Here is a 110,909-nt window from a genome sequence, read left to right as displayed (position 1 = left end):
CGTGGTTTGTCGAAGCTGCGCTGTTCGCCGCGTGGCTGGAACTCGCCGTCGCGCTTGAAGCCGCCTTCGCGGTTATCGCGATTGCCTTCGAAGCGCGGTTTGTCGCCGCCGAAGCGTGGTTTGTCGAAGCTGCGCTGTTCGCCGCGTGGCTGGAATTCGCCGTCGCGCTTGAAGCCGCCTTCGCGCTTGAAGCCGCCTTCGCGGTTATCGCGATTGCCTTCAAAGCGTGGCTTGTCGCTGCCGAAGCGTGGTTTGTCGAAGCTGCGCTGTTCGCCGCGTGGCTGGAACTCGCCGTCGCGCTTGAAGCCGCCTTCGCGGTTATCGCGATTGCCTTCGAAGCGCGGTTTGTCGCCGCCGAAGCGTGGTTTGTCGAAGCTGCGCTGTTCGCCGCGTGGCTGGAATTCGCCGTCGCGCTTGAAGCCACCTTCGCGGTTATCGCGATTGCCTTCGAAGCGGGGCTTATCGCCGCCGAAGCGTGGTTTGTCGAAGCTGCGTTGTTCGCCGCGTGGCTGGAACTCGCCGTCGCGTTTGAAGCCGCCGTCGCGGTTATCGCGATTGCCTTCAAAGCGTGGCTTGTCGCCGCCAAAACGTGGTTTATCGAAGCTGCGTTCGCCACGTGGCTGGGCATCACCGTCACGACGATGCTCGCCGCCGAAGCGTGGTTTATCGAAACCACGGCTGTCGTTGCCAAAGCGCGGGTTGTTGCCGGCCTGGCCTGCTGGCGGAGCGTTATTCCCGGCAGGTGGTGCGTTGCGCTCGGCAAATGAAGTGGGCTGACGGCGTTGCGCGGCGCGCTGGCGGGAACGGAAGGTGGACATCGTGCGGTAATCCTTTGAAATCAATCCACCATTCTAGCCTATTCGGGGCTTGCCTGCTTGGTACTGCCCGCGCTTTGGTTTAACATGGCCGGTTCGATTTTGAGTGGCTAAGCCGTGTCTACGCTAGAAACCCAGTTTGGCAGCCGCCTGGTGGCGTGGCAGCGCCTGTATGGCCGCCATGGCCTGCCGTGGCAGGTAAGCGATGCTTATCGCGTGTGGCTGTCCGAGATCATGCTGCAGCAAACGCAGGTCAGTACCGTGCTGGGCTATTACCCGCGCTTTCTGGCCCGTTTTCCCGACCTGGCCACCTTGGCCGCAGCGCCGGTGGACGATGTGCTGGCACTGTGGAGTGGCCTGGGCTACTACACCAGGGCGCGCAATCTGCACAAGGCCGCGCAGATGGTGATGCGCGACTTTGGCGGCGAGTTTCCGCAGCAGCGCCAGGACATCGAGCGCCTGCCCGGTGTGGGCCGCTCTACCGCGGCGGCGATTGCGGCGTTTGCCTTTGGCCAGCGCGAAACCATTCTGGATGGCAATGTCAAACGCGTGCTGACGCGCTGCTTTGGCGTGGAAGGCTACCCCGGTGACAAGCCGGTGGAGGCGCAGCTGTGGCAGCTGGCCGAGCGGCTTACCCCCGCCAGCCGTGCCGACATGGTGCCGTATACCCAAGGGCTGATGGACCTGGGCGCTACCGTCTGTACACGCAGCAAGCCCGCCTGTACCGCCTGCCCGATGCTGGATGGCTGCGTGGCGGCCAACAGTGGCCGCACCGCCGAGCTGCCGCAGCGCAAGCCGAAAAAAGCCGTGCCCGAGCGCGAGACGGTGATGCTGATTGCCCTGCACCAGGGCCGGGTACTGCTGCAGCGCCGCCCGCCGGTGGGTATCTGGGGCGGGCTGTTGAGCCTGCCGGAATTCGATAGCACACTGGCCGTCGATGGCTGGCTGGCGGCCAACGCGGTGGGCGACCTGCTGCCCGCCTGGCCCGAGATGGTGCACGTGTTTACCCATTTCCGGCTCACCATTACGCCGCAGCCGGTACTGCTGCAGCAGAGGTTGGCCGATAGCTGTCACGAGGACAGCTGGCAGTGGCTGCCGCTGGCCGATGCGCTGGATGCCGGCGTGCCGGCACCGGTGCGCAAACTGTTGTTGCAAGCACTGGCGATTACCCCCTAAACCCAGCCGCGGCGTGGCCGCAAGGTGAGCTGAAAAATGGTTTCCGTAGTACGTTCCGTAGCCGATACCCTGGCCGACGCCGCCGACCCGGCCGTGTGGCTGGCCCAGCTGTCGGCAGCGCTAACCGATGCCGAGCGCGCCATGCTGCAGCGCGCGTTTGACGCCGCCCGTGCCATGTACGCCGGCAAAACGCTGCCGCATACCGGTGAAGATGTATTCAGCCATGCCGTGGCCGCCGCCGCCATCGTGGCCGACCTGAACCTGCTGCCGGACGCCATTGCCGCCACCTTGCTGTTTGCCGCCCCCGATTACCGCGAAGACTGGCAGGAGTGGCTGCCCAATACCTTCAACCGTACCGTGCTGACCCTGGTAGACGGCGGCAACCGTGTGCGCCGCCTCACCGAGCTGGCGCGGCTGGACCGCCTGGCCACGCCGGAAGACCGCGCGCGCCAGGCCGAAACCATGCGCAAGATGCTGCTGGCCATGGTGGCCGACATCCGCGTGGTGCTGATCAAGCTGGCGTGGCGTACGCAAACCATGCACTACCTGTCGCAGGTGGCCGAGCCTGGCCTGCGCCAGCAGATCGCGCAAGAAACGCTGGAGCTGTTTGCACCGCTGGCCAACCGGCTGGGCGTATGGCAGATCAAGTGGGAGCTGGAAGACCTGGGCTTTCGCCATACCGAGCCGGACAACTACAAGAAAATTGCCAAGCTGCTGGACGAGCGCCGGCTGGAGCGCATCGGCTATATCGACCGCCTGCTGGACACCCTGCGCGGCGAGCTGAAAGGCGCCGGTATCAAGGGCGACGTAGCCGGCCGGCCCAAGCACATCTATTCCATCTGGAAGAAGATGAAGAAAAAGAAGCTCGATTTTTCCGAGCTGTACGATATTCGCGCCGTGCGCATTCTGGTGGAGCGCCTGCAAGACTGCTACACCGTGCTGGGGCTGATCCACAGCATGTGGCAGCCGATACCCGGCGAGTTTGACGACTACATCAGCAACCCCAAGGCCAACGACTACCGTAGCCTGCATACCGCGGTCATCGGCCCGGAAGGGCGCGGGGTAGAGGTGCAGATACGCACCTTCGAAATGCACGAGCACGCCGAATTCGGCGTGGCCGCCCACTGGCGCTACAAAGAAGGCGGCAAGGGCGATGCGCAGTACGAGGAGAAAATCTCCTGGCTGCGCCAACTGCTGGACTGGCGCGAAGAGATGTCGGATTCCGACCGCAGCGACCTGGCCGACGCCTTCAAGACCGAGCTGTTTTCCGACACCATCTACGTGCTGACGCCGCAGGGCCGCGTGCTGGATTTGCCCTCGGGCGCCACCGCCATCGATTTTGCCTACAGCCTGCATACCGACCTGGGCCACCGCTGCCGCGGCGCCAAGGTAGAAGGCCATATCGTGCCGCTGTCCACCCCGCTGCAAAACGGCCAGCGTGTGGAGATCCTCACCGCGAAAGAGGGCGGCCCGTCGGTAAACTGGCTGCACGAAGGCTGGGTGAAGAGCCACCGTGCCATCAGCAAGATCCGCCAGTATGTGCGCCAGCAAAACGCCGACGTCGTGCGCGAAACCGGCCGCCAGCTGTTCGAGCGCGAGCTGTCGCGCCACCCGCACGTGCAGCCCAGCCTGGCACAGATTGCCGACAAGCTGGGTTACTCGCGCATGGACGAGCTGTACGCCGCGCTGGGCCACGGCGAGCTGGGTACACGCGCCATCAGCAACGCCATCGAAAGCTTTGCGCCGCAGCAGCCGCTGGAGGTGGCACCGGAAGACCTGGTGCGCCGCAGCCGTGGCGGCCACGACTCGGGCGGCGTGCTGATCGAGGGCGTGGGCAACCTGATGACCATTCTGGCCAAGTGCTGCAAACCGGCGCCGCCGGACAGCGTGGCTGGTTTTGTTACCCGTGGCCGTGGCATATCGATACACCGCAGCAACTGCATTACGCTCAAGCGCTTGTCTGCCGACGCGCCGGAGCGGCTGATTGCCGCCGACTGGGGCGACCAGAAAAACGGCGTGTTCCCGATCGACCTGGAAATCCACGCCAGCGACCGCCCCGGCCTGCTGCGCGATATTTCCGATGTGTTCTCGCGCGAAAAGCTGAACGTGATCGGCGTGAACACCCTGTCGCGGGCGCAGAAAGCCAAGCTGCGCTTTACCGTAGAAGTACGGCAGGTGCGCGATATCAGCCGCGTGCTGGCGCACATCATGGAAGTACGCGGCGTGCACGAGGCGCGGCGCGTCTAGGCGGCATGCGGCCAACCCTGGCCGCGCCGCGTGTTCTCGCCAGCTACCCCGGTAGCTGGCGCCGGGCCCGGGATGGGTCTGCAATCACTGTTAACCGAATGCATCATGCAAGACCTGAAACAGCAGGCACAGCTGGCGCTGTCGCTGATGGACCTGACCTCGCTGAACGACGACGACAGCGTAGCCACCATAGACGCACTGTGCGCCAAGGCGCGCAGCGACGCAGGCCAGGTCGCCGCCGTATGCGTCTACCCCCGCTTTGTACCGCACGCCCGCCGCGCCCTGGCGCGTGCCGGTGCCAGTGGCGTACGCATTGCCACTGTCACCAACTTTCCGCACGGTGACGACGATGTGGCGATTGCCGTGGCGGAAACCCGCGCTGCCATCGCCTACGGTGCCGACGAGGTGGACGTGGTGTTCCCCTGGCGCGCACTGCAGGCGGGCAACGCTGATGTTGGCCGCACGCTGGTGTCCGCGTGCAAGGCGGCCTGTGGCGACAAGGTGCTGAAGGTAATTATCGAAAGCGGCGAGCTGGCCACGCCAGCGCTGATCCGCCAGGCTAGCGAAATAGCACTGGCCGCCGGCGCCGACTTCCTGAAAACCTCTACCGGCAAGGTGGCGGTCAACGCCACGCCAGAGGCGGCGGCTATCATGCTGCAGGCTATCCGCGATAGCGGCCGACCCTGCGGCTTCAAGGCTGCCGGTGGCGTGCGCACGGCCGACGATTCGGTGGTTTACCTGCAGTTGGCCGCGCAGATCATGGGCGCAGCGTGGCTGACCCCGGCCAACTTCCGCTTTGGCGCCTCCGGCTTGCTGGCCAACTTGCAGGCGGTAGTGCAGGGTGGCGACATCACACGGCACAGCGGCTACTAAGCGGCGCCAAGGGTGGATTTGGCACCCGGCAAGGTTGGCCGCAGCGATGCGGCCAACCTTTTTTATGGATGGCCAGCTGGCTTGGCGGGCACTGTCCTTGCCGCCGCCAGCGTGCTAAAAACACAGATAAAGCGCAGCAGATACTGCGCCGCCAACACAACGAGGCAACACCATGACAAACCGACGCGCCATCATTCTGGTACTGGATTCCCTGGGCATAGGCGCCAGTGCCGACGCCGACACCTTCGGCGACGTAGGCAGCAATACCCTGGGCAGCATCGCCCGTGCCGCTGCTAGCGGCGCGGCCAACGTTGGCCGACACGGCCCGCTGCAATTACCCAACCTGTCCCGCCTGGGGCTGGGGCACGCCTGCGCGCTATCGTCCGGCTACTTCCCCGAGGGCATGGACCCGGCGGCGCCGGTGGCGGCCTACGGCTACGCCCGCGAGCTGTCCAGCGGCAAAGACACGCCGTCCGGCCACTGGGAAATCGCCGGCGTGCCGGTGCTGTTCGACTGGGGTTACTTTCACGACAAGCAGCACAGCTTCCCGCCGGCGCTGCTGGACGAGCTGGTGGCCAAGGCCGGCCTGCCGGGCTACCTGGGCAACTGCCACGCCAGCGGTACCGAGATTCTCGACCGCCTGGGCGAAGAGCACATGGCCAGCGGCAAGCCCATTTTCTATACCTCGGCCGACTCGGTATTCCAGATTGCCTGCCACGAGGAAACCTACGGGCTGGAACGCCTGTACGAGCTGTGCCGCATCACGCGCGAGGCGCTGGCGCCCTACAATATCGGCCGCGTGATTGCGCGCCCGTTTGTCGGCAGCGGCAAGGGCCAGTTCAGCCGTACCGGCAACCGCAAAGACCTGGCGGTCGAGCCGCCAGCGCCCACCGTGCTGCAAAAGCTGGCCGAGGCGGGCGGGCAGGTGGTGTCGGTGGGCAAGATCGCCGATATTTACGCCCACGTTGGCATCACGCAAAAGTACAAGGCTACCGGCCTGGACGAGCTGTGGGACACCACCCTGGCCGCACTGAAGACCACGCCGGGCCACAGCATCATCTTTACCAACTTTGTGGATTTCGATTCCAGCTACGGCCACCGCCGTGATGTAGCCGGCTACGCCCGCGCGCTGGAGCAGTTCGACGCACGCCTGCCCGAGCTGCTAGCGGCCATGGGCGACGACGATATCGTGATCCTCACCGCCGACCACGGCTGTGACCCTACCTGGCCGGGCAGCGACCACACCCGCGAGCACATCCCCGTGCTGTGCTACGGCAAGCAAGTGAAGCCCGGTAGCCTGGGCGAGCGTGCCACCTTTGCCGATATCGGCCAGAGTGTGGCCAGCTGGCTGGGCGTGCCGGCGATGGATTACGGTACGTCTTTTCTGGGCTAACTTGGCAGGGCCCAGGCCCTGAATGACACCACTGCCGGTGGCTGCGGTGCCAATGGCACCGGCCGCCGGCCAGTATTTGACTGCGGCCAACATACACGTACAGGGGCGGACGTGTTGGCGCATACCATCTCCGACGGCGGGCAGAGCACCGTTCCGGCCTTTGGCACCCGTGTATCCGCCGGCCGTCGTGACCACAGCAAGGAGATAAAACATGGCTACACCGCATATTGGCGCCGAAATGGGCGATTTCGCCGACATCGTACTGATGCCGGGCGACCCGCTGCGCGCCAAGCTGATTGCCGAAACCTACCTGGACAACGCCGTACAGGTGACCAGCGTGCGCAATGTGTTCGGCTATACCGGCACCTACAAGGGCAAGCGCCTGTCGGTCATGGCGCACGGCATGGGTATTCCGTCTGCCAGCATTTACACCACCGAGCTGATCAAGGATTTTGGTGTGAAAACCATCATCCGCATCGGCTCTTGCGGCTCGGTTGACCCGGCACGCCTGGGCCTGCGCGATATCGTGATCGCCATGGGCGCCTGCACCGACAGCAAGGTAAACCGCATGCGTTTCCTGGACCACGACTACGCCGCCATTGCCGACTTCGAGGTGCTTCGTACTGCGGTCGATACCGCTGCCCAGCTGGGCAAGAAGGTACAAGTGGGCAATGTGTTCTCGGCCGACCTGTTCTACGGCGTACAGCCGCAGCTGCTGGATACGCTCAAGAGCATGAACGTGAACGCGGTGGAAATGGAAATTGCCGGTATCTACGGCGTGGCCGCGCAGTACGGCGCGCGCGCGCTGGGCATTGTGACCGTGTCGGACGTGATTCCTACCGGCGAGGCCATGGACGCCGAGGCGCGCCAGACTACCTTCCGCGACATGATGGACATCGCGCTGGAAACGGCACTCAAGCTGTAATGCCGGCTTGCTGTTGCTGCATTGCACAGGCTTTGTAGTGTGCAAAGAACATTTTTTGGTGCGATGCACAAAATTGCCTTGCAAAGTGTCTAGCGCAATTCCATAATCAAGCTACATCAGGACGTTGCGTGAAAGTGTGCGTTTTGGTGTTGTCTCCTCCATCCTCCTTCTATAGGTGGAACTTGGCGCAATCAGGCAAGCCCGATTGCGCTCTTTTTTTGCCTTTTTGCCCAATGTGTACCGAAAACGGTTTCTCTTTGCCCGACAAGGCCTTGAATCGTGACTTAGGTTTGACAGCAGGGTATCTCTGTAATAGAATCCGGAACTTTCAAGAATTACGATGGAAGAGTTCCATGAAGACCTTTTCTGCCAAGCCGCATGAGGTAAAGCGCGAGTGGTTCGTGGTCGACGCCGAAGATAAGGTGTTGGGCCGTCTCGCTGCTGAAATCGCTCGTCGTCTGCGCGGCAAGCATAAGCCGGAGTTTACTCCGCACGTTGATACCGGTGATTACATTGTTGTCGTTAACGCAGAGAAACTGCGCGTTACCGGTAACAAAGCACTGGATAAGAAGTACTACCGTCACTCCGGCTACCCTGGTGGTATCTACGAGCGCAACTTCACCGAACTGCAAAACCAGTTCCCGGAGCGCGTTCTGGAAAAAGCCGTTAAAGGTATGCTGCCGAAGGGTCCGCTGGGTTACGCCATGATCAAGAAGCTCAAGGTATACGCCGGCACCGAGCACCCGCACACTGCGCAACAGCCAAAAGTGCTGGAAATCTGATTTCTGAGGCAAGTATAGATGAACGGTAAATACTACTACGGTACCGGCCGTCGCAAGAGCTCCGTAGCTCGTGTGTTCATGCAAAAAGGCTCCGGCCAGATCATCGTTAACGGCAAACCAGTTGACCAGTATTTCGCTCGCGAAACCGGTCGCATGGTTATCCGTCAACCACTGCAAATCACCGAGCACCTGGAGTCTTTCGACATCATGGTTAACGTGAACGGCGGCGGTGAAACCGGCCAAGCTGGTGCCATCCGTCACGGTATCACCCGCGCCCTGATCGACTTCAGCGCCGAGCTGAAACCTACTCTGTCCCACGCCGGCTTCGTTACTCGCGATGCCCGTGAAGTGGAACGTAAAAAAGTGGGTCTGCGCAAAGCACGTCGTCGCAAGCAGTTCTCCAAGCGTTAATTTGCTTGTTGCGAGACAAAAAAAGCCACCGTTCGCGGTGGCTTTTTTCTTTTGTCTCTGGCAGAAACTGCTACGCCTTGCCACCAGCAGGCCGGCTTGCTGCTGCGCGGGTGCGGATACGGGGCAGGGCGTGTGGCAGCCGGTTTTGCCGGTTGCATTGCGCTGCAGCACTCCTTACCATGTCGCCTTTGCGACATTTTTTTATATCCAGAGGAGCCTCGCATGATCAAGGTGGGCATTGTCGGCGGTACCGGTTACACCGGTGTCGAGCTGTTGCGTTTGTTGGCCAACCATCCGGGTGCACAGGTTGTGGCGGTAACGTCGCGCAAGGAAGCCGGCATGAAAGTGGCCGAGATGTTCCCCAGCCTGCGTGGCCGTGTGGATGTGGCGTTCAGTACGCCCGACGAAACCGACCTGAAAGCTTGCGACGTAGTGTTCTTTGCCACCCCGCATGGTGTGGCCATGGCGCAGGCGCGCGAGCTGCTGGAGGCCGGCGTGAAGGTGATCGACCTGGCTGCAGACTTCCGCCTGAAAGACCCGGCAGTGTTTGCCCAGTGGTACGCCATGGAGCACAGCTGCACCGACCTGCTGGCCGAGGCGGTATACGGCCTGCCCGAGGTCAACCGCGAGGCGATCCAGCAGGCGCGTCTGATCGGCATGGCGGGCTGCTACCCGACGTCGGTACAGCTGGGCCTGTTGCCGCTGCTGGAAGGTGGCAAGCAGTACATCGAAACCGATACCCTGATCGCCGACTGCAAGTCCGGCGTATCCGGTGCCGGCCGTAAAGCCGAGGTAGGTACCCTGTTTGCCGAATCCAGCGATAACTTCAAGGCCTACGGTGTGAAAGGCCACCGTCACAGCCCGGAAATCGAGCAGGGTCTGTCGGCTATCCACGGTGCGCCGGTCAAGCTGACCTTTGTGCCGCACCTCACGCCGATGATCCGCGGCATTCACTCCACCATCTACGCCCGCCTGAAGCCGGGAGGCCGTGATGTGGATTACCAGCAGCTGTTCGAGCAGCGCTTTGCCAGTGAGCCGTTTGTGGATGTGCTGCCCGCGGGTAGCTGCCCGGAAACCCGCTCGGTGCGCGGTGCCAACACGGCACGTATCGCCGTGCACCGCCCTGGCAATGGTGACTTGCTGGTGATTCTGGTGGTAGAAGATAATCTGGTCAAAGGCGCCTCCGGCCAGGCGGTACAGGTAATGAACCTGATGTTTGGCCAGCCGGAAAACGCCGGCCTGAATATCGTGCCGCTGCTGCCTTGATGTTGAAAACTCGCCAGTCGGCCCAATATCCTACTAAAATAGTAGGATGAAGGGCCGCTGGCGCGGCCCGTCCTTGTACCGAAAGGCTTGTGAGATGACTGCTGCTACCGAAACCCCGTCCCCGATCAACTTTACCAACAGCGCTTGCGACAAGGTGCGTGACCTGGTGGCCGAAGAAGGCAACCCGGATCTGAAACTGCGCGTTTTCGTTACCGGTGGCGGCTGCTCCGGCTTCCAGTACGGTTTTACATTTGACGAAATCGCCAATGAAGACGATACCGCTATTGAGCGCGCTGGCGTAACCTTCCTGGTCGACCCGATGAGCTACCAGTATCTGGTAGGTGCAGAGATCGATTACCAGGAAAGCCTGGAAGGTTCCCAGTTTGTGATTCGCAACCCGAATGCGCAAACCACTTGTGGCTGCGGCTCGTCCTTTTCGGTATAAGCCCGAGCGTTGCCTCATGCACAAACCCGGGTCTTGCCCGGGTTTTGCTTTTGCGGAGAGACATCATGCATAACAAGATTCCGCCCATCGTGTTGCCCAAGGTGGAGTTCACCCGCGAGTTTGCGTTCAGTGAACAGGATTTCGAACGTGTACGGCAGCTGATTTACAAAGAAGCAGGCATTTCGCTCAACCCCACTAAGAAAGATATGGTGTATGGCCGCCTGGTGCGCCGCATCCGCGAGCTGAAGCTGGATGGTTTTGCCGCCTACGTGGATTTTTTGCAAAGCGCTGGCGGCAAGCGCGAGTTCGAGCTGTTCGTCAACGCGCTGACGACCAACCTGACGTTCTTCTTCCGTGAAGAACACCACTTCCACATGTTGGCCGAGTACCTGAAAACCCTGCCCACCGGGCAGGAAATCAGTATCTGGTGCGCGGCATCGTCCACCGGTGAAGAGCCGTACTCCATCGCCATGACCGCGCTGGAAGCGCTGGGCGGGCGCGGCAATATCAGCATTCTGGCTACCGACCTGGATACTAGCGTGCTGGAGGTTGGCCGCAAGGGCATTTACAGCGCCGACAAAATCACCAAGCTGCCTGCGGGCTATGCGGCGCGCTATTTCGACAAGCTGCCGGATGGCAACTACCAGGCCAAAGCGCAGCTGCGCAATATGATTACCTTTAGCCAGCTGAACCTGGTGCACAACAACTGGCCAATGCGTAAACAGTTCGACGCGCTGTTCTGCCGCAATGTGATGATCTATTTCGACCGCGACACGCAGTTTGCCGTGCTGAAAAAGTTTTACCCGCTGATCAAGCCGCACGGCCTGCTGTTTGTCGGCCATTCGGAAAACTTCTATTTCGCCTCGGAGTATTTTGCCCTGCGCGGCAAAACCGTGTACGAGCTGGCGCGCCGCAAGGCTTGACGTTTGCGGCAGCTTGGCATGCTGCCTGCATCGCTTTACCATGCTTGCCGGCAAGGCCCCTTGTGGGCCTTTTTTCTTGTGTGCCAGGGGGTGAAATGAAGGTTGCCATACTGGGTGCCGGCATTATCGGTATTTCCACCGCGTGGTTTTTACGCCAGGCAGGGCATGAGGTGGTGGTAGTGGACCGTGCCAGCGGCCCCGCCCGCGAGACCAGCTTTGCCAATGGCGGGCAGATTTCGGTTAGCCAGTCCGAGCCGTGGGCGCACCCGTCCACGCCGTGGCGCGTGCTGCGCTGGATGCTGCGCGAGGATGCGCCGCTGTGGTTCCGCCCGCATCTGGACCCGGCACAGTGGCGCTGGGCGCTGCAGTTCTTGCGTGAATGCCTGCCCGGCCGCCATGCGGCCAACCTGCGCCATATGGTGGCGTTGGGGCGCTATAGCCAGCAGACTTTCGCCCAGCTGCGCCAGCAGCTACCGCTACAGTACGCCCACCGCCAGCAGGGTATCCTGGCCTTGCTATTCAGCCGCCAGGAGGTAGAGCACGCGCTGGCCGCCTGCAAGCTGTTGGCCGCCGAGGGCGTAACGCGCCGCGTGGTGTCGGTAGACGACGCGGTAGCGCGCGAGCCGGCGCTGGCCGCCATCGCCCCGCAGCTGTTGGCCGCTACCTGGTGCGAGAGCGATGAATCCGGCGACGTGCACCAGTTTACCTGCCAGCTGGCGGCGGCCTGCGCCGATGCGGGCGTGCAGTTTGCCTGGCAAACGCGCATCAATGCCTTGCAGCCGCAGGGCGGGCGCATTGCCGGCGTATCGCTTACCGGTGCGGATGGCCGCTTTGATACGCTGCAGGCCGACGCCTATGTGCTGGCGCTAGGCAGCCATACCCCGCTATTGCTGGCGCAGCTGGGCCACCACATTGCGGTGTACCCGGCCAAGGGCTACTCGGCTACCCTGCCGCTGCGCGATGCGGCTAGCGGGCCGCAGGTGAGCATTACCGACGAGTCGCACAAGCTGGTGTTTTCGCGCCTGGGGGATACGCTGCGTGTGGCCGGTACCGCCGAGCTGTCGGGCTACAGCAGCCACCTGAACCCGGTGCGCTGCGCGGCGCTGGTACGGCGCACGCAGCAGCTGTTTCCCGATGCCTGCCACTGGGACGCCGCGCAGTTCTGGACCGGCCTGCGCCCGGCCTCGCCCGGCAATGTGCCGCTGATCGGCCGCTATCGTTACAGCAATCTGTGGCTTAATACCGGCCACGGTACGCTGGGCTGGACCGAAGGCCCCGGCTCTGGCCGTGCGCTGGCGCAGCTGATGAGCGGGCAGGTGCCGGAGATCGCTTTCCCGTTTTTGCACGGCTAGCGTGCGCGCCAGCTTGATCGCACCGGTTTTATTGATGTGGGGCAGGGTAGGCCATAGCCGCCGTGCTACCATGCAGCCCTTGTTTTGCAGGAAACCATCATGCAGGAAATGACCCCTTACGAGCTGCTGGGCGGCGCTGGCGTGGTGCGCTGGCTGACCGACCGCTTCTACGACATCATGGATACCGACCCGTCGGTAAAAAGCCTGCGCGATATGCATCCGGCCGACCTGGCGGGCTCGCGCGAGAAGCTGTATATGTTTCTGTCCGGCTGGCTGGGCGGCCCGCCGCTGTTCATGGATACCTTTGGCCACCCGCGTTTGCGCATGCGCCATATGCCGTTTGCCGTAGATAGTGTGGCGCGCGACCAATGGATGCAGTGCATGACGCAGGCGGTCAACGAGCTGGTGTGCGAAGACTGGCTGAAAGCCAAGCTGATCGAGGCGTTTTACAATACCGCCGACTTCATGCGGAACCGCGAAGACGCCTGAGCATGCCCTGACGGCATACGGGATAAGACAATGCGGCCAACCTGTTACCAGGTTGGCCGCATTGTCTTGTCTGGCAGGTGGCTTAGTGCGGGCGGTGGCCGCGCTCTATCATCACGCCCACGTGTTTGACATCCGGCAGGATGTTCAGCTTGGTGACGGCTACGCGTACCCACGGCGCGCCAAATTCGTCGCGCACGATGCTGGCAATGTGTTCGGCCAGCGCTTCGATCAGCAAGAAATGCTGCGCCGCCAGCGAGGCGCGTACGCGTTCGACGACTTCGCCGTAGTGAATGGTGTCGCCAATATCGTCACTGTGGCAGGCTACTTCGCTGGGGATGCCGTACTCGATATCCAGCAGCACCGTCTGGGGCGCGGTACGCTCCCAGTCGTATACGCCGATCACTGTGTCGGCGCGCACTTCGCGCAAAAAGATAATGTCCATCGTTGCGGGCTTTGGGTTTGTTGCCCGATACCGTAAAATGCCAAGCCTTGTATTCTAGTGGATAAGCCATGACCACAACAGCGTTTGCCTTTATTTTGGGTGCCTATCTGATTGGCTCCCTGTCTTTTGCCGTGATCGTAACCAAGCTGATGGGCATGGCCGATCCGCGTACTTACGGCTCCAAAAACCCCGGCGCCACCAATGTACTGCGCTCTGGCAAAAAGCTGGCCGCTGCACTGACCTTGCTGGGTGACGGCCTCAAAGGCTGGGTGGCGGTGCTGCTGGTGCAGCAGTTCGGCCCGGCTTATGGCCTGGGCGAGCAGGCGGTGGCCATGGCCGGCCTGGCGGTGCTGGCGGGCCATATGTGGCCGGTGTTTTTTGGCTTCAAGGGTGGCAAGGGCGTGGCCACGGCCGTGGGCGTGCTGGCAGCGTTTAGCGGCTGGCTGGCCTTGGCCGCACTGGCCACCTGGCTCTTCATGGCGTTTGTGGTGAAGATTTCATCGCTGTCTGCCATTGTGGCCTGCGTGCTGGTGCCGGTTTATGCGTTCTTTATTGTCGGGCCGCAAAGTGTGTTCTGGGGCACCAGCATTATCATTGCGATTCTGGTGATCCATCGCCATAAATCCAACCTGATAAACCTGTTGACCGGCCAGGAAGACAAAATTGGCCAAGCCGAGCCGGGAGACAAAAACCAGCCCTGAGCCATGACCATTCGCCCGATTCTGCCCCTGAGTGACCCCAGCCTGCGCCGCCAGGCGATGCCGGTAAACGATGTCAGTCAGGTGCAGTCTCTGGTGGATGACTTGCTGCATACGCTGTACGCCACCCGCAACGGTGTGGGTATGGCGGCCAACCAGCTGGGCGAGGCGCTGGCCGTGGCGGTGGTGGATGTCAGCGACGGGCGCAATGCCCCGCTGGTGATGATCAACCCGCGCATCGTGGCGCAGCGCGGCAGTGTACGCGGCAAGGAAGGCTGCCTGAGCTTGCCGGGCTACCGTGCCAGTATTGCCCGTGCCGAAGTGATCGAGTTGGCCGCGCTAGACCGCTGCGGCCAACCTTTTACCCTGACTGCCTGCGATTTTCAGGCCGCTGCCATCCAGCACGAGCTGGACCACCTGGCCGGCCGCGTGTTCCTAGACCATCTGCCGCGCTGGCGCCAGCGCTGGGTGTACTGGCGCCACCCGCAGTGGCGGCGGGGGTGATCGCAGGGCTGATGCGGCGAACAAGTCAAAACCGGCCTGGTGGCTAATGCCAGTCAGTTAACGCTGACTGGCATGGGGTTTGTTTCGTTGACCAGTGCTAGTGTGTCCGCTACGCGGACAATATTTACATGCCGGTTCCGCCCGGCAAACGGGAAAGGGGGCGGATTGCCGCCCCCTTTTCATTCCCCCGCAACCCGGGGCTGCTCGAAATCCCGGCCAAAATGCCACGCCCCAGGCGCCGCCGAACTCGCCCCTCGCTAACGGCTCGGGGCTCAAACAAATCGGCGTCTTAAAACCCGGGGCGTACCATTTTGTCCGGCTCGCGCCAACGGGATGGGGCGCTTCACTCACGTCCTACTACTTGATGGTCAGGTACATTCGCCTAACTGACTAGCATTAGGCCTGGTGGCCGGTTTTTTCATGGCGATGGCGGGCAGGGCAGGGTTAGCCGTCCGACAGCACCTTCACGTGCGCCGCCACGCTGCGTGCCAGCGACGACAGGTCGTAGCCGCCTTCCAGCGCCGATACGATGCGGCCCTCGCAGCATTCTGCTGCCACCATCATCAGCTGCCGTGTTACCCACTCGTAGTCGGCCTCTACCAGGCCTAGCGAGCCCATGTCGTCTTCGCGGTGCGCATCAAAGCCGGCCGAGATGAAAATCATCTGCGGCTGGAACTCGCGCAGCTGCGGCAGCCACAAATACTCCACCGCCTCGCGGAACTCGCGGCTGCCGCTACCGGCCTTCATGGGCACATGGTGCATATTGCTGCCCATGGGGTTGTCGCCGCTGTAGGGGTAGAACGGGTGCTGGAAGATGGACACCATCATCACCCGCGGGTCGTCGTGAAAGATTTCTTCGGTACCATTGCCGTGGTGTACGTCAAAGTCCACCACCGCTACACGCTCCAGCCGGTACTGCGACAAGGCGTGGGCAATGCCCACGGCGATATTGTTGAAAAAGCAGAAGCCCATGGCTTTGTCGCTTTCGGCGTGGTGGCCGGGCGGGCGGATGGCGCAGAAGGCATTGGGGGCCTCTTTGTTCATCACCATGTCCACTGCCTTGACCACGGCGCCGGCTGCACGCAGTGCTGCGGGCAGGGTGCCGGGGTTCATGGCGGTGTCCGGGTCCACGCGGAAGGTACCGACCGACGGTGCGCAGGCCTCGATGTACTCTACGTAATGTGGCGGGTGCACCCTGGCCAGCTGTTGCTCGCTGACCTGTGGCGCATCGATTTCCTGCAGGCTGTCGAAGATTTGCGACGCCATCAGTTGGTCCTTGATGGCGATCAGCCGTTCCGGGCATTCCGGGTGGCCCACGCCCATATTGTGCTGAAGGCAGTCGCTATGGGTGATGTAGGCGGTAAGCCCACCGCCGGTAATATGAGATTTCAACCAGTTAAGCACAAGCGTTTCCTTATTGCTTTGCCGAGGCAAAAGGGATATATGATTTTTTAATAAATAGTGCGCGTAAGCAGGCCCGAATGCAATCCATCACCTTTGCGTATCGTCAACTTAATGCCTTGATATTGGGGAAACCACAGCAAACCCGGCTGGCGCTGGCGTGTTTGCTGGCCGGTGGCCACCTGCTGATCGAGGATGTGCCCGGCGTGGGCAAAACTACCCTGGCGCATAGCCTGGCTGCCGTCTTGGGCCTGGACTATCGCCGCGTGCAGTTCACCAGCGACTTGCTGCCGGCCGATGTGCTGGGCGGCAGCGTGTTTTTGCCGGGGGAAGGGCGCTTCGAGTTCCGCCCCGGGCCGGTGTTTTCACAGCTATTGCTGGCCGATGAAATCAACCGCGCCTCGCCCAAAGTACAGTCCGCGCTGCTGGAAGCCATGGAGGAGCACCAGGTGTCCGCCGATGGCGCGACGCATGCGCTGCCCGAGCCGTTCTTTGTGATTGCCACGCAGAACCCGGATGGCCAGCGCGGCACCTTCCCCTTGCCCGAGTCGCAGCTGGACCGCTTCCTGATGCGCGTCTCGCTGGGCTACCCGCCGGCCGACGCCGAGCTGAAGCTGCTGCAAGGCGGCGACCGCCGCCAGGTCATGCACAAGCTGACTGCCGCGCTGAGTGCGGCTGATTTGCTACAGCTGCAGCAGCAGGCGGCCAGCCTGCATGTGTCGCCTGCGCTGGCCGGCTATGTGCTGGCGCTGCTGCAGGCCACGCGCCAGCCCGAGCTGTTTTTGCATGGCCTGAGCCCGCGTGCCGGCCTGGCCTTGTTGGCCGCAGCACGCGCCTGGGCGCTGCTGGATGGCCGCGACCATGTGCTGCCGGAGGACATCAAGGCCGTGTTTGTGCCGGTGGCCGCGCACCGGCTGACACCCCGCCTGCCGGGTAGCGACAGCAGCGCGCTGCTGCTGCGGATACTGGGCAATGTGGCGCTGGCGTAAGGCACTGCAGCAATGGGTGCTGCGCCATACCCCGCGTGAGGCGCAGGCACGGCTGACGCAGCGGCGCATTTACCTGCTGCCCACGCGCTTTGGCGCCATCATGCTGGTGGTGGCGCTGGCGGTGTGGGTCGGCGCGCTGAACTATGCGGTGAGCCTGGCCTACGTGCTGTCGTTCTGGATTGTGGCGCTGATGCTGCTGTCGGTGTTACTCGCTTACCGTCAGCTGGCGGGCTTGCAGCTGCAGGCACGTGCGGTGGCCAACGTGTTTGCCGGGGACGAGGCGCGCTTTCTTGTACACCTGCAATGGGCCGATACCCAGCCACGACGCTTGCGACTGCGCTGGTATGAAGGGGATACCGTGCTGGCTGAAAGCACCGCCCCCGGTGACTATGCCTTGCCGCTGGCCGCCCCTTACCGCGGCCAGCTCGCCATGCCGGTACTGCGGGTATGGTCGGAGGCACCGCTGGGCCTGGTGCGGGCATTTAGCCATGTGCGTTTGCAGGCGGCGCTGTGGGTGTACCCGCAGCCGCTGGCTGACCCGCGCGAGCTGGCCTGGCAAGGGGGCGAGGGGGAGGCCGCCGCCACCGAGCCGGGCGGCGACGAGTTCGCCGGCCTGGCCCCCTGGCAGGCAGGGCAGAGCCTGCACCGTATCGCCTGGCGTGTGTATGCCCGGCGCGGCAGCCTGGCGGCACGCGAGTTTGCCAGCCCTGCGGCTGCTGGCGGGCTGCCCAGCCTGAGCTGGGATGACTACGCGGCCAACATGCCACCCGAGCAGCGCTTATCCCACTTATGCTGGCATGTCTTGCAGGCCACCCGCGCCGGGGCCGGTCTGCGGCTGCTGCTACCGCAGGGGGAATATCACGTCGATGCGGGTGACAGCGAGCCGGCTTTGCTGGCGCTGGCCCGCTTTGGAGTACACGATGCTGGCGGATGAGCTGAGGCTGGCGCGCTTTGCCGTGCTGGCGGCGCTGGCGCTGGTGGCGCTGCCCTTGTTCTTGCACCTGCCGGGCTGGGTGCCGCTGGTGTTTGCCCTGCTGCTAGGCAGGCGCGCCACGCTGGTGTGGCAGCGCCGGCCCTTGCCACACCGCCTCTGGCTGATGCTGGGCTTGCTGCTGCCCATTGCTGCCTTGTGGCTGAACCTGCGCACGCTGGTGGGGCGCGAGGGCGGGGTGGCGTTTCTGTTGCTGCTGGTGGGCGGCAAGGCGCTGGAAACCGCCAGCTTGCGCGATTGGCGCGTGCTGCTGGCGCTGGGCTTTTTTCTGGCGGCCACGCCTTTGCTGTTTGACCAGAGCCCGCTGTCGGCGCTGTGGCTATTGCTGTCCTTGTTTGGCCTGACCTGGGCCATGGTGCTGCTAGCGGGCGAAGACGCCCGCCTGAGCCCGGCGGTGACGGCGCGGGCGCTGTTGTTATCGTTCCCCTTGATGGCGGTGCTGTTCGTGGTGATGCCGCGCTTGCCTGGCCCGCTGTGGAGCATGCCCACCGAACAACAGGGCGCGACGACCGGCCTGGCCGATAGCATGAGCCCCGGCGCCATCGGCAAGATGATCCCTTCGCGCGAGCCGGTGTTTACCGCCGAGTTTCGCGGTAGCCAGCCGCGCGTCAGCCAGCTGTACTGGCGTGTAATGGTATTCGACCAGTTTGATGGCACGCGCTGGACGGCGGCCAACCTGGCCTTGCCACGCGGGGTCGAGGTGGGGGCCAGTACGGCGGCACTACGATACGACGTGGTCGCCGAGCCGTTCCAGGGCTACCTGCCCATGCTGGAGCAGGGTGTGGCAGCAGGAGAAGGCGTGGTGCTGGGCTACCAGCAAAAGCTGCGCCGCGTGGACGCGGCCAACACCGCCAGGCTGCGCTACAGCGTGCAGAGCGTGGCCAGCAGCCGGTATGGCGATGCGCTGGGCGAGCGCGAGCAAGCCTTCTACCTGCAGCTGCCTGCCGATAACCCGCGTACCCTTCAGGCCGGGCAGGCGCTGGCGCAGCGCCACCCGCAGCCGGCGGCACGGCTGCAAGCGCTGCAGCTGTGGCTGGCGGAACAAGGCCTGCGCTACACGCTCAACCCGCCCACGCTGGCCGACAATGTGGTGGATGGTTTCCTGTTTGGCAGCCGCCAGGGTTTTTGCGAGCACTTTTCTTCGGCATTTACCGTACTGGCGCGCGCGGCTGGGCTGCCCGCACGCGTGGTGGTAGGTTTTCAGGGCGGGGAATTCAATGCGCAGGGGCGCTTCTGGCAGATCCGCTCGTCCGATGCCCATGCCTGGAGCGAGGTCTGGGTAGATGGCAGCTGGCAGCGGGTAGACGCCACCGCGCTGGTGGCACCGCAGCGGGTGGATGCCGGCATCGACAATACCCTGGGCGAGGTAGCGCCGCGCATGCCGCTGGTGGGCGGCCGCCCGCCAGGCTGGGCGCAGTGGGTAGGCCAGCAGTGGCAGCTGGCCAACTTTAGCTGGCAGCGCTGGGTGGTGGGCTACGATGCGGCCAGCCAGCAGAACCTGTTCCAGAAGCTGGGGCTGGGCGAGGTGTCTGCGGCCAACGTGGCGAAGGCTTTGCTGGGTGGCATGGCGCTGGTATTGCTGCCGCTGGCCGCCTATGTGTTATACGGCCGCCGGGTACGGCGCAGCCTGCCGCAGCAGGTATGGCAAGGCCTGGCGCAGCGCTTGCGCCGTGCCGGTCTGGCGGTGGCGCCGGGCGATACGGCTGGCGAGCTACAGGCCCACGCCAGGCGGCTGACCGAGGCCGAGCAGCAGGCGCTGGCCGCTTTGCTGCAGCAGTGGCAGCGTTTGCAGTACGCCCCGCAAGGGGGCGATGACGCAGCTTGGCGCAGCTTGTGGCGGCAGGTGCGGGCGTTTCGCCCGGCCAAGGTTGGCCGCAAGCGCTAGTCTGGCTGGCGTTGCACAATAAAAAACCGGCAGCGCGCGGGCTGCCGGTGGTGTGTGTGCTTGTATCAGGTCAGATCAGGTAGTCTTTGGTGACACCTTTACGGCGCAGGATGCGGCGCAGGTGTTCCAGCCCCTCGATCTGGATCTGGCGTACCCGCTCGCGCGTCAGGCTCAGGGTGGCGGCCAGCTCTTCCAGTGTGCAGACTTCCTGCCCATTCAAACCGTAACGGCGCTCGATCACCATGCGCTGTTTGTCGGTAAGCTGGCCCAGCCAGTCGTGCACAAAGTGTTCTATCTGTGCGTTATGCAGCTGGATATCCGGCTCTTCGTGCTGCTCGTCCGGGATGGATTCGCCGATGGACAGCATCGGGTCGATATCCAGTGGTGCATCCAGCGATGCCATGCGTTCGTTCAGGTTCAGCACCTTGCGAACTTCGTCTACCGGTTTGCCTGTCAGGTGGGCAATGTCTTCCAGCGTCGGCTCGCGACCCATCTGGCTTTCCAGATGGCGTGCAGCGCGCAAATAGACATTCAGCTCCTTGATAACGTGTACCGGCAGGCGGATGGTGCGCGACTGGTTCATGATCGCGCGTTCAATGCTCTGGCGTATCCACCAGGTGGCGTAGGTGGAAAAACGGAAGCCACGCTCCGGGTCAAACTTTTCCAGTGCATGCATCAGGCCGATATTGCCTTCTTCGATCAGGTCCAGCAGCGCCAGGCCGCGGTTGATGTAGTGTTTGGCAATGTTTACCACCAGGCGCAGGTTGTGCTCGATCATTTTCTGTCGCGCACTGAAGTCACCCTGTACTACACGCCTGGCCAGTTCGACTTCCTGTGCCGGGGTCAGCAGGGCATTACTGCCGATGTCGTTCAGGTAGATCTGGGTGACATCGGCAATATCTTCAAAACCCTTACTGGCCGACGCTTCTTCTGCGTCTTCCGCTTCGGCACGGGGCTCGTCTTCGGCCTCTACTTCTTCGTCCAGTACTTCTTCCAGCAGATCAAGATCGTCGCTCATGATAATTCCCCCGCTTGCGCTCCTGATCAGGACTGGGTCCGGTCAGGGTCTGGTTTCCAGAAATTTGCTCGGGTCGACAGGTTTGCCTAGCTGACGGATTTCAAAATGCAGTTTTACCTGGTCAGCATCGGTATTACCCATTTCGGCAATCTTCTGTCCTTTCTTGACAGACTGGCCCTCTTTTACGAGTAACTGGCTATTGTGGGCGTAGGCCGACAGGAAGGTTTTGTCGTGGCGCAGGATGATGAGCTTCCCGTAACCGCGCAAACCGCTACCGCTATACACCACTTTGCCATCGGCGGCGGCATTCACCGGCTGCCCTGCTTTGCCGGCAATGTCGATGCCTTTGTTCTGGTCCGAAAAACCGCGAACCACGTTACCCTGGGTAGGCCAGGCCCATACCACACCGGTAGAGGCAGCTTTTGGGCTGCTGGCTTCGACAGGCGTGCCTGCCGGAGCGACGGGTGTTGCTGCTTCTACTTTGCTGGCCGGTTTGTCCGGCGTGTTCTTGGCAGCGGGTACGTTGACGGCAGGTTTACCGCTTCCTTCGCTCTGGGCCGGAAGGCTCTTGATGGCCTCCTCCGAGTACGGCAGCTTCAAGGCTTTCGGATAGCCCTTGCTGGCTGCCTGAGCGTCGGCACCGCTTATCGGTGCTTTGGCTTCAACCGGCACTTGGCCTGCTGCCGGTTTGGTTTCTGCCGGCTTCACTACGGTGGTAGTGCTGCTGGCGGCTGGGGCGGTTACCGCTGCACCAGTACGCGGTGCATCGGGTGGGGTTAGCCGTAATACCTGGCCAACCTTGATGGTGTAACCGTCCAAATTGTTCCATTCGGCCAGGTCCTGGTAGCGCAGGCCGTTATTCACGGAAACGCGGTACAGGGTTTCACCGGCTTGAACGGTGTGGGTTGTCTGGCCCGCTACCACTCTGGCTTGCGGGGACGTACCCAGTGCAATGGCTTGTGTACTGGCCTTGCCGGTCGTGGCCGGCGGGGTAGCTGCCGGCTTGGCTGGCGCATCGCTACGCGGTTTTTGCGTAGTGGGCGTGCCTTTCACGATTTCTGCAGGGTTTTCCTGGTGCAGCTGTGCGCAGCCTGCCATTAGCGAGGCTACTGCTATGCTGCTGCCGATTAGTGCCAGTTTTTTTAACAAGATGTTTTGCATTGAGTACCGATTTTATATGTCAGCTATCTGCTTGCTGTAAATTGTCAGACAAGAATCTATAGGAACGGGTGTTGCTTTTTTGCTTATTGCTTACCAGGCAGCAGCGGAACAAACTTGGCTGGCTCCAGCTGGGTTTGCCGCATGCCCTCGGCGGTTTTCTCGTATAGCCACAGGTGTTGCTCTTGGTCGCCTACCGGAATGACCAGGCGGCCATGGTCGGCCAACTGTGCCAGCAGGGCAGGCGGCACCTGGCGTGCCGCCGCCGTGATGATGATGCCGTCGAACGGCGCGACATCCGGCAGGCCCAGGTGGCCATCGCCATGCACCAGGCGGGCGTGCACCAGCTTGGCCTGGCGCAGGTTCTGTCTGGCTTTGTCCAGAATGCCGCCCAGACGTTCAATGGAGAACACCTCGGCGCCGGTTTTCAGCAGCACGGCCGTCTGGTAGCCGCAGCCGGTGCCTATTTCCAGAATGCGCCCGGGTTTGTCGCGGCCTTCCAGCAGCTTTTCGGTCATGCGGGCCACGGTGAGCGGCTGCGAGATGGTTTGCCCCTGGCCGATAGGCAGCGATACATCGTCGTAGGCTCGGGTAGCCAGCGCCTGGTCGATGAACAGGTGGCGGGGTACCTCGTACATGGCGGCCAGCACGCGTTCTTCGCTAATGCCGTTCTGGCGCAGCCGCTCCACCATCCGCATGCGGGTACGGTCGGAGAACATGCCGAAATTGCTGCCTGCAACTAGGGATTGAGCCATGTGTGTATTTCATCCAGTTGATCGCGTGCGGTCAGGTCTATCATCAGCGGCGTAATGGACACGCGCTGCTGGCGGATGGCGTGAAAATCGGTGCCGTTGCCGGCGTCTTGCTCGGGGCCGACCGGGCCTACCCAGTACACGGCTTCGCCGCGCGGGTTGTGTGCGCGGATCACCGGTTCGGCGTGATGGCGGCGGCCCAGTCGTGTTACCTCGGTGCCGGTTAGCTGGTCTGCCGGGATGTCGGGCACGTTGACGTTCAGCAGCATGGGGCGGCTGAAGGGCTGGGCCTGAAAGCGGCGTACCAGGTCTGTGGCGACCTGGCCTGCGGTGTCGAAGTGGCGGTTTTTACCCGCAAGCGACACGGCAATGGCCGGTATACCCAGTAGAAATGCTTCGGTGGCGGCGGCGACGGTGCCGGAGTACAGCGTGTCGTCGCCCATATTGGGGCCGTGGTTGATGCCGGACACCACGATGTCGGGGCGGAAATCCAGAAAGCCGGTGATGGCAACGTGCACGCAGTCGGTCGGCGTACCGTTGACATAATAAAAGCCGCTGGCGGCTTGCCTGACCGATAACGGGCGGTCCAGGGTCAGCGAATTGCTGGCGCCACTGCGGTCGCGCTCGGGCGCGACCACTACCACCTCGCCCAGGGTGGAGAGGTGTGCGGCCAACGTTGCCAAGCCGGGTGCAAAATAACCGTCGTCGTTACTAATCAGAATTTTCATCGCAGCTTTCCATCAAGACTTAACGATTGTATCCGCGTATGGGCATGGCGCAAACCGCCGTGCCCGTTGCATAAACAAAAACAGCCCGCGTTCGGCGGGCTGTGTGGTTTTGCGCGGGCTTACTGGTAGTAGCGCTGGCTGAAGTCCAGCATGCGTTCTATCGGTAGGCGCGCGGCGTCCATTTCGGCCTCGGACAGGTAGTCGATGCGGGTGCCTTCGCCTTGCTGGGCGCGCTTTACCGCGTCGATGGTATTCATCTTCATGTACGGACAGGAATTGCACTGGCAGCCGGCGTAGATCGGTGCCTGGCGGATATCCAGGTCCGGGCGAGCCAGGCGCATGTTGTACAGGATGCCGTCTTCGGTGGCGACAAAGATCACTTCGCTGCTGTTGCCCTGGAAGGCTTTTACCCAGTTCAGCATGCCGGAGGTGGAGCCAACGTACTGGGCGCGTTTGAGCACCGGCAGCGGGCTTTCCGGGTGGGCAATCAGGTGGGCTTTGCCATGGGTGGCGGTCAGGGCTTCGTTCAGTGCGGCTTCGTTGAACTTGTCGTGTACCTCGCACACGGCAGACCACAGCGGCATGTCGTAGCCGTACTGGTAGTTCAGGTAGGCGCCCATGTTACGGTCTGGCGAGAAGATGACTTTCTTACCATCTTCATACAGATGCGCAATGATGTCGTCCACGTTGCGGCTGGTGACGATCCAGTCGGATAGCGCCTTGTGTGCGGCGGACGAATTGATGTACGACACGTGCACGTGGTCCGGGTGGCTTTCGCGCCACTGTTGCAGCGCAGCAACGTCAGTCTGGGTAACCAGCGAACAGGTGGAGCCTGCATCGGGCAGAATCACTTCGGCCTGCGGGTTCAGGATCTTGGCGGTTTCGGCCATGAAGCGGACACCGGCAAACACGATGATGTCAGCCTTGGACTCGCGGGCAAACAGCGACAGCTCCAGGCTATCGCCGACCTTGTCGGCCATCTGCTGGATTTCAGGCTGGGTATAGTAGTGTGCAAGGGTAACGACGCGTTTGCTCATGATGACGGTTCTCCCGTGAGGGACTGGCCTTTTCCGGATCTGGGTAATCGTTTGATGCGGCACAACATGGCTGTACCGCGAAACCGCGAAGATTAGCAATATTGTGCAAGCCGCGCTACTAGCTTGATACGCTTGATGCAACTGTCAATACTACGCGTGTACCACGCAGCACGCACGAATGCCGCTATGGCCAGGGCGTGGCTGCGGCGGCAAGGCGCCGTCAAACCATCGGGATGGATAAATCATGAAACCGCATTACCTCACACCTTTGTTTTCACCACGCAATGTGGCTGTGGTGGGTGCCAGCGATACGCCAGGCTCGGTGGGGCAGGCGATTTTTGCCAACCTGCTGGCCGGCAATTTCCAGGGCAAGCTGTACCCGGTGAACCTGCACCACCGCGTGGTGGGCGGTATACCAGCCTATACCTCGGTCAAGCTGATCGAAGGCCCGGTGGATATGGTCGTGGTCACCACCGCGCTGCGTAGCTTGCCCGGCATTGTGAAGGACTGTGGCAAGAAGGGCGTGAAGGGCATTCTGCTGGCCAAGGATTTTGGCGATAGCGAAGCGCAGGAGCGCGAGGCGCTGAACGAGGCGGTGTCCATTGCCAAGCATTACGGTATCCGCATCCTGGGGCCGAATGTGCTGGGCCTGATGCGCCCGGTGGCCGGTTTCAACGCCAGTAATTACACCAGTAAGGTCAAGGCCGGCAACCTGGCGCTGGTGTCGCAGTCGTCGGCGCTGTGTACCGCCATGCTGGACTGGGCCGATAGCAAAGGCATCGGTTTTTCCAGCGTGGTGTCGGTGGGCGAGGCGCTGGACGTGGAGTTTGGCGAGATTCTGGACTACCTGGTATCAGACAACTTCACCCAGGGCATTTTGCTGCATGTGCACCACGTGCACGACGCCCGCCGCTTCATGAGCGCGCTGCGCGCCGCGGCGCGTACCAAGCCGGTGGTGGTGGTGAAATCCGGCCGCTACGAAGATGACGTTACCGGCCTGATGCACTCGTCCAACCTTGTGGAAAGCGGCGACGTGTTCGATGCCGCGCTGTCCCGCGCCGGTGTGCTGCGCGTGGCCACCATTGCCCAGCTGTTTACCGCAGCCAAGGTGCTTGCGGCCAACTATCGCGTGGCTGGCAAGCGCCTGGCCATCGTTACCAACGGTATTGGCCCCGGCGTGTTGGCCGCAGACAGTGCCTATATGTATGGTGTGGAGTTGGCCAAGCTAACGCCGCCCACACTGGATCTGCTGAATGAATCGCTGCCGGCCAACTGGTCGCACGGCAACCCGGTAGACATCATCGGCGATGCCAGCCCGGTGCGCTTTCGTACTGCAGTCAAAGCCTGTCTGGATGACGCCAATGTCGATGGCGTGCTGGTGATTTTTACCCCGCAGGCCGGTACCGACCACCTGACCACGGCCCAATTGATGGTGGGCCTGCAGCGCGAAAGCAGCAAACCGATGTTCCTGTCCTGGCTGGGCGATGCCAAGGTGTCCGAAAGCCGCGAGCTGTTTTCCAAAGCCAAGTGCGCGCACTTCCGCGCTCCCGAGTTTGCCATCGAGGTGTTCCGCAACCTAGCGTCTTACCACCATAACCAGAAAATGCTGCTGCAGACGCCAGCGCCGCTGGAAGGCGAGCAGGTGGTACCCGACGTGCTGAAAGCTCGCGCCGTCATTACTACGGCCCTGCTGGAAGGGCGCTCGGTATTGTCCGAGCGGGAAAGCAAAGAAGTGCTGGCGGCGTTCAATATCCCGGTAAACCGCACCACGCTGGCCAAGGATGTAGACGAGGCCATCGGGTTGGCCGCAGAGATCGGCTACCCGGTGGTGCTGAAGATCGACTCGCCAGACATCATCTACAAGTCCGACGTAGGCGGTGTGGAGCTGAATATCGGTAACGAGCACTCCTTGCGCGAGGCCTTTGCCGGCATCATGACCCGCACGCGTGAGGCGCAGCCAGAGGCGCGCATCGAAGGCGTGTCGGTACAGGCCATGCGCAAGCGCCGCCACGCGCGCGAGCTGATGGTAGGGGTAACGCACGATGCGTCGTTTGGCCCGGTGATTACCTTCGGTGCAGGCGGCATTGCGGTAGAAATCATGCAAGACCGGGCGCTAAGCCTGCCGCCGGTGAACCACTACCTGGTCGAGCGCATGATAGACAAAACCCGTATCGGCAAGATTCTGGGGCCCTTCAAGAACATGCCGGGCGTGGATATCGACACCCTCAAGAGTGTGTTGTTGCACGTGTCCGAGCTGGTGTGCGAGCTGCCCGAAGTGCGCGAGATGGACATCAATCCGCTGGTGGCAGACGAATCCGGTGTGATCGCGCTGGACGCCCGCATCATCGTGCAGACCGTCAAACGCACCAAACCCTATGGCCATATGGCCATCATGCCTTACCCCATGCACATGGTGCACTGCTCGATGCTGAAAGACGGCACCGCGGTTAACATCCGCCCGGTACGCCCCGAAGACGCCTACATGACGCAGGAGTTTGTGCGCAACCTGTCGGAAGAAAGCCGCTACAACCGCTATATGTCCAGTATCAAGCAGCTGTCGCAGTCCATGCTGGTGCGCTTTACCCAGCTGGATTACGACCGTGAAATGGCGCTGGCCATGACGCACGAAACTGCCGACGGCGAAGAACAGTTGGCCGTAGCCCGTTACGTCACCGACCCGGATAACGAAAGCTGCGAGTTCGCGCTGGAGGTGGCCGACCACTGGCAGGGCAAAGGTATTGGCGTAATCCTGATGAATGCGCTGTTTGATGCAGCGCGCGAGCAGGGCCTGAAAGTGATGGTGGGCGAGGTGCTGGCCGGCAACAAAGGCATGCTTAAACTCATGTCCCGCCTAGGCTTTGTGGTGCAGGTGCACCCGGAGGACCGGGCCCTGACTATCGTTACCAAAGACCTGTTGCAAGCGCCTACTGTGCAAAACAGCCAATAAGCACTTGCAGCGTAAGGGAAAAATGCCATAGAATCGGGGGCTTTTCTACGATTCCGTATATTTAAGGACAATCGACAATGGTAGTAATTCGTCTCGCACGTGGCGGCTCCAAAAACCGTCCGTTCTACAACATCGTTGTTACCGACTCCCGCAACCGTCGCGATGGCCGCTTCATCGAACGTCTGGGTTTCTACAATGCTGTCGCTAACGACAAGCAAGAGCGCGTTCGTCTGGCCATGGACCGCGTTAACTACTGGATCGGCGTTGGCGCGCAAGTGACCGACTCCGTAGCCAAGCTGCTGAAAGACCAGCCGAAGGCTGCCTGATCAGTTTTGATCAGTCTACAGTACGGAAGCAAGGCGCATGCGTGACGCTGATCTAGTTGTAATGGGGTTTGTCCGCGGCGCCTTTGGCGTTCGTGGCTGGGTGAAAGTCCAGGCGGATACCCAGTACGCCGACAGTCTTTTCGACTACCCGGAATGGTGGTTAAAGAAAGACGGCGAATGGAAACCCTATACCTTTACGGATGGCTCCGCCCAGCCTAAGGGTCTGGTTGTCAAATTTGATGGCGTTGACGATCGGGAAATCGCCGCAGGGATGCGTGGCATGCAAATTGCCATCGCCCGCGATCAGCTGCCGGCAGCGGCAGATGATGAGTATTACTGGATTGATTTGATCGGCCTTGACGTGGTGAACAAGGAAGACATCGTGCTGGGCAAAGTTGCCGAGCTGATGGAAACCGGCGCCAATGACGTCCTGGTTGTCCGTGGTGATACGGATGAGCGGCTGATACCTTTTGTGTCCGATTACATTGTCGATGTAGATCTGGCCGCAAAACGGATTACCGTGGACTGGGGTCTGGATTTTTAATGCAGCTTGATGCGATTACGCTGTTTCCCGAGATGTTTGATGCAATTACCCGCTTTGGCGTAAGCCGGCGGGCAATTGAACAATCGATCTGGCAGTTTTCAGCGTGGAACCCACGCGACTTCACCAGTGACAACCATCGCACCGTAGACGACCGCACTTATGGTGGCGGCCCCGGCATGGTGATGTTGGTTGAACCGCTGGAAAAAGCGATTGCCGCAGCGCGCGCACGACAGGCCGCTGCCGGTGTGGATAAATCACACGTGGTTTATCTGTCGCCGCAGGGTGCCCCCCTGACGCACGATAAAGTCAGCAAACTGGCTGCCATGCCAGGCCTGATTTTGCTGTGTGGCCGTTACGAAGGGGTGGACGAACGCCTGATCGATCGCGAAGTCGATGAAGAAATTTCGGTAGGTGATTATGTGTTGTCCGGTGGCGAGCTGCCGGCGATGGTCCTGATGGACGCCATTGTGCGTCTCTTGCCTGGGGTGTTGAACGACGCCCAGTCTGCTTACGAAGATTCGTTTGTGGATGGCTTGCTGGACTGCCCGCATTACACCCGCCCTGAAGAATATCGTGGTGTGCGCGTACCGGATGTCCTGATGTCCGGCAACCATGCCATGATCGCCAAGTGGCGTTTGAAGCAGTCGCTGGGCCGCACTTTCGAGCGCCGCCCGGATTTGCTGAAAAACCGCACTTTATCCAAACAGGAATCTCGGCTGCTGGCAGAGTACCAGCAGGAACAAGATCTCCTCAAAAACAAGGAGCAGTAACATGGATCTGATCCAGAAACTGGAACAGGAAGAAATCGCCCGTCTGGGTAAAACCATCCCTGAATTTGCACCGGGCGATACCGTTATCGTTCAGGTAAAAGTAAAAGAGGGTAACCGCGAGCGTCTGCAGGCTTACGAAGGCGTTGTTATCGCCATCCGTAACCGCGGTCTGAATAGCTCCTTCATCGTGCGCAAGATCTCTTCCGGCGAAGGCGTTGAGCGTACTTTCCAGACTTTCTCCCCGCTGGTAGCTTCCATCGAAGTGAAGCGTCGCGGTGCTGTGCGTCGTGCCAAGCTGTACTACCTGCGTGGTCGTACCGGCAAATCCGCACGTATCAAGGAAAAGCTGGTTCGCAAGTAAGCCCAACGGGTTTAACTTGTCGTACCCTGAAAGCGTCAGCCTCGGCTGGCGCTTTTTTCATTGGCAACCAGGTTGGCCGCACCCCCATGCAACAGGCAGCAAAATCGCTTTATCTCGACGCCTTTCTCGATACGCTCTGGCTGGCCGACAACCTGTCGGCCAATACCCTGGCGGCCTATCGCCGCGACCTCTTGCGGCTAGAAGCCGCCCTGCAGCCATTTGGCCATACCCTGGATACCGCCGACACCCCGGCGCTGGAGCAGGTGATGCTGGGCCTGATCGATACCGACAAGCCGGCTACCCGCGCGCGGCGGCTGTCTGCGGCGCGGCGTTTTTATCACTACCTGTGCCAGCAGAAGCTGCGCGAAGACGACCCGTCGGCCAGGCTGCAAGCGCCCAGGCTGGGCCTGCGCCTGCCGGGCACCCTATCGGAAAGCCACGTGGATGGCTTGTTGGCCGCGCCGGACATTGATACCCCGCTAGGGCTGCGCGACCGTGCCCTGATCGAAACGCTGTACGCCACCGGCCTGCGTGTCAGCGAGCTGGTGGGCCTGACGCTGGGCCAGCTGTATCTGGGCGAGGGCTATGTGCGTATTGTGGGCAAGGGCAACAAAGAACGACTGGTGCCGCTGGGGGAGGTGGCCGAGCACTGGTTGCGCCGTTACCTGGCAGAAAGCCGGCCGCTCATCATGGGGGCGGCGCGTAGCGAAGACGTGTTCGTCAGCAACCGCAAACAGGCCATGACTCGGCAAATGGCGTGGCACCTGATTACCCGCTACGGCAAGCAAGCCGGTGCGCCGCCGCTGAGCCCGCATACGCTGCGCCATGCCTTTGCCACCCATCTGGTGAACCACGGTGCCGACCTGCGCGTGGTACAGCTGCTGCTGGGCCACGCCAGCCTGTCTACCACGCAGATCTACACGCACGTGGCCCGCGAGCGCCTGAAGGCACTGCACGCCGCGCATCACCCCCGCGGCTAAGGTTGGCCGCAAAAAAGCCCCGGTAGCTTACCGGGGCTGTCGTGGGCGATGTGCTTTAGGCCGTGGCTTCTGCCGGGCTTTCGGCAAACACCAGTTCCACTTTGTCGTCCTGGTCCAGATTCACCGTGACATCGCCCCCACCAGCCAGGCGGCCAAATAGCAGCTCGTCGGCCAGGGCTTTGCGGATGGTGTCCTGAATCAGGCGTGCCATCGGGCGGGCGCCCATCAGCGGGTCGAAGCCTTTCTTCGCCAGGTACTTGCGCAGGCTATCGCTGAAGTGGATTTCCACTTTCTTGTCCGATAGCTGCTGTTCCAGCTGCATCAGGAACTTGTCCACTACCTGCAGGATGATCTCCTCGTTCAGCATGCCGAACGGGATGATGGCATCCAGACGGTTGCGGAACTCGGGGCTGAACAGGCGCTTGATATCGCCCATTTCATCGCCAGCCTGCTTGCTGCCGGTAAAGCCGATACTGGATTTGGACAGCGACTCGGCGCCCGCATTGGTGGTCATGATGATCACCACATTGCGGAAATCTGCCTTGCGACCGTTGTTATCGGTCAGCGTGCCGTGGTCCATCACCTGCAGCAGCACGTTGAAGATGTCCGGGTGCGCTTTTTCGATTTCGTCCAGCAGCAGCACGGCGTACGGGTGCTTGGTTACCTGTTCGGTCAGCAGGCCGCCTTGCTCGAAGCCAACATAGCCCGGTGGCGCGCCAATCAGGCGGCTTACCGCATGGCGTTCCATGTATTCGGACATGTCAAAGCGCAGCAGCTCCACGCCCAGGAAGTAGGCCAGCTGTTTGGCCACTTCGGTCTTGCCCACGCCGGTAGGGCCGGAGAACAGGAAAGAACCGATCGGCTTTTGCGGGTTGCCCAGGCCAGAGCGCGACATCTTGATGGCTGCGGCCAACGCTTCGATGGCCTTGTCCTGGCCAAACACCACGTTTTTCAGGTCGCGGTCCAGGTTTTTCAGCACGTTGCGATCATCACTGCTGATGGTTTTGGCAGGAATGCGGGCAATCTTGGCGATGATCTCTTCGATCTCGCCTTTGTTGATCACCTTCTTCTGCTTGGACTTGGGCAGGATTTTTTGCGCAGCGCCAGCTTCGTCGATCACGTCGATGGCTTTGTCCGGCAGGTGGCGGTCGTTGATGTAACGCGCCGACAGCTCGGCCGCAGTCGACAGGGCTGCCAGCGTGTATTTCACGCCATGGTGCGCCTCGAAACGGCTTTTCAGCCCTTTCAGGATTTCGATCGTCTGCTCTACCGACGGCTCTGGTACATCGATTTTCTGGAAGCGGCGCGACAGGGCGCTGTCTTTTTCGAAAATGCCACGGTATTCGCTGTAGGTGGTGGCGCCAATGCAGCGCAGGCTGCCGTTGGACAGGGCCGGTTTCAGCAGGTTGGACGCGTCCAGCGTACCGCCCGAGGCGGCACCGGCGCCGATCAGCGTGTGGATTTCGTCGATGAACAGCACGGCGTGGCTGTCTTCTGCCAGCTGCTTGATCACTTGCTTCAGGCGCTGTTCGAAATCGCCACGGTATTTGGTGCCGGCCAGCAGGGCGCCCATATCCAGCGAGTACACCGTGGCCTTGGCCAGCACATCGGGCACATCGCCAGCCACGATGCGGCGCGCCAGGCCTTCCGCAATGGCGGTTTTGCCTACGCCAGCTTCGCCTACCAGCAGCGGGTTGTTCTTGCGGCGGCGGCACAGGATCTGGATAACACGCTCTACCTCGTGCTCGCGGCCGATCAGCGGGTCGATCTTGCCATCACGGGCCTGCTGGTTCAGGTTCAGTGTGTAGTTTTCCAGCGCGCCGCCTGGTGCGTTGCCGCTGTCTTCACCCTCGTTTTCGCCAGAGGCATCGTGGTGCGGCTCCTGGCTGGCAGCGGGTTTGGCATTTTGCTTGGTAATACCATGCGAAATGAAATTGACCACGTCCAGGCGCGAAATACCCTGCTGATGCAGGTAGTACACGGCATGCGAGTCTTTTTCGCCGAAGATGGCTACCAGAATGTTCGCGCCGGTTACCTCTTTTTTGCCAGACGACTGCACGTGCAGGATGGCGCGCTGGATCACGCGCTGGAATCCCAGTGTGGGCTGGGTTTCCACCTCGGCATCGCCAGGCACGGTGGGCGTATGTTCGTCGATAAAGTCCCCCAGCTGCTTTTTCAGCTGGTCAATGTTGGCGCCGCAGGCGCGGAGGACTTCGGCAGCAGACGGGTTGTCAGTCATCGCCAGGAGCAGGTGCTCCACGCTGATGAATTCGTGCCGTTTGCGGCGTGCATCCATAAAGGCCATGTGCAGGCTGACTTCCAGTTCTTGGGCAATCATCAGTTTTCCTCCATGACACACTGCAGTGGATGCTGGTGCGTTTGTGCGTGCTGCGAAACTTGCTCTACCTTGGTAGAGGCGATGTCTTTGGTATAAATGCCACAAAGACCCTTACCTTCATTGTGGACCTGCAGCATCACGATTGTGGCTTTTTCCGCATTCATGTGAAAAAAATGCTGCAGTACCTCAACGACAAAATCCATCGGTGTGAAATCATCGTTCAATAACAATACTTTATACATTGGTGGTGGCTTTAGCTCGGCCTTGCGGGCCACCGTCGAGACATCATCCTTGTGCTGCGTAGACATGGGAACCTTCTGCGAATTCGCGCTTATTTCAATTTTGGTTCGTATGGCCGCTTTTTCAAGCCCCTTAACTTTTACCGGCTTGTCTTGACGTTGTCACACGCTAGGCGTAGAAATACAGACGGTGCTTGGCTTTGCATCGCTGGCTGTGTGGAAACCGTTACCTGCTGCAGCGTTTGTAAGCTTGGAATGTCAGGGCTCACCACCCTGTTTACTTTATGCATGCTAAGGATAGTTACACATGGCAACTGGTATTGTTAAGTGGTTCAACGACGCTAAAGGCTTCGGCTTCATTACTCCGGACGAAGGCGGCGATGACCTGTTCGCGCACTTCTCCGCGATCAATATGCAAGGTTTCAAATCGCTGACCGAAGGCCAGCGTGTAAGCTTTGACGTGGTTCAAGGCCCGAAAGGCAAGCAAGCCTCCAATATCCAGAAAGCCTAAGCCTGCGCTAGCTGATGGATGTGGCGGAAACGCTGCTGACAAAAGCCGCATCTGACCGATGCGGTTTTTTTGCGTCTATCGTCAGGCAGGCTGGGCCAGTGCCGCTGCTGCACCGTTGTGTAACAGCTGGCGATACAGCGCCACAAAGGTCACGCTGCCGATAGCCGCCAGAATCAGCCAAGGCAAGGCTGGCATGGCCAGGCTGCGTGAGATATCCAGCAGCCAGCCACCGCCCAGGTAGCCGGTAGCCCCGCCCAGTGCCAGCCCCAGGCGGCTGGTGCCGCTGTAGCTGGCGCGGGCTTCGCTTTGCGCGTAGCTGGCCAGTAGCGCCTCACGCGCCGGCTCGGTAACCAGGCTGCCGGTATAGAACAGTGCCAGCAGCGGCATGGCCAGCCACAGGCTTTGTGCCAGCGCCATCAGCAGCAGGCTACCTGTCATCAGGGCAATGCCTGCCAGCATGCGCTGCGCCAGGCTGAGGTAGCGCTCACCCAGCTTGGCCAGCGGGTAGAGCAGGGTAAGCGACAAGGTGGTTTCCATGGCGTATAGCCAGCCCACGATTTGCGGCGTACCCGCCATTTGCTTCAGTACGATGGGTACCAGCAGCATGATCTGCACGCCCAGCACGTAGTAGCCGCTCAGGGTCAGTACCAGCCGCATATAGCGCCGGTCCGCCAGCACGGTGCGTACCGAGGCTAAGGGCGAGGCCTTGCCGCTGGCCACGCGGTAAGCCGGTAGCAGCCACAGGTTGGCCGCAGCGGCCAGCACGAAGATGGCACAGCCGCTCATGCCCACCCACCAGAAATCGAAATGCAGTAGCCACGAGCCCAGCATGGCGCCGCTCACGGCCGCCGCGCTTTCCCACATGATCAGTAGCGTATAGAAGTGGTTGCGCTCGTGCTGGCGGGTCAGCTTGATGATGAGCGCCGCACGGGGCGGGTCGAACAGCATGCCGCCCAGGCCCGACAGAATGCAGGAAAACACCAGGCTAGCGGGTGTTTCGGCCATGGCCATGGCGGCAAAGCCGGCGGCGCGTAGCAGCATGCCGCCCACAATCAGTGGTTTGGCACCGTAGCGGTCTGCCAGCGAGCCACCCAGCAGGCCAAGCCCCTGTTGCATTAGCTGGCGGATAGCCAGCGCCAAGCCCACTGCAGCGGCAGCCCAGCCTAGCTGGTCGACAAAGTGCAGGCTGATCAGCGGAAACACGCTGAAAAAGCCGAATACCACCAGAATGTTGTCGAGCATGATGAAGCGCCTGCCCAGACGCCGCGCTTGTTCTGCCGAAGCCATGATGTGCCCCTGTAGGAAGTAGCCATCATTGTCATGTGGCATCAGCTATCATAGAAGCCGTTAACTGCTAATATTTCCTATGGTTTTTCATTATGGCTATTTCGCTGGATGACCTGGCTTTGCTGATCGATATTGTGGACTGCGGCAGCTTTAGCCAGGCCGCTGCGCGCCGTGGCTGGTCGCAGCCGCAGGTTAGCCAGCGGGTAGCCGTGCTGGAGGCCAGCATCGGTGCGCAGCTGTTTCGTCGCCACCGCCGTGGTGCGGTGCCTACGCCAGCGTGCGACGCCTATCTGCCAGCCGCACGCGAGGCGCTGGCCGTACTGGAAGCCGGCAAGCAGGCGGTGCAGGGCGTACCTGCGCTGCCCCGGCTGACCTTGGCGTGCCTGCCGTCGCTGGCCTCGGTGGTATTCGGCCCGGTGCTGGTGGCACTGGCCGAGGCACCATTTGAAATCCGCTGTAGTACCGACCATTCGCCGGCCATCATGGAGCGGCTACTGACTGGCGCCGTGCAGGTAGGCTTTGTGCTGAAGTGCCCACCCATGGCCGGCATCCAGATGGAGCGTATCTGGTGCTCGCCCATTGTGCCGGTGGTGCACAAGCGCCATCCGCTGGCGCAGCGTGGCGAGCTGCTGCTGGCCGACGTGGCCAACGCCCGGCTGGCACCACAGTACTGGGGGGATGGTTGCGATACCTTGCTGGCACAGCTGCGTCAGCATCGCACTGCCACCGGCCCGCTGCACGCGATCCAGCCGGCCAGCGCAGCACGCGAGCTGGCGATGGAGCATGGCTTTCTCACCTTCATGCCCGAGGTGGCGGTAAGGCGCGATCTGCGCGAGGGGCGGCTGGTGAAGCTGGCCATCCGCGACCTGCCACTGTGGCAGTGGGAGGTGATGATGGCCTGGCGTGCCGGCAAGCGTGCCGACGCGCCCAAACAGCAGGTGCTGGATACCGTACGCGCCATGGCGCCAGACTGGGCTTGATGCGGCCAACGTTGGCCGCAGGCAGTGGATAACCCTGGCCATACCGTGGTTGCTTTGCCAGCTTGCTGCCAATAAAAAACCCCCGGCTTGCGATGCAAGCTGGGGGTTTTTTTTACCCGCATCCGGGCAAGCCCTGGTGCGGTGCGTAGCGTGGGGCTTAGGCGCGGGCGCTGGCCAGAATCTGGTTCAGCGTGGCGCTTGGGCACATTACCGCGCGGGTTTTGGCTGCGTCTGGCAGGTAGTAGCCACCGATGTCGGCCGGTTTGCCCTGTACCGCTTTCAGCTCGTCGGTGATCTGCTGTTCCTGGTTGGTCAGCTGGGCAGCTACCGGGGCAAAGTGGGCTTTCAGCTCGGCGTCGTCGTTCTGCTCTGCCAGTGCCTGTGCCCAGTAGGTGGCCAGATAGTACTGGCTGCCACGGTTGTCCAGCTCGCCAGTGCGGCGCGATGGCGACTTGTCGTTGTCCAGCAGCTTGCCGGTGGCTTCGTCCAGGGTCTTGGCCAGGATCTTGGCCTTGGTGTTGCCGGTTTTGATACCCAGCTCTTCCAGGCTTACGGCCAGGGCCAGGAACTCGCCCAGGCTGTCCCAACGCAGGTGGTTTTCTTCCAGCAGCTGTTGTACGTGTTTCGGGGCCGAACCGCCGGCACCGGTTTCGTACATGCCGCCACCAGCCATCAGCGGCACGATGGACAGCATCTTGGCGCTGGTGCCCAGTTCCATGATCGGGAACAGGTCAGTCAGGTAGTCGCGCAGGATGTTGCCGGTAACCGAGATGGTATCCAGGCCGCGGGCTACGCGCTCCAGCGTGTAACGCATGGCGCGTACCTGGGACATGATGTGGATGTCCAGGCCGGTGGTGTCGTAATCCTTCAGGTACTTGTGTACCTTCTTGATCAGCTCGTTTTCGTGCGGGCGGTACGGGTCCAGCCAGAATACTGCCGGCATGCCGGAGTTGCGGGCGCGGGTGACGGCCAGTTTTACCCAGTCGCGGATCGGGGCGTCTTTTACCTGGCACATGCGCCAGATATCGCCTTGCTCCACGTTTTGCGACAGCAGTACTTCGCCGGTAGCCAGGTCAACAATGTTGGCCAAGCCATCCTGGGCGATTTCGAAAGTCTTGTCGTGCGAGCCGTATTCTTCGGCTTTTTGTGCCATCAGGCCCACGTTCGGTACGGTACCCATGGTGCGCGGGTCGAAGTTGCCGTGCCATTTGCAGAAGTTGATCATCTCCTGGTAAATGCGGGCAAAGGTGGATTCCGGCATCACGGCCTTGCAGTCGGCCGGCTTGCCGTCGGCACCCCACATTTTGCCGCCGTTGCGGATCATGGCAGGCATGGAAGCATCCACGATCACGTCGTTTGGCGAGTGGAAGTTGGTAATGCCTTTGGCGGAGTCCACCATGGCCAGACGCGGGCGGTGTTCCTGGCAGGCGTGCAGGTCGCGGATGATTTCTTCGCGCTTGGAGGCCGGCAGCGTTTCGATTTTTTCGTACAGGGTGACCATGCCGTTGTTCACGTTCACGCCCAGTTCGTCAAACAGCTTGCCGTGTTTCTCGAATGCGTCTTTGTAGTAGATCTTCACGCAGTGGCCAAACACGATGGGGTGGGACACCTTCATCATGGTGGCTTTGACGTGCAGCGAGAACAGGATGCCGGCTTCGCGGCAGTCTTCCATCTCGCGCTCGTAGAATTCGCACAGCGCTTTTTTGCTCATGAACATGGAGTCGATGATCTCGCCTTCCAGCAGCGAGACTTTCGGCTTCAGTACGATGGTTTCGCCGCTGTGGGTTACCAGCTCCATTTTCACGTCACGGGCGCGGTCCAGGGTCATGGACTTTTCGCCGTGGTAGAAGTCACCGTGGTGCATGTGGGAAACGTGGGTCTGCGACGCCTGTTTCCATTCGCCCATGCTGTGCGGGTGCTTCTTGGCGTAGTTTTTCACCGCCAGCGGGGCGCGGCGGTCGGAGTTGCCTTCACGCAACACCGGGTTGACAGCGGAGCCCAGACATTTGGCGTAGCGGGTCTTGATGGCCTTTTCTTCGTCGGTAGTCGGGTTTTCCGGGTAGTCGGGGATGTTGTAGCCCTTGGCTTGCAGCTCTTTGATGCAAGCGATCAGCTGCGATACCGATGCACTGATGTTCGGCAGCTTGATGATGTTGGTGTCCGGGTTCTGGGTGAGTTTGCCCAGCTCGGCCAGGGTGTCGGGTACTTTCTGCTCGTCGGTCAGGTTTGCCGGGAACTCGGCCAGAACGCGGGAGGCTACCGAAATGTCAGCAGTTTCCACGTTGATGCCGGCTGCGCCGGTAAAGGTACGTACGACCGGCAGGAAGGCGCTGGTAGCCAGCGCTGGAGCTTCGTCGGTCAGGGTGTAGATGATGGTCGGCTGTTCCGAAGGCATTACTCTATCTCCATGATTATTTTTTGACGCCAGAACGATTGCGCGGGGCAGCTTTGGCACGGGGCAGCATCCCGCCTGTGCAAGTGAAAGGTATGGGAAAGCTGCTTTTACCGGCGATTTGTCAGGGGAAGACAGGCGCCAGGCGGTATGCAGGCTTTCGGGTGACTTTTCAAAAATGAATTATACCTCTCATTGCTGGTTCTGATTGTAGCGTATCCGAACTTTGCTGCGGGTTTGAATGTAAACAACTGTTCGAATCTGAATAGCCGCAAAACTGTCCTCTGCAGCACACTGCGGTCAACCCTGCGCCGCCGCACCGGTAGACGTTGGCCGCCATGGCTGCCTGGCGCCGTGCTTGTTATCATCCGCCGCATATCTTGTTTACGTTTGGCTGCCCCATGCCCCAACTCATTCTGTTCAATAAGCCTTATGGTGTGATTTGCCAGTTCTCCCAGCACGAGCTGCACCCCACGCTGAAAGACCATATCGCCCTGCCCGGGGTGTACCCGGCTGGCCGGCTGGATACCGATAGCGAAGGCCTGCTATTGCTTACCGGTGATGGCGAGCTGCAGCACCGCATTAGCGACCCGCGCTGGAAGCAGCCCAAAACCTACTGGGTGCAGGTAGAAGGCCGCGTGACCGAAGCCCAGCTGCAAGCGCTGCGCGACGGTGTAGACTTGGGTGACTTTGTTACCCAGCCGGCCCAGGTGCGCCAGCTGCCGGAAACGCCGGCACTGTGGGAGCGCAAACCGCCGGTGCGTTTTCGCAAGACCGTGCCGGATGCCTGGCTGGAAATCATCATTAGCGAAGGTAAAAACCGCCAGGTGCGCCGCATGACGGCCAAGGTTGGCCTGCCCACGTTACGCCTGGTGCGGGTAGCGGTAGGGCCGTGGCAGCTGGATGGCCTGCAGCCTGGCGAGATGCGCACCCTGACCGTGTCGCTGGCCGACCTGCCGCGCACCACGCACGCCAAACCGGCGGCCAAGGCACCCGCACGGCAAGGTCCGCGGGAGCCGGCTGCCGCGCCCGCACCATCACGCGCCGCGCCGCGTTTTCGCTTCGCCAAAAAATAAGCCGTCTATCCGGGGGCTGCATTGCCGGCAGGTGGCTTGCCTAGCGCCGCAACGCTAGCCACCGTAATGCGCCATCTTCAGCTGGCATGGCGGTGGCTGCTCGCTAGCCTGTGCACAACCCAGCAGATGATGCAGCCTGCGATCGGTGCAGAGGCACCACCGGCAAGCGCCCGTACTTTCCCGCTTGGCATGTTGTTCAAAAACTTTGCAGTAAAGTGCCCCGGCTGGCTGATTTTTTATGGTTATGACGAAATTGAATACATGACTGATTGCCAATGCGCTTGCATCGGCATGACGGATCACTTGGCCAGGCCGCGATAGGGGCGGGTGCGCTGCCGGCTGGCTGGCGTGGATGCTGCCCTGGCGTGCAGGCTACTGGCGCATCAGCGGCCACCTGCATTTTTCTGCCTGGCTGGATGGCGGCCCGGCTGTACCGTCTGTTTCGAATCTCTTTTGCTTGATGCTATAAAAACACCCTTGAACCGCGTGTACTTGCTACGGTGGCAGGGCAAAGATGAAGCGCCATAAAACAAAGCCCCTTCCACGGGTGGAAGGGGCGGCGTGTCTGGCACGGTAGCGATGCTGCGGGTTTACTCGCCGCAGCGATGGCTATCAAAGTAGGCGACAGGCCCGGCACTGGTGAGCCCTATATGGAAGCAGCTGTCTTCCGGGAACACGTCACCGGCGTTTTCTGCGGCGCGTACCAGCTCGAACAGTACTTCTACTTCCTTGAAGTACTTGGCGATGCGGTCGTTGCCTTCCAGCCAGCCCAGAATGGTATCGCGCTGCGGGTGATCGTTTTCCAGCGTCAGCGCGCAATGGTTGCAGCTGACAAAACAAACGGCAGGCGGGATGGCGATGCCTAGCGGTGCCAGCTCGCTACGTACCAGGCTGGCAAATTGCGACAGCTCCTTGCTGGCACGCTCGCGGATACCGGATAGTGGCAGTGCCTCGCCACCATTCGCCGAACCAAACAGACGGGCCAAGGCAGACGAGACGGCAGTACCTTCTGCATACATAGTGCTTATATCTCCTTGTCTTAGATTGTATTAAATCCATTGTAGGAAATATTCAGCGAATTACCTGAATTTATTTTGTCATTTTTTTCAGGGTGTACAGCAGCTCCAGTGCCTGGCGTGGCGTGAGGTCGTCCACGTCGGTATCGGCCAGCAGCTCTACCGCCGGGTGCGGCTCCGGCTCGTGCTGAATCACTACTGGCGTGCTGAACAGGTCGGGCTGGGCGCGGGCGGCGGATTCGTTTTCCAGCTCGGTCAGGTAGCGGCGTGCCTCGCGTATCACCTTGGGCGGCACGCCCGCCAGCTGCGCCACCGCCAAGCCGTAGCTCTGGCTGGCCGGGCCGTCTTCCACGTGGTGCAGGAACACGATACGGTCTTTGTGCTCCACCGCCGACAGGTGCACGTTGGCCACGCTGTTGTACTCGCCCGCCAGGCTGGTGAGCTCGAAGTAGTGGGTGGCAAACAGCGTGTAGGCGCGGCTTTTTTCGATCAGCGCCCGCGCAATGGCCCACGCCAGCGCCAGGCCGTCAAACGTAGACGTGCCGCGGCCAACCTCGTCCATCAGCACCAGCGATTTATCGGTGGCGTTGTTCAGGATGTTGGCCGTTTCGGTCATTTCCACCATGAAGGTGGAGCGGCCGCCGGCCAGGTCGTCGCTGGCGCCGATACGGGTGAAGATGCGGTCGATCTGGCCCAGCACGGCGCGCTCGGCCGGTACAAAGCTGCCGATATGCGCCAGCAGGGTAATCAGCGCATTTTGCCGCATATAGGTGGATTTACCGCCCATGTTCGGGCCGGTAATCAGCAGCAGCTTGCGCTCTGCGGCCAACCTGGTGTCGTTGGCGATAAAGCGTTCCACCTCGGCCTCTACCACCGGGTGGCGGCCGCCGATGATTTCCAGCCGTGTCTCGTTGACGAATAGCGGCTGCACGTAGTGATTGCTTTGTGCGCGCTCGGCAAACGCCGCCAGCACGTCCAGGCCGGCCACGGCCTGCGCCATCAGTTTGAGCTCGCTGATATGCGGGGCCAGCTGGTCCAGTACCGCCTCGTACAGCTGTTTTTCCAGCGCCAGCGATTTGTCCTGCGCGGACAGCGCTTTGTCTTCGAAGGTTTTCAGCTCGGGCGTAATGTAGCGCTCGGCGTTTTTCAGCGTCTGGCGGCGGCGGTAGTCGTCCGGCACTTTGTCGGACTGCGCTTTCGATACCTCGATGTAGAAGCCGTGCACACGGTTGAATTCCACCTTCAGCGTGCTGATGCCGGTGCGTTCTTTTTCGCGCAGCTCCAGCGCCAGCAGGAAGTCACCGCAGTCGGTCTGGATGGCGCGCAGCTCGTCCAGGTCGGCGTGGTAGCCGTGGTTGATCACGCCGCCGTCGCGCAAAAAGGTGGCCGGCTCGGGCAGGATGGCGGTGGCCAGCAGGCTTTCTACGGGGGATTCGGCCGGTAGCAGCTGTACCAGCTCGGCCAGCAGCGGGGCCTCCAACGTGGCGGCAATGGCTTTGACGCCAGCCAGCGCGCGCAGCGAATCGCGCAGCGCGGCCAGGTCGCGCGGGCGGGCGGTGCGTAGCGCTACACGGGCGGTAATGCGCTCGATGTCGGCCACTTCGCGCAGCTGCGCGTGGATGTCCTGATGTGCGGCCAACAGCGCGCGCACCGCCTGCTGGCGGCGCAGCAGCTTGTCGTGGCGGCGAATCGGGTGGTGCAGCCAGTGGCGCAGCATGCGGCTACCCATGCTGGTGGCGCAGGTGTCCAGTAGCGAGGCCAGCGTGGGCGAGGCTTCGCCACGGATGGTTTCGGTCAGCTCCAGGTTGCGGCGCGTGGCGGCGTCCATGCGGATCAGCTCGCCCGGTTCTTCTACCGCCAGCTGGGCGATGTGGGCCGGGTTCACGCCCTGGGTGGATTTCACGTATTCCAGCAGCGCACCGGCAGCGCCCACGGCCACCGGCAGCGTGTCGGCGCCAAAGCCGGCCAGGTCGCGGGTGCCAAAGTGGCGGGTCAGCGCCAGGGTAGACGATTCGGTATCGAACTGCCACGGCGGCAGCTTTTTCTTCGGGGTGCCGATGCTGTCAAACACTGCCAGGCCGGTGTCGTCTGCCAGCAGCAGCTCGGCCGGTTTCAGGCGCTCCAGCTCGCTGTGCAGCTCTTCTACGCCGGTTTGCATGACTTTGAATTCGCCGCTGGCCAGCGACAGCCAGGCCAGGCCCAGCGTGCCCTTGTGCATATTGACGGCCAGCACCAGGTTGTCGCGCTTGTCGTCCAGTAGCGCGGCGTCGGTCAGCGTGCCGGGGGTAACGATGCGCACCACTTTGCGTTCCACCGGGCCTTTGCTGGTGGCCGGGTCGCCGATTTGCTCGGCAATGGCGACCGACTCGCCCATCTTCACCAGCCGCGCCAGGTAGCCTTCGGCGGCGTGGTAGGGAATGCCGGCCATCTTGACGGGTTGGCCGCCACTGGCACCGCGTGCGGTCAGGGTGATATCCAGCAGGCGGGCGGCTTTTTCGGCATCGTCGTAGAACAGCTCGTAGAAGTCACCCATGCGGTAAAAGAGCAGCTTGTCGGCGTGGTCTCGTTTCAGAGCCAGATATTGCTGCATCATGGGTGTGTGCTGAGGCGTGGTCATCGATAGTTCCGTGCTGAAAAAGGTTGGCCGCAATAGGCAACGCCCCGTCTGGCGGGGCGCGGCAAGCCATTTTACGGGATGCGCGCCAGCGCGTCACGGCGGCGGCATCACCATGCGGTTGCGGCCCTGGTGCTTGGCCTGGTACAGCGCCATGTCGGCGCGGGCCAGCAGGCTGCGGCTATCGTCGCCAGGCTGGTACAGGCTCAGGCCGAGCGAGGCGGTGAGGTGGATGGTGTGCCCGGCAAAGTGCAAGGGCTGCTGGGCAATGGTGGCCAGCAGCTGTTGGCCGTAGCGGGCGGCGGCCTGCGCCGTGGTGCCGGGTAACAGCACGCAGAACTCTTCGCCCCCCAGGCGGCCGGCATAGTCGTGCGGGCCCAGCTGTTGGCGCATCTGGCTGGCTATGTGGGCCAGGGTGGCGTCGCCGCAGGCGTGGCCGTAGTGGTCGTTGACTTGTTTGAAGTGGTCCAGGTCCAGCATCAGCAGCGCCAGCGTGGTGTGGGCCGGGCTGGCCAGCAGCGTTTCCAGCTGGGCCAGCAGGGTGGGGCGGTTGTACAGGCCGGTGAGCGAGTCGATGGTGGCTTGTTCGCGCAGCAGGCGTTCTTGTTGTTTGCGCAGGCTGATATCGCGGGCCGAGCCCCAGATCACGGGTTGGCCGTCCAGCATCAGGCGGCGCACGCTGACTTCTACCTCGATTGTCTGGCCGTCCTTGCTGCGGTTCAGGCTGTCGAAGGTAAGCGGCGTATCGCTGGTGTGGGCCAGCTGCTGGCGCAGCTCGGCTTCGCTGCGGTGTGGCACCATGTCCCACAGGTGCAGCTGGCGGATCTCGGCCTGGCTGTAGCCCAGCAGCTTGCACAGCGAATCGCTGGCTTCCAGCACGCGGCCATCCATGTCGATGATGGACAGCGCGTCTGCTGCGTTCTGCAAGATAGCCTGGTACCACTGCGTGCGGCTATCCAGCGCCTGGCGGTTGGCGTCGTTTTCCATCAGCACCGCCAGCAGGCGAGCGGTGTCTTCAATCACGGTAATGGCTTCTAGCGTGGGGGCGCTGGGGGCATGGTGATACACGGCAAAGGTGCCGTGTACTTTGCCTTTGCTATCGATGATGGGTTCGGACCAGCAGCTACCCAGCGCAAACTGGCGCGCTACCTCGCGGTAGGGTGCCCAGTTCGGGTGCTGCTGCAGGTCTTCGGCCACCAGCCGTTTGCGGTGCCACGCCGCCGCCCCACAGCTGCCCACCATGGGGCCGATGGCCAGGCCGTCTATCAGCGCGGTATAGGCGGGGGGCAGCGAGGGGCCCACCAGCGGGCGCAGCCGTAGTGTAGCGTCTACCCGCAAGATGGAGCACAGCCAGCCGGGCAGGGCTTGTTCGATGTGCCCCACCACGTCGCCCAGCAGCGCCGGCAAGGGCTGGCCCTGTATGTACTGGCGCAGAAAGTGCGAATGCATGGCGTCCCAGCTGGCGCGCGCGCTGCTGGTGCGCTCGTGCTCCAGCCTTTGCAACTCGGCCGCAGCACGGGTAACGAAGGGGGCAATATCCTGCAGCAGGGTGTCCGGCAAGGCATGTGCCCGCTCGTCAAACAGCGCCAGGTGTCCCAGACAGTGCCCGTGCTTGTCCATTAGCGGCCAGCCGGCAAAGCTTTGCCAGGCGGTGTCTTGCTCGGCTGAAAAGTCCTGGTTGACCCCGCTACTGACCATCATGGCTTGCTGCTGGTTGATCACCCGCTCGCACGGCGTACCTGCCAGCGGGTAGTGCCCTGGGTGGCTGCTACAGCTGGCTACCATCACCGCTACATGCCGCACGGGCAGCGGCAGCTGCCGGCTGATAAAAACCAGCTGGGCACCGCTGTGGTGGGCCAGGCTGTTGACCAGCTGCTGCAGGTAGTCTTTACCCAGTGCGGCGGCGGTGTCTTCTAGCAGGGCATGGCGTATCGAGGGCGGGGTGGGCATAAGGACAGTGATGAGTGTCGATACTTATGAGTATCGTCCAACTGCAAGCATTTGATAAAGCGACATTGTTTCTAAGGTGCATATCGTGTCAGTTGTGCATTGACAAGGGCTATTTTCTGAAACTATGATCCATATCAAAGTTTCAGAAAATACTGAAAATTCGAAAAGGCCACACACATGAACCTGCCACCCCTAATTCAATCCTTTGTGCTGCACTTTGGCGAGATGGGCAGCCACTGGGGCATCAACCGTACCGTCGGGCAGATTTACGCCCTGCTGTATGTTTCCGACCGCCCGCTGAACGCCGACGACATTGTGGAAGCCATTGGCTGTTCGCGCTCCAATACCAGCATGGCGCTGAAAGAACTGCAGGCCTGGCGGCTGGTCAAACTGCAACACCTGCCGGGCGACCGCCGCGAGTATTTCAGCACGCCGGAAGACGTGTGGGCCATCTTCAAGACCCTGGCCGAAGAGCGCCAGAAGCGAGAAGTCGAGCCCACGCTGACCATGCTGCGCGGCGCGATCATGGAAACGCCAGCGGGCGAGGCCGAGCGCCACGCGCAGGCGCGCATGAACGAGATGTACCAGCTGATCGAGCTGGTGACCAAGTGGTTTGCCGACATCCGCGACATGGATGTGGAAACGCTGGAAAAACTGATGAAGCTGGGTAGTCAGGTAGGCAAGGTGCTGCAGTTTACCCAGAGCCTGGGCCGGCTGGCCGGCCGTGATAGTGGCAAGGAGGATTAGCCATGGACAGCCTGGACCCGGTCATTCTGGCGCGCATCCAGTTTGCGGCCAACATTACCTTTCATATCCTGTTTCCTACCATCAGCATCGCCATGGGTTGGGTGCTGCTGTACTTCAAGACGCGCTTTAACCGCAGTGGCGACGAGGCCTGGATGGACGCCTACGGCTTCTGGGTAAAGATCTTCGCGCTGACCTTTGCGCTGGGCGTGGTGTCCGGCATTACCATGAGCTTCCAGTTTGGTACCAACTGGCCGGGCTTCATGCAGCACGTGGGCAATGTGGCCGGGCCGCTGCTGGCTTACGAGGTGCTGACCGCGTTTTTCCTGGAAGCGACCTTCCTGGGCATCATGCTGTTTGGCCGTGCCAAGGTATCCAACCGCGTACACACGCTGGCGACCTTTCTGGTGGCGTTTGGCACCACGATGTCGGCGTTCTGGATCATCGTGCTGAACTCGTGGATGCAGACCCCGGCCGGGGTAGAGGTGATCGCCGGCAAGGTGCATGTGCAAAGCTGGCTGGCGGTGATCTTCAACCCGTCCATGCCGTATCGCCTGACGCACATGCTGCTGGCCTCCGGCCTGACCGTGGCGTTTCTGGTGGCCGGCGTGTCGGCCTACCGCTGGCTGCGTGGCGACCGCGCGGCTGCGGTGGCGCACACGCTGAAAACCGGTGTGAGCCTGGCGGCGCTGCTTATTCCGCTGCAGGTACTGGTGGGCGACATGCACGGGCTGAATACCTTCCAGCATCAGCCTGCCAAGCTGGCCGCCATGGAAGGCGTGTGGCACACCGAGCGCGGCGCGCCGCTGCTGCTGTTTGCCCTGCCGGACGAAGCCACGCAAAGCAACCGCTTCGAGGTGGGTATTCCCAAACTGGCCAGCCTGATCATTACCCATGATCTGAATGGCGAGATTCGCGGCCTCAACGAGTTCCCCAACGCCCACCCGCCGGTGGCCAAGGTGTTCTGGAGCTTCCGCGTGATGGTGGGGGTGGGCATGCTGATGCTGGCGGTAAGCTGGCTGGCGTGGTGGCAGCTGCGCCGTGGCGCACTGGCACCGTGGCTGCAACGTGGCCTGGTGGCCATGACCTTCTCGGGCTGGGTGGCCACGGTGGCTGGCTGGTACGTGACCGAAATCGGCCGCCAGCCGTGGCTGGTTACCGGCATCCTGCGCACCGCCGATGCGGCCTCCAGCGTGGGCAGCGGCATGATCCTGTCTACCTTGCTGATGTACCTGCTGCTGTACGCCGTGCTGCTGGCCAGCTATGTGTCGGTGGTGTTCTATCTGGCGCGCAAGGCAGCGCCTGCGGCCAACCCTGAAGGAGTACAGCCATGAATGCCGAACTGTGGTTGCCGGTGATCTTTGCCGGGCTGATGGCGCTGTCCATGCTGATTTATGTGGTGCTGGACGGCTACGACCTGGGCGTGGGCGTGCTGCTGCCGCTGGGGAACGACGAAGAGCGCGACGCCATGATCGCCAGTATCGGCCCGTTCTGGGATGCCAACGAAACCTGGCTGGTGCTGGGCGTGGGCCTGCTGCTGGTGGCGTTCCCCATGGCGCACGGCATTATCCTGGGCGAGCTGTACCTGCCGGTGGCCATCATGCTGCTGGGGCTGATTCTGCGCGGTGTGGCGTTTGATTTTCGCGTGAAGGCGCAGGCGCACCACCAGCCGGCATGGAACCTGGCCTTTGCCGCCGGCTCGCTGTTGGCCGCATTGAGCCAGGGCGTGATGCTGGGGCGCTACCTGACCGGCTTTGCACCGGGGGCGGGGGCCTGGGGCTTTGCCCTGCTTACCGGCCTGGGGCTCACCGCCGCCTACGTACTGCTGGGCGCCGGCTGGCTGATCATGAAAAGTACCGGCCACCTGCAACAGCGCGCCACGCGCTGGGCGCAGTACGCGCTGGCCGGTACCGCGCTGGCCGTGTTGCTGGTGTCGGTGGCCACGCCGCTAACCAGTAGCCGCATTGCCGCCAAGTGGTTTGTGCTGCCGGACTTCCTGCTGCTGTTGCCGCTGCCGCTGATTAGCCTGGCGCTGTTCGGCCTGCTGGCCGCCAGCCTGCCCAGGTTGGCCGCACGCCAGCGCGCCGGGCAAGACAGCCTCTGCTGGCTGCCGTTTGCCTGCACCGTGGGCATTGTGCTGCTGGCGTTCTGGGGCCTGGCGTATAGCGTGTTTCCGGAAATCGTCATCGGCCAGCTGGATATCTGGCAGGCCGCCAGCGACCCGGAAGCACTGTGGGTGATTCTGGCGGGGGCCGCCGTGGTGCTGCCCACCATTATTGCCTACACGGTGTTTGCCTACCGCGTGTTCTGGGGTAAGGCAGGCAAGCTCAGTTACAGCTAGAAAATATTGCGCCAAATCAAAAGAGCAGGGTTTATTCCTGCTCTTTTTTTATTTTTATCATGTACTTAAATCGCGTGGTGTCTGCCGGGCGCACAAATACGATACGTTACATTTTGATAGAGCGATTCGCTTGACTTGGGTCAAAGCCCCTAGGGAGCGCAGGGGTAAGATGGCTACATCCAGATCGAATACCGGGCAGCCGGGGGAGCAATATCATGGAACTGTGGAAACAACTTCTCTCTGACGACGTAGGTTTGCTGAGCATTATTACCATCACGGTGACAACCATTATCGTGACGACCTGTATCGCGATCTTTATCAAAAAGACCCACGACGACAAATAAGCTTTAAACGCATGCCACGGCATGTGTGTGTGATTTCCTCTTGATGTGTGTGTGTTTGGGGGTACGGTGGTGGGCCGTACCCCTTTTTTTATGGTTTTTGCCTTATACCGCTCTTCCGCTGGGCGTCGCTCTGCCTGTGGGCCCCCTTTCTGCGCCACGCTCCCGCTATCTTCATTTTTCTGTCACATGGCTGGCCTAGACTTCATTTCAATGATTCTTGTAATATTGATTTCAGCCGGAGCCCAGACATGACCCACCCTTTCGACACGCTTGCCATCCCCGATATGGATGGCCGTTTACTGCTGACACCGTGCCCCGGTACCCAGGCCGCTAGCCTGGCCCAGGCGTTGCACACCCTGCAGCAGGCCGGTGCCAGCGGTGTCATCAGCCTGATGCCGGCCGCCGAGCTGCAGCAGAACGGCGCCGATGGCCTGGGCGATGCGTGCGGCCAACTTGGCCTGGCCTGGTTTCACCTGCCGGTAGCGGACGACCGCGCACCGCTGGCGGATTTTGATAGCGCCTGGCAAGCCACCGCCCCCGACCTGCTGGCGCGGCTGCGTGCTGGCCAGTGCCTGGCCATTCATTGCAAGGGCGGGTCTGGCCGTACCGGCCTGATTGCCGCCCGCATCCTGATTGCGCTGGGCGTGCCACGCAGCACCGCCATTGCGCAGGTGCAGGCGCTGCGCCCCAAGGCTATCCAGCACCCGGTGCACCAGGCGTGGATCGGCCAGTACGACGCCGTTTAACTTTCTAGCGAGACACCCCACCATGACTATCAAGATCGGTATCAACGGTTTTGGCCGCATCGGCCGCCTGGCACTGCGTGTCGCCTGGGCCTGGCCCGAGTTCGAGTTTGTCCACATCAACGACCCGGCCGGCGATGCAGACACCCATGCCCACCTGCTGAATTTTGATTCGGTGCACGGCCGCTGGGGCCACGAGGCCAGCGCGGTAGACGGCGCCATTGTCATCGACGGCAAGCGCATTACCGTGAGCCACAACAAAGCCATTGCCGATACCGACTGGCGCGGCTGCGATGTGGTGATCGAAGCCAGCGGCAAAATGAAAACCGTAGCCGTGCTGCAGGCGTATCTGGCGCAGGGCGTGAAGCGCGTGGTAGTGAGCGCGCCGGTGAAAGAACCGGGCGCGCTGAACGTGGTGATGGGCGTGAACCAGCAGCTGTTCGACCCCGCCGTGCACCGCATCGTTACCGCCGCCTCGTGCACCACCAACTGCCTGGCGCCGGTGGTGAAGGTGATCCACGAAACCTTCGGCATCCGCCACGGCAGCATCACCACCATCCACGACCTGACCAACACGCAGAGCATTCTGGACCAGCCGCACAAAGACCTGCGCCGCGCCCGCGCCAGCGGCATGAGCCTGATCCCCACCAGCACCGGCTCGGCCACCGCCATTGCCGAGATCTTTCCCGAGCTGCGCGGCCGCCTGAACGGCCACGCCGTGCGCGTGCCGCTGGCTAATGCCTCGCTCACCGACTGCGTGTTTGAAGTAGAACGCGCCACCACGGCAGAAGAGGTCAACGCCGCGCTGCAGCATGCGGCCAACCATACGCTGCAGGGCATTCTGGGCTACGAGGCCCGCCCGCTGGTGTCTATCGATTACCGCACCGATCCGCGCTCGTCCATTATCGATGCGCTGTCCACCATGGTGATCAACGGCACGCAGGTGAAGCTGTACGCCTGGTACGACAACGAATGGGGCTACGCCAACCGCACCGTGGAGCTGGCGCGGCTGGTGGGCCTGGCCGACCAGGGCTAAGCCATGCAAGCCCTGTCCACGCTAACGCCGGCCATCCGCCAGTACCTGCTGGTAACGGCCAACTATTGGGCGTTCACCCTTACCGACGGCGCGCTGCGCATGCTGGTGGTGCTGCACTTTCACCAGCTGGGCTACGCACCGCTGCAGATTGCCGCGCTGTTCCTGTTCTACGAGGTATTCGGTGTGGTCACCAACCTGGTGGGCGGCTATCTGGGCGCGCGGCTGGGGCTGAACCGCACCATGAACCTGGGTCTGGCGCTGCAGGTACTGGCACTGCTGATGTTGGCCGCACCGGCCACCCTGCTTACTGTGCCGTATGTGATGGCCAGCCAGGCGCTGTCCGGCATTGCCAAAGACCTGAACAAAATGTCGGCCAAAAGCAGCATCAAGCTGCTGGTGCCGGACGGCGAGCAGGGCACGCTGTACCGCTGGGTGGCGCTGCTCACCGGCTCCAAGAACGCGCTGAAAGGCGTGGGCTTCTTTCTGGGCGGCGCACTGCTGGCCACGCTGGGCTTTGGTGGCGCGGTGCTGGGCATGGCGGCGCTGCTGGCGGCTATCTGGCTATTCAGCCTGTGGCAGCTGCGGCCAGACCTGGGCAAGGCCAAGGCCAAGCCGAAGTTTCGCGAGCTGCTGTCCAAAAGCCCGGCCATCAACAGCTTGTCGGCGGCGCGGCTGTTTCTGTTTGGCGCGCGCGACGTGTGGTTTGTGGTGGCGCTGCCGGTGTACCTCAGCACCGTGTTTGGCTGGGATTTCTGGCAGGTAGGCGGCTTTCTGGCCGCGTGGGTTATCGGCTACGGCGTGGTGCAGACGCTGGCGCCGGCCATTACCGGCAAAATGCAGGGCAGGGTGCCGGATGGGCGCAGCGCCTTTGTGTGGGCGGCCATGCTGGCCGGCCTGCCCGCCGTCATGGCCTTAGGGTTGGCCGCAGGCTGGCCCGCTGGCTGGGTGGTACTGGGCGGGCTGGCGCTGTTTGGCGTGCTGTTTGCGGTGAACTCGTCGCTGCATAGCTACCTCATTGTTAGCTACGCCAAGGCCGACGGCGTGTCGCTGGATGTGGGCTTTTACTATATGTCCAACGCCATGGGCCGCCTCATCGGCACCGTGCTGTCCGGCTGGGTGTACCAGCAATACGGCCTGGCCGCCTGCCTGTGGATATCTACCGTGTTTATTACCCTGGCCGCGCTAGTGTCGCTGGCCCTGCCGCAGCATGCGGCCAACCCTGCCCGAGAAAACGCATGAGCCTGCCCAAAGAAAGCGCCGTGAAACTGTTTGAAGCGCTGGCCTCCGGCGTGCGGCTGGACATCTACCGCCTGCTGGTACGCCAGGGGCACGAAGGCATGGTGGCCGGGCAGATTGCGGCCAACCTGGACCTGCCGGCCAATAATGTGTCCTTTCACCTGAAAGGCATGAGCCACGCCGGGCTGGTAACGGTGGCGCAGGAAGGCCGCTTTCAACGCTACCGCGCCAACCTGGCGCTGATGCAGCAGCTGCTGGCCTACCTGACCGACGAATGCTGCGCCGGCCAGCCGCAGCAGTGCCCCGAGCTGGCGCTGCCGTGCTGCCCGCCGCCGGTTACCCCGCTTGCTACACCCACCCTGGAGCCTGACATCATGTCCGATCGTGTCTACAACGTGCTGTTCATCTGCAGTGGCAACAGTGCCCGCAGCATCATGGCCGAAGCCATCCTGAACCAACTGGGCGAGGGCCGCTTTCGTGGCTACAGCGCCGGCAGCCATCCGCGCGGCTTTGTGCACCCGCACACGCTGGACACCCTGCGCCACAACCAGCACGACCCGGCTAGCGCGCGCTGCAAGAGCTGGGACGAGTTTGCCGGCCCCGATGCACCGGCGATGGATTTTGTGTTTACCGTGTGCGATGCCGCCGCCGGTGAAGCCTGCCCGGCCTGGCCCGGCCAGCCGATGACGGCGCACTGGGGGTTTGCCGACCCGGCCGCAGTAAGCGGCGACGAGGCCGCGCAGCACAAGGCCTTTGTGCGTACCTACCGCGACATCACCACCCGCCTGCGCCTGTTCCTCAGCCTGCCCCTGCACAAGCTGGACCGCCTGGCGCTGCAGCATGCGGTGCACGATATCGGCCGGCCAGACACGCTGAGCAGTGCAGAACAGCCATGAGCAGCACCTGCGACACCCGGCCGCCGTCTGCGGCCAAGGGCATGAGCCTGTTCGAGCGCTACCTTAGCGCCTGGGTAGCGGCCTGCATCGTGGTGGGCATCGGCCTGGGCCAGCTGTGGCCGCAGGGCTTTGCCGCGCTGGCCGCCATGGAAATTGCCCGCGTCAACCTGCCGGTGGGCGTGCTGGTGTGGGTGATGATCATCCCCATGTTGCTGAAAATCGACTTTGGCGCGCTGCATCAGGTGCGCCAGCACGTGCGCGGCATCGGCGTGACCCTGTTTGTGAACTGGCTGGTGAAGCCGTTTTCCATGGCCCTGCTGGGCTGGCTGTTCGTGCGGCAGCTGTTTGCCCCGTGGCTGCCGGCCGACCAGCTGGACAGCTACATCGCCGGGCTGATCCTGCTGGCGGCCGCACCCTGCACCGCCATGGTGTTTGTGTGGAGCCGGCTTACCGGTGGCGACCCGTACTTTACGCTGTCGCAAGTGGCGCTGAACGACCTGATCATGGTGTTTGCCTTTGCCCCGCTGGTGGCGCTGCTGCTGGGCGTGTCCAGCATCGCCGTGCCGTGGGCCACGCTGCTGACCTCGGTGCTGTTGTACATTGTGCTGCCGGTGCTGCTGGCGCAGGCGCTGCGCAAGTGGCTGCTGGCACGCGGCCCCGCCGCGTTCGAGCGCGCCATGGCGGCCATCCAGCCGTGGTCGATGGCGGCGCTGCTGCTAACGCTGGTGCTGCTGTTTGCCTTTCAGGGCCAGGCCATTCTGGCGCAGCCGCTGGTTATCGTGCTGCTGGCGGTGCCCATTTTGATCCAGGTGCTGTTCAACGCCGGCCTGGCCTACTGGCTGAACCGGCGCCTGGGCGAGCAGCACAGCGTGGCCTGCCCGTCGGCGCTGATTGGCGCGTCCAACTTCTTCGAGCTGGCGGTGGCAGCCGCCATCAGCCTGTTTGGCCTGCACTCCGGCGCCGCGCTGGCCACGGTCGTGGGGGTGCTGATCGAGGTGCCGGTGATGCTGCTGGTGGTGCGCGTGGTCAATGGCAGCCGCGGCTGGTACCAGCAAGGCTAAGGTTGGCCGCACGGCACAGGTAGCGATAAAAAGCCGATGGCGAGGGCCATCGGCTTTTTACTGCGCAGCGCGGGCGCTTACTGCGGCGGCTGCCACACGCCATCGTAAAAGAAGCGGCGGTAGCTGTGCAGCCACGGCTGGATATCGTGGCCGCCGGCGGCCAGCCAGTCTGCGCTGTAATAGCTGTTCAGATAGCGGCTGCCGTCGTCGCAGATCATGGTGACGATGCTGCCTGGCTCGCCACGCTGCAGCATGTCGGCCATCAGCAGGCACACGCCGTAAAAGTTGGTGCCGGTAGAGCCACCGCACTTGCGGCCCAGCACTTCTTCCAGAAAGTGGATGGCGGCGTAGCTGGCTACGTTCGGCACGCGAATCATGTGGTCGATCACCGTGGGGATGAACGACGGCTCCACCCGCGGGCGGCCGATGCCTTCCACGCCGGAGCCGCCCTCGCAGCTACAGTGCGCGTCGCCGCTAACGTAGCTGGCGTAAAAGGCCGAGTTTTCCGGGTCCACCACGCATACCTGCGTCTGCTTTTGCTGGTAGCGCACGTAGCGGCCAAAGGTGGCGCTGGTGCCGCCGGTGCCCGCACCACACACGATCCAGCGCGGCTCCGGCTGCGGTTCCAGCGCCATCTGGCGGAAGATGGTATCGGCAATATTGTTGTTGCCGCGCCAGTCGGTAGCGCGTTCGGCGTAGGTGAACTGGTCCATATAGTGGCCGTTCAGCTCGCGCGCCAGGCGCTGCGATTCGTCGTAGATAGTGGCCGGGTCGTCCACCAGGTGGCAGCGGCCGCCGTAGAACTCGATGGCGCGCACCTTCTCGCACGACGTGCTGGCCGGCATTACCGCAATAAAGGGTAAGCCCAGCAGGCGGGCAAAGTAAGCCTCCGACACCGCCGTGCTACCGCTGGACGCCTCGATCACCGGCGTGCCTTCTTTAATCCAGCCATTGCTCAACGCGTACAAAAACAGCGAGCGCGCCAGCCGGTGCTTCAGGCTGCCGGTAGGGTGGGTGGACTCGTCCTTGAAATACAGCTGGATACCGGGCGCCGCTGGCAGCACCAGCGGAATCAGGTGGGTGTCGCTGCTACGGTTGAAATCGGCCTCGATCTTGCGAATGGCCTGCATCAGCCAGCTTGTCATGGTGTCTCCTCGCCGGCCCAGGTTGGCCGCAAACGTCTTATTGGATACAAACCATTGTAGCGGGCCGGAACTGTGGCCATCAGTGGCAGCAGTGGCACAAAACGGGGATACAGTTGGGGGCTTGGGTGGGGGTGGTAGGGTAGGATGGTGGTAGGGGAGGGTGTGGTAGGGTGGGCAAAGCGCAGCGTGCCCACCAAGCCTGGTGTGGGTAAGTCGTGGGCACAGGGTGTGGGCTTCAGGGCGTAGGTTGGGTTGAGCGCAGCGAAGCCCAACGTTTACCGGGTATCTGGCTACCAGTTTCAAAAACGCGGTAAACGTTGGGCTTCATTTCATTCAGCCCAACCTACTGTGCTGACTGTGTACTTTCAAGCGTTGGCACCTACCAATGACTTGCAAAAGAATGCTAAATTTGATTAGCATTTCTTGTTATGCACACACATAAACCAAATATAAACCTGCAAAAGTGCATATTTCACGCTAGGCCTCACAGACGTTATGTTTGCGCAAATCAAGTCGGTAGTCGAAGCCGTTATCAGCGGCTTCAAGGGCATCCGCGAGTTCAAGACTCAGTTGGACCGAGACAGTGCCATTGAAAACATGCTTCGGTTCTACTTTGTTCTCAAGGACTGTGTCGACGAAGGCGAGGCATTGATCGTCGAAGCAGGAAGCAACCCTGTCGCAAAGATCAACGCAATGCCACCTGAAGAAGCGAAAGTCACCATTAAGCGATGGGATGACGCCCTGCGACGACAAGGTATTAGGCTGCGCATGCTTCAGGGGGCTCTCTTCGGACAGCCACAACTTGCGGTGATCAACCCGGAAGTTGAGAAAGCACTGAACACGGCTATCGGATACAAGATGAACCGTGCGGTGACTCTTCATGGAATTGGCGCAGGACTCTTCTTGCGCAATATGTTTCCATTGGAGGAAACCGACGAGAAGAAGGCTGAATTGGTTGTCTTCATGGCCGGCGAGAAGGGCCGTGCGGCTATTGATCTTGTGCGCATCCGCCGTGAGGTCGCCGATCTGCGAAGTGCCATGGAACAGTACCGCGGATTGGTTCAGCGGATGGCGAGCGACGCAGAGATCCTAAAGTTGAGCAAGAGCGCGCGCGAGTCCACTCGCCCGCCTGCCGAGTGAGGCTTAACACTTCGTTCGAGCCGACCCGCTCCGGCAAGGCTGCTTGGCCGCCGGGCCGCGGGTACCGTAAATGACGCCCAACGCCTCCGGCCTCCGGCCTCCGCCAGCCGGTTACTTCGAACGTTTGGCATTTTCGATTCACACACTTAGTGCGTAGGTTGGGCTGAACGCAGAGAAGCCCAACATTTACCGAGCCTTTAGCTGCAAGTCGCACAGACTTTCTTGAAAACACGGCAAACCTTGAGCTGAATGCCATTCAGCCCAAGCTACCGTGCTATAGGGCACGCGCCACCAAGGTATAGCAAAGGGGTAGCTGTGCCGGGCGATTTTCGTAGATCGCGTAATCTTCTTCGCGGTTCAGGTGAGGGTGTTCCTCAAGGCGTTGAATCTGGAACCCGCTATTGACACAGGCGGTGACGATGTCGCCCAGTGTGTGCAGAAACCAGTACCCGGTTTCTCCGGCGCCACCGTCACTTCCATCATAAGTAATGGCACCCTCGATCTTCACCGGTGTCTTCTCGAAATAACTTATCTCCGGTTGAAAGGGGTTCGCCGCATCGGGGTTAAAAATCTCCAGTATGGGATGGGTTTCATAAATGACCAAATGCCCACCTGTACGGACCAGCCCTCGCACAGCTTTGAAAAACCCCTGCAGATCAGGCATCCAGTTGATTACCCCAATGGTGATAAGTGCCAGGTCGTGCTGGCCCACATCGGCTGGGAGTTCATAAATGTTGGCTTCAAGCAAACGCGGATTGAGTTTGGCCTTTGACGCCAGAACGGCACCCTGAGCCAGAAATTCGGACGATTGGTCTATTCCCAGTGCAGGTATGGCGCCCAAATCTGCCAGTGACAACAGCTCGCGGGCATTATTGCAGCCAATTTGTACTGCGCTTCGCCCGGCAACGCCCAAATCGGTCAACGTAGCGGTGAGGCAGTTACCCAGCACATTGAAACCGGGCTGACTGGCGGCGAGTAACAGTGCATCCCATGAGCTGCCTTGTCCATGCAGGTGCGCTGATGCGTTCCATGCAGCTTTATTGGCATTTGTGTAAGTCAGGGTGGAAGCGCTTTTCATAGTCAATACCTGTCAAGGTAAACGGTGCCGGAGTACCGACTTCAGTTACTGTCCACGAAGTTCATCGGCGAAAGACCAGTCTTCGTTGAGCACCGCTGCGACCAGAATTGGAAGGAACTCCTTGAATGAATCTGCCAGCAGCCGCTTCTCATCCTCATCCCGTCCGTAGGCAATGACTTGGCCGACGACACCGTTTGGGCCTGGGTCGAAGTCCAAACCGATGTGATTGCCGCCATAGTCGTGAGTCAGAGGAATCCAACATCGATTGGTGTACATCGGCTTTACTGCACCTAGTGGCGCTGAGGACATGAAGTCAGCACAATCATCATTCATTCCGGGCTCATCAATGGTGCGCCACGTGTCCCACTGCTGACAAATGCTTTCGGTCGATAGCAATTCGCGGCCCACATAGATGCCGAGCTTGGCACTTATTTTTTGTCCGTTGTGCTCAGACAAGAATGCATGGAGCGCCTGCGGAAGCGATTGACCAATGTGCTGCTCGAGATCTGCCAATTGCGCGGATGTTGCACCTTCATTGAGGTCACAGGAGTCGAACAAACGTTCTTGTTGCAAATGAGCAATGATTGTATTCCACGCATTAATCATTAAAGATCCTTTATTAACGACGCCCAAAGTTTGACATGAGAGGCTTGCCCCAGATTGACGGAGAACGTCCTCTCGACGGAAGGCTTGGGTGTTATGTTTGTGCTGTGTGGTATTGAAACCTTAGACAAACGTGGTTCCATCTTTCGCAGTATCTGGCGGCTCGATGAGTATGAAATGAGCCTCCTCGGTGGCTACCGGGCGATGCTCCACACCACGTGGAATAACGAGCATTTCTCCAGGGCCGAGGTGAACACTGCGATCGCGCATTTCGATCGTGATATTTCCCTTGAGTACCAAAAATAAGTCGTCTGTGTTTTCATGCTTGTGCCAGGCGTATGCGCCCATTGCTTTGGCCACCATGACTTCATTGCCATTGAAGTGCGCAACCGTTGCCGGTTGCCATGGCTCTGAAAGGTTTGATAGCACAGCCGACAACTTGACCGAGTTCATGGCATTGCACTCTTTCTGTGTGAAGTGGGAAATGACGCCTAACGTGAAATATGCACCTAAGCAGGTATATATTTGGCTCTTTAGTGTGCTTGGTCAATAATGATATAAAAATTTTTTCATTATTTTTCAAGTATTTAGAGCTATTAATGTCTGAAAGTACACAGCCAGATTGGGCTGCCTTGCCACGCTTACCGGAAGGTCAGGTTGACTGCCGGTCGCTGTCAGTGACACGGCGATTACCTGCAGGCTGATTGGTACGAATAATGGACAAGGGTGTGATGTGGTTTCTGCTCGCGAATTTGTGCTCACGCAGCAGCGCCGCAAGCCGCCTGCGGCCAACCTTGAACCAAAAGAAAAAGGACCTGCAGCGTACGCTGCAGGTCCTTGCTTTCTTGGTGGGCCCCCCGGGAGTCGAACCCGGCACCAACGGATTATGAGTCCGCTGCTCTAACCAGGCATGAGCTAGAGGCCCTAGAGGGGGTCAATTATAGCAAATAATTTGCTTATTGGTTACCCGGTTCGTTGTCCAGGAAGCTGCGCAGACGCTCGGAGCGGGTAGGGTGGCGCAGCTTGCGCAGGGCCTTGGCTTCGATCTGGCGGATACGCTCGCGCGTTACGTCAAACTGCTTGCCTACTTCTTCCAGCGTGTGGTCGGTGTTCATGTCGATACCGAAACGCATGCGCAGTACCTTGGCTTCGCGCGGGGTGAGCGAGTCCAGTACTTCTTTGGTGGCGTCGCGCAGGCTGGCGTACATGGCGGCTTCGGCCGGGGCTACGGTCACCGAGTCTTCGATGAAGTCGCCCAGGTGGCTGTCGTCGTCGTCGCCGATCGGGGTTTCCATCGAGATAGGCTCTTTGGAAATCTTCATGATCTTGCGGATCTTGTCTTCCGGCATCTCCATTTTTTCGGCCAGCTCGGCCGGGTCCGGCTCGCGGCCGGTTTCCTGCAGGATCTGGCGGCTGATGCGATTCATCTTGTTGATGGTTTCGATCATGTGTACCGGAATACGGATGGTACGTGCCTGGTCTGCAATGGAGCGGGTGATGGCCTGGCGAATCCACCAGGTGGCGTAGGTGGAGAACTTGTAGCCACGGCGGTATTCGAACTTGTCCACCGCCTTCATCAGGCCGATGTTGCCTTCCTGGATCAGGTCGAGGAACTGCAGGCCGCGGTTGGTGTATTTCTTGGCGATGGAGATCACCAGGCGCAGGTTGGCCTCGATCATTTCGCGCTTGGCCAGGCGGGCTTTGGTTTCGCCCGACGACATCTGGCGGTTGATCTCTTTCAGATCGTTGATGCCCAGCATGGACTTCTGCTGCATATCGGCGATCTTGGTTTGCTTCTCGATAATGGCGTACTTGAAGCGGCCCAGTACGTCGGACCAGTCTTTGCCACTGGCGATTTCTTTTTCAACCCATTCCAGCTTGCATTCGTTGCCGGGGAAGTTTTTCACGAAGTACTGGCGGTCCATGCGTACGCGGGTCACGCAGATGTCCAGGATTTCGCGTTCCAGCTTGCGGATGCCGTTTACGCCGCTGCGCAGGCTTTCGCACAGGCTTTCGATCTGGCGGGTGGAGAAGCGCACGCCCATGAACAGCTCGGTGATGGCGGCCTGGGCTTCGTTGTACTGTTTGCTGGCGTAGCCGTGTTTTTCCAGGGCTTTGAGCAGGGCGGCGTAGTGTTCGCGTACCTGGGCAAAGTGGGCCAGGGCGGCTTGTTTCAGCTCTTCGAGGTTGGCTTCGCTCACGGCAGCTTCGTCGACGGCTTCGTCTTCTTCGTCTTCTTCTGCTTCGTCTTCGGCCAGCTCGGCGTCTACTTCTACCGGCTCGGCAAATTCTACGGCGACGGCGGTGTCGGCTTCGGGGTCGATCATGCCATCGATGACTTCATCGATGCGCAGCTCGCCGGCTTCGACACGGCTGATCAGCGCCAGGACCTCTGCCACGGAACCCGGGCAGGCGGACAGCGCCTGAATCATGAACTTCAGGCCTTCTTCGATACGCTTGGCGATAACGATTTCGCCTTCGCGGGTCAGCAGCTCTACCGAGCCCATTTCGCGCATGTACATGCGCACGGGGTCGGTGGTGCGGCCGAACTCGGAGTCGACCGAGGACAGGGCGGCTTCGGCTTCTTCTACTGCGTCTTCGTCTGCCACGGCCGGGGTGGCGTCGGACATCAGCAGGGTTTCAGCATCGGGCGCTTCGTCGTAAACCTGGATGCCCAGGCCACCAATCATGGTGACGATGTTTTCGATCTGTTCGGCGTCGGAGACGTCTTCGGGCAGGTGGTCGTTGATCTCTGCATACGTGAGATAGCCACGTTCCTTGCCCAGGGCAATCAGCTGGCGCAAGCGTTTACGCTGCTCTTCCAGGCTCATTGGCTCGGTTGCCGGTTCGTTGTTCTGTTTCTTGGTGTCGGGAGATGCCGCCATTTGGTTTCCTGCTCGAAAAAGCCGAAAAAAACAATTGATTATATCACAACTACGTGTACGGGGCTCGGTCAGCTGGCTGGGGTTGGCCGCATGCGGCGGGCTAGCAGGGTGCGCAGAAGCTGTAGTTCTTCTTGCGACAGGTGCTCGTAGCCTTTGTTAGACAGTGTCGAAACCAGCTCGTCATCGTAGCGGTCCATGAGTTTGTCAAAACCCAGCATGAAGTTTTCCCGGTCCAGCTCGTTGGGGTTGATGAATTCTTCACTTCTGAGTTGTGAGTCTTGCAGCACCGAATCAATGATGGATTCGTGCTCGGTATGGCGGAAACCTTCCGCCAGCACGGCGCAGCTGGGTAGCTGTTCGCTGGCTTGTACTCTTTCGATGATGGCCACCAGGGCGGCCATTTCGCCTTCGTAGATTTCGTTCTCGCGTATCTGTATGGCCAGCGCCCATTCCGGGTTCATCAGCACGTCGCGTATCTGCTTGCGCATGATGGGTGTGCTGGCCGGGCGGGTGGATTCGCGCGGCAGGCGGTATTCGCGCCGGCCTTTGCGTTCGGGCCGGCTGTGGCCCATCAGCATGTCGATTTCGTCGACTTCCATCTGCGCCAGCTCGGCCAGGCGTTTCTTGATGATATAGCCCAACATGGGGGCGGCTATCTGGTCTAGCAAGGGCTTGGCTTGCTTGATCAGCTCGGCGCGGCCTTCCGGGCTGGATAAATCGACGCTGGCGGTGAGCTCGCGGGTGAAGTAGGCCGAGAGCGGAATGCTCTGCTCGCGCAGCGCGGCTTCGAAGGCTTCGCGGCCGTGTTCGCGGATGTAGCTGTCCGGGTCGTGCTCTTGCGGCAGAAACAGGAAATGCAGCGCCTTGCCGTCTACCAGCTGCGGCAGGCTGTTTTCCAGTGCGCGCCAGGCGGCTTTCTGGCCGGCTTTGTCGCCGTCGAAGCAGAAGTACACCTGGTCGGCGTGGCGTAGCAGCTTGCGGACGTGTTCGCCGGTGGTGGCGGTGCCCAGCGTGGCTACGGCGTATTCCACGCCGTATTGCGCCAGGGCGACGACGTCCATATAGCCTTCTACTACCAACACGGCGTTGGCGTTGCGGATGGCCTGGCGGGCTTCGTACAGACCGTACAGCTCGCGGCCCTTTTCAAACAGCGGGGTTTCCGGCGAGTTCAGGTATTTGGGCTCGCCTTTGCCCAGCACGCGGCCGCCAAAACCGATGATGGCGCCACGCTGGTTGCGGATGGGGAACATCACGCGGTCGCGGAAGCGGTCGTAGCGGCGGCCAGTGTCTTCGGCCTCGATTACCAGGCCGGATTCCAGCAGGGCCGGGTTCAGGTATTCGCTAAACACGGCTTGCAGGTTTTGCCAGTCGCCGGGGGCGTAGCCCAGGCCGAAGCGGGCGGCGATTTCGCCGGTGAGGCCGCGGCCTTTCAGGTAGCTGATGGCGTTCACGGCGCTTTTGAGCTGCTGCTTGTAGTAAACAGCGGCCTGGCTGAGGGCGCTTTCCAGCGACAGCTGTTTTTCGCGCGCGGCGCGGCTGGCCTCGGGGTTGGCCGCACGTTCTTGTGGTACTTGCAGGCCGATGCCTTCGGCCAGGCTTTTGACGGCGTCCACAAAGGGCAGCCCCTGGTATTCCATCACGAAGCCGATGGCGGAGCCATGCGCGCCGCAGCCAAAGCAATGGTAGAACTGCTTGGTGGGGCTAACGGTGAAGGAGGGGGATTTTTCTTTGTGGAACGGGCAGCAGGCCATGTAGTTCTGGCCTGCCTTTTTCAGCGGGACATAGCGATCCACCACGTCGACAATGTCGACGCGGGATAGTAGCTGATCGATGAAGTCCTGCGGGATCATCCGGCGGGCTTAGCCGGCCAGCTTGGCTTTGATGCGGGCAGACACGGCGCCCATGTCGGCGCGGCCGGCCATGTGCGGTTTCAGCAAGGCCATCACTTTGCCCATGTCCTGCATGCCGGCAGCGCCGCTGGCGGCGATGGCGCCGTCGATCATGATGTCGATTTCTTCGGCGGTCAGCTGTTGCGGCAGGTAGGCGGTCAGTACGGCCATTTCGGCTTTTTCTTTGTCGGCCAGGTCCTGGCGCTGGGCGGCTTCGTACTGGGTGATGGAGTCACGGCGCTGTTTCAGCATTTTGTCCACCACGGCGGTGATGCCGGCGTCGTCCAGCTCCACACGCTCGTCCACTTCTTTTTGCTTGATGGCCGCCATCAGCAGGCGAATGGCTGCCAGACGGTCGGTTTCGCGAGCTTTCATCGCGGTTTTCATGTCTTCGGAGATGCGGGCTTTCAGGCTCATGATGGTGTCCGTGCGGGGTGGGGTAAGGTTGGCCGCAGCAGGGCTGCAGCCAGCGCATAAATAGCAAAACCGCAGGGCGGGCCTGCGGTCTTGTGCTTGCTACCGTAAAGCTTAGAACAGCTTCGGTGGCAGCATCTGGCTGCGGATACGCTTGTAGTGGCGTTTCACGGCAGCAGCTTTTTTACGCTTACGTTCAGCGGTTGGCTTCTCGTAGAATTCGCGGGCGCGCAGTTCGGTCAGCAGACCGGTTTTTTCGATAGCGCGCTTGAAGCGACGCATGGCAACTTCAAACGGTTCGTTCTCTTTAACGCGGATAGTCGGCATTTAGCTGAGGTCCTTAAATCTTTTGGCTTGAGGCATTTCTGCCTCGAGGAAAATGAGTATTCTAAACAACGTTGTAGCTTTTGTAAAAGCCAGATGCGTGGCAACGGGTATTAGTGTGCACTGCGCATCATCCCGAACGGGAAGAAATCACCCCCTCACGTGGCGAACTCGGTGTCGCCGAATAAAAGCGTTTAGGCATACGCCCGGCCAGGTACGCTTCGCGACCGGCCTGGACGCCCAGTTTCATGGCCAGTGCCATCCGCACAGGGTCTTGTGCGGCGGCAATGGCGGTATTCATCAGTACCCCGTGGCAACCCAGCTCCATGCCGATGGTTGCGTCCGAGGCGGTACCCACGCCGGCATCAACCAGCACGGGGACATTCGATTGCTCGATGATGAGCTGCAGGTTCCACGGGTTCAGGATGCCCATGCCGGAGCCGATCAGGCTGGCCAGCGGCATGATGGCGCAGCAGCCTATCTGTTCCAGCTCTTTGGCGACGATGGGGTCATCCGAGGTGTAAACCATCACGTCGAAGCCTTCCTTCACCAGGGTTTCGGCGGCTTTGAGCGTGTCGCGTACGTTGGGGTACAAGGTATGCGGGTCGCCCAGTACTTCCAGCTTTACCAGGCGGTGGTCGTCCAGCAGCTCACGCGCGAGGCGCAAGGTCCGCACGGCGTCGTCTGCGGTGTAGCAGCCTGCCGTATTGGGCAGCAGTGTATACCGGTTTTTTGGCAAAAAGTCCAGCAAATTCGGCTCGTTAGGGTTTTGCCCCAGGTTCACGCGGCGGATGGCCACGGTAACGATTTCGCAGCCGGAGGCATCCAGCGCGTCGGCAGTTTGCTGGAAGTCGCGGTATTTGCCGGTGCCAACCAGCAGGCGCGATTGGTAGGATTGTCCGGCGATGATCAATGGGTCTTGCACGCTTGGTCCCTTGCTAAAGTTAACCGCCGCCCACGGCGACGACGATTTCCAGCGCATCACCCTCTGCAAGCGGGGTGTTGGCATGCTGGCTACGCGGTACGATTTCGCCATTGCGTTCTATGGCAATGCGCTTGCCGGTGAGGCCCAGCTCGGCAATCAGGGCGGCCAGGCTGTCTACGTGCCCGGAGAGCGTGCGGTCTTCACCGTTAATGCGGATGCAGGGCATGGTGCTAGCGTCTTTCTGCGCGCTGGACGACTTCCACTTGCTGAACCTGTGCCAGCACTTTTTCCAGATGCTGCAGGTTGTCTACCTGCAGGCGGAAGTGAATGTGGATGTAGCCGTCCTGGCTGTGGTTGTCTTGCGTGTCGACGGTTTCGATATTGGCCGAGGCGTGCGAGATGGCGGCGGCGATATCGGCCAGCGCACCGCGCTGGTTAAACGCCAGAATGCTGATGTTCACACCGAACATGCGGTCTTTTACCGCTTCCCAGCGTACTTCCAGCAGCTTTTCTGCCTCCACGCGCTGCACGTTGTGGCAGCTGCCGCGGTGAATCAGCAAGCCTTGGTCTTTTTTGGCGATGCCGACAATCTGGTCGCCCGGTATCGGGTTGCAGCAGTTGGACAGGTGGATAGCGGCGCCTTCGTTGCCCCGGATGGCAATCGGGCCCAGCGCGGCCTGCTGTGCTTGCTGGCCGGATAGCTCCAGCAGCTTGCGTGCCACCACGGCGGCCAACTGTTTGCCGGTGCCGATGTCGGCCAGGATGTCGCTAAAGCGGCGGTTGCGCTCGCCCAGGCGGGCCAGCAGCGCGTCTTCCAGCTCGGGCGTGATGTCCGGCTCAAAGGCTGACAGCGCGCTGGCGGCCTGGCGCAGCAGCTTTTGCCCCAGCTGGATGGCGTCTTGTGTCTGTAGCGATTTCAGATAATTGCGAATGCCGGAGCGCGCACGGCCGCTTTGCACGAAATTCAGCCACGACGGGTTGGGCTTGGTTTGCGTGGAGGTAATGATGTCCACGGTGTCACCGTTACGCAGCACGCTGCGCAGCGGTACCAGGTTGTGGTTCACGCGGGCGGCGATACAGCGGTGGCCCACGTCGGTGTGTACCGCGTAGGCAAAATCCACCGGGGTGGAGCCATGCGGCAGCACGATAATCTTGCCCTTGGGTGTAAACACGTACACCTCGTCGGGGAACAGGTCGATCTTGATGTGTTCCAGGAACTCGACGGCGTCGTCGCTTTCGGCCTGCATGTCCAGCAGGCTTTGCAGCCACTGGTGCGTGCGCTGCTTGGCGGCGTCGATGCTGGCGTGGCCGGATTTGTACATCCAGTGCGAGGCAATGCCGGCTTCGGCCACCGCGTTCATTTCACGGGTGCGGATCTGCATTTCCACCGGTGTGCCGTAGGGGCCGAACAGGGTGGTGTGCAGGCTCTGGTAGCCGTTGCCCTTGGGGATGGCGATGTAGTCCTTGAACTTGCCCGGAATCGGCTTGTACAGGCTGTGCAGCGCGCCCAGTGCCAGGTAGCAGCCGGGGTTGTCTTTGACGATGATGCGAAAGCCGTAGATATCCAGCACTTCGGAAAACGACAGGCTTTTTTCCTGCATTTTCTTGTAGATGCTGTACAGGTTTTTCTCGCGGCCTTTGATGGTGGCCTCGATATTGGCCTCTACCAGCTTCTGGCTAACGGCTTTCAGGATCTTGTCCACCACCTCGCGCCGGTTGCCGCGTGCGGCACGCACGGCTTTGGACAGCACGTGGTAGCGGTGCGGGTGCAGGTGCATGAACGCCAGGTCCTGCAGCTCGCGGTAGACCTTGTTCAGGCCGATGCGGTTGGCGATGGGGGCGTAGATTTCCAGCGTTTCCAGCGCTATGCGCTGGCGCTTGTCTTCGCGCATGGCGTCCAGCGTGCGCATATTGTGCAGGCGGTCGGCCAGCTTCACGATGATCACGCGGATATCGCGTGCCATCGCCAGTACCATTTTGCGGAAGTTTTCCGCCTGGGCGGTTTCCTTGGTCTGGTATTCCAGCTTTTCCAGCTTGGACAGGCCATCGACCAGGTCGGCAATGGTGCGGCCAAACTGGTCGGACAGCGTGGGCTTGGTGACGCCGGTGTCTTCCAGTACGTCGTGCATCAGCGCTGCGGCCAACCCTTGGGCATCCAGCCGCCAGTCGGTGAGCATGGTGGCTACCGCTAGCGGGTGGGTGATGTAGGGCTCGCCGCTTTTGCGGGTCTGGCCTTCGTGCGCGTCGCGCGCGGTGATGAAGGCCTGGCGCAGTAGCTGTACGTCTTCGGGCTTCAGGTAACGCGATGCTGCCAGAAATAACGCCTCGGCCTCGGCGTCAACGAGTGCGTTGTAGTCGATAGGGGAGGCGTTATCCGCGGTCATCGGCAGAATCAGCCTTTGTGGCGGGTGAGGATTTCGCGGCCAACGTGGCCACCGGCGATTTCGCGCAGGGCAACAACGGTAGGCTTGTTACGGCCTTGCTCTACAAAAGCGGTGGCACCGGAGGCTACCTGACGGGCACGGTAGGCTGCTGCCAGGGTCAGGTCGAAGCGGTTGTGGATGCGGTCGAGGCAATCGTCAACGGTAATACGGGCCATGGTATGTCTCTTTCACAAAGGGTGAAGCAAAAAGATAAGGGATTGTGCGATCCGGATAAAGCCCTAGCGGGGCGTTTGCATGCCGGTAATACTGCTGCGGTGGCGCTGCAGCTGGCGCGTGCTGTGCAGGCGCTGGCTGCGGATCACGCTGATCAGGTCCAGGCGGGCCTGGTCGAAATCATCGTTTACGATCAGGTAATCGTATTCGGCTACCTGGTCGATCTCCATGCGTGCCTCGGACAGGCGGCGCTGGATGACTTCTTCGCTATCGGTGGCCCGGCCACGCAGGCGGGCTTCTAGTACGGGCAGCGATGGTGGCAGGATGAATACGGCCACGGCTTCGTCGAACACCTTGCGGACCTGGCGGGCGCCCTGCCAGTCGATTTCCAGCAGGATATCGTGGCCTGCGGCCAACCTTTCACGCAGCCAGCGCGCGCTGGTGCCGTAGTAGTTGCCGTAGACCTCGGCGTACTCCAGGAAGTCGCCAGCGGCGATCATGCCTTCAAAGGCGGCGCGGTCGACAAAATGGTAGTTCTTGCCGTCTACCTCGCCTTCGCGCGGGGCACGCGTTGTATAGGATACCGACAGCTCTACACCGGGCTCCGCTTGCAATAGCGCGGCCACCAGCGAGGTTTTACCGGCGCCGGAGGGGGCTACCACGATAAAAATCGAGCCTTGGGCTGACGTCATGTAAGCGCTTCCTAACGAACTTGAGCAATATTTCAGGATACCACAAGGCGCTGTTGTGGTTAAGCCGGGCTTGCCTCAGACAAACTGCAGCGCAACAAACAAGCGTTTCAGGTTAAAATTGCGCGTTTTTCAAACAGTTACGTCTCAAAAGACGAGGGGAGGGCATGTCATCATGCTAGAAAGCTTCTTCAAGCTTAAAGAGCACGGCACGGACGTCAAGACCGAGGTCATTGCCGGTTTCACCACGTTCCTGACAATGGCTTACATTGTTATCGTGAACCCGGCCATCCTGTCGATTACCGGCATGGATTTCAACGCCGTGTTTGTTGCTACCTGCCTGGCTGCTGCGCTGGGTACCGCCATCATGGCACTGGTGGCCAACTACCCGATCGCGCTGGCGCCGGGTATGGGGCTGAACGCCTACTTTACCTTTACCGTGGTAAAGGGCATGGGCATACCGTGGGAAACGGCGCTGGGTGCCGTGTTCATTTCCGGTATCGTGTTCCTGGCGGTGAGCCTGTTCAAGGTGCGCGAAGCCATCGTGAACGCCATTCCCCAGTCGCTTAAGTTTGCCATCTCGGCAGGTGTGGGCTTGTTCCTGGCCATTATCGCGCTGAAAAACGCCGGTGTGGTGGTGGATCACCCGGCTACGCTGCTGACCATGGGCAATATGCACGACCCGAAAGTGCTGCTGGCTATCCTGGGCTTCTTCATCATCGTGGCGCTGGAGTACCGCAAGGTACACGGCTCCATCATTATCGGTGTGCTGACGGTGACGGCGCTGTCCATCATGCTGGGTCTGTCCAGCTTTGAAGGCATCTTTGCCCCGGTGCCCAGCATCGAACCGACCTTCATGAAAATGGACCTGGAAGGCGCCATGACGGCAGGCCTGCTGGGCGTGATTTTCGTGTTCTTCTTTGTGGACCTGTTTGATACCACCGGTACCCTGGTAGGTGTGTCGCACCGTGCCGGCCTGCTGGACAAAGACGGCAAGCTGCCACGCCTGAAGCGCGCGCTGATGGCCGACTCGGTAGCCATTACCGCCGGTGCGGCCATGGGTACGTCGTCGACCACTGCCTACATCGAATCGGCTGCGGGTACCGCCGTGGGTGGCCGTACCGGCCTGACCGCGCTGGTGGTGGCCATCCTGTTCCTGGCCTGCCTGTGGATTTCGCCGCTGGCCAAGACCGTACCGGCTTACGCTACCGCGCCGGCACTGTGCTACGTGGCCGTGCTGATGACCCGTGGCCTGGCCGAGATCAACTGGGATGACCTGACCGAATCCGCCCCGGCGGTGATGACTGCCGTGGCCATGCCGTTTACCTTCTCCATTGCCGACGGTATCGCTTTTGGCTTTATCAGCTACGCCGTGATCAAGATTCTGGCTGGCCGTTTTGCCGACCTGAAACCGGCTGTACTGGTGATTGCCGGCCTGTGGGTGGTGAAGCTGGCGTTCTTCCACTAAGGCATAAAGCATGGAAAACCTGAGTAACCTGGACTATTCGCGCTACCTGAAGGGCTGGATCCGCACCGTGCCGAACTGGCCGAGCGAGGGGGTGATGTTCCGCGATATTACCCCGCTGCTGCAGAACCCCAAGACCTTCCGCATGCTGATCGATATCTTTGTGCACCGTTATATGGGCGAGAAGATCGATATGGTGGCGGGCCTGGACGCGCGCGGTTTCATCATCGGTTCGGTGCTGGCGTACGAGCTGAACGTCGGCTTTGTGCCCATCCGCAAAAAGGGCAAGCTGCCCTACACCACGGTGGCGGAAGAGTACGAGCTGGAGTACGGCAACGCCACGGTGGAAATGCACACCGATGCGGTGAAACCGGGTGACCGTGTGGTGCTGATCGACGACCTGATCGCCACCGGCGGTACCATGATGGCAGGTTACAAGCTGCTGCAGCGCCTGGGCGCCGAGGTGGTGGAAGCGGCCGGCATTATCGAGCTGCCCGAGCTGGGCGGCGGCGACCTGATGCGCGGCCTGGATATCCCGCTGTTTACCGTGTGCTCGTTCGACGGCCACTAGTCGTTACGGTCACGGCCAAAAGCCCTGCTTGCTCGCGCAAGCAGGGCTTTTTTGTTGGGGTTGGCCGCAGCGTGCCAAGGCACGGCTGCGGCCAACCTTGGTGCAGCGCTTATAGCTTGAAGCGTGCCAGCAGGCCCTGCTGTTCGCCGGACAGGCGCTGCAGGTCGGCCACCTCACCACTGGCGTGCGGCCAGCCTCATCGGCGATTTGCCCGGCTTTTTGCCTGTGCTACGCCTGGCTTGCCAGCCCTGGCAGGTTAAAAAGCAAAAAGCCCCTGACGGGGCTTTGTGTGGCTAAGCAGGCAGGGCTTAGCTGTTGCTGCGGGTAATGTTGGCGCCCACGGCGTTGAGCTTGTCTTCGATGTGCTCGTAGCCACGGTCCAGGTGGTAAATGCGGTCCACCACGGTTTCGCCTTCGGCGACCAGGCCGGCAATCACCAGGCTGGCGGAGGCGCGCAGGTCGGTGGCCATGACAGTGGCACCGGACAGCTTTTCTACCCCCTTCACGATGGCGGTATTGCCTTCCACTTCGATATTGGCGCCCATGCGGTTCAGCTCGGGTACGTGCATGAAGCGGTTTTCGAAGATGGTTTCCGTCATCACGGCGGTGCCTTCCGCGATGGTGTTCAGCGTCATCATCTGCGCCTGCATATCGGTAGGGAAGGCAGGGTGTGGCAGGGTGCGCACGTTTACCGCTTTCGGGCGGCGCTTCATGTCCAGCGAGATCCAGTCATCACCGCACTCGATGATGGCGCCGGTTTCGGCCAGCTTGTCCAGAATCACGTCCATGGCACGCGGGGCGGCGTTGCGCAGTACCACGTGGCCCTGGGTCATGGCACCAGCAACCAGGAAGGTACCGGCTTCGATACGGTCCGGCATGATGGCGTGTTGTGCGCCGTGCAGACGCTCTACACCTTCGATTACCAGGCGGTCGGTGCCGATGCCCTGGATCTTGGCACCCATGGCCACCAGGCAGTTGGCCAGGTCGACGACTTCCGGCTCGCGCGCGGCGTTTTCCAGAATGGTGATGCCCTCGGCCAGCGTGGCAGCCATCATCAGGTTTTCGGTACCGCCTACGGTGACCATGTCCATCATGATGTGCGCGCCGCGCAGGCGCTTGGCGCGGGCTTTGACATAGCCGTGCTCGATAGAGATTTCTGCCCCCATGGCCACCATGCCCTTGATGTGCTGGTCTACCGGGCGGCTACCAATGGCGCAGCCGCCTGGCAGCGATACGGTGGCTTCGCCGTAGCGGGCCAGCATGGGGCCCAGCACCAGAATGGACGCGCGCATGGTTTTCACCAGCTCGTACGGTGCCACCAGGGTGTCCAGCTGCGAGGCGGTGATTTCGACTTCATGCACGTTGTCGGTCATCACGCGAACGCCCATGCCTTGCAGCAGTTTTTGCGTGGTAGACACATCGCGCAGCATGGGTACGTTGCTGAGCTTCAGCGTGTCGGCGGTCAGCAGGCCTGCGCACAGGATGGGCAGGGCGGCATTTTTGGCGCCGGAAACGCGGATTTCACCATTGAGCGGGCCGTTGCCGCCTTGAATGACCAGTTTTTCCATTATGTTTTTTTTAGCCTTGTTGCTGCGCCCATTCTTCCGGGCTGAGTGTCTTCATCGACAGCGCGTGGATTTCGGCACGCATGCGGTCCCCCAGTGCGTTGTAGACCAGCTGGTGGCGCTGTACACGGTTGCGGCCGGAAAACTCGGGGCTGACGATGACTGCTTCAAAGTGGGTACCATCGTCACCCAGTACCTGGATATGCTCACAGGCAAGGGTGGAGGTGATGACGTTCTGGATATAGTCTGCACTAACCATGGTAAATCCTGTAGGAAAGCTGTCAAAAAACGGTGCGGGCTTACTGGCGTAATTTGTAGCCGCTACCGATCAAATACAAGGACCAGCTTGCCAGTGCGGCAAAACTGCCCCCCACTACCGCCAGCGAAAGCCAGGGGGAGACATCACCCTGGCCAAAGAAGCCGTAGCGGAAGCCGTCAATCATGTAGAACACCGGGTTCAGGTGGGACACGGTTTTCCACAGGGGTGGCAGGCTGTTGATGGAGTAAAACACCCCTGACAGGAAAGTCAGCGGCATGATGATAAAGTTCTGGAAAGCGGCCAACTGGTCGAATTTATCGGCCCAGATGCCTGCCACAATGCCCAGTGTACCCAGTACGCCACAGCCCAGTGCGGCAAAAGTCAGTATCCATAGCGGGTGGCTGGGTAACGGCAGGCCAAACCAGGCGGTGACCGCCAGTACGCCAGCCCCCACTACCAAGCCCCGCACGATGGCGGCCAGCAGGTAGGCACCAAAAAACTCCAGTGCGGTAAGGGGCGGCAGCAGCAGGAACACGATATTGCCGGTGATCTTGCTTTGTATCAGGCTGGACGAGCTGTTGGCAAAGGCGTTTTGCGCCATCGACATCATCACCAGGCCGGGTATCAGGAAAGCGGTATAGCTCACGCCGGGGTAGGCTTCAACGTGCTGCGACAGCACGTGCGAGAAAATCAGCTGGTACAGCAGCGCGGTCAGCACCGGGGCCATCACGGTCTGGAAGGCTACCTTCCAGAAGCGCAGGATTTCTTTTTTGAACAGCGTCATGAAGCCGTGCATCACACTCGCCCCCCATGCATCATTTTCACAAACACCTGCTCCAGGTCCGTTTCGTGGATAGACAGCTCGCGCACCTCTACTGCGGCCAACCTCAGCTCGCGCAGTACATCTTCCAGGCGGGCAATATCGGCTAGCTGCAGGATGTGGCGGCCATCCGCCTCGCGCACTTTCAGTGGCTGCAGGCTGGCGGGCAGCGCTGCGGCCAACTTCAGCGAGATCTCGCGGGTGGCGCTATGCGCCAGCAGCTTGTCCTTGTTTTCCAGCGCCAGCAGTTTGCCTTTTTTCAGCATGGCGATGCGGCTGCACAGGGTTTCGGCTTCTTCCAGATAGTGCGTAGTCAGCACGATGGTATGGCCGGCCTGGTTCAGCTCTTGCACAAAGGCCCACAGGCTTTGGCGCAGCTCCACGTCTACCCCGGCTGTGGGTTCGTCCAGCACGATCACCGGTGGCCGGTGTACCAGTGCCTGCGCCACCATCACGCGGCGTTTCATGCCGCCGGACAGCGCGCGCATATTGGTGCCGGCTTTGTCGGTTAGCCCCAGCTTGTGCAGCAGCTCGTCTATCCAGGCATCGTTGCGGCGAATGCCAAAGTAGCCGGACTGGAAGACCAGGGCTTCGCGTACGCTGAAAAACGGGTCGAACACCAGTTCTTGCGGTACCACGCCCAGGGTCATGCGTGCCTGGCGGGCGCTGCCTACCGTGTCGTGGCCCATGATGCGGATATGGCCGCTATCCGGGCGCGACAGGCCAGCCATGGCGGAAATCAGGGTGGTTTTACCGGCGCCGTTGGGGCCGAGCAGGGCAAAGAACTCGCCCTGCGCTACGGTGAAGCTGACGCTATCCAGTGCCTGCAAGCTGCCAAAGCGCTTGCTGACGGACTCGATGCTGATCGCGTGGGTCATGGCCAAATGCGGTGTTGTCTGCGGGAAAGCGCGGAGTATACGCCAATCAGGCCGCGGGTGCAGCGCCCTGTAGCCAGCAATCATCACGGAAAACCCCGACAAAATAAGGGCTTAACATGGCAGATAGATGGCGGTGGATGGTGTCGTTTTCGATGGCAATCATCCAGCTATGGCACAAGCCGCCGCACAAGGAGTGCAGGCCGATGGCGGCCAGTGCCGGTACCACGCCTGGGCGTAGCAGCCCTTGCTGGCCGGCTTCTTCCAGTACACGGGTGAGCAGCGCTTCTTTTTCCTGTGTCCAGCTAAGCTGTTCCAGCAGCAGGGGGGCCATTTCGCCCACCTGCTCGCAGCCTATGTGGTGGATGGCGCAGATACGGCGCATGCGCTGGTCGTGATAGAGCAGATCGAACATGGCGTGCACGTGGCGCCATAGCCGCGCAGCCGGGTTGTAATGTGTATCCAGCAAGATACCGTCAATGATTTCCAGCGCCGGTACGATGCGGTCACACAGCGCGTTGAACAGGTCCAGCTTGTTGGCGAAGTGCCAGTAGATGGCGCCACGGGTCAGCCCCGCTGCCGCAGCAATGTCGGTCAGCGAGGTGGCGGCCACGCCTTGCTCCCAGAATACCTTTTCGGCGGTATCCAGTAGCAGCTGGCGGGTTTGTTCGGCTTCTTCGCGTGTTTTTCTGGCCATGTCAATAAAAGGGGTATCAAAACGGGCGTAAGGATAGCGACAAACCGGGGTGTCTGCCGTACTGTTTGTTTACATACATGCGTGAATGTATGTATTATCGCACCAAAATAGCCAATGTGCTGCCTGAATGTGTGTTGCATTGCCGCAAACAGGCCTGCAGCGCATGCAGTCATGTCGCTTGCATTGTGCAGCTAGCGGCTACACTGAAAACCATCACACACCGCCAGGTGGGCTGCTGCGCCGCCCGCCTGGCTAATTTGTATCGAATAAGCCTGCATTGCATTCAGGCAAACCCCTTCTCTTATCAAGGAGCGTTCCGTGATACCCACCAAACTGAACCATGCCGCCCTCCTGCCCTTGGCGATCTTGCTGGCTGCTTGCGGCCAACCTGCTGGCCAGGCAGGCGGCCACGGCGGCCAGATGCCCCCCATGCCGGTATCGGTAAAAACCATGCAGGCCGCCGATGTGGCGCTGGTCAGCGAATACGTGGCGCAAACCAGCGGCTCGCGCGAGGTAGAAGTGCGCGCCCGCGTGTCCGGTATTTTGCAGAACCGTGCTTATACGGAAGGCAGCACCGTGAAAGCCGGTGACTTGCTGTTCCAGATCGACGCCGCGCCTTACCAGGCTGCCGTAGACCAGGCTGCCGCCACACTGCAACTGCAGGAAGCCGGCCTGATTCGCGCCCAGCAAGACCACGACCGCGTGATTCCGCTGTTCAAGGAAAACGCCGTCAGCCAGAAAGACCGTGACGACGCTGTAGCGGCGCTGGCCAGCGCCAAAGCGTCGGTCGCCGCCGCGCGTGCCGGGCTGAAAAGTGCGCAGATCAACCTGGACTACACCCGCGTGACGGCGCCGATTGGCGGTGTGACCAGCGCCGAAGTGCGCTCCGAGGGCAGCCTGGTGCAGCCGGGCGAGGGCGGTTTGCTCACCCGCATTTCGCAGCTGGACCCTATCCATGTGAAATTCTCGCTGTCGGATAACGATGTGCTGAAAGCCCAGAAGTTGGCCGCAGAGGGCAAGCTGCGCCTGCCCGCCGGTAACCGCTATACCGTTAGCCTGAAGCTGCCGGACGGTGCCCAGTATGGCCGTGACGGGGTGATCGACTTTGCCGACCGCGTGATCGACCCGGCTACCGGTACCTCGGCTGCCCGTGCCACCTTTGCCAACCCGCAGGGCCAGCTGCGCCCGGGCCAGTTTGTGCGTGTACAGCTCAAAGGCGCTACCCGTCTGGGCGCGCTGGTGGTACCGCAGCAAGCCGTGCTGTCCAGCCAGCAGGGCAAAATGGTGTGGGTGGTAGGCAAAGACAACACCGCCGAGCCGCGCCCGCTACAGCTGGGTGAGGCCACACCGGCCGGTTTTATCGTGGAAGGTGGCCTGAAGGCCGGCGAGCAGGTGATCGTGGATAACCTGATCAAGCTGCGCCCGGGTGCCAAGGTAGCCCCGCAAGCGGCCAAACCTGCTTCTGCGCCGGCTAACGGCTAACCAGGGGGAAGCACACCATGTTTTCAGCCTTTTTCGTACGCCGGCCGATTTTTGCCAGCGTGATCTCCATCGTCATCCTGCTGGCCGGTTTCTTTGGCATGCGGGCGCTGCCGGTGGAGCAATATCCGCAGATCGTGCCGCCTTCGGTAGCGGTCACGGCCAACTACCCTGGCGCCTCTGCCGAAGTGGTCGCCGATACCGTGGCATCGCCACTGGAGCAGGCCATTAACGGTGTGGACGACATGCTGTATCTGCAGTCCACCAGCGCCAGTAACGGCCGCCTCACGGTCACGGTGACCTTCAAGATCGGTACCAACCCCGACCAGGCCACCATTAACGTGAACAACCGCGTGCAGTCTGCGCTGTCGTCGCTGCCGGAAGAAGTACGCCGCCAGGGCGTGAACGTGCGCAAGCAGGCGGCCACCTTCCTGCAGGTGATCTCGCTGTACTCGCCGGACAAGCGTTTTGACACCCTGTTCATGAGCAACTATGCGCTGCTGAACGTGGTAGATGAACTGAAGCGTATTCCGGGGGTAGGGCAGGTTACCAACTTTGCCGGCCAGGACTACGCCATGCGTATCTGGCTGCGCCCGGACCGCCTGTCGCAGCTGAACCTGACCCCGGGCGACGTAGCACGGGCCATTCGCGAGCAGAACGCGCAGTTTGCTGCGGGCAAGATCGGTGGCACGCCTACCGGTGAAAAACCCGATTTCACCTACACCATTACTACCAAGGGCCGTTTCAGCGAGGTGTCCGAGTTCGAGAACATCATCGTGCGCAGCGGCAGTGGCGGGCAGCAGGTACGCCTGAAAGACGTGGCACGGGTAGAGCTGGGCGCGCTGTCGTATGACTTCACCGGCCAGCACAATGGCCGCCCCAGCATCCCTATCGGTATCAATCTGGCACCGGGCGCGAACCAGCTGGACACCGCCAAAGCCGTGCAAGAGCGCATGGACGAGTTGGCCGCACGCTTCCCGCAGGGCCTGTCCTACGCTATTCCGTACGACACCACCCGCTTTGTGGAAGTGTCCATCGAGGAGGTGATCCACACGCTGGCCGAAGCCATGGTGCTGGTGTTTGCCGTGGTGTACCTGTTCTTGCAGAACTGGCGCGCTACGCTGATCCCGGGCCTGGCGGTGCCGGTGTCCATTGTGGGCACCTTTGCCGGCATGTATATCTTTGGCTACTCCATCAACACGCTCACGCTGTTCGGCATGGTGCTGGCCATCGGTATCGTGGTGGATGATGCGATCGTGGTGCTGGAAAACGTCGAGCGCATCATGTCGCAAGAGGGCAAGCCGCCGTACGAGGCCACCCTGCAAGCCATGAAGGAAGTGAGCGGCCCGGTGGTCGCCATCGTGCTGGTATTGTGCTCGGTGTTCATTCCGGTGGCGTTTCTGGGCGGTATTGCCGGCCAGATGTACAAGCAGTTTGCGATCACCATTGCCATCTCGGTCACCATCTCCGGCATTGTGGCGCTCACGCTGACCCCGGCGCTGTGCGCGCTGATGCTCAAACCCGAGCACCAGCACAGCAACCGCTTCTTTGACGGCTTCAACCGCTTCTTTGACAAGCTCACTGTCAGCTACGGCAATGGCGTGTCGTTCCTGATTCGCCGCAGCCTGCTGGCGCTGGTGATGTTCGGTGTGCTGATTGGCGCCTCGGTATGGCTGTTCAAGCTGATTCCGTCGTCGTTGGCGCCCGAAGAAGACCAGGGCTACATCATTGCCGCCACCATTCTGCCCGACGGCGCGGCCATCAACCGCACCCAGGACGTGATGAGCCGCTTCGACAAGCAGATTGCGGCCAACCCGGCGGTAAAAGACGTGATGAGCTTTGCCGGCTTCGACATTCTGTCCGGTACCAACCGCAGCAACACCGGCGTGACCTTTATCACCCTGAAGCCATGGGACGAGCGCAAAGCGCCCAACCTGTCGGCGCAAGCGGTGGTGGGTGATGTGTTCCAGAAAGGCATGATGGTGCCGGAAGGCCTGGTGCTGGCGTTCAACCCGCCACCGATTTCCGGCATGTCGTCCACCGGCGGTTTCGAGGCCTATCTGCAAAGCCGTAACGGTGCTACCAGCGCCGAGCTGGCAGAGCAGGCGCAGAAGCTGATGATGGCAGCGGCCAAACGCCCCGAGCTGGCGGGGGTGCAAACTACCTTCTCGGCCAACGTGCCACAGCTGAACGTGCAGCTGGACCGCGACAAGGCCAAATCGCTGGGCGTGGCGGTAGGTGACGTATTCGACGCCATGAGCAGTACCTTTGGCTCGCTCTACGTGAACGACTTCAGCAAGTTCGGCCGCATCTTTACCGTGCAGCTGCAGTCCGAAGCCAGCTTCCGCGACAGCGTGGAAGACCTGCGTAATGTGTTCGTGCGCGGCCAGAACGGCCAGATGATCCCGCTGACCAGCCTGGTGAAAATCGAGCAGAGTACCGGCCCCGAGGTGGTAGACCGTTACAACGCCTTCCCTGCGGCCAAGTTCGTGGGTGGCCCGGCGCCAGGCTACAGCTCGGGCGAGTCGCTGGCGGCCATGGAGCAATTGGCCCGCGAAGTGCTGCCGGATGGCTACACCCTGGCGTGGACCGGCTCGGCCTTCCAGGAAAAATCCACCAGCGGTTCGTCGTCCATGGTGTTTGTGGTGGCGCTGCTGATGGTGTTCCTGATTCTGTCGGCGCAGTACGAACGCTGGACCCTGCCGTTTGCCGTGCTTACCGCGGTGCCATTTGCCGTGTTTGGCGCGCTGCTGGCCACCTGGATGCGTGGCCTGGCGAACGATGTGTACTTCCAGGTAGCGCTGGTCACGCTGATTGGCCTGGCGGCCAAGAACGCCATCCTGATTGTGGAGTTTGCCGTGATCAAGATGGACGAGGGCATGAACCTGGCCGACGCCGCCATTGATGCGGCCAAGCTGCGCTTCCGCCCCATCGTCATGACCTCGCTGGCCTTTATTCTGGGTTGCGTACCGCTGGCCATTTCCAGTGGCGCCGGCTCGGCCAGCCGCCACGCCATTGGTACCGGCGTGATTGGCGGCATGTTGGCCGCCACCTTTATCGCGGCGCTGTTCATCCCGCTGTTCTTCAAGCTGATCATGCAGCTGTCGCAGGGCAAGGCCGCCAAACAAGGAGAAAAACATGAAGTTTAAGCAAGCCTTGATGCCGCTGCTGGTTGCCGCCGCGCTGTCGGCTTGCGCCGCAGTCGGCCCCGACTACCAGCGCCCCAGCCTGCCGCTGCCACAGGGTAGCCAGCAGGCGCAGGTAGACGCGCACTGGTGGCGCCAGTTTGGCGACGCCACGCTGAACCGCCTGATTGCCGACGCCCAGCAGTACAACCGCGACCTGCAGCAAACCGCCGCCCGCGTGGAAGAAGCCGCTGCGGCGGCCGGTGCCGCCCGTGCCAGCCAGCTGCCGCAGGTGAATGCCAGCCTGGGCGGTGCCCGCGCACAGACCTCGCGCTACAGCAGTGGCGCCGGTGCCATCGGCGAAAGCTACAGCGGCGGCCTGTCGGCCAGCTGGGAATTCGACCTGTGGGGTAAGGAAGCGCGTAAACGCGAAGCGGCCAACGCCGACCTGGCGCAAACCGAACGCCTGCTGGATGGTGCGCGCCAGTCGCTGAGCGCCCAGGTAGCCAGTACCTACTTCCAGCTGCTGAGCTACGACGCGCAGCTGGCATCGGTACAGGCCACGCTGCAAGGGCGGGAAGAAAGCCTGACACTGCGCAAGAAGCGCTTTAACGGCGGCATGACCTCCGAGCTGGAGCTCAAGCAAGCCGAAGCCGAGGCCGCCTCCGCCCGCGCTGCCGTGCCGCGCCTGAAGCAAGCAGTACGCCAGACCGAGCACGCGCTAGCGGTGCTCACCGGCGTGAACCCGCGCGAGCTGATTACCCCGCTGGCACGCGGCAAGGCGCTGGACGCCCTGGCCGTGCCGCGGGACATCCCGGCCGACCTGCCATCGGACCTGCTGCTGCGCCGCCCGGATATCGCGGCGGCAGAAGCGCAGCTGGTGGCGGCCAACGCCCGTATCGGTGTGGCGCGCTCGGCCTACTTCCCCAGCATCGGCCTGTCGGCTGGCCTGGGCAGTGCCAGCCTGGAGCTGTCCAAGCTGTTTACCGGCCCGGCACAAACCTGGAGCTTTGCGGCCAACCTGGCCGCGCCCATTTTCAATAATGGCCAGATTGCCGCTGGCGTAGACGCCGCCAATGCCCGCCAGAAGCAGGCGCTAGCCGCCTACGAAAAAGCGGTGCAGGCAGCGTTTGCCGACACACTGGACGCCTTGTCTGCGGTGGGGACCTCGCGCGATACCGAAGCGGCGCAGGCCCAGCAGCTGGCGGCCATGCGTGGTGCCCTGCGCCTGGCGCGCCTGCGCTACGACGCGGGCTACAGCAGCTATCTGGAGGTGCTGGACGCCGAGCGTAGCGTGTTCCAGCTGGAGCAATCCCAGTCTGATGCGCGCCTGTCGCGCCTGCGTGCCGTGGTGAGCTTGTATAGCGCGCTGGGTGGTGGCTGGCAGCCGGGCTAAGCCGCGCGCTGCCCGCTGTTACCGCCCGTCAGGTAGGTGCCTGGCGGGCGTTTTTCTGTTTAGCCCGGCATGACCGGCCCAGGAGGAAGGCATGAGCCTGTTCGGCTTTCTGAAACAGTTTATCCGCCAGCATTGGCCGCGCTACCTGGCGGCGGCCGCCATGCTGGCCTGCGTGGCGGTGCTGACGGTAAGCATTCCGCGCCAGGTTGGCCGCATTATCGATGGCCTGGTGGCTGGCACGTTGGCCGGTAGTGCCTTGCACTGGCAGCTGGCCGCCCTATTGGGCATGGGCCTGGCCATTTACTTTTTGCGCGTGGGCTGGCGCCTGCAGCTGTTTGCCGCCAGCTACCGGCTGGGGGTAGACCTGCGCGTGGCGCTGTATCGCAAGCTGGCGGCGCAGGGGCCGGGCTTTTACCAGCACCAGCGCACCGGCGACCTGATGGCGCGCGCCACCAACGATATCGACGCGGTGGAGATGGCCGCCGGCGAGGCCATGCTGGCCGGTTTTGACGGCGCGCTGACGCTAGTACTGGTGCTGGGCATGATGACGCTGGGCGTGGACTGGCGGCTGGCGGCGGTAGCGCTGCTGCCTTTCCCGCTGATGGCCTTTGGTTTCTGGCGCATTTCACGCCATGTGCACCAGGCGTCTACCGATTCGCTACAGCGCTTTTCGGCGCTGAACGACCACGTACAGGAAACCCTTAGCGGCGTGCGCACCCTGCGGGCGCTGGGGCTGGAAAGCCGCAACCGCCGCACCATGGCGCAGCTGGCGGCCAACGCCGCCGACGCCAGCCTGGCGGCCCAACGCTGGGAGGCAGCGTTTGAACCCACGGTAGGCATGACACTGACCGCCGCCAGCGTGCTGACGCTCTCGCTGGGTGGCTATCTGGTGTGGCACGGCAGCCTGAGCATTGGCCAGCTCACCAGTTTTTCCATGTATCTGGGCCAGCTGATCTGGCCCATGTTTGCTGCTGGCTGGGTGCTGGCGCTGCTGGAGCGCGGCAAGGCGGCTTGGGCGCGGCTGGACCCTATCTTGTCTGCCCCGCTTACCGTAGACGACCATGGCAGCGAAGCAGGCGTTCCCGCCGGCACGCTGCAGCTGCATGAGGTGAGCTTTAGCTACCCGCAGCAGCCGCAGCCCGCGCTGGCTGGCGTGAGCCTGAGTCTGCCCGCTGGTGGCGTGCTGGCGCTGGTGGGGCCTACCGGCAGCGGCAAATCCACCCTGCTGAAGCTGCTGCTGCGCCAGTATTCCCCCCAGCTTGGCCGCATCCTGTGGCAGGGGCGGGCGCTGGACGATTACACGCTCAACGCGCTGCGCAGCGCCATCAGCTGGGTGCCGCAGGAGGCGTTTTTATTCTCTGCCAGCGTGGCCGACAATATCGCGCTGGTGAAACCCGACGCCAGCCGCGCCGATATCGAGCGCGTGGCACAGCTGGCCGCCGTGCACGACGACATCCTGCGCCTACCACAGGGCTACGACACGCCGGTAGGGGAGAAAGGCGTCAGCCTGTCTGGCGGCCAGCGCCAGCGGGTAGCCATCGCCCGTGCACTGCTGTCCGATGCGCCGCTACTGATACTGGACGACGCGCTGTCGGCGGTAGACACCCAGACCGAAACCGCCATCCTGCAGCACCTGCGCGCGGCGCGGCAGGGGCGCACGCTGCTGATTGTGAGCCACCGCCTGTCTGCCGTGGTGGACGCCGACGAGATACTGGTACTGAAACAGGGCCGCGTGACCGAGCGCGGCCAACATAGCCAGCTGTTAGCGCTGGATGGCTGGTACGCCAGCCAGTGGCGCTATCAGCAACTGGAGGCCAGCCTGGATGAGTGCTGAGCGACAACAAGCCATGGCGCTACTGCGCCATGCCGCCGCCCCCGAACGCCGCCACGTGTGGCTGGGCTTTGCCTGCCTGCTGTTGGCCGCGCTACTGGAAGCGTGCGGCCCGCTGCTGGGCAAGTACTTTATCGATAACTATCTGCTGCCACGGCACTGGGTAGCACTGGATGTGGCCCTGCTGCTGGGGGGCATTTTGCTAAGCGGCCTGGTGGCGACCTTGCTGCGCTACCTGCAGCTGCTGCGCCTGGCCGGGGTGGCCATGCGCTCGGTACGCCGCCTGCGCGAAGAGGTATACGGCCATGTGCTGGCGCTGCCGATGGCGTTTTTCGACAAGGCCATCACCGGCCAGCTGGTCAGCCGCGTGACCAACGATACCGAGGCGGTAAAGCAGCTGTACGTGCAGGTGCTGTTTGTGATGCTGGACAGCATCATCGTGGTATGCGGCGCGCTGGCGGCCATGGTGTGGCTGAACTGGCGGCTGGCGCTGGTGGTGATGCTGCTGTTGCCGGCGGTGTTTCTGATTGTGTGGCTATACCAGCGCTGGAGTGCGCCGTCGGTCACGCAGGCGCGCCAGCTGCGCAGCGATATCAATGCCCAGGTGGCCGAATCCATTGCCGGCATGAGCGTGCTGCAGGCCAGCGGCGCAGAGCAGCGCTTTGCCCGGCGGTTTGCCGATACCAACCAGCAGCTGTACGGCGCGCGCATGGCCGAGCTGCGCGCCAACGCCTGGCTGCTGCGCCCGGCGCTGGACCTGCTGAATGTGCTGCTGCTGGCCACCGTCATCTGGGTATTTGGCAGCCACCGCGTGAGCGGGCTGGAGGTGGGCGTGCTGTACGCCTTTGTCAGCTACATTGCCCGCGTGGTGGAGCCGCTGATCCAGATCACCATGCAGTTTTCGCAGCTGCAGCAGGCGGTAGTCGCCGCCTCGCGGGTAAATGGCTTGCTGCGCGAAGGGTTGGCCGCAACCGGCGGCGAAGGCAGCAGTATTGTGGCGGGCGAGGTGGCCTTTCGCGGCGTGCGTTTTGGCTACGATGCCGCCCACCCGGTGTTGCACGACGTGTCTTTGCACATACCCGCCGGTGCGTTTTACGGCATTGTCGGCCATACCGGCAGCGGCAAATCCACGCTGCTGTCGCTGTTGCTGCGCTTTTATACGCCGCAGGGGGGAGATATCTGCATCGATGGCCGGCCGCTAGCCGAGATGAGCGACCTGGCTTTCCGCGCCGGTGTGGGGCTGGTGCCGCAAGACCCCTTCCTGCTGGCGGCCAGCGCCCGCGACAACATCGACATGGGGCGTGGCCTGAGCCAGGTAGCGATCGAGGCTGCCGCGCAGGCGGCTGGTGTGCACGAGCTGATCATGGCGCTGGAGCAGGGCTACGACACGGAGATGGGCGAAGGCGGCACCCGGCTGTCGGTGGGGCAAAAGCAGCTGATTGCCATTGCGCGGGCGCTGGCGGGCCAGCCGCGCATTTTGCTGCTGGACGAGGCAACATCGCATATCGATAGCGAAACCGAGCAGCTGGTGCAGCAGGCGCTGGCGCGTTTGCACGGCAAGGTCACGCTGATTTCCATTGCGCACCGCCTGTCTACCATCCGCGACGCAGACCAGATTGTGGTACTGAACCACGGCGCCATTGCAGAGCAGGGCAGCCACGACGCCCTGATGGCGATCGAGGGCGGCATCTACCAGCGCCTGTACCTGCTGCAGCAATTGGAGAGCGTGGTAGCGCAGGGCTAGGCCTGTGGTGTGGAGAAAGGTTGGCCGCAGGGCCGCCAGCAGACAAACAAACGGCTACCCGAGGGTAGCCGTTTGTTTGCCTGAGCGCGTGCTCAGGGGGCGGGGGCAGCCGCCAGCGGGGCCGAGGCGTCTGGCTGCTGCGGTACGGCAGCGGCAGGCTCGGTGGCTGGCATGTATTCCGGCACCAGATCGTCGATATTGTCGTCGTCCGGGTTTTGCTGGCTAGCCGGTGGGGTGAAGCCCACCTTGGCGTTACGGTACTGCAGATAGCCGTCGCGCATATAGCTGTAGCGGTCCAGTGCAGCCTCGCTGAATGTGTCATCCAGACCCAGCAGTTTTTCGCGGGCACCCACGCCGTACAGAATGGTAGCCGCGACCGCATCGCGGTTTTCCTGGAATACCCACGAGCCGCTGCTGTAGCCAAACGACAGCCCCATGCCGGTACCGTCGCGCACGGTGCTGGGGCCCAGTAGCGGAATGACCAGGTAGCTGCTCTGCTTCCAGCCGTAGTGGGCGAAGGTGTCACCCAGGGTGGCTTTATAGCTGGGCAGGCCCATGGGGGTGGCCAGGTCTATCAGGCCGAATAGCCCGAAGGTACTGTTGATCGACACGCGCAGCACGTCGGTGGCCGTTTTTTTGCCTTCCAGCTGCAGGGCATGGTTGGCCAGGCTGTAGACATCGCGCAGGTTGTCGAACACATTGCCCACGGCGGTGCGTACCGGCTGCGGCGTGATAGTGCGGTAGCCCTCGGCTACGGGCTTCAGTACGTACTGGTCGGCTTTGTCGTTAAAGCTGAATACCACGCGGTTCATGGGTTCCAGCGGGTCTTGCGGGTGGCCACTGCTGCTGGCGCAGGCGGTGAGTGCGCAGCAGGCCACCAGGATCAGCGGCTGTTTCATGGTGTATCGGTCCGGGTCAGGCCCAGCAGCGGTGCCAGCTCGTACAGCTGGGCCAGCACACGAATGCTGTCGGGTACGTTACGCAGGTGCAGCTTGCCGCCCTTTGCCTGCTGCTGGCGCAGGGCATTCAGCAGCAGGGCAATGGCGGCGGAGTCCACCTTGCCCAGCCCTGCCAGGTCCAGGCTGATGTCCCCGCCTTGCAAGGCGGGGGCTAGCTCGGCCTGGATGGCGGCAGCGCTGTCCATGCCCACGTCACCTTGCAGGGCAAGCTGGCCGGGGGCGGTACGGGTGATGCTCATGCCGGCTTGCCCGGCTGGTTTTTGTCTTTCAGCAGCTTGATCAGGCCATCCACGCCGTTTTTGCGGATTTCTTCGCCAAACTGGTTGCGGTAGATGGTGACCAGGCTGGCGCCTTCTACGCTGACATTAAAGATCTTCCAGCCCTGTGCGCCTTTGTACAGGGTGTAGTCCACCATCACGTTTTTCTTGTCGCCGCTGCCTGGCAGGGTAACTTCGGATTTCACCACGGCTTCACGGCCATTGTTGTTGATCTGCGCGTTGGGTTTCACGTCGATTTGCGCGCTCTTGAAGCGGGTCATGGTAGACGAGTAGGTGCGTACCAGCAGGGTCTGGAACTGCTCGGCCAGCTGGTTTTGCTGCGCCGGGGTGGCGGCGCGCCAGTCTTTACCCACGGCCAGGGCGGTCATGCGGGTAAAGTCGAACAGCGGTACCACCATGTCTTCTACTTGCTTGCGGACCTGGGCGGTGTTCTTGCCGTTTTCTTTTTTCAGCAGGTCCAGCGCGTTTTGCGAGGTGTTGCTGATAACGTCTACCGGGCTATCGCCAGCTGCCAGGGCCGGGGTGGACAGGCCAAGCATGAGCAGCAGGGTGGTGAACAGTTTTTTCATGATGTGCGTCTTTCTCTGGAGAGGTCTGGTTTATTCTGTTTTGGCCGGGGCGTCTTGGCTGCCCTTTTCGGCAAAGCTGGTCATGAACTTGCCGATCAGCTGCTCCAGCACCATGGCGGAGGAGGTCAGGCTGATGCGGTCGCCACTGGCCAGGTTGTCCGGGTCACCGCCTTGTACCAGGCCGATGTACTGCTCGCCCAGCAGGCCGGCGGTCAGGATCTCGGCGCTGGTATCGCGGCTGAACTGGTATTGTTTGTCCAGCGTCAGCGTGGCACGGGCCACGTAGCGCTTGGTATCCAGCTCGATATGGGTTACGCGGCCCACTACCACACCGGACGACTTCACTGGCGCTTTCACCTTCAGGCCACCGATATTGTCGAAGTCGGCGGTGAGCGTGTAGGTTTCACTGCCGCTTTGCGGCGTCAGGTTGGCCACCTTCAGCGACAGGAAAGTCATGGCAGCAATGCCGATGGCGACAAACAAGCCAACCCATAAATCAATCGTAGAGCGTTTCATTGTGTAGTTCCTAGAACATGAAGGCGGTCAGGACAAAGTCCAGCGCCAGGATGACCAGTGCCGAGGTGACCACGGTGCGGGTGGTAGCGGACGACACGCCAGCGGCTGTCGGGGTGGCGTCGTAGCCTTCGAATACGGCTATCAGGGTAACGGCCATGCCGAAGAACAGGCTTTTGATCAGGCCGTTTATCACGTCGTAGTGCAGGTCTACATTGTTCTGCATTTGCGACCAGAAGGTACCTGCGTCCAGGCCGATCATTTCCACGCCTACCAGGTAGCCGCCAAAGATGCCCATGACGTTGAACAGCGCTGCCAGGATGGGCATGGAAATGACCCCGGCCCAGAAGCGCGGGGCCACCACGCGGGCGATGGGGTTCACCGCCATCACGCTCATGGCTTCCAGCTGTTCGGTGGCTTTCATCAGGCCGATTTCGGCGGTCATGGCGCTACCGGAGCGGCTGGCAAACAGCAGTGCGGCCAACACCGGGCCCAGCTCGCGCAGCAGCGACAGCGCGACCAGCGCGCCCAGCGCGTCGGCAGAGCCAAAGCGTGCCAGGGTGTTGTAGCCCTGCAAGCCCAGCACCATGCCGACAAACAGGCCGGACACGATGATGATGATCAGCGACAGCACGCCGGCGAAATACACTTCGCGGATGGTGAGCTGGAAGCGCAGCAGGCTCTGGCCCGAGTTCAGCAAGATGGCCACAAAAAAGCGGCTGATGAAACCCAGGCGCCAGATGGCGTTAATGCTGAGCGCCCCCAGGCGGCGGATAGGGTTGAGCAGGGCGTTCATGCGGTTTCCCCCTTGATGCCGAAAGCCTCGGCCAGGCTATTGCCGGCCGGGTAGGCAAAGTGCACCGGGCCGTCGGCCTCGCCTTGTACAAACTGCTGTACCCAGGGGGACGACGAGTGGCGTACTTCGTCCGGGGTGCCTTCGGCAGCAATCTTGCCGCCAGCGACAAAGTACACGTGGTCCACGATTTCCAGCGATTTGTGTACGTCGTGCGTCACCATCACCGCCGAGGTGCCCAGTGCGTCGTTCAGTTTTTTGATCAGCAGGGCAATGGTACCCAGCGAGATCGGGTCCAGGCCGGTAAACGGCTCGTCGTACAGCATGATCTGCGGGTCTAGCGCAATGGCGCGTGCCAGGGCAATACGGCGTGCCATGCCGCCGGACAGCTCGGCCGGCATCAGCGCTTCGGTACCCCGCAGGCCTACTGCGTTCAGCTTCATCAGTACCAGGTCGCGGATCATGCTTTCCGGCAGGCGGGTATGCTCGCGGATGGGGAAGGCCACGTTGTCGAATACCGACAGGTCGGTAAACAGCGCGCCAAACTGGAACAGCATGCCCATGCGGCGGCGGTGCTGGTACAGGTCGCGGCTGCTCATGCGGCCAACGTCCTTGCCGTCTACCAGTACCTGGCCTTTTTGCGCCAGCACCTGGCCGGATATCAAGCGTAACAGCGTGGTTTTGCCACTGCCGCTGCCGCCCATGATGGCCACCAGCTTGCCGCGGGGGATGGTGAGCGAAATGTCCTGCAGTATCGGCCGGTCGCCGTACGCAAAACTGACATTCTTGAGCTCTATGAAACTGTCGGAAGACACGGTCAGGGATTGTCCTGTGAAATCAAGAAGAAACAGGGAGCCGGCTTGCCCGACCCCCTGTGTGCATTTTATCTGCCTTGTGTGCACTGCGCAAAATGCCAGCGCACTTATTTTGTGTAGAAATTGTTACCGCACGTGATTATTTATATCGAAAACCACAACAGAAACAAAGTACTACCGTCAGGCTTTATACCCCGCGCAGCAGCTCGTTGATGCTGGTCTTGCTGCGGGTTTGTGCGTCTACCTTTTTCACGATCACCGCGCAGTACAGGCTGTGGCTGCCGTCTTTCGATGGCAGGTTGCCCGATACCACGACCGAGCCCGGCGGTATGCGGCCGTAGCTGACTTCGCCGGTTTCGCGGTCGTAAATCTTGGTGGACTGGCCAATGTACACGCCCATCGAGATCACCGAGCCTTCGCCCACGATCACGCCTTCTACCACTTCGGAGCGCGCGCCGATAAAGCAGTTGTCTTCGATGATGGTCGGGTTGGCTTGCAGCGGCTCCAGTACGCCACCAATGCCGACGCCGCCGGACAGGTGCACGTTCTTGCCGATCTGGGCGCAGCTGCCTACGGTGGCCCAGGTGTCTACCATGGTGCCTTCGTCTACATAGGCGCCAATGTTCACGTAGGACGGCATCAGCACGGTGTTCTTGGCCACGAAGCTACCTTTGCGCGCCACGGCACCCGGTACGGCGCGGAAGCCGGCTTGCTGGAAGCGTTCCTGGTTCCAGTCGGCAAACTTGGTGTCGACCTTGTCGAAATAGCGGCTGACGCCATCGTCCAGCAGGACGTTGTCGCGGATGCGGAACGACAGCAGTACGGCTTTCTTTACCCACTGGTGTACCACCCAGTCGCCGTCGATTTTTTCGGCAACGCGCAGGTGGCCGTTGTCCAGCTCTTCGATAACCTGCTCTACCGCAGCTTTCAGCTCGGGCGATACGGTGGCCGGGGTGATCTCGGCGCGGTTTTCAAAAGCCAGTTCGATAATGGGCTGGATCGGGTGCATATGGTTCAGTCCTTGGGCAATGTGGATGGTGGTCATGATCTCGATGTCTATTATGTACGGCTTTTCACAAAGCGGATTAGGCGCGGCACGGCGGCTTCGCACTCGGCCAGCGGGGCCACCAGCGCCAGGCGGATACGGCCGGCGCCAGGGTTCACGCCGTGGGCATCGCGGGCCAGGTAGCTGCCGGGCAGCACGGTAATATGTTCTTCGGCAAACAGCGCGCGGGCAAAGGCGGCATCGTCGCCACCGGGTACTTCGGCCCACAGGTAGAAGCCGGCGTCCGGGCGGCTTACGTTCAATACCTGTGCCAAAGGCGCGGTGACAGCGTCGAACTTGGCAGTATACGCTGCGCGGTTGGCCGCGACATGCTCTTCGTCCTGCCAGGCGGCAATACTGGCCTGCTGGATGGTCTGGCTCATGGCGCTGCCATGGTAGGTGCGGTACAGCAGGAATTTTTCCAGGATGCGTGCGTCGCCCGCCACAAAGCCGGAACGCAGGCCGGGGGCATTGCTGCGCTTGGACAGGCTGGTAAACATCACCAGGCGCTCGTAGCTGCGGCCCAGCAGCTGTGCCGCCTGCAGCCCGCCCAGCGGTGGTGTATCGAAATAGATCTCGCTGTAGCATTCGTCGCTGGCAATGATAAAGCCGTAGCGGTCGGACAGCGTGAACAGTGTGTTCCAGTCATCCAGCGACATCACCGCCCCGGTGGGGTTGCCGGGGCTGCACACTACTACCACCTGCGTGCGCTGCCAGATGGCTTCCGGCACCGCCGCCCAGTCTGGCTGGTAATGGTTGGCCGCCAGGCAGTTCACGTAGTAGGGTTCGGCGCCGGCCAGTAGCGCAGCACCTTCGTAGATCTGGTAGAAGGGGTTGGGCGAGATCAGCACCGGCTTGTCGTTGCCGCGCGGGTCGATCACCGCCTGCACAAACGAAAACAGCGCCTCGCGGCTGCCGCATACCGGCAGAATCTCGCGGGCCGGGTCAACGGCTATGCCGTAGCGGCGCTGCAGCCAGCTGCTGCACGCCTGGCGCAGGGCATCGCTGCCCAGGGTGGCCGGGTAGGCGGCCAGGCCGTCCAGGTTGGCGATCAGCGCATTTTTTACCACGTCGGGCGTAGGGTGTTTGGGCTCGCCGATGGACAGGTTGATGTGCGCCAGCTCCGCAGGGGGCGTGACGCCGGCCAACAGGCCGCGCAAGCGCTGGAACGGGTAGGGCTGCAACAGATCGAGGTGGGGGTTCAACGCCGCTTCCTTGCAATGCAACAAAAGGACAATAGTAAGAAAACAATATGGATTTTGTAAAACAAAAGCTGTTGGCCGTGAGCTGTGCACTGACCACGGCGCTGGTGTGGGGCCTGATGTGGTACCCGTTTCGCACCTTGCACGAGGCGGGGTTTTCTACCGCTGCCACCTCGCTGACGGTGTATGTGGTGTCGGCCTGCCTGGGTGTATTCGTGTTCCGCGAGGTATTCCGGCGGCAGTTTCGCTTTGACCGTGTGCTGATTCCGCTGACTTTGCTCTATGGCTGGTGCAATTTCAGCTATACCTGGGCGGTGTCGGAAGGCCAGGTGATGCGCGTGCTGCTGCTGTTCTACCTGTCGCCTTTGTGGACGGTGCTGTTTTCGCGCCTGCTGTTGCGCGAGCGCTTAAGCAAGGTGGGCTGGGCGGTGGTGGCGCTGTCGCTGCTGGGCTGTATCACCATCCTGTACCGCCCCGATATGCTGCAAGGTGGCCTGCTGCAAAGCCGTGCCGACTGGCTGGCGCTGTCTGGCGGCATAACCTTTGCGCTGGGTAATGTGCTGTCCAAGCGTGCCAGCAGCCTGCCGGTACCGGTGAAGTCGGCGTCGGTGTGGCTCGGCGTGGCCGGCTTCGGCTTGGCCTCGCTGCTATGGCGCGGCCAACTGGGCGCCGAGCTGGCGCTGATCGATATCCCCATCTTGCTGATGATCCTGGTACTGGGGGTGACGCTGCTGTCTACCAGCATTATCTCCATGCACGGGCTGAGCATTCTGCCGGCCACGCAAATCATGACGCTGATGCTGATGGAGCTGGTGTTTGCTGCCGTATCAGCCTGGCTGCTGGCTGGCGAACACATGCAGCTGCAGGAGTATATTGGCGGCGCGCTGATTGCCAGTGCCAGCCTGCTGTCTGGCCGCATCGTGGCCAAGCCGCGGGTGCAGCCAGCGGTGGCCAGTGCCTAGCGCGCGCTGTGGGGCAGGGCTTGCATGGCGTGCTGTTGCTGCCATAATCCGGCCACTTTTTCTCAGGCAAACACTATGACAACACCGGATCTGACAAGCTTGCGCGCGGCCCTGGCGCCCGCGCTGGCGCAGCAACTGTGGCAGCTACTGGCCGCCGGTGGCCGCGGCCAGACGGCAGGCCAGTTGAGCGAGGCATGCCAGCAAGACGGCGAGGCGGTGCAGGGCCAGCTGCACACCATGCAGGCGGCGGGTTTATTGCGGGTAAGCGACGGCGTGTTTGCGGCCAACCCTGCCGCGCAGGCTTTACTGGCCGCTACCGCGCCGCAGCCGGTGCGCGCCGGCCTGCTGATTGGCCGCAAGAATATCGAAGCCGTGGTGTCGCGCGACCGCAAGCGCCGCAGCTAGGCGTACTACTGCGCCAGCTTGTACTGGCGTATCAGTGCTGCCAGCTGGCCATTTTTGCGCAGGGTTTGCAGGCCATCGTTGAAGTCGGCCAGTAGTTGTTCGCCATCGGCCAGCTGCTGGCGCAGGCCAACGTGCAGCGGCATCACCGCCAGCGGCGGGTTTTGCCAGCGGATGCGCTGGCGTTCTTGCGAGCTAAGGCTGGCCAGCAGGTGCTGCGCCAGCACTTTGTCTATCAGGACCAGATCCAGCCGCCCGGCGGCCAGCTTGCGCAGGTTGGTCAGGTCGTCTGCGGCCAACTCTTGCTTCAGGCCCGCGCTGTCGAATGCATCCGGGTTCTTGTAGCCGCGCACGGTGCCGATAACACGGGTGCGCAGCCCGGACAGCGGCTGGGTTGGCAGCGGTTTGTCCACGCGCCCGTAAAAACCCATCACCGTGTTGACCAGTGGCTGGCTGTAATGCAGGTATTCGGCGCGCGCCGGTTCGTACCACACCGCCATCACGCCATCAAACTGCCCCGCCTGCACCTCGGCCATCAGCCTGGCCCATGGCCGGTAGTGCAGTTTCAACGTATGGCCATGCTTGGCCAGCGCGGCACGGGTAATGGCCGCCACCACGCCGTCGCCCGGCAGCTGCGGCGAAAAGTAGGGCGGGTAGTCGGTGCTGGCCAGGTGTACCACGCGGCCGGCGTAGGCATGGCCACCTAACAGGGCAAGGCTGAGCAGTAGCGTGGCGAGGCGAGGTCTCATTCGTCCCACGGCCACCAGTCAGGGGCTGGCTGCATGGCGCTGGCGGGGTACTGGGCAAACAGGTTGGCCGCAAGCCGCTGCGGGTGTTGTACGCCGTATTCGTTCAGCCATTCGTCCAGCGCTTCGGTTTGCTCCTCGCGCCCCATCAGCCGGTACAGCAGCGCCCAGTCTTCCGGGCAGCACCACGGCAGGCCGTCTGCCTCGAAGCGGGCACTGGCGTCAAACGGCCAACGGTAGCTGCCTTTTTCCAGCTTGATGGCCATATCGGCGATCAGGTCTACGCTCAGGCCATTGCCCATATCGAAGCGGGCAAAGTGGCGGGTGGTGTATTGCGGATGCGGTGGCGGCGTGATGTCCTGGCCACGCGCCGCCAGGACGGCGTGCACGGCGGCAAAGTCGGCTGCGGTGGTCACGATGTCCAGGTCGCGTGGCTGTTCCACCAGGTCCAGGTGTTGCAGCAGGGTGCTGCCACCGATGGCCCAGCAGTGGCCGGCCAGTAGCGGTGCCAGCGTCTGGGCCAGTTGCAAGGGGGTGCTCATGCTGAATCCTTCAGGGGGAGGGGGCCGGCTTAGTAATGCGGCGGAATCTCGTCGCGCAGCGAGCGCTGCTCTTCTGGCTGGTTGCCGGCCTGCTGCATGCGGTACAGGTGGCGCAGCTGCTCTTGCAGCAGGTCGATCTGCTGCTGCTGGCGGGCGATAGTGAGGTTGAGCGTGTCCAGCAGGTCGTCCTGCAGGGCGACCTTGATTTCCAGCTCGGTGAGGCGCGATTCCATGGCGTGTTCCGTCAATGTTTGACCCGCATTGTAGCGCAGCCCCACCGTTTATCGCTTACAGCACCATGGCCGCTACCCAGCCTGCGGCCAACAGCGGCAGGTTGTAATGCAGAAAGGTAGGGATCACGGTATCGCGCATGTGGTCGTGCTGGCCGTCCACGTTCAGGCCCGATGTTGGCCCCAGTGTGGAATCGGACGCCGGCGAGCCGGCATCGCCCAGCGCCCCGGCGGTGCCGATAATCGACACAGTGGCCATGGGCGAAAAGCCCAGCTGCAGGCACAGCGGCACATAGATGGCGGTGAGGATAGGCACGGTGGAAAACGACGAGCCAATGCCCATGGTCACCAGCAGGCCGACAAACAGCATGGCAAACGCCGCTGCACCACGGCTATGGCCAAACAGATCGGCCGATACCTTCACCAGCTCGCCAATCTGGCCGGTGGCTTGCAGCACTTCGGCAAAGCCCTGGGCGGTGATCATGATGAAACCGATCATGGCCATCATTTTCATGCCGTCGCTAAACACGCTGTCGGCGTCGCCCCACTTCACCACGCCGCTGGCGATGAACAGCAGAAAGCCGGCCAGCGCGCCCAGCATCATCGAGTCGCTATACAGCTGCACGCCAAACGCGGCGGCAATGGCAAACAGCGAGGTCAGCAGCGACTTGCGGCCAACCTTGGCGTGGGTACGCTCGGCGTGTTCGATCTTGCCCAGGCTGTACTGGCGTGGCTTACGGTAGCTGACAAACACCGCCAGCAGCAGGCCGGCCAGCATGCCCACGGCGGGGATGGCCATGGCGTGCATCACGTTCACATCCGCCACGTGCATGCCGGCTTTTTCGATATTGCCCAGCAGAATCTGCTTCAGAAAAATTTCGCCAAAGCCCACCGGAAACAGCATATACGGCGTGGTAAGGCCAAAGGTAATCACGCAGGCCACCAGGCGGCGGTCCAGCTGCAGGCGCGCCATCACGTACAGCAGCGGTGGCACCAGCAAGGGGATAAAGGCAATGTGGATGGGCACCAGGTTCTGGCTCATCACGCTCACCACGGCCAGCAGGGCGATCATCAGCCACTTCAGCCGTTGCTGGCTGCTGTTGTTTTGCAGCTGGCGCACGGCGGCGTCGGCCAGGGCGTGTGGCAGGCCGGATTTGGCAATGGCCACGGCAAAGGCGCCCAGCAGGGCGTAAGACAGCGCCACCGAGGCGCCGCCGGTAATGCCTTTGTTAAATGCGGCCAACGTTTGCGGCAGGTCCAGCCCGCCGAGCAGGCCGCCCACCAGGGCGGCGACGATCAGGCTGATGACAACATGGGTACGCGCCAGCGACAGGGCCAGCATCAGGGTAATAGCGACAGGGATGGCAAACATTTGTATATACAAACTTATTGTTTTATAAGGAAAAAAGGGCGGCAGACTACCCCGTCGCAGGCTGGCTGTCCAGCGCGCTGCCCGCGCCATAAAGCAAAACCCCGGTAGCCTGGGCTTACCGGGGTGATAAAACCGCCACCGTTGGGGTGGCTGGCGGGGGCGCTTACAGTGGCAGAACGCGGGCAGTGCCGCCGCCGGTAATCACCTTCACGCGCTGGCCTACGCTCAGGACCACATCGGCTTCCTGCACGATGGACACGGTACGGCCTTTTTCCATTTGCACGGTCAGCTCGTAGGCGTTTTTGGTGTTATTGCGCTGTACGGCTTCGCTGGCCAGGCCACCGGCCATGGCACCCACGATGGCGCCGGCTACCGAGCCGCTACCTTTACCGATATTGCTACCGGCCAGGCCGCCCAGTGCGGTGCCGCCCAGGGTCAGCAGGTCGTTCTTGTCGCCTTCCATCTTCACGTTCTTGATGTCCAGAATCTTGCCGTATTCCACTTCGTGAATCTGGCGCATCTGGCCTTTACTGTACACCTGTGCCGAGTCGGAGCTGGTAGCACAGCCGGTAAGTGCCACCATGGTCAGCATGCCGGCGATCAGGATTTGTCTGGATTTCATGGTGTGTACTCCCTTGATGATTCGTTTATTGCCGCTATTTGACCACGTTTGCAGCCAAGCGTTTGCACTAACAGGGTAACGCTTTGTGACGGTTGATGACAGCACGGGCGGTGCCGGGCTATCGCTGCAAGCCCAGCTGTTGTTGCCGGAACTGCCGCCCCGGCGCGGTGAGCAGCAGCGAACGCCTGCAGCGTGCCAGACACAAGCATGTTGTCCTTATCCTACTGGCGTGACGAGCAGGCGGTGGCCGCCTGGCGGCAGCTGGAGGCGCACCAAATGGCACAGCAGGCGGGGCGGGGTGGGGTGTTTGCCGATTACCGGCTGCGGGTGGCGCAGGTGCTGCGCGATTACGGCAGGACGCCGCGCCTGCAGGTTCCGACGGACAGCGGGTGCTATCACGGTACAGATAGGGTGTGATAAGGCGTGGCGAGTATGGCCGTTGGCTTAAACGGCCACATTATCCCTTAGCCTTTTGCGTCCAGCGCTGTTGCGTTGTCCGCCTTGCCCAGCATGCCGGATAGCACGGTGGCCATGCCGGTGATGCCATCGTTGGACAGGCCGGCGTCCTTCATCACGGCATCCACGATGGGCTTGGCGATCTGGTATTGCAGGGCCGAGTTCATCACTTGCTCCGGAAAGGTTGCCTGTGAACCGGTACCACCGTCAGAGCTGCTGCCCGTAGCGCCGGGCAGGCCGTTGGCCTGGAAGATGCGGATGGAGTCGATTTTTTCCATCGGCCGTACTGCCTGTTCCAGGATGGCCGGTAGTTGCTGTAGCAGCAGGGTGCGTACTTGCAGGTCGATCTGGGCTGCAGACAGCGTGTTCAGCGCGTTATTGATGGCGCGGCGGCCTTCGGCCTCGGCCAGTGCTGCGGCCTGCTTGGCCTGCGCTTCAATCGTTAGTGCTTCGGCGCGGTCGATTGCGGCTTCTTTTTCTGCATTGGCCGCTACTTTCACGGCGATGGCATTCTGTTCTGCATCCTTGGCGGCATCGATCAGCTGGATTTCCTTGTCCCGCTCGGCCACCGCCACTTCGCGGGCGGTGTTCACCGCCTCTTCGGCTTTCACGGCCTCTGCACGCGCCTGGTTGGCCGCAGCGTCCGCTTCTGACTGTTCGCGCGACTTATTGGCAATGGCAATCTGCATGTCCTGGCGCGCCATTTCCACCTGCTTGCGCTGTTCGGCACGCTTTACCTCGGTCTGGCGTTCCAGCTCGATTTCGCGGCTCTGGATTGCCAGGTTCTTGTCGATTTCCGCCGAACGTATTTCGCGCTCGGCTTCGATACGCTTCTGGCTTACCTGGCGCTCGGCCTCGATTTTGGCCGATTCGGCTTCGCGGTTGCGTTCGGCTTGCTGGGTGGCAATCTGGGCGGTTTGTTCGGCGCGCAAGGTTTCGATTTCACGTGTCTGCGACAGGCTGGCGAATTCCTGATCCTTGTCGATAGTCAGTTTCAGGCGCGTGGCTTCCAGATTTTTGGTACGTACCTGTACTTCGGTGTCCTGCTCTACATCGTTGCGCTGCTTGCGGCGGGCTTCGGTCTGTTCGGTCAGCCGGGTCAGGCCTTCGGCATCAAAGGCATTATTGGGGTTAAAGAACTGCTTGTCGGTCTGGTCCAGGCTGGTCAGCGAGACCGACTCCAGCTCCAGGCCGTTCTTTTCCAGATCTTCGGCCACCGCATTTTGTACGGCTTGTACAAAGTCGCGGCGCATGTCCTGCAGATCCTGTATCGACATGGTGGCGGCGGTGGCGCGCAGCGAGTCGACAAACTTGTCTTCTACCAGCGACTTGAGTTCATCCGGGCTCATGGTACGGGCACCCAGGGTTTGTGCTGCGGTGCTGATGGCTTCTTCGGTCTGTTTGACGCGCACAAAGAACGCTGCGGTGACGTCTACGCGCATGCGGTCTTTGGTAATCAGGCTTTCCTTGCCCTGGCGCAGTACTTCCAGTTTCAGGGTGTTCATGTTCACCAGCACGCGCTCGTGGAACACCGGCAGCACGATGGCGCCGCCGTCCATGATGACTTTCTGGCCACCCAGGCCGGTGCGCACGAAAGCGATTTCCTTGGTGGCACGCTTGTAAAGCCGGGCAAAGATGACACCGATGGTCACCAGTACCAGCAAGAGGATAGCGGCGATGCTGCCAATGCCTATCAGGTTGTCCATATCCGGGGTTCCTTAGTGTTGTGTTGTATCGGACGGTTGATTGGGGTACGGATGGTGGATGGCGCGATAGAAGCTGCCGGGCTTGCTGACCAGCAGTACTTCGCTGCCTTCGTTCAGCAGCTCGTCTTCCAGATCGGGCTCCACCATCAGAAAGTGTGTGCGGCCATGCTGGTCTTTTACCCGTGCCTGGGCGGCGAGCCCGCGACGGGCATGGCCGGCGCTAATGATGGCGCTGCGGCCAACAAAGCTGTGCTCGCTAACAGCGCTGCTTTCATCCCTGGGCAAGATGCGTGCAAGCATGCCGCCCAGGCTGCGGGTGGTGGTGATACCTGCCGGGATGGCAAGCACACCGGCCAGCACGGCTGGCAGCGCGTGACCGGTTAGCGCTAGCAGCAGGTGCTGCAGGGCGAAGCCGAACAAGGCAAAGCCGGTCAGAAACAGCAACAGCAAGATCAGGGAGGGCAGCCGGCCCAGGTGCAGCCAGCCCAGCAGGCGGCCCAGCCATTCGGCGTCATCGAAGTCCGGTAGCCAGGCATCCACGGCATTGCTGGGGCTCACGGCCAGCAACAGGCCGATACCTTCCAGCAGGGCGATACCCAGAATCAGCAGCAGGGCTACCCAGAATGGCCAGGTGGCCGTGGCGGTGAACCAGCTCATGCCTTGCCTGCCTTGATACGGGCCAGGCGTTCGGCAATCTGCTGTTCGCGCACCAGGGTGTCTAGCGTTTGCAGCTGGCTGGCCTGCTGCAAGCTGGCTTGGGCATGGTTCAGGCTCAGGCCGGTCTGGCGCTGGTAGACGTTTTCAAAGCCACGGGTCACTTGTTCCAGGCGATGTCCGATACCCGGTTCGGTGGCTGTGCTGGCGGGGGTGGCCGCTTGCCGACGGCTGAGCTGATAAGCCTGCAAGGTGTCAGCAAGCTCGCGCTTCTTGCCCTGCAAGGCGGCCACATAGCCTGCCAGTGCCTGTTCGCTGGCGTGCAGCTCGGCCAGGCTGGCGTCCATCACCGGCAGCTGCGCTTCGATATCCATCTGCCGCGCAATGGCGGCCTGGGCCAGATCGTCGCGCCCTTCGGCGAGAGCATGCTCGATATGCTCGGCCAGCGTCTGGTGTTGCTGATTCAGCCGGGCATGCTGCTGGCGGGCAAGATGCAGGTTGGCCGAGGTCTTGCCCAGCTCGTGGCCGACATCGTCCAGCAGGGTGTCCAGTTCGCGCAGGCTTTGCAACATCATGGCGTCGGGTTGCTGGTCTTCGATGTGGTCCAGCAGGGCATTGACGCTGCCGGCGATAATGCGGCCAACCCTGGTTTTCAGCGTGTCGCTCATGTCTCGCTCCTTGGTGTGGTGTACAACGCGGCCAGGGCCAGGATGCCGCCTAGGCCCTGTTGAATCACGCCGGGGTCATAGCTGGCATGCTGCTGGCCCAGCCCCTGGCGCAGTAAAAGTTCGGCCATATGCAATGTGTGGCTGACCAGTTGTGCTTCCAGCGCGGTGGCTTGCGCCTGGGTGTGTGGCTTGCTGGCCAGCAGCAGCGCCATCAGTTGGGTGCTGTGCTGTAGCAGCAAGGTGACGGCATCGCTATGCTGCCCGCTTTGCAGCTCGATACGGTTAAGCGCCTGGCGCAGTGGATAAAGGCGTTCGCCTAGCCACACGTGGGCCTGGGCCGGGTCGGCCAGGATGTCTTCTTCTTTCTTGAGCTGGCCTAGCAGAATGCGCAGCTTGTCGCTGGTGGTGGCGGCACCATCCAGCTGCAATGCGGCCAACCAGGTGTAGAGATCTGCCGGTATGCGGGCAGAAAGGGGGGCCATTTGCTGACTCACGTTGCACCTCCTTGTCATATCTGATTCGAGTATGCATAGAGCGCATTCAGATGTAAACACTGAAAAGGCAAGAGGAGGCAGGGTGTGGTATCGGTGGTAACAAAAACGCCCCGGTGATGACCAGGGCGGGGAGAGGGCTGGGCTTTACCCGGCCAGGCTGGCAGCGAAGTCTGCCGGGATGGCCGGGCGGCCGCGTTCGTTGATGGCGGTGCCCACGATCAGGCCTTCCAGTACTACTTTGTTATCGGCCAGGCGGATGACCTGCTGGCGAAAGCCGAAGCGTACTTTGGATACCGCTTCGAAGGCCACGGTCACGGCGAAGCGGTCGCCGCTGGTGAGCGAGCCTTTGTAGTCCAGCTCGGCGCGCACTACCACCAGGTTCACTTTGTCGCGCGCCAGCTGGGCAAAGTCGATGCCTTTTTCCAGCAAAAACTCGTGGCGGGCGTGTTCCAGGTAGTTGAAGTACACGCCATTGTTAACGATGCCCTGCATATCGCATTCGTAATCGCGTACTTTCATTTCCAGGGTAAAAACAGACATCAGCAGGCTCCATCAGCGGGGTGACAAGGTGGCGTGGCGGTCTGTGCCGCCTGTGCGCCAGACACGGGGTGGGCAGTGTAGCGCAGCGCGTGTCAGGCCGGGAGGGTTGGCCGCATCAGGAGGGGTACCCGAATCAACGCAGCCAGCCTTTTTCCTTGGCGGTAGTGAACAGGTACAAAATCAAAAAGACGCATCCCACCGATGTCAGGCTTTTGATGGTGCCAGGTAGGTACGCTTGGCAAAAGACACTCAGCACGATGCCGAAGAATAAGCTGAATCCCAGGTAATGCTTAGGTATGAACGGCTTACCTGCCGCCGGCTTGGCTTGCGCCACTGCAGGGTGCATCTCGCCCAGGGTGAGTACGCGTGCGGGGCCGGCGCGAAAGCTGGCCAGCCACGATGCGGCGTCCTGCATGTGCTCGCTGGCATCGTGCGCGGCCAATGCGGCGGCGCTGGCCCAGGTTTCGGTCAGGACAAAGCTGTTTTCCTGGCCGCTGACGCGGTGTAGTTGATAGCTCAGGCAGCCGGCTTCTGCGCGTACTTGCGGTGCAAGCCAGGCAAAAGCCTGTACTTGTTCTTCGGCACGGCCAGGCAGGGTCTCGATCAGCACAATCTGTTTGATGGGGTGGCTCATGGCAGCGATCACTCCGTGACGGTCAAGGTAAACCGCATGCTGCCATGTGCGTGATTGTCGATAAAACAGGGTTGGGCCTGCACGGGTACGGCCGGGTGAATCTGTTGTGCTACTCGCGGCCGACAAAGTCCTGCGGGCGCAGTGCCTTGATCACGTACAGGTCGAAACGGGTGGATTTGCCGTCCAGCACCACTGATGGTTTCACGCCTTCGATCGGCACGCCGCGCTGCGGGCGTTTTACCACCACGCGGCCAGTGGCGGCGGCGATGGCGGCTTCCAGCAGCGCGGCGCTGTCCATGTCGTCGCCAATCACGTGCTGGAAGGCCTGCATGCCTTTCTTGGCGGCGGCGCTTTTCTTGTCGGTGTCGGGGAACATGGGGTCGACAAACACCACATCGGGGCGCTGCGCCCACGGCAGCTCGGCCTGCTGCGCCAGCCAGTCTATGGCGTTGGTGTGGATCAGCGTCATGCGCGCCACGATGTCCTGGGTGTCCGGGTGCACGCTAGCGCGTTCCAGTGCGTCGAACAGCAGCGCAGCGGCCACGGGGGAGCGCTCCAGCAGCGTGACCTGGCAGCCCAGGGTGGCCAGCACAAAGCTGTCGCCGCCCAGGCCGGCGGTGGCGTCCACAATGTGCGGCAGGTCTTTGGCGCCTTTCAGCCCCACCGCCTTGGCCACCGGTTGGCCGCGGCCGCCGCCTTGCTCGCGGCGGTGCTTGGCGGCACCTTCGACAAACTCGGCGTACACCGCGCCGTGCTTGCCGGTGGTGACCAGCTCCAGTCTTTCCGGCCCCAGCTCCAGCCAGTAGCCAGTGTCCGGGCGCTGTTTTACCAGCGGCAGGGCAAAGCGTGCGGCCAACCTTTCGGCGGTGTCGCGGCGGGCGCTTTCGGCGCAGTACAGGGGCGTGGCGTGCATGGTTTTTCCTTTTTTGACGCGGCGAAGATACGGTATCGCACCGTGCGCGGCAACTGCTTTGCCTGTCGATAAATGTGCTGGCTAGCATGGCGCCATGTACAAGCTTGCTTTCCTGGGCGCCGGGGTGGTGCTGTGTGCGCTGCTCCCTGTGCTGCCGCCGTGGTTTTTGCTGCCGGCGCTATGGCTGATGGTGTGGCCGCTGTGGTGGCGCAGCCGCCGCGCCTGGCTGTGTGCCTTGCTGTGGTTCAGCCTGGGGCTGAGCTACGCCAGCTGGCGTGCCGAGCTGCGCCTGGCGCAGCGGCTGGACCCGGCGCTGGCCGGTAGCGTGCTGCAGGTGCAGGGTGTGGTGCGCGGCCTGGCCGACCCGGGCGAGTTTGGTACGCGCTTGCGCTTTGAGGTGCAGCAGGCCGAGGTGGCGGTGCCGCCGCTACTGCTGCTGAACGATTACCGCCAGCGGCCCTGGCCGGCCGGCAGCCGCTGGGAACTGTCAGTAAGGCTACGCCAGCCGCACGGTGCGGCCAACGTAGCGGGCTTCGATGCCGAGCGCTGGTTCTGGGGCGAGGGGGTGCTGGCCACCGGCACGGTGGGTAAGGCACGGCATGCGCTGCCCGCTATGGGGGTGGATGCGCAGGCTTGGCTGGATGCACTGCGCGAGCGCATTGCCGTGCGCCTGGCCGGCCAGGGGGCGCTGCGCGATGGTGCTTTGCTGGCGGCGCTGGCGGTGGGGGCACAGCAGGGCATAGACCGCGCAGAATGGGGCGCCCTGTCGGCTACCGGCCTGACGCATATTGTCAGCGTATCGGGTTTGCACATCACCCTGGTGGCTGCGCTGGTGGCCGGGGCTGCCAGCCTGTTGCGGCGCCTTTGGCGGCAGATACCGGCTAGCCTGCCGCTGTGGGTGGGGGCCAGTGCGGCGGTGTTTTATGCGCTGCTGGCGGGCTTTTCGGTACCCACACAGCGCACTGTATGGATGCTGCTCACCGTGTGCGTGGCCCTGGCGCTGCAGCGTGGCCTGTCGGCCTTGCAGGTGTGGCTGGCAGCGCTAACGGTAGTTTTGCTACTGGACCCGTTTGCGGTGCTGGCCGTGGGGTTCTGGTTGTCGTTTGGCTTGGTGGGCGCGCTGATTGTGGGCGAGGTGGGCTTGCGGCAGCGCCCGTCTGCCTGGCAAACGGCGTTGTGGGCGCAGTGGCGCGCCACGCTGGCATCATTCGTGCCGCTGTTGTGGCTGTTTGGCAGCTTTCCCTGGTTGTCGCCGCTGGCCAATGCACTGGCTATTCCGCTGGTGTCTTTCGTGTTGACCCCGCTGGTATTGTTGGCCGCAGCCTTGCCATTGGACAGCCTGGCCTGGCTGGCCGGCTGGGTAGCGCATGCCTTCTGGTGGGGGGTGGACTGGCTGGCGCAGTGGCCGCCTTACCGCCGGCCATTACTCCCGTGGCAGCTGTTGCCGGCGGGCTTGCTGGGTAGCCTGGTATGGCTACTGCCCTTGGGCCGCGCCTGGCGTAGCTGGGGCGTGGTGCTGCTATTACCGCTGCTGCTGTACCGTGCACCGCGCCCGCCAGCAGGCGAGCTGTGGGCCGAGGTAATCGACGTGGGGCAGGGGCTGGCGGTGTTAATGCGTACCGCGCAGCACGATGTGCTGTTTGATACGGGTGCAGGGGACGCCGGGCGAGTGCTGCTGCCGGTACTGCACGCGCATGGCGTGGCAAAGCTGGATGCCTTGCTGCTATCGCATCACGATAACGACCACGACGGTGCGGCCGAGACCCTGTTGCCCCAGCTGCCGGTGCGGCAGCTTTTTCGGGGGCAGCCAGGCAGTGCGGCCGGCTGGCGCGGCCAACCTTGCCTGGCCGGGCAAAGCTGGGCGTGGGACGGTATACGCTTTGACGTGCTGTGGCCCACGCCAGCTAGCCAGGGCGAGGACAATGCGCTGAGCTGTGTGCTGCGGGTGGCCACCCCCACACAGGCGCTGATGCTGACCGGCGATGCCACTTTGGCAGTAGAAGAAACCTTGGTGCGGCAATACGGCGCGGCCCTGCGCAGCCAGGTGCTGGTGCTGGGCCACCATGGCAGCCGTACCGCTAGCGGCGCCGCCTGGCTGGCCACGGTACAGCCGCTGCACGGTATCGTGAGTGCCGGTTATATGAACCGCTATCGCCACCCGCATGCCGAGGTACTGGCCAGCCTGGGCGCGGCGGGCATCACGCTATGGCGTACCGATACCCAGGGCGCGGTGCAGCTGAAGCTGGGGCAGGATGTGCAGCTGGCTACCCTGCGCCAGGGCTGGCAGCCTTACTGGGTGGCCAGGTAGCTGGTAGCCACCACGGTATTGCCGTTGCCCAGGTAGTCCAGCTGGTCGAACGACAGCTTGCGGGCAATCAGGATGCCGCGGCCATGGCTGGACAGTAGCGTGTCCGGTGCGCTGTCCTGAAAGTTTTGCCAGTCAAAACCCTGGCCTTCATCGCGGATGGTAAAGCGCAGCGCATGCGTATCGCGCGTCATGTCTACATACACGCGGCGCTGGCCCATGCGCGGGTCGGTCAGGCGTTTTTCCAGCTCGCTTTCCCATTGGTCCTGGCTTTGCAGCCGGGTTTTTTCCTGGTAGCTGACTTCCAGGTTGCCGTGCTCGATGGCGTTGACGATGAGCTCGAACAAGCCAGTGGCGACTTTCTCTGGCTGCGGGCTGGCCTTGGCCAGCAGCGAGGTAACATGCTGCGCTTCTTGCAGGTTGTGAAAGCTGAAACTGGCGCTGTTCATGTGTCGTAGCGCACCGGCTTGCTGGCTGGCCAGCTCTTTAAAATGCTGGTGGCGGTCCCAGTGCACGGCGGCGGCGGCCACCACGGCCAGCAGCATGTCGCGCGAGAAAGGCTTGGTCAGGTAATAAAAAGCACCGGACGACAAACCTTCCTGCACGCTGGAAGCCGCCCCGACGGCGGTTTGCATGATGGCGGGCACAAAAGCCAGCTTGCCAGACGATTTCATGCGGCGCAGCAGGTCAAAGCCGCTGATCCCCGGCATCATTTTATCCAGCAAGACGGCAGAAAAAGTCTCGCCTTCTTGCTGCAGTATCTGCCACGCGCTTTCGCCATCTTCGGCCTGCACCGTGTCGTAGCCGGCGTCTTGCAGCAGCTCGGTCATCAGTTCCAGATTAAATGGCTCATCGTCTACCAATAGCAGGCGCTTGCCCATGCTTAGCTCTCCTTGTGCGACACGCTGTGTGTTTGCGGCAGTGTGAAGCTGAAAATGGCGCCACCGTCGGCGGCATTGTGAACAGATATCAGGCCCTGGTGGGCGCTAATGATTTCGCGGCTGATGGCCAGGCCCAGGCCGGTGCCGCCGGCACCGGTCTTGGTGAGGCTGCTCTGGATGAATTTGTCGAAGATACGCTCTTGTTCGCCCGGGGGCACGCCGGGGCCGTGGTCGCGTACGTACACATTCACCAGGCCGGGTTGGCCGGGTGTCAGGCTGAAACCGATTTCCACCCGGCTGCCACGCGGGCTGAACTTGATGGCGTTGGCCAGCAGGTTGCGCACGACCTGGCCTATGCGGAACGGGTCCATTTCTGCCAGTAGCCGCGAGGGTGCCGGGAGCTGTACCAGGGTGACGTGGCATTGGCTGGCCTGGCCACGCAGGTCTTCTACCGCTTCGCGTACGACCTGCTCCAGGTCGCTGCGCGAGAGTTGGTAGTCCATCTTGCCGACTTCCATCTTGGCCAGGTCCAGCAGGTCGTTCAGCAGCGATAGCAGCCGGCTGCCGCTATTGTGGATGCGCTCGAAGCAGTGGGCGATCTTGGTGCCGTCGCCGCCGTGGCTACGTGCCTCGCCCATTTCGGCAAAGCCCAGAATGGCGTGCAGCGGCGTGCGCAGCTCGTGCGACATATTGGCCAGGAATTCGGTTTTGGCACGGCTGGTTTCTTCTGCCAGGTCGCGTGCCTGGCGCAGTGCTTCTTCGGTATTGCGCTGGGTAGAAATGTCCTGATACAGCCACACCGAGCCCAGGCCGGGGGTGTCCGACTTCACGGCGCGGCCGTACATGTTTACCCACAGGGTGTTGCCGTCGCCGCGCTGCAGCCGCAGGGTGTTCTGCGTGACCTGGCCTTCGTATAGCAGGGGGTAAATCAGGCGGCCGGTGCGTAGGTAGTGTTCGTCGCTGTCGTAGATCAGGCGGGTAGAGTGGTCTACGGTGCTGCTTTCTTCGCGGGCAAACAGCTCCAGGAAAGCCTTGTTTACCTGTTTGAACTGGCGGTCCACGATATACGCCATGGCCATGGGGCTGGCATCCAGCAGGGCGGTAAGCTGGCGGTTCTGCGTTTCTACCCGCTCGGCCAGCGAGTCTTTCAGGCGGATCAGCGCGGCCTCGCGCTCCTTGCGGGCTGCAATATTGCGGCATACCACCAGGTAGACCGGCTCGGATAGCTGCGGGCGGATCAGGCTCAGGCTGAGTTCTACTTGCAGCATGAACGACTGGTCGCAGATCAGCATGGCCTCAAACGGCAGCCCGAGCAGGGGGCTGGCGTGCTGCTCGAAGCGCAGGCCATTGCGGCAGTGCAGCTCGCTAATCAGCGCACCGGCCGGTAGCTGCAGCAGGGCGTCGCGTGGCTGGCCTATCAGGGCGGCGGCGGCGGGGTTCACTTCCAGTACTTCGCCCTGCGCAGATAGCAGCAACATGCCATCAGCGGCATCGTGGAGTGCATGGCGGTAGCGTTCTTCGGCCTCTTGCAGCGGCTTGATGCGTTGTTGTTGCTGGGCATGGTGCAGGCGCAGTGTCTGATTACTTTGTTGCAGCATGGACAGTGTGCTGTTCTGGCTGTGGATTTCCCGCAGGTTGCTCCGGTTGTAGTAGCGCCCGCCGGCAATCAGTACACCTAGTGCCAATAGCGCACCCAGCGCCAGTGGCAGTTGCTGGTCCGCGCTGTGCAGGCTGTCATTGAGCGGGCTCAGTTCAAAGCTGATACGTTGGCCACCGATGATGCGGCTGGCGCTGAGCAACGGCAGTGCCGTGGTAGCTTGGCCAGGGTGGCTGTCTGCTATCAGCTGTGGCGGGTTATCGTTTAGCAGCAGGCGAAGCCGCAGTTGCAGGGGGGGCGGCGTGTCTTTGTTCAGCTTGGCCAGTAGCGCATCGTTATTCAGGCCGAACATCACCATGATGGCTTGCGATTTGGCCTTGGGGCTGAAAAAAACGGCCATGCGTTGCAGGTTGCCGGCATGGATGCGCGCGATCACCGGCTGCCCGCTGGCACTGGCTTGCACTAGCGTGTGGTAGATGGCGGGCTCGGCGCCCAGGTCCAGCCGAGAGGGCAGCGCCTTGCCATCGTCCGGGTGCTGCAGGGTGGCGACAAAGTGCATGGCACGCGGGCCGGCATTGCCTAGTTGGCCGCCTTTAAACTCGCGGATGCTCAGGCTTTGCTGTTCTTCTATGGCTTGGCGCTGGGCGGGCGAGATGCGCTCTATCAGGGCAACAAAGTCGAATGCTTCGCTGGAGGCCAGTACATAGGGGGCGTAATGCTCAAAACTATTGTGTACGGTGCGGTCGTTGGTGCTGACCAGCAGCTCGGTGGCGGTTTGCCCGGCCTGGGTGAGTTGCTGTATCCGCTGGGTCAGGTGCTCCAGCTGCAGCGTGGCTTGTGTCAGGAGCTGCTTGCGGTAGGTATTCTGGTTTTCGCGCGCTTGCAGCACCATGGCCAGCAGCCAGATACCCAGCGCCAGCACGATGCTGCCTAGCCAGGTGAGCCGGGTTTTCTGGTCGGGTTTCATGGTGCAGCCATCAGGCGCGGCAAATCAGCCTGTTGCCAGGTTCTGGTACAGCTGGGTGAACTCCTGCGCCAGCTTGTGTTTCGGGTCCAGGTAAACCATGGGCAGGCTGCGCTCGTGCGATTCGCGGATTTTTACCGATGCGGACAGCGGCGGCGACAGCACCGGGTGGCCTTCATCGCGCAGGGCTTGCACCATGCGTGCCGGCAGGCTGGCACGTGGCTGGTACTGGTTTACGATGATGCCTTCTATCTGCAGCTCGGGGTTGTGGTCGGCGCGGATCTCGGCGGCGCTGTCCAGCAGGCCCAGCAGGGCGTGGCGAGAGAAGGTATCGCAGTCGAACGGAATCAGGCAGCGCTGCGCGGCAATCAGCGCCGAGCGGGTGTAGAAGTTCAGCGCCGGCGGCGTGTCTATCCAGATTTCGTCGTAGCTGGTGTCCAGCTGCAACAGCACCTCGCGCAGTTTGAACATCTTGTAGCGGGCCTCCAGCTTGACCATCAGCTCGGTGAGCTCCGGGTGGGACGCCAGCAGGTCCAGGCCCGCATGGGCGGTAGGGGCGATAAACTCTGCCGGGGCTTTTTCAAACATGCTGATGGTCAGCATCTGGTTGAAAAAGCCCGCTGCATTGCCTGCCGGCGGCGTTTGGCTGCCGGTCAGGTAGTGGCTGGCGTTCCCTTGCGGGTCCAGGTCGATAAGCAATACCCGCTTGCCAGCCTGTGCCGCGGCCGCAGCCAGGTTTACGGTAATGGTGGACTTGCCCACCCCGCCTTTCTGATTGAATACCACACGACGCATGATCACCCTTTACATAAAAACGGTTACCGCCTGACACGGGGTTGGCCGCAAGTTTGCCAGCTAGCCTGTTTTGCCCGGGGTATTAGCCCTGTTGTTTGCATACATAGTCTACTTGCTGGAAACCAGCCGACTGGCGAACCACCGGCATGGCACGAATTTCGTTGTCATTATAGGTGCGGTTAATGATTTCCCGGCCATTATCATCCAGCAAAATCATACGGTTCAGGCGGAATGTGGCGGCAGCGCAGTCTACTTCCCAGTGGTTTATCGACTGTTTGTGGCGCGGCGTATTCAGGAAGTTCTCTTTTTTGGGGTTGAAGATGGTTTTGCGGTCGCGAAACTGCACCAGCGTGCCCCGGCGTTGCAGGCTCAGCTTATCGACTTCGTGCAGGATATTCCCGTTGGGTGTTACCCCCATGATCACCCATTCGGCGTTGGGGATGGCTAGCGGTTTGCCGGCAGGGGCGGGCTGGTTGCCCAGGCCGCCAGCGCCAGGCCTGGTGGTCGGCGGCGAGGCAGGGTGTGGTGCCGTGGCACAGCCTGCCAGGACGCTGGCAAGCAAGAGGGCGGGGATCAGGTATGGCTTCATGGTGTGGCTCGCTGGGCAATGAATGGCAAGAAGTCTCGCATACTCGCCGGTAAAGCCAAAGCGGTGGGAACTTGGCCGGCGTGCAGTATTCGAAGCGTTCGAGTGCCATCACTCTTCATTGTTTCACTTTGTCTCTAGGTATTTATTGTGCGCGGCCATCCTCGGGTGGCCGCTTTTTTTGCGTACAATGGCGGTCTTCTCGCAGGAAAGCCAATGCAGGACGCACTTAACCTACTCCAGAACACCTTTGGCTACCCCGCCTTTCGCGGTATGCAGGCCGATATCATCGACCATGTGTCGCAGGGCGGCCATGCGCTGGTACTCATGCCTACCGGCGGTGGCAAAAGCCTGTGTTTCCAGATTCCTGCCCTGCTGCGGCCGGGTGTGGCGGTGGTGGTATCCCCGCTCATCGCCCTGATGCAGGACCAGGTCGCCGCCCTGCGCGAAGCCGGGGTAAAAGCGGCCTGCCTGAATTCGGCCACCAGCCAGGACGACGCACGCGATATTGCCTACGCGGCCCGCTATGGCGATCTGGACTTGCTGTACGTGGCGCCAGAGCGCCTGCTCAGCCCGCGCTTTCTCGACTTTCTGGCCAGCCTGCCGCAAATCAGCCTGTTTGCCATCGACGAGGCGCATTGTGTCAGCCAGTGGGGCCACGACTTCCGTCCTGAATACCAGCAGCTGGGTGTGTTGTTCCAACGTTGGCCGCAGGTGCCGCGCATCGCGCTTACCGCCACCGCCGACGCGGAAACCCGCGCCGACATGCTGCATTTCCTGCAGCTACAAGACGCGCGCCAGTTTGTTACCAGCTTTGACCGGCCCAACCTGTTTTATCAGGTAGTCGAAAAAGACAGCGCCAAGAAACAGCTGCTCGCCTTTATAGAAAACGACTACCCCGGCGCTTCCGGCATTGTGTACTGCCTGTCGCGCAAGCGCGTGGACGATACCGCGCAGTGGCTATGCGAAAACGGCATCCGCGCTTTGCCTTACCACGCGGGCATGAGCCACGCCGAGCGCGAGGCCAACCAGCGCGCCTTCCTGCGCGAAGACGGCCTGGTGATGGTGGCCACCATTGCTTTCGGTATGGGTATCGATAAGCCAGACGTGCGCTTTGTCGCCCATATCGACTTGCCTAAAAGCCCGGAAAACTTCTATCAGGAATCCGGCCGTGCCGGCCGCGACGGTCTGCCGTCTACCAGCTGGCTATGCTACGGCCTGAACGATATGGTGCAGCTGACGCAGATGATCGAGTCCGGCGACAGCCCGGAACAGCAAAAGCAGGTAGAGCTCAGCAAGCTCGACGCCATGCTGGGCTACTGCGAAACCGCCAGCTGCCGCCGCCAGCAAATCCTCGGCTACTTTGGCGAAGCCTCCCAGCCCTGCGGCCAGTGCGACAACTGCCAGCGCCCGCCCTCCACCTTTGATGCCACCGTGCAGGTGCAAAAGCTGCTGTCCTGCATTTATCGCGTTGGCCAGCGCTTTGCCGCCAGCCACGTGATCGACGTCTTGCTGGGGCGGCCCAACGCCAGCGTCACCCACTTTGGCCACGACAAGCTGTCCACCTTCGGCATTGGCCGCGAGCTGAACCAGAAAGGCTGGCGCTCCATCATTCGACAGCTGGTAGCGCGCAAGCTGCTGGTGGTCGATATCGTGCGCGGCCAGTCGCTACTGCTTACCGACGCCTGCCGCCCGCTGCTCAAAGGCCAGGAAACCATCGCGCTGCGCCCCTTGGCCGACGACAAAAAACGCCAGAGCGTGCACGCTGAACGCTGGCTGCGCACCGAGCGCGAAGAGCGGCTGTGGCAAGCCCTGCGCCGCTGGCGCAAAACCATGGCCGACGAACATAACGTGCCAGCCTATGCCGTGTTCTCCGACAAGAGCCTGCAAGAGCTGGTGCTGCAAAAGCCGCAAAGCCTGGTTGCCCTGCGCAAGATTTACGGCCTGGGCGAGCTGAAAGTGGCACGTTATGGCCAGCCGCTACTGGAAATCCTGCAAGACGCGCTGGCACATTAAGCCCGCCGGCCTGCGCATGGCATTGCTGCACCTGCGCAGTTACAATAGCGCGACATCAAATTTCGGAGAAACGTCATGCCCGTGAATCTCAAGCCCATCGATAATGCTCAGCTGGCCCCCATTGCCGGCGTAGATCTGGCCTATGCCGAAGCCGGCATCAAAAAGCCCGGCCGCAAAGATGTGCTGGTCATTCGTATCGATAAAGGCAATACCGTAGCGGGCGTCTTCACCCAAAACCGCTTCTGCGCCGCCCCGGTACAGATCTGTAAACAGAACCTGGACGCCGGCGTGCAAATCCGCGCCCTGGTCGTGAATACCGGCAATGCCAACGCCGGTACCGGCGAAAGCGGCCGCCAGCACGCCCGTGACGTGTGTGCAGCGTTGGCCGCGGAGCTGGGCTGCCAGCCAGAGCAAATCCTGCCGTTCTCCACCGGCGTTATCCTGGAGCCGCTGCCAGTCGACAAAATCATTACCGCGCTGCCAACACGCCAGCCCGCCACCTGGGCCGACGCGGCAGAAGCCATCATGACTACCGACGTGGCACCCAAGGCCACCAGCCGCACCATCCAGATCGACGGCCAGACCGTCAACATCACCGGTATCGCCAAAGGCGCCGGCATGATTCACCCTAATATGGCCACCATGCTGGGCTTCATCGCCACCGACGCACCCGTTACCCGCCCGGTACTGACCCAGCTGGTAAAAGAGGTGGCCGACCTCAGCTTCAACAGCATCACCATCGATGGCGACACGTCCACCAACGATAGCTTCATCCTGATCTCCACCGGCCAGAGCAGCGCACCGCGTATCGACAGCGTGACGCACCCGGCCTACGAACAGCTCAAGGCAGCACTGCTGGAAGTGTCCATCGAGCTGGCACAAGCCATCGTCCGCGATGGCGAAGGCGCCACCAAATTCATCACCGTACAAGTAGAAGGTGGCCGTACCGTCGCCGAGTGCAAAGCAGTTGGCTACGCCATCGGCCGTTCGCCGCTGGTGAAAACCGCCTTCTTCGCTTCCGACCCGAACCTGGGCCGCCTGTTGGCCGCCATCGGCTACGCCGGCATTCACGACCTGGACGTAGACCGCCTGGAAATGTACCTGGACGACGTGCTGGTCGCCAAAGACGGTGGCCGCAACCCGCTCTATAAAGAAGAAGACGGCCAACGTGTGATGAAGCAAGACGAAATCACCGTCAGAGTGCTACTCAACCGCGGCCTGTCCAGCGCCACCGTGTGGACCTGCGACTTCTCCTACGACTACGTCAAGATCAACGCCGACTACCGCAGCTAAGCCATACCACGTCAGGCAGTCCCATCAGAGCCATGCGCAAGCATGGCTCTTTTACATACTGCGCTTCCCGGAATGCCATGCACCAAGCTGGGGCTATCTTGTCAAAACGGCTTTATCCGGTAAATGACGCAGTAAACAGCATGAAAATCACATTTGCAGGAGTGAAGCTACCCACGCATGGCCTGTTGCAGCGATATTCTGAAAAGTTTATTGATATTTTTTCAATTTAAAATCTTTTAATATCAGTAGCTTGCTGCGTTTTGATTGCTGAATGGCTGCTTTTTTATAAAAACGCTGTTGACGAGTCGAAATCGCAAGCGTATAGTTCACTCCATCAGCTGACGACGCAAACGAAACAAGCCAGTCAGCACCGCTCTTTAACAGACCAAATAACCGATAGGTGTAAGTG

Annotated in this window: 107 protein-coding genes, 1 tRNA gene and 1 pseudogene; 50 read left to right on the top strand and 59 right to left on the bottom strand. The window is 61.7% G+C overall.

Features of this window, described 5'->3' with window-relative positions; all coding sequences use genetic code 11:
- Positions 1 to 818: pseudogene (locus FLQ44_RS22430) on the bottom strand (THUMP domain-containing protein); the annotation flags it as partial.
- A 114-nt stretch (positions 819 to 932) separates the two neighbouring features.
- Here FLQ44_RS22430 and mutY point away from each other — a divergent pair.
- The 12 genes from mutY to FLQ44_RS22370 all read left to right on the top strand — a co-directional run bounded on the left by mutY (position 933) and on the right by FLQ44_RS22370 (position 13,097).
- Positions 933 to 1,991, top strand: coding sequence for an A/G-specific adenine glycosylase (mutY, locus tag FLQ44_RS22425; protein ID WP_147696137.1), 1,059 nt, complete (start codon positions 933 to 935; stop codon positions 1,989 to 1,991).
- Between the two features lie 36 nt (positions 1,992 to 2,027).
- The gene (locus FLQ44_RS22420; protein WP_147696136.1) at positions 2,028 to 4,238 is read left to right on the top strand and encodes a RelA/SpoT family protein; all 2,211 of its coding nucleotides are present in this window, start codon (positions 2,028 to 2,030) and stop codon (positions 4,236 to 4,238) included.
- A gap of 105 nt (positions 4,239 to 4,343) precedes the next feature.
- Positions 4,344 to 5,111, top strand: a complete 768-nt coding sequence (gene deoC / locus FLQ44_RS22415) for a deoxyribose-phosphate aldolase (protein WP_147696135.1) — start codon at positions 4,344 to 4,346, stop codon at positions 5,109 to 5,111.
- 172 nt (positions 5,112 to 5,283) lie between these two features.
- Positions 5,284 to 6,504, top strand: coding sequence for a phosphopentomutase (locus tag FLQ44_RS22410; protein WP_147696134.1), 1,221 nt, complete (start codon positions 5,284 to 5,286; stop codon positions 6,502 to 6,504).
- A gap of 211 nt (positions 6,505 to 6,715) precedes the next feature.
- Complete coding sequence (deoD, locus tag FLQ44_RS22405) at positions 6,716 to 7,429, top strand: purine-nucleoside phosphorylase (RefSeq protein ID WP_147696133.1); 714 nt, start codon at positions 6,716 to 6,718, stop codon at positions 7,427 to 7,429.
- Positions 7,430 to 7,782: 353 nt separating this feature from the next.
- The gene (gene rplM / locus FLQ44_RS22400; RefSeq protein WP_017509912.1) at positions 7,783 to 8,211 is read left to right on the top strand and encodes a 50S ribosomal protein L13; all 429 of its coding nucleotides are present in this window, start codon (positions 7,783 to 7,785) and stop codon (positions 8,209 to 8,211) included.
- An 18-nt stretch (positions 8,212 to 8,229) separates the two neighbouring features.
- A complete protein-coding gene (gene rpsI / locus FLQ44_RS22395; RefSeq protein ID WP_017509911.1) occupies positions 8,230 to 8,622 on the top strand; it encodes a 30S ribosomal protein S9 in 393 nt (130 codons plus the stop codon).
- Between the two features lie 222 nt (positions 8,623 to 8,844).
- Positions 8,845 to 9,888: an N-acetyl-gamma-glutamyl-phosphate reductase gene (argC, locus tag FLQ44_RS22390; RefSeq protein ID WP_147696132.1), complete on the top strand. Its 1,044-nt coding sequence runs from the start codon at positions 8,845 to 8,847 to the stop codon at positions 9,886 to 9,888.
- Positions 9,889 to 9,982: 94 nt separating this feature from the next.
- On the top strand, positions 9,983 to 10,333 hold the full coding sequence (erpA, locus tag FLQ44_RS22385; protein ID WP_147696131.1) for an iron-sulfur cluster insertion protein ErpA: 351 nt from the start codon (positions 9,983 to 9,985) through the stop codon (positions 10,331 to 10,333).
- A 65-nt stretch (positions 10,334 to 10,398) separates the two neighbouring features.
- Positions 10,399 to 11,256: a CheR family methyltransferase gene (locus FLQ44_RS22380; RefSeq protein ID WP_147696130.1), complete on the top strand. Its 858-nt coding sequence runs from the start codon at positions 10,399 to 10,401 to the stop codon at positions 11,254 to 11,256.
- Positions 11,257 to 11,351: 95 nt separating this feature from the next.
- Complete coding sequence (locus FLQ44_RS22375) at positions 11,352 to 12,608, top strand: D-amino acid dehydrogenase (protein WP_147696129.1); 1,257 nt, start codon at positions 11,352 to 11,354, stop codon at positions 12,606 to 12,608.
- 99 nt (positions 12,609 to 12,707) lie between these two features.
- Entirely contained in the window at positions 12,708 to 13,097 is a 390-nt protein-coding gene (locus tag FLQ44_RS22370) for a group II truncated hemoglobin (RefSeq protein WP_147686038.1), read from the top strand.
- Between the two features lie 82 nt (positions 13,098 to 13,179).
- On the opposite strand, the gene folB is transcribed toward FLQ44_RS22370, so the two are convergent.
- Positions 13,180 to 13,539: a dihydroneopterin aldolase gene (gene folB / locus FLQ44_RS22365; protein WP_017509905.1), complete on the bottom strand. Its 360-nt coding sequence runs from the start codon at positions 13,537 to 13,539 to the stop codon at positions 13,180 to 13,182.
- Positions 13,540 to 13,607: 68 nt separating this feature from the next.
- On the opposite strand from folB, the gene plsY reads away from it, so the two are divergent.
- Together plsY and def are read left to right on the top strand one after the other, a co-directional pair.
- Positions 13,608 to 14,240, top strand: coding sequence for a glycerol-3-phosphate 1-O-acyltransferase PlsY (gene plsY, locus FLQ44_RS22360; RefSeq protein ID WP_147696128.1), 633 nt, complete (start codon positions 13,608 to 13,610; stop codon positions 14,238 to 14,240).
- A gap of 3 nt (positions 14,241 to 14,243) precedes the next feature.
- Positions 14,244 to 14,741, top strand: a complete 498-nt coding sequence (gene def, locus FLQ44_RS22355) for a peptide deformylase (RefSeq protein WP_147696127.1) — start codon at positions 14,244 to 14,246, stop codon at positions 14,739 to 14,741.
- A gap of 444 nt (positions 14,742 to 15,185) precedes the next feature.
- Here def and FLQ44_RS22350 read toward each other — a convergent pair whose 3' ends face one another.
- Positions 15,186 to 16,145, bottom strand: coding sequence for a histone deacetylase family protein (locus tag FLQ44_RS22350; RefSeq protein WP_170253068.1), 960 nt, complete (start codon positions 16,143 to 16,145; stop codon positions 15,186 to 15,188).
- A gap of 77 nt (positions 16,146 to 16,222) precedes the next feature.
- Between FLQ44_RS22350 and FLQ44_RS22345 the strand changes: the two genes are divergently transcribed.
- Genes FLQ44_RS22345 through FLQ44_RS22335 form a run of 3 tightly spaced genes read left to right on the top strand, consistent with a single transcriptional unit; the run spans position 16,223 to position 20,007 of the window.
- Positions 16,223 to 17,131, top strand: coding sequence for an AAA family ATPase (locus FLQ44_RS22345; RefSeq protein WP_147696126.1), 909 nt, complete (start codon positions 16,223 to 16,225; stop codon positions 17,129 to 17,131).
- On the top strand, positions 17,115 to 18,065 hold the full coding sequence (locus tag FLQ44_RS22340; protein WP_147696125.1) for a DUF58 domain-containing protein: 951 nt from the start codon (positions 17,115 to 17,117) through the stop codon (positions 18,063 to 18,065). Before FLQ44_RS22345 ends, FLQ44_RS22340 begins: the two co-directional genes overlap by 17 nt.
- Positions 18,052 to 20,007 (top strand): transglutaminase TgpA family protein, encoded by a 1,956-nt coding sequence (locus FLQ44_RS22335; RefSeq protein ID WP_170253067.1) that lies wholly within the window; start codon positions 18,052 to 18,054, stop codon positions 20,005 to 20,007. The genes FLQ44_RS22340 and FLQ44_RS22335 overlap by 14 nt, the downstream gene beginning before the upstream one ends.
- Positions 20,008 to 20,077: 70 nt before the next feature.
- Here FLQ44_RS22335 and rpoS read toward each other — a convergent pair whose 3' ends face one another.
- The 5 genes from rpoS to nadA all read right to left on the bottom strand — a co-directional run bounded on the left by rpoS (position 20,078) and on the right by nadA (position 24,700).
- Complete coding sequence (gene rpoS / locus FLQ44_RS22330) at positions 20,078 to 21,025, bottom strand: RNA polymerase sigma factor RpoS (protein ID WP_017509898.1); 948 nt, start codon at positions 21,023 to 21,025, stop codon at positions 20,078 to 20,080.
- A gap of 42 nt (positions 21,026 to 21,067) precedes the next feature.
- Positions 21,068 to 22,174, bottom strand: coding sequence for a peptidoglycan DD-metalloendopeptidase family protein (locus FLQ44_RS22325; protein ID WP_240801383.1), 1,107 nt, complete (start codon positions 22,172 to 22,174; stop codon positions 21,068 to 21,070).
- 95 nt (positions 22,175 to 22,269) lie between these two features.
- The gene (locus tag FLQ44_RS22320) at positions 22,270 to 22,902 is read right to left on the bottom strand and encodes a protein-L-isoaspartate(D-aspartate) O-methyltransferase (protein ID WP_240801382.1); all 633 of its coding nucleotides are present in this window, start codon (positions 22,900 to 22,902) and stop codon (positions 22,270 to 22,272) included.
- A 20-nt stretch (positions 22,903 to 22,922) separates the two neighbouring features.
- Positions 22,923 to 23,663, bottom strand: coding sequence for a 5'/3'-nucleotidase SurE (gene surE / locus FLQ44_RS22315; RefSeq protein WP_147696121.1), 741 nt, complete (start codon positions 23,661 to 23,663; stop codon positions 22,923 to 22,925).
- Between the two features lie 119 nt (positions 23,664 to 23,782).
- Positions 23,783 to 24,700, bottom strand: coding sequence for a quinolinate synthase NadA (gene nadA, locus FLQ44_RS22310; protein ID WP_147696120.1), 918 nt, complete (start codon positions 24,698 to 24,700; stop codon positions 23,783 to 23,785).
- 244 nt (positions 24,701 to 24,944) lie between these two features.
- Between nadA and FLQ44_RS22305 the strand changes: the two genes are divergently transcribed.
- The 6 genes from FLQ44_RS22305 to xerD all read left to right on the top strand — a co-directional run bounded on the left by FLQ44_RS22305 (position 24,945) and on the right by xerD (position 30,628).
- Entirely contained in the window at positions 24,945 to 27,647 is a 2,703-nt protein-coding gene (locus FLQ44_RS22305; RefSeq protein ID WP_147696119.1) for a bifunctional acetate--CoA ligase family protein/GNAT family N-acetyltransferase, read from the top strand.
- A 77-nt stretch (positions 27,648 to 27,724) separates the two neighbouring features.
- A complete protein-coding gene (rpsP, locus tag FLQ44_RS22300) occupies positions 27,725 to 27,973 on the top strand; it encodes a 30S ribosomal protein S16 (protein ID WP_017509892.1) in 249 nt (82 codons plus the stop codon).
- A gap of 37 nt (positions 27,974 to 28,010) precedes the next feature.
- A complete protein-coding gene (rimM, locus tag FLQ44_RS22295; RefSeq protein WP_147696118.1) occupies positions 28,011 to 28,517 on the top strand; it encodes a ribosome maturation factor RimM in 507 nt (168 codons plus the stop codon).
- The gene (trmD, locus tag FLQ44_RS22290) at positions 28,517 to 29,287 is read left to right on the top strand and encodes a tRNA (guanosine(37)-N1)-methyltransferase TrmD (protein ID WP_147696117.1); all 771 of its coding nucleotides are present in this window, start codon (positions 28,517 to 28,519) and stop codon (positions 29,285 to 29,287) included. The genes rimM and trmD overlap by 1 nt, the downstream gene beginning before the upstream one ends.
- A 1-nt stretch (position 29,288) precedes the next feature.
- Complete coding sequence (gene rplS, locus FLQ44_RS22285; protein ID WP_017509889.1) at positions 29,289 to 29,648, top strand: 50S ribosomal protein L19; 360 nt, start codon at positions 29,289 to 29,291, stop codon at positions 29,646 to 29,648.
- A gap of 86 nt (positions 29,649 to 29,734) precedes the next feature.
- Positions 29,735 to 30,628 carry a site-specific tyrosine recombinase XerD gene (gene xerD / locus FLQ44_RS22280; protein WP_147686012.1) on the top strand — a complete coding sequence of 298 codons (894 nt, stop codon included), beginning with the start codon at positions 29,735 to 29,737 and terminating at the stop codon, positions 30,626 to 30,628.
- Positions 30,629 to 30,683: 55 nt separating this feature from the next.
- Here xerD and clpA read toward each other — a convergent pair whose 3' ends face one another.
- Together clpA and clpS are read right to left on the bottom strand one after the other, a co-directional pair.
- The gene (clpA, locus tag FLQ44_RS22275) at positions 30,684 to 32,966 is read right to left on the bottom strand and encodes an ATP-dependent Clp protease ATP-binding subunit ClpA (RefSeq protein ID WP_147696116.1); all 2,283 of its coding nucleotides are present in this window, start codon (positions 32,964 to 32,966) and stop codon (positions 30,684 to 30,686) included.
- Complete coding sequence (clpS, locus tag FLQ44_RS22270) at positions 32,966 to 33,274, bottom strand: ATP-dependent Clp protease adapter ClpS (protein WP_147696115.1); 309 nt, start codon at positions 33,272 to 33,274, stop codon at positions 32,966 to 32,968. Before clpS ends, clpA begins: the two co-directional genes overlap by 1 nt.
- 238 nt (positions 33,275 to 33,512) lie before the next feature.
- On the opposite strand from clpS, the gene FLQ44_RS22265 reads away from it, so the two are divergent.
- Positions 33,513 to 33,716, top strand: coding sequence for a cold-shock protein (locus tag FLQ44_RS22265; RefSeq protein ID WP_017509885.1), 204 nt, complete (start codon positions 33,513 to 33,515; stop codon positions 33,714 to 33,716).
- Positions 33,717 to 33,797: 81 nt separating this feature from the next.
- Here the strand turns inward: FLQ44_RS22265 and mdtH are convergent, their stop codons facing one another.
- Complete coding sequence (gene mdtH, locus FLQ44_RS22260; protein ID WP_147696114.1) at positions 33,798 to 35,003, bottom strand: multidrug efflux MFS transporter MdtH; 1,206 nt, start codon at positions 35,001 to 35,003, stop codon at positions 33,798 to 33,800.
- Between the two features lie 92 nt (positions 35,004 to 35,095).
- On the opposite strand from mdtH, the gene FLQ44_RS22255 reads away from it, so the two are divergent.
- Positions 35,096 to 35,983, top strand: coding sequence for a LysR family transcriptional regulator (locus tag FLQ44_RS22255; RefSeq protein ID WP_147696113.1), 888 nt, complete (start codon positions 35,096 to 35,098; stop codon positions 35,981 to 35,983).
- Positions 35,984 to 36,140: 157 nt separating this feature from the next.
- On the opposite strand, the gene FLQ44_RS22250 is transcribed toward FLQ44_RS22255, so the two are convergent.
- Positions 36,141 to 38,378 carry an NADP-dependent isocitrate dehydrogenase gene (locus FLQ44_RS22250; RefSeq protein ID WP_147696112.1) on the bottom strand — a complete coding sequence of 746 codons (2,238 nt, stop codon included), beginning with the start codon at positions 38,376 to 38,378 and terminating at the stop codon, positions 36,141 to 36,143.
- A gap of 398 nt (positions 38,379 to 38,776) precedes the next feature.
- On the opposite strand from FLQ44_RS22250, the gene FLQ44_RS22245 reads away from it, so the two are divergent.
- Both FLQ44_RS22245 and FLQ44_RS24730 read left to right on the top strand, forming a co-directional pair.
- The gene (locus FLQ44_RS22245; protein WP_147696111.1) at positions 38,777 to 39,451 is read left to right on the top strand and encodes a pseudouridine synthase; all 675 of its coding nucleotides are present in this window, start codon (positions 38,777 to 38,779) and stop codon (positions 39,449 to 39,451) included.
- 66 nt (positions 39,452 to 39,517) lie between these two features.
- A complete protein-coding gene (locus FLQ44_RS24730) occupies positions 39,518 to 39,772 on the top strand; it encodes an isocitrate dehydrogenase kinase/phosphatase-domain containing protein (protein WP_147696110.1) in 255 nt (84 codons plus the stop codon).
- Between the two features lie 269 nt (positions 39,773 to 40,041).
- Here the strand turns inward: FLQ44_RS24730 and FLQ44_RS22235 are convergent, their stop codons facing one another.
- The 3 genes from FLQ44_RS22235 to FLQ44_RS22225 all read right to left on the bottom strand — a co-directional run bounded on the left by FLQ44_RS22235 (position 40,042) and on the right by FLQ44_RS22225 (position 45,031).
- Complete coding sequence (locus FLQ44_RS22235) at positions 40,042 to 40,470, bottom strand: hypothetical protein (protein WP_147696109.1); 429 nt, start codon at positions 40,468 to 40,470, stop codon at positions 40,042 to 40,044.
- A gap of 70 nt (positions 40,471 to 40,540) precedes the next feature.
- The gene (gene mutS / locus FLQ44_RS22230) at positions 40,541 to 43,084 is read right to left on the bottom strand and encodes a DNA mismatch repair protein MutS (RefSeq protein ID WP_170253066.1); all 2,544 of its coding nucleotides are present in this window, start codon (positions 43,082 to 43,084) and stop codon (positions 40,541 to 40,543) included.
- A gap of 93 nt (positions 43,085 to 43,177) precedes the next feature.
- The gene (locus FLQ44_RS22225; protein ID WP_147696108.1) at positions 43,178 to 45,031 is read right to left on the bottom strand and encodes a sensor domain-containing diguanylate cyclase; all 1,854 of its coding nucleotides are present in this window, start codon (positions 45,029 to 45,031) and stop codon (positions 43,178 to 43,180) included.
- Positions 45,032 to 45,208: 177 nt separating this feature from the next.
- Between FLQ44_RS22225 and FLQ44_RS22220 the strand changes: the two genes are divergently transcribed.
- From FLQ44_RS22220 to arsB, 9 genes are all read left to right on the top strand, one after another.
- Positions 45,209 to 45,778: a GbsR/MarR family transcriptional regulator gene (locus FLQ44_RS22220; protein WP_147696107.1), complete on the top strand. Its 570-nt coding sequence runs from the start codon at positions 45,209 to 45,211 to the stop codon at positions 45,776 to 45,778.
- Between the two features lie 2 nt (positions 45,779 to 45,780).
- On the top strand, positions 45,781 to 47,109 hold the full coding sequence (locus FLQ44_RS22215) for a cytochrome ubiquinol oxidase subunit I (RefSeq protein WP_147696106.1): 1,329 nt from the start codon (positions 45,781 to 45,783) through the stop codon (positions 47,107 to 47,109).
- Positions 47,106 to 48,116 (top strand): cytochrome d ubiquinol oxidase subunit II, encoded by a 1,011-nt coding sequence (locus FLQ44_RS22210; protein WP_147696105.1) that lies wholly within the window; start codon positions 47,106 to 47,108, stop codon positions 48,114 to 48,116. The genes FLQ44_RS22215 and FLQ44_RS22210 overlap by 4 nt, the downstream gene beginning before the upstream one ends.
- A gap of 215 nt (positions 48,117 to 48,331) precedes the next feature.
- Complete coding sequence (locus tag FLQ44_RS22205; RefSeq protein WP_147696104.1) at positions 48,332 to 48,460, top strand: DUF3149 domain-containing protein; 129 nt, start codon at positions 48,332 to 48,334, stop codon at positions 48,458 to 48,460.
- A gap of 248 nt (positions 48,461 to 48,708) precedes the next feature.
- Complete coding sequence (locus FLQ44_RS22200; protein ID WP_147696103.1) at positions 48,709 to 49,206, top strand: cyclin-dependent kinase inhibitor 3 family protein; 498 nt, start codon at positions 48,709 to 48,711, stop codon at positions 49,204 to 49,206.
- 22 nt (positions 49,207 to 49,228) lie between these two features.
- Positions 49,229 to 50,239 carry an ArsJ-associated glyceraldehyde-3-phosphate dehydrogenase gene (locus FLQ44_RS22195; RefSeq protein ID WP_147696102.1) on the top strand — a complete coding sequence of 337 codons (1,011 nt, stop codon included), beginning with the start codon at positions 49,229 to 49,231 and terminating at the stop codon, positions 50,237 to 50,239.
- 3 nt (positions 50,240 to 50,242) lie between these two features.
- Positions 50,243 to 51,478, top strand: a complete 1,236-nt coding sequence (gene arsJ, locus FLQ44_RS22190; protein WP_147696101.1) for an organoarsenical effux MFS transporter ArsJ — start codon at positions 50,243 to 50,245, stop codon at positions 51,476 to 51,478.
- Positions 51,475 to 52,371, top strand: a complete 897-nt coding sequence (locus tag FLQ44_RS25475; protein WP_147696100.1) for an arsenate reductase/protein-tyrosine-phosphatase family protein — start codon at positions 51,475 to 51,477, stop codon at positions 52,369 to 52,371. The genes arsJ and FLQ44_RS25475 overlap by 4 nt, the downstream gene beginning before the upstream one ends.
- Entirely contained in the window at positions 52,368 to 53,432 is a 1,065-nt protein-coding gene (gene arsB, locus FLQ44_RS22180) for an ACR3 family arsenite efflux transporter (protein ID WP_147696099.1), read from the top strand. Before FLQ44_RS25475 ends, arsB begins: the two co-directional genes overlap by 4 nt.
- Before the next feature lie 77 nt (positions 53,433 to 53,509).
- Here the strand turns inward: arsB and FLQ44_RS22175 are convergent, their stop codons facing one another.
- The gene (locus FLQ44_RS22175; protein ID WP_147696098.1) at positions 53,510 to 54,577 is read right to left on the bottom strand and encodes a PLP-dependent cysteine synthase family protein; all 1,068 of its coding nucleotides are present in this window, start codon (positions 54,575 to 54,577) and stop codon (positions 53,510 to 53,512) included.
- Between the two features lie 495 nt (positions 54,578 to 55,072).
- On the opposite strand from FLQ44_RS22175, the gene FLQ44_RS22170 reads away from it, so the two are divergent.
- Complete coding sequence (locus tag FLQ44_RS22170) at positions 55,073 to 55,717, top strand: hypothetical protein (protein ID WP_147696097.1); 645 nt, start codon at positions 55,073 to 55,075, stop codon at positions 55,715 to 55,717.
- A 274-nt stretch (positions 55,718 to 55,991) separates the two neighbouring features.
- On the opposite strand, the gene FLQ44_RS22165 is transcribed toward FLQ44_RS22170, so the two are convergent.
- The 13 genes from FLQ44_RS22165 to gmk form a co-directional block, all read right to left on the bottom strand.
- Positions 55,992 to 56,795 carry a class I SAM-dependent methyltransferase gene (locus FLQ44_RS22165; RefSeq protein ID WP_147696096.1) on the bottom strand — a complete coding sequence of 268 codons (804 nt, stop codon included), beginning with the start codon at positions 56,793 to 56,795 and terminating at the stop codon, positions 55,992 to 55,994.
- Positions 56,796 to 56,840: 45 nt separating this feature from the next.
- The gene (locus FLQ44_RS22160) at positions 56,841 to 57,401 is read right to left on the bottom strand and encodes an SMI1/KNR4 family protein (protein ID WP_147696095.1); all 561 of its coding nucleotides are present in this window, start codon (positions 57,399 to 57,401) and stop codon (positions 56,841 to 56,843) included.
- Between the two features lie 120 nt (positions 57,402 to 57,521).
- Positions 57,522 to 57,851: a cupin domain-containing protein gene (locus FLQ44_RS22155; protein ID WP_147696094.1), complete on the bottom strand. Its 330-nt coding sequence runs from the start codon at positions 57,849 to 57,851 to the stop codon at positions 57,522 to 57,524.
- A gap of 393 nt (positions 57,852 to 58,244) precedes the next feature.
- Positions 58,245 to 58,323, bottom strand: a tRNA-Ile gene (locus FLQ44_RS22150).
- A 31-nt stretch (positions 58,324 to 58,354) separates the two neighbouring features.
- On the bottom strand, positions 58,355 to 60,283 hold the full coding sequence (gene rpoD / locus FLQ44_RS22145) for an RNA polymerase sigma factor RpoD (RefSeq protein WP_147696093.1): 1,929 nt from the start codon (positions 60,281 to 60,283) through the stop codon (positions 58,355 to 58,357).
- A gap of 68 nt (positions 60,284 to 60,351) precedes the next feature.
- A complete protein-coding gene (gene dnaG, locus FLQ44_RS22140; protein WP_147696092.1) occupies positions 60,352 to 62,133 on the bottom strand; it encodes a DNA primase in 1,782 nt (593 codons plus the stop codon).
- A gap of 9 nt (positions 62,134 to 62,142) precedes the next feature.
- On the bottom strand, positions 62,143 to 62,589 hold the full coding sequence (locus FLQ44_RS22135) for a GatB/YqeY domain-containing protein (protein WP_147696091.1): 447 nt from the start codon (positions 62,587 to 62,589) through the stop codon (positions 62,143 to 62,145).
- Between the two features lie 111 nt (positions 62,590 to 62,700).
- Entirely contained in the window at positions 62,701 to 62,913 is a 213-nt protein-coding gene (gene rpsU, locus FLQ44_RS22130) for a 30S ribosomal protein S21 (protein ID WP_026108126.1), read from the bottom strand.
- Between the two features lie 127 nt (positions 62,914 to 63,040).
- Positions 63,041 to 63,835, bottom strand: coding sequence for a thiazole synthase (locus FLQ44_RS22125; RefSeq protein ID WP_147696090.1), 795 nt, complete (start codon positions 63,833 to 63,835; stop codon positions 63,041 to 63,043).
- Positions 63,836 to 63,854: 19 nt separating this feature from the next.
- Positions 63,855 to 64,061 carry a sulfur carrier protein ThiS gene (thiS, locus tag FLQ44_RS22120; protein ID WP_147696089.1) on the bottom strand — a complete coding sequence of 69 codons (207 nt, stop codon included), beginning with the start codon at positions 64,059 to 64,061 and terminating at the stop codon, positions 63,855 to 63,857.
- Between the two features lie 4 nt (positions 64,062 to 64,065).
- Complete coding sequence (locus FLQ44_RS22115) at positions 64,066 to 66,225, bottom strand: RelA/SpoT family protein (protein WP_438698039.1); 2,160 nt, start codon at positions 66,223 to 66,225, stop codon at positions 64,066 to 64,068.
- A 2-nt stretch (positions 66,226 to 66,227) separates the two neighbouring features.
- A complete protein-coding gene (rpoZ, locus tag FLQ44_RS22110; protein WP_017509856.1) occupies positions 66,228 to 66,434 on the bottom strand; it encodes a DNA-directed RNA polymerase subunit omega in 207 nt (68 codons plus the stop codon).
- A gap of 63 nt (positions 66,435 to 66,497) precedes the next feature.
- A complete protein-coding gene (gene gmk, locus FLQ44_RS22105) occupies positions 66,498 to 67,124 on the bottom strand; it encodes a guanylate kinase (RefSeq protein WP_147696088.1) in 627 nt (208 codons plus the stop codon).
- A gap of 172 nt (positions 67,125 to 67,296) precedes the next feature.
- Here gmk and FLQ44_RS22100 point away from each other — a divergent pair, with 172 nt between their 5' ends.
- Positions 67,297 to 68,589, top strand: coding sequence for an NCS2 family permease (locus FLQ44_RS22100; protein ID WP_147696087.1), 1,293 nt, complete (start codon positions 67,297 to 67,299; stop codon positions 68,587 to 68,589).
- A 10-nt stretch (positions 68,590 to 68,599) separates the two neighbouring features.
- Complete coding sequence (locus FLQ44_RS22095; protein WP_147696086.1) at positions 68,600 to 69,157, top strand: adenine phosphoribosyltransferase; 558 nt, start codon at positions 68,600 to 68,602, stop codon at positions 69,155 to 69,157.
- Positions 69,158 to 69,465: 308 nt separating this feature from the next.
- Here FLQ44_RS22095 and murA read toward each other — a convergent pair whose 3' ends face one another.
- From murA to FLQ44_RS24660, 5 genes are read right to left on the bottom strand one after another with little or no spacing between them, the layout of a single operon-like run.
- Positions 69,466 to 70,725 carry a UDP-N-acetylglucosamine 1-carboxyvinyltransferase gene (gene murA, locus FLQ44_RS22090; protein WP_147696085.1) on the bottom strand — a complete coding sequence of 420 codons (1,260 nt, stop codon included), beginning with the start codon at positions 70,723 to 70,725 and terminating at the stop codon, positions 69,466 to 69,468.
- Between the two features lie 10 nt (positions 70,726 to 70,735).
- Complete coding sequence (locus FLQ44_RS22085) at positions 70,736 to 70,981, bottom strand: BolA family protein (RefSeq protein ID WP_017509850.1); 246 nt, start codon at positions 70,979 to 70,981, stop codon at positions 70,736 to 70,738.
- 40 nt (positions 70,982 to 71,021) lie between these two features.
- Positions 71,022 to 71,777 (bottom strand): ABC transporter permease, encoded by a 756-nt coding sequence (locus FLQ44_RS22080; RefSeq protein ID WP_147696084.1) that lies wholly within the window; start codon positions 71,775 to 71,777, stop codon positions 71,022 to 71,024.
- Complete coding sequence (locus FLQ44_RS22075) at positions 71,777 to 72,679, bottom strand: ABC transporter ATP-binding protein (protein ID WP_147685960.1); 903 nt, start codon at positions 72,677 to 72,679, stop codon at positions 71,777 to 71,779. The genes FLQ44_RS22080 and FLQ44_RS22075 overlap by 1 nt, the downstream gene beginning before the upstream one ends.
- Positions 72,680 to 72,725: 46 nt before the next feature.
- Complete coding sequence (locus FLQ44_RS24660; RefSeq protein WP_147696083.1) at positions 72,726 to 73,373, bottom strand: TetR family transcriptional regulator; 648 nt, start codon at positions 73,371 to 73,373, stop codon at positions 72,726 to 72,728.
- 318 nt (positions 73,374 to 73,691) lie between these two features.
- On the opposite strand from FLQ44_RS24660, the gene FLQ44_RS22065 reads away from it, so the two are divergent.
- From FLQ44_RS22065 to FLQ44_RS22045, 5 genes are all read left to right on the top strand, one after another.
- Positions 73,692 to 74,855, top strand: coding sequence for an efflux RND transporter periplasmic adaptor subunit (locus FLQ44_RS22065; protein ID WP_147696082.1), 1,164 nt, complete (start codon positions 73,692 to 73,694; stop codon positions 74,853 to 74,855).
- Positions 74,856 to 74,872: 17 nt separating this feature from the next.
- On the top strand, positions 74,873 to 78,001 hold the full coding sequence (locus FLQ44_RS22060) for an efflux RND transporter permease subunit (RefSeq protein ID WP_147696081.1): 3,129 nt from the start codon (positions 74,873 to 74,875) through the stop codon (positions 77,999 to 78,001).
- Positions 77,991 to 79,373 (top strand): efflux transporter outer membrane subunit, encoded by a 1,383-nt coding sequence (locus FLQ44_RS22055; protein ID WP_147696080.1) that lies wholly within the window; start codon positions 77,991 to 77,993, stop codon positions 79,371 to 79,373. The genes FLQ44_RS22060 and FLQ44_RS22055 overlap by 11 nt, the downstream gene beginning before the upstream one ends.
- A gap of 91 nt (positions 79,374 to 79,464) precedes the next feature.
- Positions 79,465 to 81,207, top strand: coding sequence for an ABC transporter ATP-binding protein (locus FLQ44_RS22050; protein ID WP_147696079.1), 1,743 nt, complete (start codon positions 79,465 to 79,467; stop codon positions 81,205 to 81,207).
- Positions 81,197 to 82,948, top strand: a complete 1,752-nt coding sequence (locus FLQ44_RS22045) for an ABC transporter ATP-binding protein (protein WP_170253065.1) — start codon at positions 81,197 to 81,199, stop codon at positions 82,946 to 82,948. Before FLQ44_RS22050 ends, FLQ44_RS22045 begins: the two co-directional genes overlap by 11 nt.
- 92 nt (positions 82,949 to 83,040) lie before the next feature.
- Here FLQ44_RS22045 and FLQ44_RS22040 read toward each other — a convergent pair whose 3' ends face one another.
- The 8 genes from FLQ44_RS22040 to dapC all read right to left on the bottom strand — a co-directional run bounded on the left by FLQ44_RS22040 (position 83,041) and on the right by dapC (position 89,125).
- Positions 83,041 to 83,847: an MlaA family lipoprotein gene (locus FLQ44_RS22040; RefSeq protein WP_147696078.1), complete on the bottom strand. Its 807-nt coding sequence runs from the start codon at positions 83,845 to 83,847 to the stop codon at positions 83,041 to 83,043.
- The gene (locus FLQ44_RS22035) at positions 83,844 to 84,146 is read right to left on the bottom strand and encodes an STAS domain-containing protein (RefSeq protein WP_147696077.1); all 303 of its coding nucleotides are present in this window, start codon (positions 84,144 to 84,146) and stop codon (positions 83,844 to 83,846) included. The genes FLQ44_RS22040 and FLQ44_RS22035 overlap by 4 nt, the downstream gene beginning before the upstream one ends.
- Positions 84,143 to 84,754 carry an MlaC/ttg2D family ABC transporter substrate-binding protein gene (locus tag FLQ44_RS22030; protein ID WP_147696076.1) on the bottom strand — a complete coding sequence of 204 codons (612 nt, stop codon included), beginning with the start codon at positions 84,752 to 84,754 and terminating at the stop codon, positions 84,143 to 84,145. Before FLQ44_RS22030 ends, FLQ44_RS22035 begins: the two co-directional genes overlap by 4 nt.
- A 30-nt stretch (positions 84,755 to 84,784) precedes the next feature.
- The gene (gene mlaD, locus FLQ44_RS22025) at positions 84,785 to 85,270 is read right to left on the bottom strand and encodes an outer membrane lipid asymmetry maintenance protein MlaD (RefSeq protein ID WP_147696075.1); all 486 of its coding nucleotides are present in this window, start codon (positions 85,268 to 85,270) and stop codon (positions 84,785 to 84,787) included.
- Between the two features lie 10 nt (positions 85,271 to 85,280).
- Positions 85,281 to 86,063, bottom strand: coding sequence for a lipid asymmetry maintenance ABC transporter permease subunit MlaE (mlaE, locus tag FLQ44_RS22020; RefSeq protein WP_147696074.1), 783 nt, complete (start codon positions 86,061 to 86,063; stop codon positions 85,281 to 85,283).
- Positions 86,060 to 86,875 (bottom strand): ABC transporter ATP-binding protein, encoded by an 816-nt coding sequence (locus FLQ44_RS22015; RefSeq protein WP_147696073.1) that lies wholly within the window; start codon positions 86,873 to 86,875, stop codon positions 86,060 to 86,062. Before FLQ44_RS22015 ends, mlaE begins: the two co-directional genes overlap by 4 nt.
- 187 nt (positions 86,876 to 87,062) lie before the next feature.
- Positions 87,063 to 87,884, bottom strand: a complete 822-nt coding sequence (gene dapD / locus FLQ44_RS22010; RefSeq protein ID WP_147696138.1) for a 2,3,4,5-tetrahydropyridine-2,6-dicarboxylate N-succinyltransferase — start codon at positions 87,882 to 87,884, stop codon at positions 87,063 to 87,065.
- A gap of 50 nt (positions 87,885 to 87,934) precedes the next feature.
- Positions 87,935 to 89,125, bottom strand: coding sequence for a succinyldiaminopimelate transaminase (gene dapC / locus FLQ44_RS22005; RefSeq protein ID WP_147696072.1), 1,191 nt, complete (start codon positions 89,123 to 89,125; stop codon positions 87,935 to 87,937).
- Between the two features lie 47 nt (positions 89,126 to 89,172).
- On the opposite strand from dapC, the gene FLQ44_RS22000 reads away from it, so the two are divergent.
- Together FLQ44_RS22000 and FLQ44_RS21995 are read left to right on the top strand one after the other, a co-directional pair.
- Complete coding sequence (locus tag FLQ44_RS22000) at positions 89,173 to 90,084, top strand: DMT family transporter (RefSeq protein ID WP_147696071.1); 912 nt, start codon at positions 89,173 to 89,175, stop codon at positions 90,082 to 90,084.
- A 75-nt stretch (positions 90,085 to 90,159) separates the two neighbouring features.
- Positions 90,160 to 90,489 (top strand): hypothetical protein, encoded by a 330-nt coding sequence (locus FLQ44_RS21995; protein WP_147696070.1) that lies wholly within the window; start codon positions 90,160 to 90,162, stop codon positions 90,487 to 90,489.
- Positions 90,490 to 90,494: 5 nt separating this feature from the next.
- On the opposite strand, the gene FLQ44_RS21990 is transcribed toward FLQ44_RS21995, so the two are convergent.
- The 5 genes from FLQ44_RS21990 to FLQ44_RS21970 form a co-directional block, all read right to left on the bottom strand.
- On the bottom strand, positions 90,495 to 91,235 hold the full coding sequence (locus FLQ44_RS21990) for a substrate-binding periplasmic protein (RefSeq protein WP_147696069.1): 741 nt from the start codon (positions 91,233 to 91,235) through the stop codon (positions 90,495 to 90,497).
- Entirely contained in the window at positions 91,232 to 91,774 is a 543-nt protein-coding gene (locus tag FLQ44_RS21985) for a hypothetical protein (protein ID WP_147696068.1), read from the bottom strand. Before FLQ44_RS21985 ends, FLQ44_RS21990 begins: the two co-directional genes overlap by 4 nt.
- Positions 91,775 to 91,803: 29 nt before the next feature.
- On the bottom strand, positions 91,804 to 92,007 hold the full coding sequence (locus FLQ44_RS21980; protein WP_017510314.1) for a SlyX family protein: 204 nt from the start codon (positions 92,005 to 92,007) through the stop codon (positions 91,804 to 91,806).
- A 55-nt stretch (positions 92,008 to 92,062) separates the two neighbouring features.
- Positions 92,063 to 93,376: a Na+/H+ antiporter family protein gene (locus FLQ44_RS21975; RefSeq protein WP_147696067.1), complete on the bottom strand. Its 1,314-nt coding sequence runs from the start codon at positions 93,374 to 93,376 to the stop codon at positions 92,063 to 92,065.
- A gap of 163 nt (positions 93,377 to 93,539) precedes the next feature.
- The gene (locus tag FLQ44_RS21970) at positions 93,540 to 93,998 is read right to left on the bottom strand and encodes an outer membrane lipoprotein (RefSeq protein WP_240801380.1); all 459 of its coding nucleotides are present in this window, start codon (positions 93,996 to 93,998) and stop codon (positions 93,540 to 93,542) included.
- A gap of 207 nt (positions 93,999 to 94,205) precedes the next feature.
- Here FLQ44_RS21970 and FLQ44_RS21965 point away from each other — a divergent pair, with 207 nt between their 5' ends.
- On the top strand, positions 94,206 to 94,415 hold the full coding sequence (locus tag FLQ44_RS21965) for an antibiotic biosynthesis monooxygenase family protein (RefSeq protein ID WP_206209082.1): 210 nt from the start codon (positions 94,206 to 94,208) through the stop codon (positions 94,413 to 94,415).
- Between the two features lie 47 nt (positions 94,416 to 94,462).
- On the opposite strand, the gene FLQ44_RS21960 is transcribed toward FLQ44_RS21965, so the two are convergent.
- The 7 genes from FLQ44_RS21960 to FLQ44_RS21930 all read right to left on the bottom strand — a co-directional run bounded on the left by FLQ44_RS21960 (position 94,463) and on the right by FLQ44_RS21930 (position 100,063).
- Positions 94,463 to 96,160 (bottom strand): flotillin family protein, encoded by a 1,698-nt coding sequence (locus FLQ44_RS21960; protein ID WP_147696066.1) that lies wholly within the window; start codon positions 96,158 to 96,160, stop codon positions 94,463 to 94,465.
- 12 nt (positions 96,161 to 96,172) lie between these two features.
- Positions 96,173 to 96,817 carry a YqiJ family protein gene (locus FLQ44_RS21955; protein ID WP_147696065.1) on the bottom strand — a complete coding sequence of 215 codons (645 nt, stop codon included), beginning with the start codon at positions 96,815 to 96,817 and terminating at the stop codon, positions 96,173 to 96,175.
- On the bottom strand, positions 96,814 to 97,482 hold the full coding sequence (locus FLQ44_RS21950; RefSeq protein ID WP_147696064.1) for a PspA/IM30 family protein: 669 nt from the start codon (positions 97,480 to 97,482) through the stop codon (positions 96,814 to 96,816). Before FLQ44_RS21950 ends, FLQ44_RS21955 begins: the two co-directional genes overlap by 4 nt.
- Positions 97,479 to 97,976 (bottom strand): hypothetical protein, encoded by a 498-nt coding sequence (locus FLQ44_RS21945; RefSeq protein ID WP_147696063.1) that lies wholly within the window; start codon positions 97,974 to 97,976, stop codon positions 97,479 to 97,481. The genes FLQ44_RS21950 and FLQ44_RS21945 overlap by 4 nt, the downstream gene beginning before the upstream one ends.
- Positions 97,977 to 98,120: 144 nt before the next feature.
- Entirely contained in the window at positions 98,121 to 98,516 is a 396-nt protein-coding gene (locus tag FLQ44_RS21940; protein ID WP_147696062.1) for an acyl-CoA thioesterase, read from the bottom strand.
- Between the two features lie 133 nt (positions 98,517 to 98,649).
- On the bottom strand, positions 98,650 to 99,150 hold the full coding sequence (locus FLQ44_RS21935; protein ID WP_147696061.1) for a putative quinol monooxygenase: 501 nt from the start codon (positions 99,148 to 99,150) through the stop codon (positions 98,650 to 98,652).
- Between the two features lie 109 nt (positions 99,151 to 99,259).
- Complete coding sequence (locus FLQ44_RS21930) at positions 99,260 to 100,063, bottom strand: class I SAM-dependent methyltransferase (RefSeq protein WP_147696060.1); 804 nt, start codon at positions 100,061 to 100,063, stop codon at positions 99,260 to 99,262.
- 94 nt (positions 100,064 to 100,157) lie between these two features.
- On the opposite strand from FLQ44_RS21930, the gene FLQ44_RS21925 reads away from it, so the two are divergent.
- On the top strand, positions 100,158 to 102,371 hold the full coding sequence (locus tag FLQ44_RS21925; protein WP_147696059.1) for a DNA internalization-related competence protein ComEC/Rec2: 2,214 nt from the start codon (positions 100,158 to 100,160) through the stop codon (positions 102,369 to 102,371).
- On the opposite strand, the gene FLQ44_RS21920 is transcribed toward FLQ44_RS21925, so the two are convergent.
- The 4 genes from FLQ44_RS21920 to FLQ44_RS21905 all read right to left on the bottom strand — a co-directional run bounded on the left by FLQ44_RS21920 (position 102,353) and on the right by FLQ44_RS21905 (position 107,194).
- Positions 102,353 to 103,249: an ATP-binding response regulator gene (locus tag FLQ44_RS21920; protein ID WP_147696058.1), complete on the bottom strand. Its 897-nt coding sequence runs from the start codon at positions 103,247 to 103,249 to the stop codon at positions 102,353 to 102,355. The two genes, FLQ44_RS21925 and FLQ44_RS21920, sit on opposite strands and share 19 nt — an antisense overlap.
- A gap of 2 nt (positions 103,250 to 103,251) precedes the next feature.
- A complete protein-coding gene (locus FLQ44_RS21915; RefSeq protein WP_147696057.1) occupies positions 103,252 to 105,813 on the bottom strand; it encodes a sensor histidine kinase in 2,562 nt (853 codons plus the stop codon).
- A gap of 24 nt (positions 105,814 to 105,837) precedes the next feature.
- Positions 105,838 to 106,605: a ParA family protein gene (locus tag FLQ44_RS21910; protein ID WP_147696056.1), complete on the bottom strand. Its 768-nt coding sequence runs from the start codon at positions 106,603 to 106,605 to the stop codon at positions 105,838 to 105,840.
- A gap of 82 nt (positions 106,606 to 106,687) precedes the next feature.
- The gene (locus tag FLQ44_RS21905) at positions 106,688 to 107,194 is read right to left on the bottom strand and encodes a surface-adhesin E family protein (protein WP_147696055.1); all 507 of its coding nucleotides are present in this window, start codon (positions 107,192 to 107,194) and stop codon (positions 106,688 to 106,690) included.
- Positions 107,195 to 107,407: 213 nt separating this feature from the next.
- On the opposite strand from FLQ44_RS21905, the gene recQ reads away from it, so the two are divergent.
- Together recQ and argJ are read left to right on the top strand one after the other, a co-directional pair.
- Positions 107,408 to 109,207 (top strand): DNA helicase RecQ, encoded by a 1,800-nt coding sequence (gene recQ, locus FLQ44_RS21900; RefSeq protein WP_147696054.1) that lies wholly within the window; start codon positions 107,408 to 107,410, stop codon positions 109,205 to 109,207.
- A gap of 75 nt (positions 109,208 to 109,282) precedes the next feature.
- Positions 109,283 to 110,500 (top strand): bifunctional glutamate N-acetyltransferase/amino-acid acetyltransferase ArgJ, encoded by a 1,218-nt coding sequence (gene argJ / locus FLQ44_RS21895; protein ID WP_147696053.1) that lies wholly within the window; start codon positions 109,283 to 109,285, stop codon positions 110,498 to 110,500.
- 207 nt (positions 110,501 to 110,707) lie between these two features.
- On the opposite strand, the gene FLQ44_RS23915 is transcribed toward argJ, so the two are convergent.
- A partial coding sequence (locus FLQ44_RS23915; protein ID WP_170253063.1) for a hypothetical protein occupies positions 110,708 to 110,909 on the bottom strand: 202 nt, incomplete at its 5' end.

The organism is Vogesella mureinivorans (genome assembly GCF_007644035.1).
Classification (GTDB): Bacteria; Pseudomonadota; Gammaproteobacteria; order Burkholderiales; family Chromobacteriaceae; genus Vogesella; species Vogesella mureinivorans.
The sequence above is the reverse complement of the archived record's forward strand: the minus strand, read 5'-3'. Positions and strand labels throughout refer to the sequence as shown.

Coding starts and splice junctions, on each gene's coding strand:
- FLQ44_RS25475 (WP_147696100.1), top strand. CDS start 51,475: ATGAGCCTGCCCAAAGAAAGCGCCGTGAAACTGTTTGAAGCGCTGGCC.
- FLQ44_RS22305 (WP_147696119.1), top strand. CDS start 24,945: ATGAAACCGCATTACCTCACACCTTTGTTTTCACCACGCAATGTGGCT.
- FLQ44_RS22210 (WP_147696105.1), top strand. CDS start 47,106: ATGAATGCCGAACTGTGGTTGCCGGTGATCTTTGCCGGGCTGATGGCG.
- erpA (WP_147696131.1), top strand. CDS start 9,983: ATGACTGCTGCTACCGAAACCCCGTCCCCGATCAACTTTACCAACAGC.
- FLQ44_RS21980 (WP_017510314.1), bottom strand. CDS start 92,007: ATGGAATCGCGCCTCACCGAGCTGGAAATCAAGGTCGCCCTGCAGGAC.
- FLQ44_RS22370 (WP_147686038.1), top strand. CDS start 12,708: ATGCAGGAAATGACCCCTTACGAGCTGCTGGGCGGCGCTGGCGTGGTG.
- FLQ44_RS22085 (WP_017509850.1), bottom strand. CDS start 70,981: ATGGTTAGTGCAGACTATATCCAGAACGTCATCACCTCCACCCTTGCC.
- gmk (WP_147696088.1), bottom strand. CDS start 67,124: ATGACGTCAGCCCAAGGCTCGATTTTTATCGTGGTAGCCCCCTCCGGC.
- mdtH (WP_147696114.1), bottom strand. CDS start 35,003: ATGGCTTCGGCAGAACAAGCGCGGCGTCTGGGCAGGCGCTTCATCATG.
- surE (WP_147696121.1), bottom strand. CDS start 23,663: ATGAAAATTCTGATTAGTAACGACGACGGTTATTTTGCACCCGGCTTG.
- FLQ44_RS22040 (WP_147696078.1), bottom strand. CDS start 83,847: ATGAAACAGCCGCTGATCCTGGTGGCCTGCTGCGCACTCACCGCCTGC.
- FLQ44_RS22335 (WP_170253067.1), top strand. CDS start 18,052: ATGCTGGCGGATGAGCTGAGGCTGGCGCGCTTTGCCGTGCTGGCGGCG.
- FLQ44_RS22255 (WP_147696113.1), top strand. CDS start 35,096: ATGGCTATTTCGCTGGATGACCTGGCTTTGCTGATCGATATTGTGGAC.
- FLQ44_RS22215 (WP_147696106.1), top strand. CDS start 45,781: ATGGACAGCCTGGACCCGGTCATTCTGGCGCGCATCCAGTTTGCGGCC.
- FLQ44_RS22095 (WP_147696086.1), top strand. CDS start 68,600: ATGGAAAACCTGAGTAACCTGGACTATTCGCGCTACCTGAAGGGCTGG.
- deoD (WP_147696133.1), top strand. CDS start 6,716: ATGGCTACACCGCATATTGGCGCCGAAATGGGCGATTTCGCCGACATC.
- arsB (WP_147696099.1), top strand. CDS start 52,368: ATGAGCAGCACCTGCGACACCCGGCCGCCGTCTGCGGCCAAGGGCATG.
- FLQ44_RS22225 (WP_147696108.1), bottom strand. CDS start 45,031: ATGCCCACCCCGCCCTCGATACGCCATGCCCTGCTAGAAGACACCGCC.
- rplM (WP_017509912.1), top strand. CDS start 7,783: ATGAAGACCTTTTCTGCCAAGCCGCATGAGGTAAAGCGCGAGTGGTTC.
- mlaD (WP_147696075.1), bottom strand. CDS start 85,270: ATGAAACGCTCTACGATTGATTTATGGGTTGGCTTGTTTGTCGCCATC.
- FLQ44_RS21915 (WP_147696057.1), bottom strand. CDS start 105,813: ATGAAACCCGACCAGAAAACCCGGCTCACCTGGCTAGGCAGCATCGTG.
- FLQ44_RS22375 (WP_147696129.1), top strand. CDS start 11,352: ATGAAGGTTGCCATACTGGGTGCCGGCATTATCGGTATTTCCACCGCG.
- plsY (WP_147696128.1), top strand. CDS start 13,608: ATGACCACAACAGCGTTTGCCTTTATTTTGGGTGCCTATCTGATTGGC.
- FLQ44_RS22340 (WP_147696125.1), top strand. CDS start 17,115: ATGTGGCGCTGGCGTAAGGCACTGCAGCAATGGGTGCTGCGCCATACC.
- FLQ44_RS21940 (WP_147696062.1), bottom strand. CDS start 98,516: ATGTCTGTTTTTACCCTGGAAATGAAAGTACGCGATTACGAATGCGAT.
- mutS (WP_170253066.1), bottom strand. CDS start 43,084: ATGACCACGCCTCAGCACACACCCATGATGCAGCAATATCTGGCTCTG.
- FLQ44_RS22050 (WP_147696079.1), top strand. CDS start 79,465: ATGAGCCTGTTCGGCTTTCTGAAACAGTTTATCCGCCAGCATTGGCCG.
- recQ (WP_147696054.1), top strand. CDS start 107,408: ATGCAGGACGCACTTAACCTACTCCAGAACACCTTTGGCTACCCCGCC.
- nadA (WP_147696120.1), bottom strand. CDS start 24,700: ATGAGCAAACGCGTCGTTACCCTTGCACACTACTATACCCAGCCTGAA.
- FLQ44_RS22035 (WP_147696077.1), bottom strand. CDS start 84,146: ATGAGCATCACCCGTACCGCCCCCGGCCAGCTTGCCCTGCAAGGTGAC.
- FLQ44_RS21930 (WP_147696060.1), bottom strand. CDS start 100,063: ATGCACGCCACGCCCCTGTACTGCGCCGAAAGCGCCCGCCGCGACACC.
- deoC (WP_147696135.1), top strand. CDS start 4,344: ATGCAAGACCTGAAACAGCAGGCACAGCTGGCGCTGTCGCTGATGGAC.
- xerD (WP_147686012.1), top strand. CDS start 29,735: ATGCAACAGGCAGCAAAATCGCTTTATCTCGACGCCTTTCTCGATACG.
- FLQ44_RS22000 (WP_147696071.1), top strand. CDS start 89,173: ATGGATTTTGTAAAACAAAAGCTGTTGGCCGTGAGCTGTGCACTGACC.
- FLQ44_RS22100 (WP_147696087.1), top strand. CDS start 67,297: ATGCTAGAAAGCTTCTTCAAGCTTAAAGAGCACGGCACGGACGTCAAG.
- arsJ (WP_147696101.1), top strand. CDS start 50,243: ATGCAAGCCCTGTCCACGCTAACGCCGGCCATCCGCCAGTACCTGCTG.
- FLQ44_RS22080 (WP_147696084.1), bottom strand. CDS start 71,777: ATGCACGGCTTCATGACGCTGTTCAAAAAAGAAATCCTGCGCTTCTGG.
- dnaG (WP_147696092.1), bottom strand. CDS start 62,133: ATGATCCCGCAGGACTTCATCGATCAGCTACTATCCCGCGTCGACATT.
- rplS (WP_017509889.1), top strand. CDS start 29,289: ATGGATCTGATCCAGAAACTGGAACAGGAAGAAATCGCCCGTCTGGGT.
- FLQ44_RS22160 (WP_147696095.1), bottom strand. CDS start 57,401: ATGATTAATGCGTGGAATACAATCATTGCTCATTTGCAACAAGAACGT.
- FLQ44_RS21920 (WP_147696058.1), bottom strand. CDS start 103,249: ATGGGCAAGCGCCTGCTATTGGTAGACGATGAGCCATTTAATCTGGAA.
- FLQ44_RS21990 (WP_147696069.1), bottom strand. CDS start 91,235: ATGAGACCTCGCCTCGCCACGCTACTGCTCAGCCTTGCCCTGTTAGGT.
- FLQ44_RS24730 (WP_147696110.1), top strand. CDS start 39,518: ATGCGCCATCTTCAGCTGGCATGGCGGTGGCTGCTCGCTAGCCTGTGC.
- FLQ44_RS24660 (WP_147696083.1), bottom strand. CDS start 73,373: ATGGCCAGAAAAACACGCGAAGAAGCCGAACAAACCCGCCAGCTGCTA.
- FLQ44_RS22055 (WP_147696080.1), top strand. CDS start 77,991: ATGAAGTTTAAGCAAGCCTTGATGCCGCTGCTGGTTGCCGCCGCGCTG.
- dapD (WP_147696138.1), bottom strand. CDS start 87,884: ATGCACCCGATCCAGCCCATTATCGAACTGGCTTTTGAAAACCGCGCC.
- FLQ44_RS21955 (WP_147696065.1), bottom strand. CDS start 96,817: ATGAGCTGGTTCACCGCCACGGCCACCTGGCCATTCTGGGTAGCCCTG.
- FLQ44_RS22170 (WP_147696097.1), top strand. CDS start 55,073: ATGTTTGCGCAAATCAAGTCGGTAGTCGAAGCCGTTATCAGCGGCTTC.
- FLQ44_RS21970 (WP_240801380.1), bottom strand. CDS start 93,998: ATGAAATCCAGACAAATCCTGATCGCCGGCATGCTGACCATGGTGGCA.
- FLQ44_RS21975 (WP_147696067.1), bottom strand. CDS start 93,376: ATGTTTGCCATCCCTGTCGCTATTACCCTGATGCTGGCCCTGTCGCTG.
- rpoD (WP_147696093.1), bottom strand. CDS start 60,283: ATGGCGGCATCTCCCGACACCAAGAAACAGAACAACGAACCGGCAACC.
- FLQ44_RS22250 (WP_147696112.1), bottom strand. CDS start 38,378: ATGCCTTCGGAACAGCCGACCATCATCTACACCCTGACCGACGAAGCT.
- FLQ44_RS21925 (WP_147696059.1), top strand. CDS start 100,158: ATGTACAAGCTTGCTTTCCTGGGCGCCGGGGTGGTGCTGTGTGCGCTG.
- rpoZ (WP_017509856.1), bottom strand. CDS start 66,434: ATGGCCCGTATTACCGTTGACGATTGCCTCGACCGCATCCACAACCGC.
- FLQ44_RS21995 (WP_147696070.1), top strand. CDS start 90,160: ATGACAACACCGGATCTGACAAGCTTGCGCGCGGCCCTGGCGCCCGCG.
- FLQ44_RS22155 (WP_147696094.1), bottom strand. CDS start 57,851: ATGAACTCGGTCAAGTTGTCGGCTGTGCTATCAAACCTTTCAGAGCCA.
- FLQ44_RS22175 (WP_147696098.1), bottom strand. CDS start 54,577: ATGACAAGCTGGCTGATGCAGGCCATTCGCAAGATCGAGGCCGATTTC.
- FLQ44_RS22235 (WP_147696109.1), bottom strand. CDS start 40,470: ATGTATGCAGAAGGTACTGCCGTCTCGTCTGCCTTGGCCCGTCTGTTT.
- FLQ44_RS21960 (WP_147696066.1), bottom strand. CDS start 96,160: ATGGACAACCTGATAGGCATTGGCAGCATCGCCGCTATCCTCTTGCTG.
- FLQ44_RS22135 (WP_147696091.1), bottom strand. CDS start 62,589: ATGAGCCTGAAAGCCCGCATCTCCGAAGACATGAAAACCGCGATGAAA.
- FLQ44_RS22380 (WP_147696130.1), top strand. CDS start 10,399: ATGCATAACAAGATTCCGCCCATCGTGTTGCCCAAGGTGGAGTTCACC.
- folB (WP_017509905.1), bottom strand. CDS start 13,539: ATGGACATTATCTTTTTGCGCGAAGTGCGCGCCGACACAGTGATCGGC.
- FLQ44_RS22220 (WP_147696107.1), top strand. CDS start 45,209: ATGAACCTGCCACCCCTAATTCAATCCTTTGTGCTGCACTTTGGCGAG.
- FLQ44_RS21985 (WP_147696068.1), bottom strand. CDS start 91,774: ATGAGCACCCCCTTGCAACTGGCCCAGACGCTGGCACCGCTACTGGCC.
- rpsP (WP_017509892.1), top strand. CDS start 27,725: ATGGTAGTAATTCGTCTCGCACGTGGCGGCTCCAAAAACCGTCCGTTC.
- FLQ44_RS22045 (WP_170253065.1), top strand. CDS start 81,197: ATGAGTGCTGAGCGACAACAAGCCATGGCGCTACTGCGCCATGCCGCC.
- FLQ44_RS22075 (WP_147685960.1), bottom strand. CDS start 72,679: ATGACCCACGCGATCAGCATCGAGTCCGTCAGCAAGCGCTTTGGCAGC.
- FLQ44_RS21965 (WP_206209082.1), top strand. CDS start 94,206: ATGTTGTCCTTATCCTACTGGCGTGACGAGCAGGCGGTGGCCGCCTGG.
- FLQ44_RS22410 (WP_147696134.1), top strand. CDS start 5,284: ATGACAAACCGACGCGCCATCATTCTGGTACTGGATTCCCTGGGCATA.
- FLQ44_RS22320 (WP_240801382.1), bottom strand. CDS start 22,902: ATGTTCTCCGACCGTACCCGCATGCGGATGGTGGAGCGGCTGCGCCAG.
- trmD (WP_147696117.1), top strand. CDS start 28,517: ATGCAGCTTGATGCGATTACGCTGTTTCCCGAGATGTTTGATGCAATT.
- argC (WP_147696132.1), top strand. CDS start 8,845: ATGATCAAGGTGGGCATTGTCGGCGGTACCGGTTACACCGGTGTCGAG.
- murA (WP_147696085.1), bottom strand. CDS start 70,725: ATGGAAAAACTGGTCATTCAAGGCGGCAACGGCCCGCTCAATGGTGAA.
- FLQ44_RS21910 (WP_147696056.1), bottom strand. CDS start 106,605: ATGCGTCGTGTGGTATTCAATCAGAAAGGCGGGGTGGGCAAGTCCACC.
- argJ (WP_147696053.1), top strand. CDS start 109,283: ATGCCCGTGAATCTCAAGCCCATCGATAATGCTCAGCTGGCCCCCATT.
- FLQ44_RS22030 (WP_147696076.1), bottom strand. CDS start 84,754: ATGAAAAAACTGTTCACCACCCTGCTGCTCATGCTTGGCCTGTCCACC.
- FLQ44_RS22420 (WP_147696136.1), top strand. CDS start 2,028: ATGGTTTCCGTAGTACGTTCCGTAGCCGATACCCTGGCCGACGCCGCC.
- FLQ44_RS21935 (WP_147696061.1), bottom strand. CDS start 99,150: ATGAGCCACCCCATCAAACAGATTGTGCTGATCGAGACCCTGCCTGGC.
- FLQ44_RS22345 (WP_147696126.1), top strand. CDS start 16,223: ATGCAATCCATCACCTTTGCGTATCGTCAACTTAATGCCTTGATATTG.
- rpoS (WP_017509898.1), bottom strand. CDS start 21,025: ATGAGCGACGATCTTGATCTGCTGGAAGAAGTACTGGACGAAGAAGTA.
- FLQ44_RS22200 (WP_147696103.1), top strand. CDS start 48,709: ATGACCCACCCTTTCGACACGCTTGCCATCCCCGATATGGATGGCCGT.
- mlaE (WP_147696074.1), bottom strand. CDS start 86,063: ATGAACGCCCTGCTCAACCCTATCCGCCGCCTGGGGGCGCTCAGCATT.
- clpS (WP_147696115.1), bottom strand. CDS start 33,274: ATGTCTACGCAGCACAAGGATGATGTCTCGACGGTGGCCCGCAAGGCC.
- FLQ44_RS22060 (WP_147696081.1), top strand. CDS start 74,873: ATGTTTTCAGCCTTTTTCGTACGCCGGCCGATTTTTGCCAGCGTGATC.
- FLQ44_RS22205 (WP_147696104.1), top strand. CDS start 48,332: ATGGAACTGTGGAAACAACTTCTCTCTGACGACGTAGGTTTGCTGAGC.
- def (WP_147696127.1), top strand. CDS start 14,244: ATGACCATTCGCCCGATTCTGCCCCTGAGTGACCCCAGCCTGCGCCGC.
- FLQ44_RS21905 (WP_147696055.1), bottom strand. CDS start 107,194: ATGAAGCCATACCTGATCCCCGCCCTCTTGCTTGCCAGCGTCCTGGCA.
- clpA (WP_147696116.1), bottom strand. CDS start 32,966: ATGATTGCCCAAGAACTGGAAGTCAGCCTGCACATGGCCTTTATGGAT.
- rimM (WP_147696118.1), top strand. CDS start 28,011: ATGCGTGACGCTGATCTAGTTGTAATGGGGTTTGTCCGCGGCGCCTTT.
- FLQ44_RS22195 (WP_147696102.1), top strand. CDS start 49,229: ATGACTATCAAGATCGGTATCAACGGTTTTGGCCGCATCGGCCGCCTG.
- rpsU (WP_026108126.1), bottom strand. CDS start 62,913: ATGCCGACTATCCGCGTTAAAGAGAACGAACCGTTTGAAGTTGCCATG.
- rpsI (WP_017509911.1), top strand. CDS start 8,230: ATGAACGGTAAATACTACTACGGTACCGGCCGTCGCAAGAGCTCCGTA.
- FLQ44_RS21950 (WP_147696064.1), bottom strand. CDS start 97,482: ATGAGCGACACGCTGAAAACCAGGGTTGGCCGCATTATCGCCGGCAGC.
- FLQ44_RS22165 (WP_147696096.1), bottom strand. CDS start 56,795: ATGAAAAGCGCTTCCACCCTGACTTACACAAATGCCAATAAAGCTGCA.
- FLQ44_RS22265 (WP_017509885.1), top strand. CDS start 33,513: ATGGCAACTGGTATTGTTAAGTGGTTCAACGACGCTAAAGGCTTCGGC.
- FLQ44_RS22245 (WP_147696111.1), top strand. CDS start 38,777: ATGCCCCAACTCATTCTGTTCAATAAGCCTTATGGTGTGATTTGCCAG.
- thiS (WP_147696089.1), bottom strand. CDS start 64,061: ATGCCCTGCATCCGCATTAACGGTGAAGACCGCACGCTCTCCGGGCAC.